Raw genomic sequence first — 113,183 nt, forward strand, 5'->3', positions numbered from 1 at the left:
GCGCGCAGGCGGTCCGCCCGCTCACCCTGACGCAGCTTCGACATGACCTCTCGCTCGATCTGCCGAACGCGCTCACGGGAGAGCCCGAAGTGCTTGCCGATCTGGTCGAGCGTGCGCGGCTGGCCGTCGTCGAGGCCGTAGCGCAGGCGGATCACCTGGGACTCGCGGTCGTCCAGCGTCGCGAGCACGCGGCGCAGGTCGTCCTGGAGCAGACCGGAGATCACGGCGCTCTCGGCGTCGGTCGCCTCGGAGTCCTCGATGAAGTCACCGAGCGGGGCGTCCTCCTCGGTGCCGACCGGCATGTCGAGGCTCACCGGGTCACGCGAGTGGTCGAGCAGGTCGGAGATCTTGTGCGCAGGGATGCCCGACTCGGCGGCCAGTTCCTCGTGCGTCGCGTCGCGCCCGAGCTGCTGATGCAGGTCACGCTTGATGCGGGCCAGCTTGTTCACCTGTTCCACCAGGTGGACAGGCAGCCGGATGGTGCGTCCCTGGTCGGCCATCCCCCTGGTGATGGCCTGGCGGATCCACCAGGTGGCGTAGGTCGAGAACTTGAACCCCTTGGAGTAGTCGAACTTCTCCACCGCGCGGATCAGACCCAGGTTCCCCTCCTGGATCAGGTCGAGCAGCGGCATCCCCCGGCCGGTGTACCGCTTCGCGAGCGAGACCACGAGGCGGAGGTTGGCCTCCAGCAGGTGGTTCTTCGCGACGTGGCCGTCACGCACGAGAGCGGACATCTCGGAGCGCCGCTTCGGCGTGAGGCTCTCGGCCGTGTCCAGCATGTGCTGGGCGAACACTCCGGCCTCGATGCGCTTCGCCAGCTCGACCTCGTCGGCGGCGGACAGCAGCGCCGTCTTGCCGATTCCGTTGAGGTACACGCGGACGAGGTCCGCGGCCGGGCTCTGGGCGTCGAGGTCTGCTGCTGCGTCGGTGAACGCCCCCGCGATCACCGGCTCCTCGGTGGATTGCGCCGGGATACGGCGCTCGCGAATCCCGCGCGCTTCGCGTTCGAGAGTCTGGACTGACATTCTGCCTCCCCGGTCACGGGCTGAACGTGCTGCGATATGTCCGCCGGATCCGCCTCGGCGTAGCAGGCCCTGTGGAAAACCCGCTACTCCTCGTCGGCCCAGCTTGGCTGGACACTTTGCTCAACGCCGGGAAGTCCGAAAACGTTCCCGGCCGCTACAGAGGAGACGGGCGGCTGACCTGGGGCGTTGCTCCACCAACCCTGAGCTTTTCCTGAGAATGCCCGTGCCGGGGAGAAACAAACATGGTCTAGACCTCTATGAGGAGCGTGAACGGACCGTCGTTCACGCTCCGGACCGCCATCATGGCCCCGAACCGGCCGGTTTCGACCCGGGCGCCGCGTTCGCGCAGGGCGTCGACGACGGCCGTCACGAGCGGTTCCGCGACCTCGGGCCGGGCGGCCGCCGTCCAGGAAGGACGGCGGCCTTTGCGGGTGTCGCCGTAGAGCGTGAACTGGCTTACGACGAGCAGGGGAGCGCCGGTGGTGGCGCAGGATCCCTCTTCGCGAAGTATGCGAGCTTCGTGCAGTTTGCGGGCCATCGTCGCCACCTTGGTCACGGCCGATATTTCATCGTCGACGTGGATTCCCAGCAGCACCAGCAAACCCGGCTCGTCGATGGCGCCGGTCACCTCGTCGCCGACGGTCACGCTCGCTTCCGTGACCCTCGCCACCACCGCCCGCATCAGGCGGGGAGGAGCATGCCGTGGCGGACCAGTTCACGGACGACGGGAAGCGCGGCTTCGGCCAGTTCCTCCGGTTCGAGTCCCTGTGCGGCCGCCAGCAGCACGATCAGGTCTTCCAACGGCAATGCGCCCTGGCAGCCGGCGAGCAGCCTCGTCGCCAGTTCGTCGACTTCGTGCGACCAGCCGGGGCCGTCGGTGCGGTGCAGCCGCTGGACGGTCGTGGCCCAGCCCTCCTCGCCCGGCTCGGCGACACTCTCCAGAAGGACGCTTTCCGGGACGCGGAATCGGACATCGAGGAGCGAGTCGCCGTTGGTGCGCAGCCATTCCACCCGATCCAGCCAGTTCGCCGCCTCCGCGCCCAGCGGGTCGTCGTAGGCCTGGCGCAGGTCCTCGCACACGATCGTCGGTGTCGCGCCGTCCGCCCGGCGAAGGGTGACGAAGCCGAAACCGATGCCTTGGACGTCGTTCTCGGCGAACCAGTCGAGCCAGGCGCCGGATTTCGCACGGCCTTCGGGGGACCGGGGATCGATTCCCGCGTCGCGCAACCAGGTGCCGACGTACAGGCCCGGATCCGCGATGTCCCGCTGGACGAACCACGCGTCGGTCTCGGCGGGCAGCCAGCGGGTCACCCGATCGCCCCAGTCCTCGCCCTTCACGTGCAGCCACGACGCCAGGAGCTGGCCGGTGCCGCCGTCGTTGAGGAACCCGGGCAGCTGCCGCACCACGAGCGCGCTGGCGTCGTCACCGGCGAGACCGGAATCGCGATAGGTGTAGTCGACCCGCGGCGGGCCGACCACGAACGGCGGATTGCAGACGATCTGGTCGAACCGGCGCCGCGCGACCGGCGCGAACCATTCGCCGCGCACGAGTTCGACGTCCAGTTCGTTGAGCCGGAAGGTGGCCGCGGCGAGGGCCAGCGCGCGCGCCGAGACGTCGGTCGCGGTGACCTTCTTCGCGTGACGGGTGGCGTGCAGCGCCTGGACGCCGTTGCCCGTGCCGACGTCGAGCAGGCTGCCGACCTCGCGTCGGCTGGTGGCCCGGATCAGGCTGAGGGACGCGTGTCCGACGCCGAGCACGTGATCCTCGGGCACGGTCTGGCCGAGGACGTCGGCGTCGAGATCCGAAACGACCCACCAGGAGCCTTCGTCGTCGCCGTGCGGGCGCACGTCGAGGCCGGCCCGGTAGCCGTCCGCGACGGGCATGAGCAGCGTCGCGGCGACCGCGTCATCGAGGGACAGCGGCGCGAAAGCGGCCTCGACGTCCTTCTCCGGCTCGGTCGAACCCAGCAGGAACAGGCGGATCAGCGTGCCGAGCTCACCCGCGTCGCGGGTCGCGCGGTAGGCGAGTTCCGGTTCACCGCGGCCGAGGGCGGCGTGCGCGGAGCCGAGGGCGCCGACCACGCCGTCGGTGTCGTACCCCGTCCGGCGGGCGGCGTCCCGCAGCCTCGCGCAGACGTCGTCGGACAGGTCGGGGAGGGCGCCTCGTGTGCTCACGGTGGGTAATACTGCCAGGATTGGGTCGTGAGCCTCGAACGTGTCCTGGCACCGCTGCAGGCGGCGCTGCCCGGATTGGAAGACCTGTACATCGACCTCCACCGGCATCCGGAGCTGTCGTTCGCCGAAACCCGCACCGCCGCCGAACTGGCGCGACGCCTGGAGGCCGACGGTTACGAGGTGCACACCGGCATCGGGCGCACCGGCGTCCTGGGGGTGCTGCGCAACGGCCCCGGCCCGAAGGTGATGGTGCGCGCCGACATCGACGCCCTGCCGGTCGAGGAGAAGACCGGCCTGCCGTACGCGAGCACCGCGCGCGGGATCGACGCCGACGGCCGCGAAGTCCCGGTGATGCACGCCTGCGGCCACGACATGCACGCCACCTGGCTCTCCGGGGCCGCCTCGCTGCTGGCGTCCGGCCGCGAACACTGGTCCGGCACGCTGATGGTCGTGTTCCAGCCGGGGGAGGAGGCCGGGGACGGCGCCGTCGGCATGGTCCGCGACGGGGTCTTCGGGCCCGCCGGCGAACCCGACGTCGTACTCGGCCAGCACGTGGTGCCCGGTCCGGCGGGCTGGGTGCTGACCAGGCCGGGCGTGATCATGGCGGCCACGGACGCGCTCCGCATCACGTTGCACGGCCGGGGCGGGCACGGTTCGCGTCCCGAGACCACGGTGGATCCGGCCGTGCTCGCCGCGTCCGTGGTGCTGAAGTTGCAAACCATCGTTTCGCGGGAGATCTCGGCGACCGAGTCGGCGGTGGTGACCGTCGGCTCGCTGCACGTCGGCACCGCGCACAACATCATCGCCGACCACGCCGTCCTCGAGGTCAACATCCGGTCGTTCGACCAGGCCGTGCGGGAGAAGGTCGTCGCGGCGGTCGAACGGATCGTCCAGGGCGAGGCGGCCACCGCGGGCGCGCCGAAAGCGCCGGAGATCGAGCGGATCGGCACGTTCCCGGTCACCGAGAACGACGACGCGGCCACCGAGGGACTCACCGCCGCGTTCCGTGGCCACTTCGGCGAGGGCCGGGTGATGCCCGCGCCGCTGGTCACCGGCAGTGAGGACTTCAGCGAGTTCGGCCGCGCCGCCGGGGTACCGTCGGTGTTCTGGCTGGTCGGCGGCCTGGACGAGGAGAAGGTGATCGCCGCGATGACCGCCGGTCGCTTCGAACAGGACATCCCGTCGAACCACTCGCCGCTCTTCGCGCCGATCCCGCACCCGACGCTTTCGGCGGGCGTCGAGACGCTCGTGGTCGCCGCTCTGCATCGGCTCACCCACCCGGGTGTCGGATGAGCCCCGCGAGTGGGAGCATGGAAGCCGGAGGTGGTGCTGTGAACGCGCCCGCCCACGGTCCCGAACCGAGGGAACCCGCTCCGGTGCTGATCACCGAAGCCGCCCCGTCCTACGAAGACCAGCTCGCCAAGCGGAAGCGGAAGTACATCATCATGATGTCGTTCCGCATCCCCTGCCTGATCCTCGCCGGGATCTTCTACGAGACCTGGTGGCTCGCGCTGGCCCTCATCGCGATCTCGATCCCGCTGCCCTGGATCGCCGTCCTCGTGGCCAACGACCGGCCGCCGCGCAAGAGCGAGAAGGTCAACCGGTACGAGGTCGAACCGACGCGCCTCGAGAGCGGCGGTCATCGGGTCATCGACGGCGGCTGACGCGGTTCGTGCCCCCGGTCGCGTGAGATGAAAGGCCCCTTCATTGCAAATTTTGCAATGAAGGGGCCTTTCATCTCAGTTTTACGGCTACGGCTGCGGCCCGACCTTCGCCACCGCCCGGGCACCCAGCCGGGTCCCCGCCCGAAGGACCTCCACGGTGGACTCGCCGCGCAGCCACGCCGCCAGCACGCCCGCGTCGAAGGCGTCCCCGGCGCCGGTCGAGTCGACGCACTCCGCGGGCTGCGCGGGCACCGAGGTGATGACGCCGCTCGCGTCCACCCAGCTGGCGCCGTCGAGACCGGCGGTGACCACGACCTCGCCGACGTAGTCCAGCAGTTCCTTCGCCGCCTCGGGATCACTCGACCCGGTCAACGCGACCAGTTCGCTGGTGTTCGGCATCAGCAGGTCGACGCCGCGCACGTCGTCGAGGAAGGCCGCCGGGTCGGTGATCAGCGTCGCCGCCTGCGGGTCGACCGACGTCGTCAGCCCGGCCTTCTTCGCCGCCGCCAGCGAGGCGAGCGCCGCGGGCCGTGAAGACGGGTACAGCAGGACGTAGCCCGAGAGGTGCAGGTGGCTCGCGCCGCTGAGCGCCGCCTCCGTGATGTCGGAAGGGCTGAATCGCGCGTTCGCGCCGCGGTCGGCGAGCATGCTCCGCTCACCGGCGCCGTCGACGAGCACCACGACGCAGAACGTCGGTTCTTCGGGGTCGACGGCGAACTCGCAGCGGACACCGGCGGCTTCCAGTTCGCCCTTCACCATGCGGCCGCCGGAATCGTCGCCGATCCGCGCGACCAGCGTGGTCTCCGCGTCCTCGGCCCGCAGCCACAGCGCGGTGTTCGCGCCCGCGCCGCCGCTGGTGAAGTGGACCTTCGCGCGGATGTCGCCACCGTGCGGGATCGGACCTTCGTGCCGCGCGACGACGTCGAGGCCGACGTCTCCGACGACGACGATGCCGCTCATGCCGCGTTCCCGGCGAGCGCGACGGCCACCTCGGTGGCCAGTTCCGCGTTGGAGAGCACCAGTGCCTCGTTCGCGTCGAGGCTCACCCCGTCGCTCGCGGTGTGGAAGTGCTCCAGCAGGACCGGTGTGACGTCCTTGCCGTGCACGCCTCGCGACTTCAGCAGCTCCAGCCCCTCGGCGAGCAGCCGGTCGTGCAGCTCTTTGTCCATTTCGGACGCTTCGGGGATCGGATTCGCCAGCAGCACACCGGAATTCGCGTGCGCGCGATGCGCGGCGATGACCGAGGCGGCCTGCGCGGCGTCGTCGACCCGCCACGGCACCTCGTGGCCGGAGGAGCGGAGGTAGAACGCGGGGAACTCGCCGGTGCGGTAACCGAGCACGGGTACCGAGTTGGTCTCCAGCACTTCGAGTGTCGCGGCGATGTCGAGCACCGACTTCACCCCGGAGCAGACGACCGTGGTCGGCACCTTCGCGAGCACGCCCAGATCTGCCGAGACGTCCCAGCTCTGCGCCGCGCCCTGGTGCACGCCGCCGACCACGCCGGTGGCGAACATGCCGATCCCGGCCGCGGCGGCCAGCGCCGCGGTGCTCGCGACCGTCGTCGCCCCGGACCGGCCGAGGCCGACGGCCGGGCCGATGTCGCGCAGCGACAGCTTGTCCAGGTCCGCGCCGGGCGCGCAGACGCGTTCCAGCTGCTCACCCGAGAGACCGATCAGGGGGACGCCGTCGAGGACGGCGATGGTCGCGGGGACGGCGCCGCCGTCGCGCACGACCTTCTCCAGCCGCCGGGCGACGTCGAGGTTGCGGCCGGGCGGGAGGCCGTGGGAGAGGATGGTGCTCTCCAGTGCGACGACGGGATCACCGGCGGCGAGGGCGGAGGCGACCTCTTCGTGAAGGGACAGTTGCGGAGTCACGAACGAACATCATCGGTGATGTGGGTCCGCGTCACGCCATCGGGTCAGTTCGTTCGCGAGGTTCTCCCGCGCCTTGCTCTCCCAGCGTGCCCGCGCGATGTCGCTGCGGTACAGCCTCGGCCGGGCCAGCAGGTTTTCCAGCACGGCCGAGCGGCCCGTCCGCCACTCCTCGTCGGAGTAGATCGAATACTCCGCCCGGACACCGTTCGCGTACTCCTCGTAGCGCTCCGGCGTGGCGCCGAGGATCGCGAGGTCGGCGTCGAGGAGCGCGGTGGCGAGGAGGTCGTCGTCCGGGGCGGAGTGGTGGATCGTGCCGAGGACCAGTTCCCCGGCGCGCTCGACGTCGGCCTGGGGGACGCCGGCGTTGGTGAGCTCGGCACGCGTCCAGGCCGCGCTCGCCCGTTCGTCCTCGCCGGGGCGGGCGTCGTAGACGACGTCGTGCGTCCAGGCGGCGATGGCGACGAGTGCTCGCTCGCGGGAACCCAGGCCGAAGGCGACGGCGAGGTCCCCGCTGTCCCGGGCGACGGCCTTGACGTGCCGGAGATCGTGGTAGCGGCGATGCGGTTCGGCGTAGCGGGTTTCGAGGTCGTTCCACGCGACGGCGGCGATCAGGTGATCGCCGCCGAGCCTGGTGACGGCGGTGGCCCAGATCATGCCGGGAACACCCAGCGAGTCGGGGATCCCGAGAAGTCCTTTTCCAGCATGCCGAACACCTTCCGTGGCCGGACCCGGATCGACGCGTTCGAAGCGGGGTCGAGCATGTCCATTCCGTACGTGGTCTTGTACTTGCCGTTCACGGCGTCGAGAAACGTCCGCAGCGCGCCGAGGTCGGTGACGATCTCGGCGGGGCCTTCGAGCACCACGGGTTCGTAAGGATCGTCGGTCGACACCGAGACCGCGGAACCGGCGGCGACGTTGCGCGCCTTGGCCGAGCGCAGCGAAGACGAGAACCACAGCGCGTCACCCGTCCAGGCCGCCCACACCGGCATGAGGTGCGGACGGCCGCCGGGGGTGACCGTCGCCACCCAGTAGTCGTGCGAGTCCCGCAGCCGGGTCTCCGCCCAGGACCAGGGCAGCAGACCGGTGCCGTCCCCGGCCGGAGCCGTCCCGTAACCCGGCATGTGGGGCCTGGTCGCCGACGGTTCCGTCATCGCGCCTCCACCTCAGTCGAAGATCCCGCGTGCTTTGGCCACCTCGTGGAGCCAGCCCTCGAGCTGCGGCTCCCACTTGACCCGCTCCAACGCGGCGTGGTCGACCTTGAACAGGCCGAGGAACTCCTGGCCGCGTCCGCCGAACCCGCCGCTCTTGGACACCCGGACCCGTTTGGTCACCTCCAGCACGACCTGCGTCTCCGAGGGCGAGGACAGGAAGGTCACGGCCGCGGAGGTGAAAACGGGCGCGAACCGCGGTGAAGGGGTGAAGCGGATCTCCTGGAAGAACGGGAGCTGCTGGATCGCGCCGTTGATCCGGCCGCGTTCCAGCACGGCCTCGCGGAAGACGAAGCCGATCCGGCTGAAGGCGTCCAAGATCCGTTTCTGCGCGGGCAGCGGCTCGGCCGCGTCGGCGACGACGACGACCGGGTCGGTGACGGAGTTCGCGATGTCGAGGCTGGTCTGGAGGCCGACGGCCATCCCGTTCAGCGGTTTGCCGAAGATGCTGGAGATCGGCGTCTCCCAGGGCAGGGCCACCTCGAACGGGAGGCGGATCTGCTGACCGGGCGCGATCCGCTCGTTGCCCGCCAGCTGCTGGACGCCGAACTCGAGGTCCTCGACGCCGGGGCGGCGTTCGTCCGGCAGTGTGACCCTGGCGAGCAGCTTCACCGAGAGACCGTTGATCTCTTGATCGACTTCGCCGCCGAGCAGCAGGACCTCGCCGCGCAACGGGCGGCCGGGGGAGACCGTGCGGTCGAGCAGCCGGGCGTCGATCTTCGCCCCACCGGAACCGAACGTCGCGAGCACCTTCTGGAACATGGGCGAGATCCTGCCAGGTCGCCGGTGTGCGCAGGAGGATTTGGGGCATTATGGAGGGGTGAGTACACAGACCCTTCCGAAGCCGGATACCCGTCCCGAGGGCACCGACAGCACCGACGACGACGCGCCGAAGATGTTCCACTACGTGCGCAAGAACAAGATCGCCGAAAGCGCGGTCATGGGCACGCACGTGGTGGCGCTGTGCGGCGAGGTCTTCCCGGTGACGAAGTCGGCGAAGCCCGGTTCGCCGGTCTGCCCGGACTGCAAGAAGATCTACGACGGTCTCAAGCCGGGCGACTGACCGGCTGCCGGTGACACCGCGTCCGGTGTCTTCCGCGTGCCGTGTCCGAAACCGGACAAAATCTGAAAATCCTTCACATGGTGGCTGCCCGTCCCGGTTTTCGCTGGTAATTCATTACCGCCAGCGAAAACCCGCCGGGACGGAGCCTTCATGCGTAGAACCGGGATCGTGCTCGCCATCGCCGCGTTGGTCGCGGTGTTCTCACCCGCCGCCGCCCAAGCCGTCACAGGCTGGACCACGGTCGGCTCGGACAACGCCCGGCCGCTCGACGAGGGCCAGGGCCTGGCCACCATCGAACGGCCGTCCGGGACCATCTACCGCTACACCGGGATCGCGACGGTTCCGGTGAACCTGTCGTCGCAGGGCTGGAACCACGTCGGTGATCCGGGCTCCGCGCAGGGCTGGTACGTCGAGCCGTACCAGCGCGACGACAGGGGCGCGAAGCTCTTCCGCGTCGAGTCGCCCAACGGGACGTGGGCGAACTACACGCACACGCTGGAGTCGTGGGAAGCGAACAACAACTCGTTCGCCGCCGTGACCCCCGACGCCCGCTGGATGGTGGCCGGTGAGTGGGGCACGATGGACCGGCTCCTCGTGCATCCGATGCCCGGCGTCGCGCACACGAATCCGTCGGCGAACCTGCCGTACGCGTCCGCGATCCGGCTCGACAAGCCGGTGCGGGACATCCAGGGCTGCGACTTCGTCACCGCGAGCCGGCTGCTGTGCGCGTCCGACGATCCCGAGGGCTCGCTCTTCGGGACCACGAAGCCGCTGCTGCAGGTGGATCTTTCCGGCGCGCTGTCCGGTTCGGACGTGACCGGGCGGGTGACCTCGCTGGGGCAGCTGCCCCTGAAGAGCACGTGCAGCGGGAATTTCGAAACCGAGGGCATCGACGTCGCCGCCGACGGGACCCTGCGGGTCATCATGCTGTCGCCGTCGTGGTGCGTGGCGTTCGACAGCAAGACTTGGCGGTTCCGGAAGGCGTGATCAGACGCGGAACTCGCGTGATTGCAGGCGTAACTCACGTGATTGAAGGCGTAACTGGTCCAATCACGCGAGTTACGGCTCCAATCACGCGAGTTACGGCTTCCGTCACGTGAGTGGAAGGCACGCCGGGCGCCCACCCGGCCCCGGCGTGCCTTCCGTCCCCCAGGTCTACGCGGTCGGCTCGGGTGTCAGCGTCTCGGTGGCCGGGGCCGAAGACCGCCGGGTGTTTTTCTTGGCGCGGCGCTTCTCTTTCCGGGTCTCGACCATCGTGTAGAGCGTCGGCACCAGGATCAGCGTCAGCAGGGTCGAGCTGACCAGGCCGCCGATGACCACGATCGCCAGCGGCTGGCCGATGAACCCGCCCTGGCCGGTCAGCCCGAGCGCCATCGGGACCAGCGCGAAGATGGTCGCCGCCGCGGTCATCAGGATCGGCCGCAGCCGTCGCCTGCCGCCTTCGACGACGGCGTCGGCGACGCTCATCCCCGAAGCCCGGTACTGGTTGATCAGGTCGATCAGCACGATCGCGTTGGTCACCACGATGCCGACGAGCATCAGCATCCCGATCAGCGCGGGCAGGCCCAGCGCGGTTCCGGTGGCCAGCAGCAGCCCGATCGCGCCGGTCGCCGCGAACGGGATCGACACCAGCAGGATCAGCGGCTGGAGCAGGCTGCGGAACGTCGCCACCATGATCAGGTACACGATCGCGATCGCGGCCAGCAGTGCGAGGAACAGGTTCCCGAAGGCCTCCTGCTGGTCCTCGCTGACGCCGCCGAGCTTGTACGCCGCGCCGCCGGTGAAGGTCAGCCCGTCCAACTTGGACTGGATGGCCTTCGTAGTGGCGGCCAGGTCCGCGCCGGTGTTCTTGGCGGTGACCGTGGTGCTCAGCTCGCCGGAGGTGCGGTGCACCGCCGCCGGTCCGTCCACTGTGGACACGTTGGCGACCGAGTCCAGCCGGACGACGCCGGCCGCGCTCGGGATCGGCAGCGCCTTGACCGCGTCGACCGACACCGGGGCCGTGCCCGCGCGCAGCACGATGTCCGTGCGCTGACCGTCCACCGGCAACTGGGTCACCGTGCGGCCGGCGATGGCCTGGTTCGCGATCTGGCCGATCGTGGTCGCCGAAAGCCCGCTCGCGGCGGCCTTGGCGGCGTCGACCTCGACCTGCACCCGGGGCGAACCCTGTGCGAGGTCACTGGTCACCTCGGTCAGGTCCGGCACTCCGGACAGGGCCTGGCGGACCTGCTCGGCGGCGGGCTTCAGCGCCGCCTCGTCCGGTGCGGTGACGGTGATCGAGACCTGGTCCGAGTTGAACCCGCCCGCTTCCGCGCCGATCTTGACCTCGCCGAGCTCCGGCTTGTCGAGCTTGCCCCGCAACCGCTCCGAGAGCGCGTCGAGGTCGGTGTCCTTGGCGACGGTGACCTGGATGTTGGTCGCCGTCCCGCCCCCGCCGGCGGAGCCGCCCCCGCCGATGCTCACCTGGTAGGTCTCGACGGCGGGTTCGGCGGCGAGCGCCTGCTCCACCGCGCCGGCCGCCTTCTCCTTGGCCTCGGAACTGGTGCCGGGCGGCAGCTTCTGCGAAAGGCTCAGCGTCGTCGAGCCGGACTGGTCGAGGAAGTTGGTGTTCAGCTGCGACGCCAGCCCGACCGTGCCACCGAAGATGATCAGCGCCAGCAGCACCACGGTGACGCGGCGCCGGGTGGCGAACCGGATCACCGGAACGTACCCGCGCTGCAGCAGCCCGCGGCGTTCCTTGTCCTCGGCGGCCTGACGCGTGAGCTCGGCTTCGCGCTCGTTCGCGGGGGTCTTCGGCGGCTTGAGGAACCAGTACGCCAGCACCGGCACGATCGTCAGCGAGACCAGCAGCGACGCGAGCAGCGCCACGGTGACCGTGATCGCGAACGGAGAGAACAGTTCGCCGACGAACCCGCCAACGAAGGCGATCGGCAGGAACACCGCGACCGTGGTGAGGGTGGACGAGGTCACCGCGCCCGCCACCTCGCGCACGCCGTCGAGGACCGCGCGTTCCTTCTCCTCGCCGTACGCCAGATGTCGTTTGATGTTCTCCAGCACCACGATCGAGTCGTCGACCACCCGCCCGATGGCGATGGTGAGCGCGCCGAGGGTGAGCAGGTTCAGCGACAGATCGCCGGTCCACAGCGCCAGCAGCGCCACGACCACCGAAAGCGGGATCGACACCGCCGTCACGAGCGTGGACCGCAGCGACAGCAGGAACAGCAGGATCACCACGACCGCGAACGCCAGCCCCAGCAGGCCTTCGGTGGTCAGTCCACTGATCGCGTCCTTGACCGGGGTGCCCTGGTCGAACACGACGCTCATCTCGGCGCCGATCTTCTTCGACAGTTCGGGCAGCTTGTCCCGCACCGATTCCGAGATCGCGACCGCGTTCCCGTTCTCCACCATGGTGATCGAGAGACCGAGGCTCGGCTTGCCGTTGGTGCGGGTGATCGACGTCGGCGGCGCGAATCCGGCCTGGACGTCGGCGACGTCACCGAGCTTCACCGGCTTGGCGGCCTGCGCGCCGGGGCGCGATGCCGGCGTCGCCGCCGGTGTCAGATAAAGGTTCTTGATCGTGTCCACTGTGGTCGGTCCGCCGCCGACCTGGACGGTGAGCGTCTTGTCGCCTTCGGTCAGCGTCCCGGCCGGGACGGCGGCACCGGCGGTCTGCACCGTGGTGGCGATCGACGACGGGTCGACACCCGCGGCGGCCAGCTTCGCGTAGTCCAGTGCGATGGTGACCCGCGGCTGCCGGGCGCCGGTCACGTCGACCTCGCGGACGCCGTCGATCTTGCGCAGTTCCGGCGCGACCTCCCCGGTCAGCGCGGGCGCGAGCGCCTGCGGGTCGCCGGTGGTCCCGGCGGCGAGCAGCACGACCGGGAGATCGTCGGTGGACCCGGCTGACACCGACGGCTCGCTGTTCTGTGGCAGCCGTGCCTTGAGCCCGTCGACGACGCGCTGGATCTGCCCGACGGCCGCGTCGATGTCCGTGCCGAACTCGAACTGCGCGGTGATCCGCGACAGTCCCTCCGACGACGTCGAGCTCAGCTCTTCGAGCCCCTTCAAACCCTGCAGGCCGCCTTCGAGCGGCTCGGTGACCTGACGGTCGACCGCGTCCGGCGACGCGCCCGCGTACGGCGTGATGACCTGCGCCTGCGGGAACTGCAGTGACGGGAACAGCTGCTGCTTCAGCTGCGGCAGGGCGAAGGCGCCGAAGCCGATCACCACCAGGGCGAGCAGCCCGATGAGACTTCGGTTGCGCAGGCTCAGTCTGGCCAGCGTGGACATGGCGGGATCCCCCAGGAATAGCTCGGACGGGTGGGTTACCGCGAGCTTTTCATGGCGGGGGGTGGACTGGATTCACACCACGGGTGGAACCGGAGTACGACTTCGGGAGGAGGGTTTACCCCGACCGCGCTCAACTTCGCCGTTCTGTCACCTGATCGGCTTCGCTCTGCGTTTCTTCGTTCACGGATCGTTCCGGTTCGCTCTCGTCGTTCTGACGGGGACGGCGGAGCGGGACGGTCGTCCGTTCCCACAGTTTGCGGCCCTCTTCGGCGCGGATCCGTTCGCTGGCGCGTTCCATTTCCAGCCGCCGCCATTTGCGGCGCTGGCGTTTCGTCGCCTTGGCGGGCCACAGTTCCTGGATCGCGCTGTTGAAGTACGCGCCGAAGACGACCGCGAGCCCGATGAAGAACATCAGCAACAGGAACGCGATCGGCGCGGCGAGCGCGCCGTAGGTGTAGCCGGTCTTGGTGATCCAGTTCAGGTAGATCCGCAGGCCCACACTGGAGAGCAGGAACACGATCATGGCGAGCATCGCGCCCGGCAGGCCGCGATGCCACGGCAGCCGTCGCGGCAGTGCGAGCTTGTAGAGCGTGGTGAGCGCCAGCACGATCATGCCCCCGAGGACCGGGTAGTACAGCGTGCCGACCCAGTAGGACACCGTGTCGCGCCAGTCGGTGGGGAAGAACTGGGGGAGCAGGTCCGGCCCGATCGCCAGCAGCGGCAGCCCGACCACCAGGATCACCAGCCCGGCCAGGTACAGCAGCAGCGCGAAGATCCGCTGCCACACGTCGTTGCGGACGCCGTACTGGTCGTGCGCCACGGTGATCGCGTCGACGAACGACGACATCGCCGACGAACCAGCCCAGAGCGAGATCAGGAAACCGACCGAGACGATCTCGCCCTTGCCGACGAACAGGATGCTGTTGACCGTCGGCTCGATGATGTCGTGGACGGCGTTGTCGCTGAAGATCGTCTTGCTGAAGGTGATGATCCGGTCGTGGACGGCGGCCACGACCTCCTGGCCGAACCAGTCGCCGACGAAGCCGAGGCAACCGAGGAGACCCAGCAGCAGCGGCGGCAGTGACAGCGTCTGCCAGAACGCGGCTTCGGCGGCCTCGGAGAAGATGTTGCCGTCCCACGCCTTGCTGAGCGTGCGGCTGAGCAGGCGCAACGGACCCCTGCGGCCCTTCGCGACCTCGGCGGCCGTATCCGGACGGCCGTTCTCCTCGCTCATGCAGCTCCTCCGCCGGCGCCGAGCGCCCTTGACGGTGTCCAGCATGGTCCATGCTGCGGCATTCGGCTCGTCACCCCTGGGTTTTCGGGTGAGTAACCCGACAACGGGGGTGGCGCTTCCGGCGTTCCATGGGCGCGGCAGGTAGTCTCTTCGGAGTGCCCTCACGTCAGGCGCCGGCGTCGCAGCCGGATACCCAAGTGGGGGTTTTCGCTTGTGACAGGGCGGATGACCAGGTGTTTTCGGGTGTGGGAGGAGGGGGCCGGCATGGCGGAAACGGTTGAACGCGATCGGGGCGAGCTGGGCGCGCCTCCCGCGGCGAAGGACAGCACCGCCCGGCCGCTGCGTGCCTGGCAGCGGCGAGCGCTGACGAAGTACCTGACGAAGAAACCGAAGGACTTCCTGGCCGTCGCGACGCCGGGCGCGGGGAAGACGGTGTTCGGTCTCCGGATCGCGGCCGAGCTGCTGAGCGACCGGACCGTCGAGAAGATCACCATCGTCGCCCCGACGGAGCACCTGAAGCACCAGTGGGCGGCCTCGGCCGCGGCCGCGGGGATCGCGATCGACTCGAACTTCCGAAACGGCACCGGCGTCACCTCGCGGGACTACCAAGGTGTCGCGGTGACCTACGCGCAGGTCGCGGCGCATCCGACGCTGCACCGCGTGCGCACCGAGAACCGCAAGACCCTGGTCATCCTCGACGAGATCCACCACGGCGGTGACGCGAAGTCCTGGGGCGACGCGGTCCGAGAGGCGTTCACGCCCGCCGTCCGCCGTCTGGCGCTGACCGGGACGCCGTTCCGCAGCGACGACTCGCAGATCCCGTTCGTCACCTACGAGCCCGACGGCTCGGGTTTCCAGCGCAGCAAGGCCGACCATTCCTACGGCTACGCCGACGCGCTCGCCGACGGCGTCGTCCGGCCGGTCGTCTTCCTTGCCTACTCGGGTGAGGCCTCCTGGCGCACGAGCGCGGGGGAGGAGTTCACCGCGCGGCTCGGCGAGCCGCTGACGGCCGAGCAGAACGCGCGGGCCTGGCGCACGGCGCTCGACCCGGCGGGCGAGTGGATCCCGTCGGTGCTGCAGGCCGCGGACACACGTCTCGCGCAGCTTCGCGCCAACGGCATCCCGGACGCGGGCGGTCTGGTGATCGCCACCGACCAGGATTCGGCGCGCGCCTACGCCAAGATCCTGGAGCGCCTCTCCGGCCAGACCCCGACGGTCGTCCTCTCCGACGACCCCAAGGCGTCCGGGCGGATCAAGGAGTTCTCCGATTCGACCGACCGCTGGCTGGTCGCGGTCCGGATGGTGTCCGAGGGCGTCGACGTCCCGCGTCTCGCCGTCGGCGTCTACGCCACCAGCGCGTCGACCCCGCTGTTCTTCGCGCAGGCCATCGGCCGGTACGTGCGTTCCCGCAAACCCGGCGAGACGGCTTCGGTCTTCCTGCCGAGTGTGCCGGTGCTGCTGGAACTGGCCAGCGAGCTGGAAGCCCAGCGCGACCACGTCCTCGGCAAGCCGCACCGCGAGAAGGAGGGCTGGGAGGACGAACTCCTGGCCCAGGCCAACCGCACCGAGGACGAGCCGGGCGAGGAGGAGAAGGCGTTCACCTCGCTGGGCGCCTCCGCCGAGCTCGACCAGGTCATCTACGACGGCAACTCCTTCGGCACCGCGGTGTTCTCCGGTTCCGACGAGGAGCAGGAGTACCTCGGCCTGCCGGGGCTGCTGGAGCCGGACCAGGTCCGCGCCCTGCTGCGGAAGCGGCAGGAGGAGCAGCTCTCCGACGAGAAACGGCGCAAACCCAAGGCCGAGGAAGCCGCCCCGGTCGCGCGGCCGCAGTCGGTCAGCGAGCGGCTCGGCAGCCTCCGCAAGGAGCTGAACGCGCTGGTGGGCGTGCACCACCACCGGACAAAGAAGCCGCACGGCGCGATCCACAACGAACTGCGCCGCGTCTGCGGTGGACCGCCGACCGCGATGGCTTCGGTCGAACAGCTCGAAGAGCGGATCGTCACCCTGCGTTCCTGGTGACCGCTCCCCACCCCGTGCAATGAAGGGGCCTTTCATAGCAAATTTTGCTATGAAAGGCCCCTTCATTGCATTGGGCACGCGGAAGCGGCGTCGTGAGTGTCCGAGGTACCACTGCCTGCTCGGACGACACACGTGATCAGACGGACGGCACACGTGACTGGACGGCCGACTCGCGTGAGTGGGTGGCCGACACGCGTGTCGGCCACCCACTCACGCGAGTCGGCCGTTGGATCACGCGAGTCGGCCGTCCAAGCACGCGAGACCCCCGGCTCGGTCCAGCGAAGGCGCCGGTCAGCGCGCCGCTGCCGCTGCTGCCGTCACGGTGAGTGAGTGGTGGCGGTCACACCGTCAGCGAACCCGGACTTCGTACGGCTTGCTACGGCCACGTTGCCAAACCGTGTCCATTTGATGAGGCTTAATCGATTCAGCCGTCTTCCCCGGGACACATTCGGCGGCATATGTTGTCGCCCACAACATATGCGCGATGGTGCGACCGGTCCTCCAGGATCGCCGCCCGCGAGCAAGATCGGAGAAGGAACGAGGATGCGCAGCAGAACCCTTACCCTCCTCGCCGCGACGGTGGGCGCCGGCCTGGTGCTTTCCGCCTGCGGCGCCAACAGCGCCGACTCGGGCAGCGGCAACTCCTCGCAGTCCGCGCCCGCCCCCGGCGGTGCCGCCGCGGGCGGCAAGGTCGGCGTCATCCTGCCGGAGACCGCCACCTCCGCGCGCTGGGAGTCCTTCGACAAGCCGTTCCTGACCAAGGCGCTCAAGGACGCGGGCTTCGACGCCGACGTCCAGAACGCCCAGGGTGACGTCCAGAAGTTCACCACGCTGGCCGACGGCATGATCGCGCAGAACGTCAAGGTCCTGATCATCGCCGCCATCAACGGCGAGGTCGGCTCGGCGGTCGCCCGCAAGGCGCAGGCCGCGGGTATCCCGACGATCGACTACGACCGCCTGAACCTCGGCGGCAGCTCCGACTACTACGTCTCGTTCGACAACGAGAAGGTCGGCCAGCTGCAGGGCCAGGGACTCGCCGACGCGCTGAAGGACAAGAAGGGCGCCGAGGTCGTCATGATCGAGGGTGCCCCGACCGACAACAACGCGACGCTGTTCGCCAACGGCCAGAAGTCCGTGCTGCAGCCGAAGTTCGCCGCCGGCGACCTGAAGCTCGTGCGGGAACAGGCCATCGACAACTGGGACAATCAGAAGGGCGGCCAGACCTTCGAGCAGATCCTGACCGACAACAAGGGCAGGGTCGACGGCGTCGTCGCCGCGAACGACGGTCTCGCCGGCGCGGTCATCACCGTGCTGAAGAAGAACGGCCTCAACGGCAAGGTCCCGGTCACCGGCCAGGACGCCACCGCGGACGGCCTCATGGCGATCCTGCGCGGCGACCAGTACATGACCGTGTTCAAGCCGATCAAGGAAGAGGCCGAAGCCGCGGCGAAGCTCGCCGTGCTGCTGGCCAAGGGTGACAAGGCGGGCGCCGACGCGCTGGCCACCGGCAAGGCGAAGGACCCGAAGGGCAACCGGGAGGTCAAGTCCGTGCTCCTCGAGCCGAAGATGACCACCAAGGACGGTGTCAAGGAGGTCGTGACGCAGGGCTACGTCAAGGCGGCCGAGATCTGCGGCGGCGACCTGGCCGCGGCGTGCACGCAGCTCGGTATCTCCTGACCCGTTAAATCCAGACAACCGGGCCGGGGCGCTTCTCGCCAGACAAGCGCCCCGGCCCGGTCTCCAGCCGGGAGAATTCGAGAACCCCCATGAGCGAACCCATCCTCGAACTGAAGCAGCTGAACAAGAGCTTCGGGCCGGTCCACGTCCTCCACGACGTGGACTTCAACGTGCGGGCAGGCGAGGTCACCGCGCTGGTCGGCGACAACGGTGCCGGAAAGTCCACTTTGGTCAAGTCGATCGCCGGGATCCACGGCTACGACTCGGGCACGGTGAAGTTCCAGGGCGAACCGGTGAACATCCACGGCCCGCGTGACGCCGCGGATCTGGGAATCGAGGTCGTCTACCAGGACCTCGCCCTCGCCGAGAACCTCGACATCGTGCAGAACATGTTCCTCGGCCGGGAACGCGGCAGCAAATGGCTGCTCGACGAGGCCAGCATGGAGAAGGCCGCCCGCGAGACGCTCGCCTCGCTTTCGGTCCGCACCGTGAAGTCCGTCCGCACGCCCGTTTCGGCCCTCTCGGGTGGGCAGCGGCAGACCGTCGCGATCGCCAAATCCGTGCTGTGGGACTCGAAGGTGGTGCTGCTCGACGAGCCGACCGCCGCGCTCGGTGTCGCGCAGACCCGTCAGGTGCTCGACCTCGTCCGCCGCCTCGCGGAGCAGGGCCTGGGTGTGGTGCTGATCAGCCACAACATGGCCGACGTCTTCGAGGTCGCCGACCGTATCGCGGTGCTCTACCTCGGCCGTCTCGTCGCCGAGGTGCACACCAAGGACGTCACCCACGGCCAGGTCGTGGAACTGATCACCGCCGGCCGATCCGGCGACCTCGGCCTTGCCCGCCCCGAAGCCGCCGTCCTCTAGAACCAGGCGAGAAAGAACCGGAAATGACTGAGACACCCGCAAAGCCCGCCTCGCCGGAGGGGGGCAAGCCGTCGGCCGCCGCGCTCAACCCGTCGGCGGCCATCACGGATTTCGGCATCGACACGACATCGATGTCAACGCGCGAGGCGGTCGGTGACTACTTCTCCCGGCTCAAGGCGGGGCAGCTGGGTTCCCTCCCGGCGCTGCTCGGCCTGCTCGTGCTGGTGATCGTGTTCGCCTCGCTGTCGGACACCTTCCTGACGATGAACAACATCGCGAACCTGATGGCACAGGGCGCCGGCAAGGCGATCATCGCGATGGGCATCGTGTTCGTCCTGCTGCTCGGTGAGATCGACCTGTCCGCGGGCACCGCGTCCGGCGTCACCGCCGCCGTCCTCGCGATGCATTACGTGCGTAACGGCAACCTGTTGGGCGGCATGGGGAACGGCGTGTTCATCGCGTTCCTCGTGGTGCTCGCGATCGCCGCGCTGCTCGGCGTGATCCTGCGGATCTGGGCGGGTGTCGGATTCGCCGTGCTCGCCATCGCGCTGGTGCTGTCGGGAGCCGCGGCCAACCCGTGGATCGAGATGGTGCTCGCGATCAGCGTCGGTGGCGCGATCGGTGTCCTCACCGGGTTCCTCGTCTCGAAGATCGGGATGCCCTCGTTCGTCGTGACGCTGGCGCTCTTCCTTGCCTGGCAAGGTGTCATCCTCCAGTTCATCGGTGAGGGCGGCACGCTCGGCATCAGCACCTCGGACGTGTTGTTCAAGGTCGCCAACGGCAACCTGTCCACGATGGGCAGCTGGATCCTCTTCCTGGTCGCGGCCGGTGGTTTCGCCGCGGTGTCACTGGGCCAGCACTTCTCCCGGCTCAAACGCGGCCTGGTCACCCAGCCGACGCCGATGGTGCTGTTCAAGGTCGGCGCGATCGGCGTGGTCGCCGCGATCGCGACCTATCTGCTGACGCTGAACCGCGCGCCGAACCCGAACATCGTCATCTCCGGCGTCCCGTACGTCGTGCCGATCGTGCTCGGCCTGCTGGTGCTCGGCACCTACGTGCTCAACCGCACGCAGTACGGCCGCCACATCTACGCCGTCGGCGGCAACCGCGAGGCGGCCCGCCGCGCCGGTATCAACGTCGAGAAGATCCGCGCTTCGGTGTTCGTCATCTGCTCGGCGGTGGCGGCGATCGGCGCGATCGTCTACTCGTCGAAGGTCGGTTCGGTCGACCCGCAGGCCGGTGGCCTCAACACGCTGCTGTTCGCGGTCGGTGCCGCCGTCATCGGTGGTACGTCGCTGTTCGGCGGCAAGGGCCGGGTCGTCGACGCGGTGATCGGTGGTCTCGTGCTGGCGGTCGTGGAGAACGCGCTGGGCCTGCTGAAGCAGTCGGCGGCGGTGGTCAACATCGTCACCGGTTTGGTGCTGCTTCTCGCGGCCACGGTGGACGCGCTGTCCCGGCGCCGCGCGGCTGCGTCGCCGCGCTGAGTCCGCATGGAATGATGAAGCCCGTGACCAGCACACCCGTTGCACGACCAGACGAGGTGCGCAGGCACAACCGCACGACCTTGCTCCGGTTGCTGCACGTCAGCGGCCCGAGCACCAGGGCGACCCTGGCCACCGAGCTGGGGCTCAACCGCAGCACCATCAAGACCCTTGTCGACGGCCTCGCGGAAGCGGGGGTCGTCGAGGAGCGGGTCCCGAGGCCGGGACGAGGGGCGGGCCGCCCCTCGCTCCTGGTCCTGCCGCAGCCGCACGCGGCGGTGGTGCTCGCGGTCGACCTCCAGGTGGAACACGTCGCGATCGCGCTGGTCGGGTTCGGTGGCCAGATCCTCGGGCGCAACAGCTGGAACCTCCACGGCCGGATGCGGGAGGCAGGCGAGGTGATCACGCATGTGATCGAGTCGACCGCCGTGCTGGCAGGCGACCTCGGTGTGCAGCCGATCGCCGCGGGAGTGTCCGTGCCCGGCGTCGTCCGCCGGATGGACGGGTACGTCCACGAGGCGCCCAACCTGCGCTGGACCGACGTGGCGCTCGGGGAACGGCTGGGCGGTGTGCTGCGTATCCCGATCCTGGTCGGCAACGACGCCGAACTGGGTGCCATCGCCGAACACCTGCGCGGCGCCGCGCGGGGCTCGTCCGACGCCGTGTACGTCTCCGCCGACGTCGGTGTCGGGGGAGGGATCATCGCGGACGGTTCGTCGCTGCGCGGCGGCGCCGGGTACGTCGGCGAGATCGGGCATATGGCGATCCGGCCGGGCGGCCGTCCCTGCTACTGCGGGTCCAGCGGCTGCTGGGAGACCGAGGTCGGCGAGGCGGCGCTGTGCCGCGCGCTCGACCTGCCGGAGGACACCCCGCGTGGGGCGATCATGTTCGAACTCCGCGAATTGGGCCGAGACCCGCACGCGGCCGAGGAGCGGCTCTCGGAGTTCGCGGAATGGCTGACGCTCGGCCTGGTGAACGTGGTCAACCTGCTCGGCCCGCAGCTGGTCGTGCTGGGTGACCTGCTCACCGTGCTGCCCGAGTCGGTGGTGCGGTCGGTGGCGGCCGAGGTCCGGCGGCGGAGCCTGGTCAGCCGGGCCGTGGGCGGGACGCAGATCGTGAGCTCGGCGCTCGGTGCCGACGTGAAGCTCCTGGGTGCGGCCGAAGCGGCCTTCGAGATGATCCTGGACACCGTTTAGGCCTTGCGCGAATGCCAGGAAAGGACCGTTCCTTGCGAAATTTGCCAGGAACGGTCCTTTCCTGGCACCTGGTGACCGAGGATCAGCCGGGCTGCTTCACGAGGCCGGACAGCAGGGCCACCAGGGCGGCCAGGGCTTTCTCCTTCGCCGCTTCGGGGTCTTCGGCGTGCGCGATCATCAGTGCCGCCTCCGCGCAGGCGCTCAGCGCGAGTTGCGCCAGCTCCGGGATCGGCGCCTCGATCAGCAGGCCGTCCGCGGCGGCGGCTTCCAGGATCTCCGTGATCAGGCCCAGTCCGTACCGATTCTCCAGCTCGCGCCACTCCTGCCAGCCGAGGACGGAGACGGCGTCCGTGAGCGCGATCCGCACCACCTCGGGCCGCAGGCACAGGTCCAGGAACCGGCTCAGCACTCCGAGCGCCCCCGACCACGGATCCTCCGTCGCCCGCAGGACGGTCTGGAGTTCCTCGGTGATCTCCGTTTCGATCTGCTCGATCACGGCGCGGAACAGGCCCTGTTTGTCCCCGAAGTGGTGGTACAGCGCGCCGCGGGTGACGCCTGCCGCGCGGACGATCTCGTCGGCGGGCACGGCGGCGTAACCCGGTTCGGCGAACAACGTCCGCGCCGCCGTGATCAGCGCGGTCCGCGTCGATCGCGATCGTTCGGTCTGGCTACGTCGTGGCGTGGGCACGCAGGAATTCCACCATCACGGCGCTCAGCCGCTCCGGCTGGTCCTCCGGCACGAAGGCGTAGGAGTCCTCGATCGTCTTCAATTCGGCGTTCGGCAGGACCCCGGCGAGCTTCTCGCCCAGCCACAGCGGGAAGTGCCGGTCTTCGGGCGCCCAGGCCAGCAGGACGGGTTTCCCGAAGGCGGGCAGCCGCTCGGCGGCGGTCAGGGTGTATCGGTTGTCGACCCCGGCGAGGAACCGCGCGAGGTCTTCGCGGATCGCCCGGTCACGGCGGCTGGGCAGCAGGTAGGCGTCGAGGATATGGCCGGGGACCGGGTGTTTGGCCAGCCAGAGGAAGTCCGTCGTCTTCAGCAGCCATCGCCAGCGCAACGCCTGGATCATCGCCGGGACGCCGCCGGGCAGGCGCGCCAGCGTGCTCAGCCCCTTGAACATCGGCGGCAGGAAGCGCTCGAAGGAATCCGACGGGGTCAGCACGACCCTGCCCACCCGTTCCGGGCTCGTGGTCATGAGCAGCTGGGTGAGCGCGCCGCCCGTGTCGTTCGCGACCACGGTGGCGTCGGTCAGGTCGAGCACTTCGAGGAATCGCGCGATGAGCGCGGCGACCCCGGGCGGGCTCAGGTCCGCTTGGGGGACCGGGATGTCGTGCGAGCCCAGCGGCCAGTCCGGGGTCAGGCAGCGGAAACCGGCGTCGGCGACCGCGGGGGCCACCTTCCGCCAGAGCAGCCCGTTGGTGAGCAGGCCGTGCACGAAGACCACGGGAGGGCCTTCGCCGCGGTCGCGGTAGCGGATGCGGGCGCTGCCGAGGTCGGCCTCGTGCACCTCGCCGAGGAGGTCGCTGGTCGTCATGGCACTAACATACATGCTGTCTGTATGTTTTTGGAAGCCGCACGATGGCCGCGGCCGCTCCTGAACCGCGCCCAGGACCCCTGAGACAAAACAGGGCGGCCGGCGCGCTCCATCAGGAGCGGCCGGCCGCCGGGTGGTCGTGTACTGGTGGGCTACCGCTGAATGTCCGCGGACATTTCCTTGAGCTTCGTTTCGTGTGCGCGGGCGTGGTGACCACAGAAGAGCAACTCGCCACCGGTGCTGAGAATGGCCCGAACCTGGGCTGCAGCTCCACACCGGTCGCATCGGTCGGCAGCGGTCAGTTCGGGGCGGGTGAGCGTCGGTGAAGTCATTGGAGTCTCCCTCCGTCCCGGCACCGGTGGCCCGGTGCCATCGATCCAGCTACGACCACTTCGGCACTGATGCCGGCAACGTTCGTTCCCGGCCCCGCCGTGTTCGTGCTTCCACTCTTCCAGACGTTTGGCGACCCGCAAGTGTTCCCGTGCGGGTGTCTCATTTGTCACTGGTAATTACCTCGTATGCCGTAGCGTAATCACGCAACGTAGGAGAAGACTCCCCGTGGAACCGTCTTTTCCCACGTCAGGCACCATGCGAGCGTGGGTATCGCAGTCGTCCGGAACCGTCTTCCGAGCGCGCCGGCGCCGGTCTTGTTCGTTCTCAGCGGAATTTCCATGTACGCCGGTGCGGCCGTCGCCGTAGGTCTCTTTTCGGTCGCCTCACCCGCGGGGGTGGCCTGGCTTCGTTGTCTCGGGGCGGCGGTGGTCCTCCTGGCGTGGCGCAGGCCACCCCGCTCGGCGTGGACCGGGCGCACGTTCTTGCTCGCGGGTGCTTTCGGCATCGTCACCGCAGGGATGAACGTGCTCTTCTACGAGGCGATCGCGCGGTTGCCGCTCGGCACCGCGGTCGCCCTCGAGTTCACCGGACCCGTGGTGGTGGCGGCGTTCGGTTCGCGCACCCGCCGGGACGTCTTCGCGCTGCTGCTGGTGGCGGCCGGGGTGATCGCCATCGCGGACGTCCGGCTCGAAGGCAGCCTGCTCGGTGTGCTGTTCGCGCTGGCCGCGGCGGCCGCCTGGGCCGGGTACATCCTGCTCGGGAAGCGGGTCGCCGTCGGCGGGAACGGGATCGACGGGCTGGCCGTCGGGTTCGCCGTCGGCACCGTGGTGCTGTCGCCGCTGGCGTTCGGCACCGGCGAGGTGTGGGCTTCGCCACGTCTGCTGCTGTTGGGCATCGGGGTGGGCGTGCTCTCGACCGTCGTGCCGTACGCGCTCGACCAAGTGGTCCTCCGCAAGGCAGGGCGGGCGCGGTTCGCGCTGCTGCTGGCGTTGCTGCCGGTCACGGCGGGGCTGATCGGCTTCCTGTGGCTCCGGCAGGTCCCGACCCTGCCCGAGGCGATCGGCACGCTGGCCGTCGTCGCCGGGGTCGCGCTGCGTTCGCCGGGGAAACGCGATGGCCCGGCGCCTTCCTGAGCGGGATACTGACCAGTCTGTGGCGCTTCGAGCACCAGGAGGACACGTGGCCGAGATCCGGCGGGCAGGTACCGTCGAAGAGGTGGTCGCCGCCCAGCACCTGTTCGACGGCCCGGCGCAACGGGCGGCGTCCGAGAAGTTCCTCGCGGCCGAGGAGAACCATCTCCTGATCGCCTACGAGGACGGCGTACCCGCGGGGATGATCACCGGCACCGAGGTGACGCATCCGGACAAGGGCACCGAGATGTTCCTCAACGAACTCGACGTCAGCCCGGACTACCAGCGGCGCGGGATCGGCCGTGACCTGGTCGACGCGCTGGCCGGGATCGCGCGGGAACGCGGCTGCCGCGGGATGTGGGTCGGGGTCGAAAGGGACAACGAGGCCGCGCTGGCGACCTACGCCTCGGCAGGGGCGTCGAACGACGGACCGTTCATCATGCGGTCGTGGACGTTCGAAGACTGATGTCCTCCGGAATCGACGGCGACCGGACGGGGCTGTCCGGCCGCCGCTGGCTGCCCGGCGGCGAGCATCTCGTCGCCGTCGCGCGGGCCGAACTCCCGCAGAAGGACGGGCTCGCCGGGCCGTTCACCGCGCTGGCCGCCCTGCGCGCGGCGGGTTTCGACGTCGCGGGCCAGGACGAGGTCGCGGCGCTGGCGGGTACCACGCCGGAGGGTCTGTCGCGGGCGATCGGGACGCTGTCGGGCGGACGGCTCGCCGCGGTGTCCGCCACCGGGAACTGGGCGCCGCAATCGGTGTTCATGCTGCTGGCCGCGTTGTGGCGGCTGCCGAGGGTCGCGTTGATCGCGGAGGTCGACCCGGCCGAATTCGGTGCGCACGACACGCCGGTGCGAGCACTGCTCGACTACCTCGACACGGGTATCCCGCCGCTGTGGTCGTCCCGCTGGCGTCCGCCCGCCGGGCATTTCGTGCTGGCGACCGGGATGCGGATCGGCGCCGAAGGAACCTTGGTGTCCATCATGGACGGTTATCCGTCCTTGGGGGACAACGGATTGCACGACCAGCCGGTGGAATGGGTGGCCGCGGCGCTGAAGCGGATGCTGATCGTGGTGGACGACGCCGACGCCGAGGCCGCCGCGTCCGCGATCACGACGGCAGGTCTGTGGAGCTGACTTCGTCCTTCGCGAAGCGCGAATGCCCGCGCCCGTAGAAGACGTAGATCAGCAGGCCGAGCAACAGCCACGCGGCGAACCGCAGCCAGGTCATCACGTCCAGGTTCAGCATCAGATAGAAGCACGCCAGCGCGGCCGCGATGGGCAGGTAGGGCGAGAACGGCACGGTGAACGGGCGCTCCAGATCCGGACGGCGCTTGCGTAGCACCGGGACCGCCACCGCGACGATGATCATCGCCGACAGCGCGCCGATGCTGACCATGTCGGCGAGTTCGGAGATCGGCACGAAGGCGGCCAGCGCCGCGATCAGCACGGCACCGGCGACGGTCATCCGGTGCGGGGTGCCCCAGCGCGGATGCACCGTGCCGAACTTCTTCGGCAGCAGGCCGTCGCGGCCCATCGCGAACCCGATCCGGCCGATCGTCACCAGCTCCACCATCATCACCGATGTCAGCCCGGTGACCGCGCCGAGCGAGATCAGCGCGCCCACCCAGTGCTGCCCGACCCGGTCGAAGGCGTCGGCGAGCGGGGCGCCCGTGTCGATCTCGGCGAACGGCACCATCCCGGTCAGGACCAGTGAGACACCGATGTAGAGCAGCGCGCAGACCCCGAGCGCGCCGAGGATGCCGACCCGCAGATCGCGTTTCGGGTTCACGGTCTCCTCGCCCAGGTTGGCGAGCGCCTCGAAACCGGTGTAGGCGAAGAAGACGACAGCGGCGGCCGTCACCATTCCGGCGATTCCGTAGACGGACTGTTCGAGCCCGAGCGCGGCTTGCACGATCGGCTGATGCAGGGTGCTCGCGGTCTCCGTCGGTGCCTGCGCGGGCGGGATGAACGGCGTCAGGTTCTCGCCGCGGATGTAGAACACGCCGACCGCGAGGATCAGCACGCACACCGCGACCTTGACCAGCACGAGCAGATTCGTCACGCGCGCCGATTCCTTGATCCCGAGGACGGCGATCACGGTCAACACGGCGATGATCGCGACAGCGCCGATGTTCACCTTCGCGTCTTCGCCGAACCAGTCGGGGGAGAGCCCCATCAGATTCGCGAGATAGCCGGACCACCCGCGTGACACGACGGCCGCGCCGAGGGCGAATTCCAGCAGCAGATCCCAGCCGATGATCCAGGCGAAAGTCTCGCCGAGGGTGGCGAAAGCGTAGGTGTAGGCGCTGCCCGCCGTCGGCACGCTGGAGGCGAGCTCGGCGTAACAGAGGGCGGCCATCCCGGCCACGACGGCGCCGAGCACGAACGAGAGCGTGACCGACGGGCCCGCGTGGGATTTCGCTTCGACCCCGGCGAGGGTGAAGATCCCGGTCCCGATGATGATGCCGACCCCGAAGCCGACCAGATCCCGCCCGTGCAGACGGCGTTTCAGCTCACCGGAATCCTGCCGTTTCAGGACCTCGTCCACGTCCAGAGTTCGCCGCATGAGAGGTCACGCTAGAAGAACACCGGCCACCTCGCAGATCGGTGCGGGTTCACCTCTCCAGCACGACGCCGTTCTCCTGCGCGAGGATCGCCGCCTGCACCCGCGACCGGAGGTCCAGCTTCGTCAGCACCCGCGAAACGTGTGTCTTCACCGTGGTCTCGCCGATGTGCAGCCGCGTGCCGATCTGCGCGTTCGACAGGCCGCCGCCCAGGCACGCCAGCACTTCACGCTCGCGTTCGGTCAGGTCTCCGAGCCCGGCGGGGACGAGGGAAGGCTCGCGCGTCCCCGCGGCGAAGGCGGCGATGAGCTTCCGCGTGACCTGCGGGGCGAGCACCCCTTCGCCCGCCGCGACCAGCTTCACCGCTTCGATCAGTCTCGCCGCCTCCACCGACTTCAGCAGGAACCCGGCCGCGCCCGCCCGCAGCGCGGCGTGGACGTACTCGTCGAGATCGAAGGTGGTCAGCACGAGGACTTCGCACAGGCCCTCCGCGGTCAGTTCCCGCGTGGCCGCGATGCCGTCGACGCCGGGCATGCGGACGTCCATCAGCACGACGTCCGGCTTCAGCGCCTTCGCCTGGCGGACGGCGGTTGCGCCGTCCGCGGCCTCGCCGACCACCTCGATACCCTCGGCGTTCCCGAGGATCATCATCAACCCGGCACGGATCGCGCCGTGGTCGTCGGCGACCAGGACTTTGACGGTCAAGACCCCTCCAGAGGCAGTTCGGCGCGGACCAGCCAGCCGCCGCCGGACGGCCCGGCGGCGAGGGTGCCGCCCACCGCGGCGGCGCGTTCCCGCATGTTCAGCAGACCGAGTCCGGTCCCGCCGTCGTCGAGGCGGCCCGGCTGAAGATCATTGCGCACCTCGACGGTGAGTATGCCGCCGCGCGAGCGGATGTCGAGGACCGCGCGTCCGCCGGGGGCGTGTTTCACCGCGTTGGTCAGCGCTTCCTGCGCGATCCGGTACGCGGTCAGATCGACCGCGGCGGGCAGCGGGGACGACGGGTCCGGCACGGAACCGAGCTCGACCTCCAGCCCGCTCGCCCGCGCCGATTCGACCAGTTTGGACAGTTCGGCCAGCCGCGCGGGCGCCGTCGGCTCGATCTCGGTGTCCGCGCGCAGCAGCCCGATCATCGCGCGCATCTCGTCCAGCGCGCTCACACTGTTCTCCCGCACCGATTCCAGCACCTTCCTGGACAGCTTCGGGTCGGCGGTGGCCATCGACAACGCGGCCTCGGACTGGATCGCGATCGCCGAAAGATGCCCGGCGATGACGTCGTGCAGATCCCGCGCCATCTTCGAACGTTCCCCGGCGACGGCGGCCCTCCGGTCCAGTTCGCCGATCGTGGCCAGCTGGACCGCGTTCGCCCGTTCGTTCTCGGCGATGTCCCGCTGCTGCCGCACGTTCGCCGCCCACCACACCGGGGTGACGAGGAACGGCAGGAACGCGAACGCCACCAGGATCGCCGTCCGCCACTGCGAGGAGAGGACGAGCGCCAGGCAGATCACCGCGAGTGTCCCGATCGCGGCGATGCCGATCATCACCCTGCTCATCCGCCGCGAGCCGTAGAGCGTCGTCGCGTAGAGGAAGTCGGTGAAGACGACGAGGATCGGCAACGAGGGGCTGATCGCCACGTCGACGGCGACCACGACCAGCGCGCCGAGCAGCGCCCACGGGACCTTGCGGCGCAGCATCTCCAGCGCGCACAACGCGGTCAGCTCGGTCAGCCGGATCCACAGCGGCGTCGAGTCCGGGCCGTTGAGCAGCACCTGCGTGCCGCTGAGGTAGACCAGGACGCCGATGAGCCAGGTGCCGAGCGCGATGACGAGGTCCTGCTTCCACAGCGGAAGGTGATTCAGGCGCGGGACCAACGTGGGCACCACTCCATCCCAGCACACCGGGGCGGGCGGCGGGGTCCTACGAACTGATGACGATGCTCTCCTGCCCTTCACCGACGCGCCGGACCGCCGTCGGGGGCGAAGCTCGGAGGGTGAACAAGATCTGGGACTTTTTCGCGGAGAATCCGATGGCGGCGGTGATCGCCGCGGGGGAGATCGGTTTCTGGGTCGCCATCGGCGCCGGCCTGCTGGCCCGTTACCTGCTCCGGCTCAAACGGACGAGCACCGTGCTGCTGGCCCTCACCCCGGTGATCGACATCGTGGTGCTGGTCGCGACGGTGCTCGACCTCCAAGGCGGCGGCAAGGCGAACTTCGTGCACGGCCTCGCCGCGGTGTATCTCGGCTTCAGCGTGGTGTTCGGGCCATCGATGATCCGGTGGGCCGACGTGCGGTTCGCGCACCGGTTCGCCGGCGGGCCGCCCCCGCCGCCCAAGCCGAGGGGACGGGAGAAGGCCCGCGTCGAATGGCGTGAATGGGGCAAATGCGTACTGGCGTGCGGGATCGCCGCCGCCGTGCTGCTGGGGCTGATCTTCCTGGTGGGCGATGGCGAACAGGTCGCGCCGTTGTGGGGCTGGTTGCCGCGGCTGGGGGTCGTGACAGCCATCTGGTTCGCCACCGGGCCGCTGTGGCAGGAGCTTTCACCCAAGAACGACGACCGCGTTTCGGAAGGGACACGACGATGATCGAACTACTGGGGATCCTCCTGCTGGTGCAGGGCGGGGGAGGGCTGATCAACCGGCTGCTGGGCAGTACGAATCCGAGCTGGTTCGTCCAGCTCCACCTGCTTCCGCCGGGGATGCACGTGGTGGCGAGCGCGCTGATGGTGGCCGCCGGAGTGGGGTTGCTGTTCGCCGAGCGCGCCCGCAAGCAACGCCGACGCTCGTAGCGGGATTACCATGGGGCATGGCCACCGGGCCTGTCGCGCTGTACACCGTTGTCGCCGTGGCGCCGTCGGTTCTCTTCTGGTGCGCGCTGAAAGTGCCGGCCGTGGTGCGCCGGTGGCGGCGGCGCCGGGAACCGGAGGCGCCGGCCGGGCCGCCCATCGAGCAGCTCGCCGCCGATCTCCGCCGGGTGCACCGGCTGCTGGCGGAACTTCCGTCCGGCGCTTCCGCCGTCCGCCGGTACGGCACCAGACAGGCGTACGACGCGCTGCTCGTCCAGGCCTGCCGGGAGGTCGAGGTCGACCACCGGCTGGACGAGCTGCCGGAGGGCTTCGACCGCGCGATCGAACGGTTGCGCGTCGAGGAATCCCTGGCCGAGCGCGGGCTTTCGGTGTACTGACGCGGGTTTGTATCGAATGTATACGCGTGGCCGGGAGGCTCGCGGACATGAAGAGGCTGGGACTTCTCGCTTCACTGCTGCTGGTGTTCGCGCTCATCCCCGGGGTCGCCTCCGCCGCGGCCGCCTTCCCGAAGATGGACGCGGCCACGGTCGACGGCTTCCGCTGGACGTCCGGTTCGTCCTTCGACACCTACGGCACCCGGATCGCCGCGCTGGAGAAACACCTCCCGCCGCGCGGTCTGCCGGAGATCCTGTCGTCGGCCAACCGGAAGGCGCGCCCGCTGTGCCATGGCACCTATCTCGCGGCGGCGCTGAAACCGGCGGGATTCTGCTGGGAGGACGCCAATGACGACAAGACCAACGACTGGATCCCGCAGGGGCTGACCGGTTCCGGGGACGCCGACGCGGCGACCGGGAAGGTCGGCGGGAAACGGGTCGTGACGGCCTCCTGGCACACCCCCGGCGACACCATGGTCCGGCTGTCCTTTGTGGACGCCACCGGACTCGGCTACCGGCACGTGCTGCTCGTGGAACCGACGTCCGACGACAACTTCGCCGTCGTGCAGGGGCACGGGCACGGGATGACCTGGATCGGGAACCGGCTGTTCGTCGCGACCACCGGGGGAGTGGTGCGGGTCTTCGACACGACGCGCTTCTGGAAGGTCGACGACAGCTCCGGCGTCGTCGGGAAGGGCCCGGACGGCAAGTACCACGCGGCTTTCTACGACTACGCGATGCCGCAGATCGGCGCCTATTGGTATCCCGGCGGGGGGACCTGCACCAACGCCCCCGGGACGCGGCCGTGTCTCGCGACGATGTCCTTCGACCACAGCGACGGCTCGATCGTGACCTCGGAGCACATTCCGAAGGCCGCGGGCGGCCGGGTGCTGCGGTGGCCGTTCGACCGCGCGACCGGCCTGCCCAAGGTGTCGGCCGACGGGACCGTGCACGCGAAGGAAGGGTTCGTGTCGCCGGTGTGGGGCATGCAGGGAGCGGTGGCGCGCAACGGATATTTCGTGATGACCGGTGTCTGCCCCGAGTACGCCGGGGTGGCGGGCGACCATCCGTCGTGCCTGCACGGCGGGGTCGGCGGGACCTCGACGTCGCGGCTGAGCGGGAGGGCGCCGGTGAACTCCCAGAACCTGTCGTACTGGCCGGCGACGGGGGAGCTGTGGCTGATGAACGAGCAGCTCCGGGAGCGGGTGACGGTGCACGTGCCGTGGACGACCCTGACCGGCAGGCCCTGACACGGCACGCGAAAGTCCCTCAAGGAGGCCTTCACGGACCGGTTCGCGGTCAAGGGGCGAAGTCCCAGCGCGTGGCGCCGTGCGGTTCGGCGCCGGCCACGCCGATGGCGCGGCGCAGGGTGAGGCGGTACAGGTACCAGGGCGGCGGTCCCGCGCTGGGCGCGCTGAAGGGAGCCGTGAGCGCGTCGCCCTCCACCGACGCGGGCCAGCCGCCCGTCCGGTAGACCGCCGCCACCCGCCCCAGCGTCGCCGGGTCGGTGATCCGGTGCGCCTCACCCTCCATCGTGAGGTCGATTCCCCGCAGGCGCACCGAAACCGCGCACGCCGGGTTCGCGGCGAGGTTGCGGGACCGGCGGGTGCCCGGCCCGCCTTTGAAGTACAGGGCGTCGTCCACCCAGACGGCACCGACACCCGCCGAATGCGGGCGTCCGTCGGGGCGCACGGTCGTCACGAAGAAGGTCAGGTCGGCGGTGGGCGTGTCCTCGGCGAGGATTCCGCGCGGACGGCTCCACGGCAGCTCCGCGGAGCCGTAGCGGTCGAGGTTCTGGGTCGAAATCGGATTCGTCGTCATACCCACGCGTCGAACGGGCGAGCCGCGATTCGACACCGGACGCGAAAAACCCCGCCACCGAACGGTGACGGGGTCTTCCGCGAGCCTGGGATCAGTCCAGGTAGTCGCGCAGCACCTGTGAACGCGACGGGTGACGCAGCTTCGACATCGTCTTCGACTCGATCTGCCGGATGCGCTCACGGGTCACCCCGTACACCTGGCCGATCTCGTCGAGCGTGCGCGGCTGGCCGTCGGTGAGGCCGAACCGCAGCCGCACCACACCCGCCTCACGTTCGGACAGCGTCTGCAGCACCGACTGGAGCTGGTCCTGCAACAGCGTGAACGACACCGCGTCGACCGCGACGACGGCCTCGGAGTCCTCGATGAAGTCACCGAGCTGCGAGTCGCCCTCGTCGCCGATGGTCTGGTCGAGCGAGATCGGCTCGCGGGCGTACTGCTGGATCTCGAGGACCTTCTCCGGGGAGATGTCCATTTCCTTCGCGAGCTCTTCGGGGGTGGGCTCGCGACCGAGGTCCTGCAGGAGTTCACGCTGTATGCGGCCGAGCTTGTTGATGACCTCGACCATGTGCACCGGGATACGGATGGTGCGGGCCTGGTCGGCCATCGCGCGGGTGATCGCCTGACGGATCCACCAGGTGGCGTACGTGGAGAACTTGTAGCCCTTGGTGTAGTCGAACTTCTCGACCGCGCGGATCAGACCGAGGTTGCCCTCCTGGATCAGGTCCAGGAACGCCATGCCACGGCCGGTGTAGCGCTTGGCGAGCGAGACCACGAGCCGGAGGTTCGCCTCCAGGAGGTGGTTCTTCGCCCGCTCACCGTCGCGCACGATCCACTTGAGGTCGCGCCGCATCTGGGTGACGAGTTTCTCGCCCTCCTCCTCGGCGTTGCGGACGCGTTCGGCGGCGTAGAGCCCGGCCTCGATGCGCTTGGCGAGCTCCACCTCCTCCTCCGCGTTCAGCAGGGCGACCTTGCCGATCTGCTTGAGGTACGCGCGGACCGAGTCGGCCGAAGCGGTGAGCTCGGCGTCCTTGCGGGCCTGGCGCAGCGCCTCGGACTCTTCCTCGTCCCAGACGAAGTCCGGGTTGTCGGAGGTCTTTCCGGCGTTCTTGTCGGCCGTCGTGCGGCGCCCGCGCGGGGGCGTCTCTTCGACGTCCTCCTCGGACTCCGCGTCCTCTTCCGTGTCCTCGGTGACCGTCGCGTCGACGACGTCCACCTCGACCTCTTCCAAGTCGGACAGATCCGGGGTTTCGAGGTCGGCTTCGTCGAGCTCTACCGGACCGTCTTCCGGATCGCCGTCTTCGGTCTTGGCACCCTTGGTGGTGGGTTTCTTGGCCGGAGCCTTCTTCGCCGGGGCCTTCTTCGCGCCTGTCGCCTTGGCGGCGGTCTTGCGCGCCGCGGGCTTCGCCGCGTCGGTGGCTGCCTCGTCGGCCGGCTCGCCGGCTGCGGTCGCTGTCTTCGTCCCGCTTCGGGTTGCGGTTCTTGCGGCTGCCACTTACGCCCTTTCGCAGCGGTCGATCATGACGAGCCGAGGCGTGATGGTCTCGGCTGCCTCAAACTTCGGGGAACACCCCTCGGCCTGCGGTTTCCCTCGTTCTCGTGGGTGCCGCCGCCGTGGGCCGTGTTCCATTGTAACGACGATACGTGACAGCGTCGCGGCGCGGACCACCACCCGGCGGGCGCGACACGCCGTGCGACCCGCCGAAGTGACATCCGTGGCGTGGATGTCAGCGCGATCGCGTCAGTGCTCGATGCCCTCCGCGGCGGCGGCCGCCGCGCCGACGATGCCCGCGTTGTTCTGCAAGGACGCGACGATCACCGGCGTGCGGATGTCCAGCAGCGGGACCCATTTGTGCGACTTCTTGCTGACCCCGCCGCCGACGATGAACAGATCCGGCCAGATCAGGTTTTCCAGCACGGAGAGATACCTGTTCACCCGTTCCGCCCATTCGGGATACGAGAGGTCCTCGTTGTCCTTCACCGACGCCGCGGCCTTCTTCTCCGCGTCGAAACCGTCGACCTCGATGTGGCCGAATTCGGTGTTGGGCACGAGCTTGCCGTCCTGGAAGACCGCGCTGCCGATGCCGGTGCCGAAGGTCAGCAGCGCCGTCACACCGCGTTTCGCGATCGGGTCGCCCCAGCGGATCTCGGCCATTCCGGCGGCGTCGGCGTCGTTGAGCATCGCGATGTCGTCCACACCGCGGCCGAGTCGTTTCGCGAACAGGGCGTCGGCGTCGGTGCCGATCCATTTACGGTCGATGTTCGCCGCGGTGCGCGCGACGCCCTTCTTGACCACCGCGGGCAGGGTGACGCCCACCGGGCCGTCCCAGCCCGCCTGGCCGGTGATCTCGGCGACGACGTCCGCCACCGCCTCCGGGGTCGACGGCTTCGGCGTGTCGATGCGGATCCGGTCGCCGATCAACCGTCCCTCCGCCAAATCGACCAGCGCGCCCTTGATCCCGCTGCCGCCGATGTCGATACCGAAACCTCGGGTCGCCTCCACCACGGACGTGGTCCCTTCTCGCACGATTCAGAAGCCTGCCTCGGAGACTTTAACCGGATGTGGTGACATGGCGGACGTGGGAGTTGACGAGACGTTGCTGAAGAGTGTCGCCGAGCGTGTCGCGGGCGAGGCCGCCGAACTGGTCCGCGAGGCCTGGACCGGGATGAACGCAGGGCGCGAGGTGCGGGTGGACACCAAGTCCGCCGACACCGACGTGGTGACCGCGGTGGACCACGAGTCGGAACGGCTGGTGCGTGCCCGGCTCGCCGAACTGCGGCCCGAAGACGCCGTGCTCGGCGAGGAGGGTGGCGGGGCCGCCGGCGACGGGGTGACCTGGGTGGTCGACCCGATCGACGGAACGGTGAACTTCCTCTACGGGCTGCCGTGGTTCGCCGTGTCGGTGGCCGCGCAGGTCGGCGGGGTGTCGGTGGCGGGCGCCGTCGTCGAACCGGTCAGCGGCCGCCGCTGGACCGCCGCGCGCGGGCAGGGCGCGTTCCTCGACGGGCGGCGGCTGTCGGTCAACGCCCCGCGGCGGCTCGAGCTGACCCTCGTCGGCACCGGGTTCGCCTACAAGGTCGAACGGCGGACGAAGCAGGCCCGGTTCGTCGCGGAACTGGCGACCAGGGTGCGGGACGTGCGGCGCAACGGGGCCGCCTCGCTCGATCTGTGCGCGGTCGCGGCGGGCTGGCTGGACGCCTACGTCGAACACGGCCTCGGGCATTGGGACTGGGCCGCGGGGGCGCTCATCGCCGCCGAGGCGGGTGCGCTGGTGTCGCTGCCGGGGGAGGACGCCGAACTGGGGCCGGACGCGACCTTCGCGGTGGCGCCGTCGATCGCGGCTCCGTTGCGTCAGGCGCTGGTCGACTCGGGCGTGGGCGCTATCTGAGAGGGTCCGGCACGCGCTATGAAGGACGCTTTCATTGCAAAATTTGCAATGAAAGCGTCCTTCATAGCGCTTGAGCGAGTCTCAGCAGGGAGCTTCGCGAGCGGCCTTCAGCAGCGTCTGGTCGATCACCGGGGCACCGCCGCCCGCCGACTGCTCACCGCCGCCGCTGCCCTGCTGCGCCTTCGACCACTGCGTGAGCTGGTCGAGCACCTGGCGCGCTTCCGCCTTCGGGCGGACGTCGCCGAGCAGGGTGCCGGTGGTGAACGTGACCGAAGCGTCCTTGCGGTTGTCCTTGACCAGTTCGGCGCACGGGACCACCAGGCTCAGCGTGCGAGCCGCGGCCGCGCCGTTCTCGCCGAAGCGGATCTGGCCGCGGCATTTGGCTTCGGCGTTCTTGTAGGCCGGGTCGACGTCCGGCTCGAGCACCTGGGAGAAACCGAGTTCCCGGAGCGTGCTGGTGACGATGCCGCCTTGGCCGCGGACCTGGGATCCGTTGAGCACCTGGACGGCGACCTTGTCCGGCGGGACCGGCGCCCGGTCGTCGAGTCCGTTGTGCGCCAGCGGCGTGTAGGTGACACCTTGCTGCGGGACGGGCGGCGGATCGCAGCGGATCTTGGCATCGATGTCGGCGTTGCTCGCCACGACGTTCATCCAGACGATGACCGCGCCGAGTGCCATCACCCCGATGACGATGAGCGCGGGCAGCGGCTTGCGTTTGCGATACGGCCTCGCCCCGCGGTCCCCGATGCCGTTCCCCGACGCCACCTGCCAGTCCCTTCCCCAAAGCCCGGATCCCCGGACGGTGCTTCATCTCACCATCGTGTCCGATCAGCCTATGCGTTGTGACGAAGGTGATCGGCGCGGGCCTCCGGATAGCACCACGCGATGGCCACTCCGGGCAAGCAACCGAGCCCAAGGGGTGAGGTACCCGACGCGGGCACAACCCATTCGGACGACAGGCGTCTTGACAGCAGGGTTCCCCCTGTTGGGTGACGTAATCCCGGCAATGTCTGACTCGTTGCAGAGCCGGTATCGGCGTGAGCTACCCTTCGCGGGCTCAGGCGGCAGTAAGAGGCGCAAAAGAGAGACCTCGCTCACTGCCCAGCCGGGCACAAACAGGGGCGCTGGGACGTTAACCAGCGGCACGAAGGACTCACGAGCCGCGCGCTCGCGGGTCCGGGCCATCTGACATCGAAAGCATCGCAGGGGTGAGGGACAAATGGCGACCGACTACGACGCTCCGCGCCGCAGCGAAGCCGACGAGCTGGCCGAAGACTCGTTGGAAGAGCTCAAGGCACGGCGCAACGAAAACCAGTCCGGCGTCGTGGACGTCGACGAGGACGCGACCGCCGAGAACTTCGAGCTGCCGGGCGCGGACCTCTCCGGACTTTCCGGGGAGGACCTGACCGTCAAGGTCGTGCCCAAGCAGGCCGACGAGTTCACCTGCTCCGTCTGCTTCCTGGTGCACCACCGCAGCAGGCTTGCGGAAGAGAGTGGCGGACGGCTCATCTGCCGCGACTGCGCCTGAGCCTACGGGCACAGGGGACGGCGCGACAGGGGTTTCGGGGTTCGAACAGGAATAAGGGGGCCGGCCGAGTGGCCGGCCCCCTTTCCTGTGTCCAGGAGTTCGAACCTATGCCTGGGACTTCGAGGCGGTCTGCCGCAGCAGCGCGGCCACCTTCTCCGGGTGCCGGGTGCTGAACAGCCAGTACGGCGTCGGATCTTCGGGGTCGGTGAGCCAGACCCGCACGACCGGGCCGACCCAGCCCCGGTGCAGCACGAAGGCCGCCGGATCGGCGTCGCGGCCGAGCGCCTTGCGCTTCGCTTCCTTGTCGATGACGTCGACGTCGCCGACGAACTTGAGCGGCAGATGCGCGTCGCGCAGCCACAGCTCCGGCTCGGCGCCACCGGTCACCCGGACGCGGGACCGGCCGAGCGAAACCATCAGCGCGATCACCGCGGGGATCAGCACCACGTACGGCAGCCAGCCACGGAGCCCCGGGTAGCCCATGTCGATCTCCGCCGCCAGCAGCCCGCCGCCCAGCAGCGGCAACGGCCAGCCCCACCACGGGACGTAGAGCCGCTCTGAATGCTTGACGGCGCCGCCTTCGGCCGTGTTCACGCTTTCACCCACGCCTTCAGGGTAGTCTCGCCGCCCGTGTCCACCGTTCAGGTACTGCTTTCCCGGATCGATCCTTCGGTCCCACTCCCCGCCTACGCGCGCCCCGGCGACGCGGGCGCCGACCTCGTCACCACCTCGGATCTCGTGCTCGCGCCCGGCGAACGCGGCGTCGTCGGAACCGGCGTCGCGATCGCGCTGCCGCCCGGGTACGCGGGCTTCGTCCACCCGCGCTCGGGTCTCGCCGCCCGCGTCGGCCTCTCGGTCGTCAACACCCCGGGCACCATCGACTCCGGGTACCGCGGTGAGATCCGCGTCTGCCTGATCAACCATGATCTCTCCGAGAAGGTCGTGCTCACCCGCGGCGACCGGATCGCGCAGCTGGTCGTGCAACGGGTCGAACAGGCCGAATTCGTCGAGGTCGCCGAACTCGAGCCGTCCGAGCGCGGCGAGGGAGGGTATGGCTCCACGGGCGGACACGCCACACTGGGAGCCGGAGCCAGGGAAGGAACGGAGAACTAGTGGGGATTTTCGGACGCAAGCGCGAGGCCAAGCCGAGCGGACGGCACGCCGCGCCCGAGGTCGAAGACCGTCCCGGTGACGACAGCGCCGACGAGATCGAGCCGCAGCTGTCGGAGACTTCCGACGGCCCCTTCGACCTCGCCGACGCGCCCGAGGACGGCATCCCGAGGATCGACCTCGGTTCGGTGAAGGTGCCGGTACCCGACGGCTCCCAGGTCCAGGTCGAGATGGACCCGGAGAGCGGCGGCGTCCGCGCGGTGCACGTCGTCACCGAACAGGGCCAGATCACCGTGAGCGGCTACGCGGCGCCTCGGTCCGGCGGCCTGTGGAAGGACGTCAGCACCGAACTCACCGAGCAACTGCGCGCCGACGGCGCCAAGGTCTCGGTCGGCATGGGGGAATGGGGACTGGAGCTGTCCGCGATCGTCGGCGACGTCGCACTGCGGTTCGTCGGGGTCGACGGCCCCCGCTGGATGCTCCGCGGCGTCATCGCCGGCCCGCAGTCGCAGGCGTCCCAGGCGCCCGCGGTACTGCGCGAGATCGTGCGGCACACCATCGTCGACCGCGGCGACGCGCCGATGCCGGTCCGCACCCCGCTCACCATCACGCTGCCCGACGCCGTCGCGCAGCACATCGCCGAGCAGAGCTAGCCTTTTTATCGCGCGCTGACGTAAACGTGCCGAAGGGGCGCCGGGCCGCTTGCAACTCAGGTTGGGAGCGGAGGGCGCCCCTTCATCACGTTTCCGTGGGCCTTCGGCCCGAAAGAGGGCGCGCGACGGGTGAAGTCTCCGTCGGGCGCGGGGCGCCCTTTGGGAGACCGTTCGGTGCTGTCGCCCCGGGCCGGGAATTCTGGGCGGGGTGGGTTCGGTGAGCGTGTGGTGCCGTTAGTGGACTGCCTAGTGGTAGTGGTGGGTGGCGGCGGTTAGCCAGGCTTGGACGGTTGTGCGGCCCAGGGATTCCCGGTCGGCGCCGAGGGCGGTGAGGGTCGACTCTCCGACTTCGGCGCGCGGGAGGGCGTCCGCCCAGGCGTGCGCCACCGCCGCCGGGTGGATCGGGTCGTCCACGCACGCGCCGATCCCCGCGGGCACGTCGAGGCCTTTCAGGTCTTCGAGGGTCGGGGCCGCGTGGGACGCCGCCGTCCGCAGGCTCGCCGCGAGGCCGTCGCCATGTCGCCGCCACGCGCGGCCGAGTTCCGCCGAGAGCCAGCCGGGGACGCCGTCCGCCGATTTCGCCAGCGCGCCGTCGACCCCGTTTTCGGCCACCAGATCCGCTGACAGCCGCGCGGCGAGCGACGCGGGTGCTTGTCCGGCGGGGCCGTTCCAAGCCGGGAGCGCGGCCAGCAGGCCGGTGCAGCGGCCCGGATTGCGGGCCGCCCACTCCGCCGACAGATGCGCGCCGAACGAGATCCCGCCGACGAGCAGCGGACCGTGCTCGCCGGACAGCCTGTCCAGCTCCTCGAGATAGCCGTCCGCGAGACGGCCGCCCGCGGGCGGGGGCGGGGCGAGCAGCCGGATGCCGAGGGCCCGCAGCGGGCCGGAGAACACGCTGCGCACGAATACTTCGTCGGACCCGGTGCCGGGGAGTACTACTGCCGTCGTAGGCGGAATAGCGGAGGTCACGTTGCAATCTTCTCCTGAACCCGTTGTCCTGGTCCGAGCACAGTTACGCTGGAATACGCACGGGCCGTTCAAGTCGGGGGCCCCGGAGCACAGGAGCACCGTTATGTCCGCCAAAGACGGCGGCTACTTCAGCCGGCTGGTCCGCAAGCTGACCAGCGACGTCGAGGATCTCGACGCCGACGACCTGTCCGAAAAATCCGAGGCCGGCGGAGCGCAGCGCGCCTGCGACTGCCGGTCGGGTCAAGAGGTGACGGTGCTCGGGAGACTCCGCAGCGTGGAGCTCTGCCCGACCAACGAGGCCGCGACGCTGCAGGCCGAGCTGTTCGACGGCACACAGGGTGTGACGCTAATCTGGCTCGGACGCCGCCGGATCCCCGGAATCGAACCCGGGCGAACCATCAAGGTGCGCGGCCGGATGGCCGAACGTGATGGTCAGAAGGTGCTGTACAACCCCTATTACGAACTTCAGAGCCCTGTGAGTTGATCCCGCATCGTGAGTGAACCCGCCGGCGGCGAGCAGAAGACCGACGACAAGAAGCCCCAGCCCACCCTGTTGGAACAGATGGGCGGGCTGTCAGGACTGTTCTATTCCTCGCTGCCGGTCATCGTGTTCGTGATCGCGAACGCCATCTTCGGGCTCACGGTGGGCATCTGGGCCGCGGTGGGCAGCGCGGTGGCGATCACCGTGCTGCGGATCGTGCGCAAGGAGCCGCTCCAGCCCGCCATCTCCGGATTCTTCGGGGTGGCGATCGCGGCGTTCATCGCCTACCGGACCGGATCGGCCAAGGGCTTCTTCCTGTTCGGCATTTGGACGAGCCTGGTCTACTGCGGCGTCTTCGTGCTGTCGATCGTCGTCCGCTGGCCGCTCGCCGGGGTGGTGTGGAACGCGCTCAACGGCACCGGCCACGCCTGGCGCAAGGACAAGAAGTCCCTGGTCGCCTATTCGATCGCGACCGGCGCCATGGCGCTGATCTTCGGCGCCCGGTTCGTCGTGCAGCGCTGGCTGTACGACGAGGACTACACCGGCTGGCTGGCCTTCGCCAAGATCGCGATGGGATACCCGCTGTACGCGCTGGGCCTGCTCACCGTCGTGTGGGCGGTGCGGCGGTCGGACAAACACCTCAAGGCGCAGGCCGAAGAGGCCCCGAAGGAAGAGACCGACGCCGAGGTCGAGGCTCGCCTGCGCGAGAAGTACGCGCAGGCGCCCGGGGTGGAAAGCTAGCCCCGCCCGTCAAGCCCCGGCTGGAATGAAGGGGCCTTTCATCGCAAATTTTGCAATGAAAGGCCCCTTCATTGCACGGGTCGGGGACGTGAAAGGGCCGTTCAGTAACCCAGCGCGGTCCGTATCTCCGGCTCCACGTCCGAGGTCGCCACGAACAGCAGCTCGTCACCCGGCTCGAGCGGATCCTCCGGCTGCGGCACGATCACCCGGTCTCCGCGCAGGATCGTCACCAGCGCCGCGTCACGCGGCAGGTTGAGCTCGCTGACCGCCTTGCCCGCCAGCGGCGTCTCCTCCGGGAGGGTGAGTTCGACGAGGTTCGCCTGGCTCTGCCGGAACGTCATCAGCCGCACCAGATCGCCGACGCTCACCGCCTCCTCGACCATCGCCGCGAGCATCCGCGGGGTCGACACGGCGACATCGACCCCCCAGGCGTCGTTGAAGAGCCATTCGTTGGCCGGGTTGTTCACCCGCGCCACCACCCGGCGCACCGCGAACTCGGTCTTCGCCAGCAGCGACACCACCAGGTTCGCCTTGTCGTCGCCGGTCGCGGCGATCACGACGTCGCACTCCTCGATCCCGGACTCCTCCAGGATCGACACCTCGCACGCGTCGCCCAGCACCCAGTCCGCCTGCTCCACGGTGTGCGGCTCGAACTGGTCGGCCTCACGTTCGATGAGCATCACCTGGTGCCGCCCGTCGATCAGCTCCGCGGCGATCGACCGGCCCACCGCGCCGGCCCCGGCAATCGCGACCCGCATCAGTTCTCCTCTTCCGGTTCGCGAGCGGCGACGGTGGTCACGTCGCTGACAGTGCCCGATTTCGCGGCGACGTACACGACGTCGTCGGCCTGGATCACGGCCTTGGTGTCGGGCAGCACGGCGGTGCCGAACCGCATCATGAACGCGACCCGGGCGCCGGTGGTGTCCTGCAGTTCACGCACGCTGCGCCCGATCCATCCCTCGTGCAACGGGAGCTGCAGGAGCGCGACGCTGCCGGACGGGTCTCGCCATTCGGAGGCGACGCCGTCGGGAAGCAGGGTGCGCAGGAACCGGTCGGTCGTCCACGGCACGGTCGCCACGGTCGGGATGCCGAGCCGCTCGTAGACCGCCGCGCGCTTGTGGTCGTAGATCCTGGCGACGACCTTGTCGATGCCGAAGTTCTCCCTGGCCACGCGCGCCGAGATGATGTTGGAGTTGTCGCCGCTGGACACCGCCGCGAAGGCCCCCGCGCGTTCGATCCCGGCCTCGATCAGCACCTGCCGGTCGAAGCCGACGCCGACCACCTGCTGACCGTGGAAATCACTGCCGAGCCGCCGGAACGCCTGCCTGCTCTTGTCGATGACAGCGACCTCGTGCCCCAGCCGCTCCAGCGCCGCGGCCAGGGATGCGCCGACCCGGCCGCATCCCATGATCACCACGTGCACGCACTGCCTCCTTAGTCAGCGAACGTTTCACCCGTCCGCAGGTACCCAGACACACCAGCGCCGAACCTACCGTGAGGGCCGCCCGTTACCTCCACCATCCTCCCCTCCACCACCCTCAACGGAGACGCTGCGCGCCGCCGTTACTCTTCTGTGGTGTCGAAGTTCCCGACCGTATTGAAGCGGCTCGTCCTCGGACGTCCATTCCGGAGTGACCGCCTCTCGCATACGCTCCTGCCGAAGCGCATCGCGCTGCCGATTTTCGCGTCCGATGCGTTGTCGAGCGTCGCCTACGCGCCTGAGGAAATCTTTCTGACCCTCAGCGTCGCGGGCCTGTCCGCGTACGCCTTCGCGCCGTGGATCGGCGTCGCCGTCGCCCTCGTCATGCTGGTCGTGGTCGCCTCCTACCGGCAGAACGTGCACGCCTATCCCAGCGGCGGCGGTGACTACGAAGTCGCCAATACCAACCTCGGCGGCAAATTCGGGCTCACCGTCGCGAGCGCCCTGCTGGTGGACTACGTGCTCACCGTGGCGGTTTCGACGTCGTCCGGGGTGGCGAACATCGGTTCCGCCATTCCGTGGGTGGCGCAGCACAAGGTGATCGCCGCGGTCGTCATCGTGGTCGTGCTGACCGCGCTGAACCTGCGCGGAGTGCGCGAATCGGGCAAAACGTTCGCGATCCCGGTCTACGGTTTCATCATCGGCATCCTCGGCATGGTGATCTGGGGCCTGATCGAGGCGGCCTCCGGCGCCGACATGCGGGCCGAGAGCGCGGATTTCCAATTGCACGAAGAAGCCTCTTTGACCGGTTTCGCCTTCTTCTTCCTGCTGCTGCGGACGTTCTCCTCCGGTGCGGCGGCGCTGACCGGGGTCGAGGCGATCAGCAACGGTGTCCCTGCGTTCCAGAAGCCGAAATCGAAGAACGCGGCGACCACCCTCCTGCTGATGGGAGTGCTCGCGGTGACGATGCTGGTCGGCATCATCACGCTGGCGATCATCACCGACGTCAAATTCGCCGAGCACCCGGAAACGCAGCTCACCGGCACTCCGGCGGGCTACGAGCAGAAGACGATCGTCGCGCAGATCGCGCAGGCGGTGTTCTCCGACTTCACGCCCGCGTTCTACTACATCTCCTTCGCCACCGGCATCATCCTGCTGCTGGCCGCGAACACCGCGTTCAACGGCTTCCCGGTGCTCGGCTCGATCCTCGCCCAGGACCGCTATCTGCCGCGCCAGCTGCACACCAGGGGCGACAGGCTGGCCTTCTCCAACGGCATCCTGTTCCTTTCGGCGTTCGCGCTGGTGCTGATCATCGCCTTCGACGCCGAGGTCACGAAGCTCATCCAGCTCTACATCGTGGGTGTGTTCGTCTCGTTCACGATCAGCCAAGCGGGCATGCTCCGGCACTGGAACCGGTTGCTGGCCAGGGAGACCGATCCGACGGTGCGGCGGCGGATGCGGCGATCGCAGACGGTCAACGCGATCGGTCTCACCATGACCGGCACCGTGCTGATCATCGTGCTGGTCACGAAGTTCCTGCTCGGCGCCTGGATCGCGATCGCGGCCATGGTGGCGATCTACATCCTGATGACCGCGATCCGGAAGCATTACGACCGGGTCGCGGAGGAATTGCGCGAGATGGACCGCAAGCCGACCGTATTGCCTTCGCGCAACCACGCGATCGTGCTGATTTCGAAACTGCACCTGCCGACCCTGCGCGCGCTGTCCTACGCCAAGGCCGTGCGGCCGGACGTCCTCGAAGCGGTCACGGTGAACGTCGACGACGTCGAGACGCGCAAACTCGTCCAGGAATGGGACGACCACAATTTCAAGGTGCCGCTGAAGGTGATCGAATCGCCGTACCGCGAGATCACGAAACCCGTGCTGGACTACGTGAAGCGCGTCCGCGGCGACAATCCGCGCAACGTGGTGACCGTGTTCATCCCCGAATACGTGGTCGGGCACTGGTGGGAGCAGGTGCTGCACAACCAGAGCGCGCTGCGCCTCAAGGGGCGACTCCTGTTCCAGCCCGGTGTCATGGTGACGAGCGTGCCGTGGCAGCTCGAATCGTCGGAAAAGGCGATCAAACGCGACCGGAAGGCGCGGCCGGCGGCAGGCGACGTGCGGCGTGGATTCTCCCCCGTGGTCAAGCAGACCGAAAAAACGAAGGACGAGGAAAAATCAGAATGAGTGTGGACGCGTCGACCGGCACCTGGCTCGGACGAACGATCGAGCTGGAGGTCGGCGCGGTCGCCCACGGCGGGCACTGCGTCGCGCGGGCGGAAGGGCGGGTCGTGTTCGTGCGGCACGCGCTGCCCGGCGAGCGGGTCCTCGCCTCGGTCACCGACGACAAGGGCGGGTCGTTCTGCCGTGCCGACGCGATCGAGGTCCTGGAGGCATCCCCGGAACGGGTGGAGCCGCCGTGCCCGCTCGCGGCGCCGGGGGAGTGCGGTGGTTGCGACTGGCAGCACGCCGCTCCCGGTTATCAGCGTGAACTCAAGGCCGCGGTCGTCGCGGAACAGCTGAAGCGGCTGGCCGGGATCGAGCGCGACGTCGTCGTCGAAGCGCTCGACGGTGGCCCGCTGGACTGGCGCAGCCGCGTCCGGCTCGTCGCGGGCAAGGACGGCAAGGCGGGTTTCCGGGCGCACCACAGTCACCGCGTGATCGCCATCGACGACTGCCCGATCACCGTCCCCGGCGCGCTCGACGACGTCGTGTCGCGGAACTGGCGCCCCGGCAGTGAAATCGAGGTCACCAAGGACGGCGCGGGGCACGTGCACGTCCGCGACCTGTCAACGGTCCACGGGAAGACCAAGTCACGGCAGCTGGCGGGCGGTCTCGCCGTCCAGCGCGCCGCCGGCCGCGACTGGCGCCTCGACGCCCACGGCTTCTGGCAGGTCCACCCGGCCGCTGCCGACACGCTCGCCGCCGTCGTCGCGGAATGGGCCGAGGCGCCGCGCGACGGCGTGGCCTGGGACTTGTACGCCGGCGTCGGCCTCTTCGCGTCGGTGCTCGCCGAGCAGGTCGGCCCTGGTGGCCGCGTGCTCGCCATCGAATCCGGCCGTCGTGCCGTCGCCGACGGCGAGGAGAACCTGGCCGACCTCCCGCAGGTCCGCTGGCGCTCCGGCCGCGTCGAGCACCTGCTGGCCGATGCCCCGAAACCGGTCGACGTCGTCGTCCTCGACCCGCCGCGCAAGGGTGCGGGCAAGGCCGTCGTCGAGTCCATTGTGGAAGGCTCACCCGACAGGATCGTCTACGTGGCGTGCGACCCGGCCGCCTTGGCCCGCGACATCGCGCTGTTCGCGGGGCACGGATACGGGCTGGTGGACCTGCGTGCTTTCGACGCTTTCCCGATGACGCACCACGTCGAATGCGTTGCGTTGCTGCAATAACGGCTTATCGGTAATCCGTCGGAATGGATTGGTCTCGTTCGGCTTGTCCTGGCGTCGAAGTGCTCGCTAACTTGAGTTCCATTCGACGCGAACGGAATTCCGAATCATGGATTATCTTACTTCGGTATGTGGTGATTGTGACGGTAAAGGCTGTGCCGGCTGCGACGGGCACGGCACGATCACCATCGTGGAGGACTGACAAATGGAACCGTCAGTTCTTCCTCCCGGTGTCACCGCACAGGAGATCAGTTACCGCAACGGCCGGAAACAAGTCATCTACACGGCGCCATATCCATCAGAGGGGCCGGTGCTCGCGCGGGATCTGCTGGGCAGGAAGGCATGGATGTTCGTGTACGCGCATTTCGTCTTCACCTGGGTGGAGGGCGCGGTACAGGTGCAGGTCGCTCACGGAACGCTGAGCGGGCCGAATATGCCGTTGTGGAAAGGAGTCAGCATTTCGGCGTACTGGTCGGGTCCGGCGCTGGCGGAATTCGGGCAGGCGTGGGCGCTACAGCAGATGACCGGAAATCGGGGCACCCCGGCCGTCGTCTCTATTTGAGGCTTCGGTTCCCGCTTGTCATAAGTACACCCAGGCTCAGCGTTTCAGTGTGAAAGTGAAGTCCCCGGAAATCTTTCCGCGCAACCGTGCCGCCGAAACCCTCGGCGATCAGCCGGTGCTCACAGGGTGTACAACGGCAGGCCCTCGGGCTCGACGACGTGGTCCGGCAGCACGTTAATAGCCCGAGAGCGGCCGCTCCACCGGTTTTCCGGGCAAAGCGAAGGCCCCCTCCAGCCGGAGGGGGCCTCACTCAAGCGAGCCCTAGGAGCGCGCGTCCTCCTTCAGCATGTCCGCGCACTTCTCACCGATCGCCATCGTCGTGATGCACGGGTTGACCGCGACCAGGAACGGCATCGCCGAACCGTCCGCGACGCGCAGGCCTTCGACACCTCGCACCCGCAGCCGCGCGTCCAGTACGGCCAGCGGATCCCCGTCGCCGCCCATTTTCGCGGTGCACGAGGGGTGGTAGACCGTGTTGTGCGTCTTGCGCAGGTAGTCGGCGATCTCGTCGTCGGTCCTGACGTCCTTGCCGGGCGCCAGTTCCGTGCCCGCCCATTCGTCCAGTGCGGGCTGTTCGGCGATCTTGCGCGCCAGTTTGATGCCGTAGGTCATCACGCGTATGTCGTGCTCGTCGGTGAAGTAGCGCGGGTCCACCTTCGGCTTGTCCCGATAGTCCCGGCTGCGCAGCCGCACGGTGCCGGTCGACCGTGACCGGGTGACGTTCGGGGTCAGGCAGAAGCCGTTCTCCGTGGTGGGATAGCCCTGCCGGAGGGTGTTCATGTCGAACGGCACCGAGCCGTAGTGGAACATCAGGTCCGGCCGGTCGAGCCCTTCCTCGGTGGTGGTGAAGATGCCGATCTCCCACCATTGCGTGGACTCGGTCGTCATCGGCTGCAGGGCATCCCACTGGATGACGCCTTCGGGGTGATCCTGCAGGTTCTCGCCGACGCCGGGGGAGTCGACCAAGACGTCGACACCGACCTCGCGCAGATGCTCGGCGGGGCCGATTCCCGACAGCATCAGGAGTTTCGGGGTGTCGATCGCGCCGGAGGACAGGATGACCTCGCGCCTCGCGCGCAGCGGGACACCGTGGATCAGGTCGTCGGCCAGGTATTCCGCGCCGGTGCAGCGTTTGCCGTCGAACAGCAGCCGCCGGACGCGGGCGCCGGTGATGATCTCCAGGTTCGGCCGCTTGCCGATGATCGGGTGCAGATACGACACGGAGGCTGACGAGCGGGTGCCGTCCTCGCGCGCGTTGATCTGGAACCAGTTCGCCCCGTGCGTCACGGTCTTGCCCGAGTTGAACTCGGTCCTCGGGATGCCCGCCTGCTCGCAGGCCTGAAGCAGCGCGACGCCGGTCGGGTCGTTCGGCGGCACCGAGCGGATCGTCACCGGGCCGGAGCGGCCGTGGTGGTCACCGGGGCCGTCGTTGGTCTCGAGACGCTTGTAGAGCGGGAAAACATCCTTCGAAGACCAGCCGGACAGGCCGAGCGACGCCCATTCGTCGAGGTCTTCCGCCGGCGCCCAGAACGCGATGCACGAGTTGTGCGACGAACAGCCGCCGAGCACCCGCGCGCGGGCGTGGCGCAGGAAGGAGTTGCCGGACTCCTGCGGTTCGACCAGGTAGTCCCAGTCGTAGCCGGATTCCAGCAGTGCCATCCACTTCGTCAGTTCCAGCACCGCCGGATCGTCCACATCGGACGGTCCGGCCTCCAGGAGCGCCACGGTGACGTCCGGGTCTTCCGAGAGTCTCGCCGCGACCACCGAACCCGCCGTCCCGCCGCCGACGACGATGTAGTCGAACTCTCCGGTCACTGTGCTGCCTCCTCGGGAAGTGCTTCCGCGGCGTGATCGGCCAGGACGCCGCTCTTGTGCCGCAGGACGAACCAGTAATACGCGAAACCGACGACGGCCACCGCGCCGACGAACAGCACGGCCCCCCATTCGAGGTACCAGTGATACGGCTCGGTCGCGTTGTAGACCTCTCGCCGCGGCCAGGCCAGGTTCACCACGATCGCGCCGCCCCACAGCACGCCGAGGATGTTGACCGGCAGCCCCAGTTTGCCGAGCGAGAAGTACTTGGTGCCCGCTACCTTCGGCGGCGGCCATTGCCCGCGCAGGCGTTTGACCAGCATCGGCACGGTGACCAGCAGGTACGCCAGGTAGATCATGATGATGCCGATACTGGTGATCACCGTGAAGATCTGCGGCTGGCCGACGTTGACCACCAGGATCAGCACCGCGATCACCCCGGAGACGATCGCGGGGATCACGGGCGTCTTCGTCTTCGGCGACACCCGCGCCAGATGCTTCCCGGCGGGCAGGTTGTTGTCGCGGCCCATCGCGAACATCATCCGGATCGCCGCCGACTGCACGGCCAGGTTGCACACGGTGATCGCGATGACGACCGCCAGCAGGAAGATCGTGCCGATCGTGCTGCCGAGGACGTCGAGCACGATGAACTGGAGCCCGCCGGTCGCGATCTGCGGGTTGTTGATGTCGCCGACGGCCATCAGCGCCAGGATGAGGATCAGCCCGCCGATGACGAACGACGCGATCAGCGCGCGCAGGATCGCCTTGGGCGCGTTCTTGCGCGGGTCGTGGGATTCCTCGCCGAGCGAGCTGGCGGTGTCGAAGCCGTACATGACGTAGGTCGACGCGAGCGAGGCGACCAGGAACGCCCCGAAGTACCCCCACGGCTGGTCGGCGCCGGTGTTGTTGGTCTGCATGACGACCTCGGGGCCGCGCGTGATGTTCACCGCGAGCGCGACGATCAGCAGGACCGCGGCGATCAGCTCGATGAACACCCCGGCGCTGTTGATCCGCGCCATCAGTTTGACGCCCCAGGCGTTCACCAGCGTGGTGAACAGGATCAGGACGGTGCCGAGGATGACCGCGTTCACCGCGCTGTCGCCGGAGAAGGAGAAGAACGACGAGATCTGCGGGAGCGTGATCTGATACGCCAGCGCGACCGCGGCGATGCTGACGATCGAGGCGGTCAGCATCATCCACCCGGCCAGCCAGGCGACGTGCGGGCTGCCGAGCCGTTTCGACCAGTTGTAGATCGAGCCGGCGACCGGATAGTGGGCGGCCAGTTCGGCGAACGACAACGCCACCATCAGCTGGCCGACGAACACCATCGGCCACGACCACCAGTACGCCGGCCCGCCGAAGCTGAAGCCGAAGTAGAACAGCTGGAAGGTCCCCGTCAGGATCGAGATGTAGCTGATCCCGGCGGCGAAGGTGTGGAAATTGCCGAGCGTTCTTTCGAGTTCCTGTTTGTAGCCGAAACCGGCGAGGCCGTCGTCGGAAGGATTGCTCATCGGCAATTTTCCCCTCTTTAGTTGGACGCGGGCTCCCCGGAGAACCAGCGCTGTGGAGCGGGCCGGAGGTTCTGGTAGATGTGCTTCGCCTCCGTGTATTCGGCGAGTCCGGTCGGGCCGAGTTCGCGCCCGAAACCGGATTGCTTGTAGCCGCCCCATTCCGCCTGCGGCAGATACGGGTGGAAGTCGTTGATCCAGATCGTGCCGTGCCGAAGCCGGTTCGCGACCCGCTGCGCGCGGGAGGCGTCCGAAGTGAACACCGCCCCCGCGAGGCCGTAGTGCGTGTCGTTGGCGATGCGGACGGCGTCGTCCTCGTCGGTGAAGGTCTCGACGGTGAGCACCGGGCCGAACGATTCGTCGACGACGGCGCTGCTGCCCTGCTTCACGTTGTCGAGGATGGTCGGCAGGTAGTAGTGCCCCTTCGCGAGCTCGCGATCGTCGGGTCGTTTGCCGCCGGTGCGCAGGACGGCGCCCTCTTCCAGCGCCGCGGCGACGTAGCGCTCGATCTTTTCCAAATGGGCGGCCGAAATCAGCGGACCGGTTTCAGCCTTCGGGTCGAAAGGTCCACCCAGTCGGATCAGTTCGGCGCGGCGGACGAGTTCGTCGACGAACTCCTCATGCCACTCCTCCTGGACGATCAGCCGCGCGCCCGCCGAGCAGACCTGCCCGGAGTGCAGGAACACCGCGGTCAGCGCGTAGTCGACGGCGGTGTCGAAGTCCGAGTCGGCGAAGACGACGTTCGGGTTCTTCCCGCCCAGTTCCAGCGCGACCTTCTTGATGGTCGCGGCGGCCGAGGCGGCGATGATCTTGCCGGTCGCGAGGCCGCCGGTGAACGAGACGAGATCGACATCCGGATGCTCCGAAAGGGGCGCCCCGGCCTGCGCGACGGCCCCGAGCACCAGGTTCGCGACGCCGCCGGGCAGCCCGGCCTCGGTCAGCAGCTTCATCAGCATGATCGAGGTGTGCGGGGTCAGTTCGCTGGGTTTGAGGACGAACGTGTTGCCCGCCGCGAGCGCGGGGGCGACCTTCCAGATGGTCTGCAGGAGCGGGTAGTTCCACGGCGTGATCAGCCCGCAGACGCCGACCGGCTCGTGCACGATCCGGCTGAACGCGTCCGGGTTGCCGGTGTCGACCACGCGGCCGGCGTCGTTGGCGGCGAGTTTGCCGAAGTAGCGCAGGCACGCGGCGATGTCGGCCATGTCGTATTCGCTCTCGACCAGCCGTTTCCCGGTGTCGAGCGATTCGGCGCGGGCGAAGGCCGATGCGTCGCGATCGAGCAGGTCCGCGGCCTTCAACAGCAGGTCACCGCGCTGGGGAGCGGGCGTTCCCGGCCACGGGCCGGTGTCGAACGCCTTCCTCGCGGCGGCGATGGCCGCTTCGGTGTCTTCACGGGTGCCTTCGGCGACTTCCGCGACCAGCGACCCGTCCGCGGGGCAGCGGATCTCCCGGCGACCACCGCCGACCGCGTCGACCCACTCGCCACCGATGAAAAAGTCCGCCATCAAGCCCTCCGCAACCGGCTCCTGCTCAACCGTCGATCAGCGATTATCGCGGCCACCCGACGTGACCGCTACTTGGCAAAAGAGACCATGTTCACACTGTCGGGTGTCGAGTGGTGATTTTCTGACATGTGACCCGTGACGCGGCGGACGGAAGACTCTCAGGGACCCTCCGTAGACTGGTCGGAACGGCGGAAGAGGAATCAGGCGAGGTGGGAGAGTGACGTTGCTCGAGTCCGTGCACGGACCGGCCGACTTGAAGCGGATGACCCCGGAGCAGCTCGACGAGCTGGCCGCGGAGATCCGGGACTTCCTCGTCGAAAAGGTGCGGCTCGCCGGTGGTCACCTCGGCCCGAACCTGGGTGTGGTCGAGCTGACGATGGCGCTGCACCGGGTCTTCGACTCGCCGAACGACGCCATCGTGTGGGACGTCGGTCACCAGGCGTATGTGCACAAGATCGTCACCGGCCGTCATGACGGCTTCGGCAAGCTGCGCCAGCTCGGCGGCCTCACCGGCTACCCGGCGCGCTGCGAGAGCGAGCACGACCTCGTCGAGAACAGCCACGCGTCGACCGCGCTGTCCTATGTGGACGGTCTGGCGAAGGCGTTCGAGCTGGGCGGGGGCGGCAGGCACGCGATCGCCGTCGTCGGCGACGGCGCGCTGACCGGTGGCATGTGCTGGGAGGCGCTCAACAACATCGCCGCGAACCCGCGCCGCCCGGTCGTCATCGTCATCAACGACAACGGCCGTTCGTACTCGCCGACCATCGGCGGCGTGGCGGACCACCTCGCGTCGCTGCGGCTCAAGCCGGGCTACGAACGCGTGCTGGACCGCGGCAAGGACCTGCTGCGGCACACGCCCATCGTCGGCAAGCCGATCTACGCGGCGCTGCACGCGGCCAAGGCGGGGCTCAAGGACGCGCTGAGCCCGCAGATGATGTTCTCCGACCTCGGCCTCAAGTACCTCGGCCCGGTGGACGGGCACGACCTGGCCGCGCTGGAGAAGGCGTTCCAGAGCGCGCGCGACTTCGGCGGCGCGGTCATCGTGCACGTGGTCACCGAGAAGGGCCACGGCTACGAGCCCGCGGTGACCAACCAGGCCGACCAGATGCACCAGACCGACCCGATCGACCCGGAAACCGGCCTGCCGCCGGTCAAGGGCCCGAGCTGGACCGGCGTCTTCGCCGACGAGCTGGTGAAGATCGGCGCCGACCGCGAGGACGTCGTCGCGATCACCGCGGCCATGCTGCGCTCGACCGGGCTGCACAAGTTCGCCGAGGCGTATCCGGATCGTTGGTACGACGTCGGCATCGCCGAGCAGCACGCGGTGACTTCGGCCGCCGGGCTCGCGATGGGCGGCAAGCACCCCGTCGTCGCGGTCTACTCGACCTTCCTGAACCGGGCGTTCGACCAGGTCCTGATGGATGTCGCACTGCACCGCCAGCCGGTGACGCTGGTGCTGGACCGGGCCGGTATCACCGGACCGGACGGGCCGAGTCACCACGGCATGTGGGACCTCTCGCTGCTCGGCATGGTGCCGGGTATGCGGGTCGCCGCGCCGCGCGACGCCGGCACGTTGCGCGAGGAACTGCGGGAGGCCGTCGCGGTCGAGGACGGTCCGACGGCCCTGCGGTTCTCCAAGGGCGGCGTGGTCGACTCCGTGCCCGCCGTCGAACGCGTCGGCACCGTGGACGTCCTGCGCAAACCCGACGGCGACGCCGACGTCCTGCTGGTCGCCGTGGGCGCGTTCGCGATGCTCGGGCTCGCCGCCGCGGACCGGCTGGCCGACCAGGGCATCGGCGTGACCGTGGTGGACCCGCGGTGGGTCGTCCCGGCGCCCGCCGAACTGGTGGCGCTGGCGGAGCAGCACAAGCTGGTCGTGAGCGTCGAGGACAGCGGACGGCACGGCGGTTTCGGCTCCGCGCTGGCCGCGCTCTTCCGCGACGCCGAATGCGACGTGCCGCTGCGCGATCTCGCGGTGCCGCAGGTGTTCCACGACCACGGTTCGCGCGAAGAGGTGCTGGCCCGGGTCGGGCTCACCGCGCAGGACGTCGCGCGGCGGGTCACCGAATGGTCCGCGAACCTGGCGAGCCGGACGCCGGCGCCGGAGGACACGCACCGCTGACAAACGCTATGAAAGGCCCCTTCATTGCAAATTTTGCAATGAAGGGGCCTTTCATAGCACGCGCGATGCTCTTCGTCGGCGTCCTGAGCGGCGGAACGCGGTGGGTCTCGTGAGTGTTTCGGGTCGCTAGAGCCAACCACCTAGGCGTGGCCTGCGGCTTTGCTCATGTACTGGGGAAGTGTGAAGGGCGGGTTTCCTCGGCTGAGCCGAGGCAAGGGGTCCTTCACGGAACACGAGCGGCGGTGCCCTAAGCCTCCTGGGCGATCGCGACCGCCGGAGTGGCGACAGGCTCCGAGTACGCGTAGACCTCCCGCGGCTCGGGGAAAAGCTTCACCAGCACGGGATACGCGATCGCCGCCGTGCACAGCGTCACCACCATGCTGACGTCGACGCCGCCCGCGATGTCCTTGAACGGTCCGGCGATCATCGGGGTGTTGGCGGTCAGCAGGCCCAGCGTCGTCGCCGGGATCCACGCGGCCATCGCACGCCAGTTCACGCCTCGGGTGAACCAGTAGCGGCCGCCCTTGCGGCCCTGGTTGAACACCTGGAGGTCATCCGGGTCGTAGAACCCGCGCCGCAGCACGAAGCCGATCATCATGATCACCATCCACGGCGAGGTGCACAGCACGATCAGCGTGGCGAAGGCGTTGATGCTCGAGACCATGTCGAGCACGAAATTGCCGACGAAGATGAACACGACACTGAGTGAGCCGATCAGCAGCGTCGCCTGCACCCGGCTCAGCTTCACGAAGATCGAGCTGAAGTCCAGCCCGGTCCCGTAGAGCGACGTCGTGCCGGTGGACAGCCCGCCGATCAGCGCGACCACGATCAGCGGGATCGCGTACCAGAGCGGGGAGATCGCGGTCAGGCCGGTGATGTAGTCGGCCGGATCGGCGACCAGTGTCGCGGTGGCGATGCCGAACCCGAACGGCAGCAGCGTCGCCACCTGCGCCAGGAACGGTGCGGCCAGCAGGGAACGGCGGCTGTGGCGTGCGGGGATGTAGCGCGTCCAGTCGCCGAGGAAGGCCCCGAACGAGATCGGGTTAGCCATCGTGGTGAGCGCGGCCAGGATCCAGGTCGGCGAGAAGTCCCCGAGGGCGTAGACGCCGGTGCCGGCGAACCCGGGGTCGAACGTGCCGCCGTAGGCCACGATCCCGAGCAGCATGATCGCCGTGCCCAGTACGACGGCGACCCGGTTCACCAGCAGCATGAACCGGTAGCCGTAGATGCACACCACCAGCGTCGCGATCGCGATGACGCCGTACGCGATGCCGCGGAGCACCTCGCCGCCGTCGAAGCCGAAGAGCCGTTGGGCGGCACCGGCGACGGCGTCGCCGCTCACCCAGACCGAGATGGCGAAGAACGTGATCGCCGTCAGCAGGGAGAGGAAGGAACCGACACAGCGGCCGACGACGCCGAAATGCGCGCCGGAGGAGACGGCGTTGTTGGTCCGGGTGAGCGGGCCGAACAACGACATCGGCGAGAGCACGAGCGCGCCGACGACGACGCCCGCGACGGTGGCGGCCACCGCGGCCCAGAAGCTCAGGCCGAAGGCGATCGGGAGTGTCCCGAGGATGATGGTGGCGAAGGTGTTCGCGCCGCCGAACGCCATCCGGAACAGGTCGCGGGGGCGCGACGTCTGTTCCTCCGGGGGGATCGGTGCGATGCCGTGCTGCTCGACTTCGGTGACCTTGTCACCCATGGGGACCTCCAAGTACGCAATTCGGCACCTGCTTGCGATCGTTGGCGTCGCGAACTACCGCGACCAGGTGCCGAATCGCGGTCAGGCGAAGCGGGTCATGACGTGCTTGACGCGGGTGTACTCGGCGAAGGAGTAGGACGAGAGGTCCTTCCCGTGGCCCGAGTGCCCGAAGCCGCCATGGGGCATTTCCGAGACCAGCGGCCCGTGGGTGTTGACCCAGACGCAGCCGAAGTCGAGTTCACCCGAAACGCGGGTCGCGCGTGCCAGGTCGTTGGTCCAGATCGACGACGCCAGCCCGTACGGGACGCCGTTGGCCAGGCGCACCGCTTCGTCCTCGTCCACAAAGGACTGGACGGTGATCACCGGGCCGAAGATCTCCTCCTGAACGATCTCGTCGTCCTGCTTCAAACCCGAGACCACGGTGGGGGAGAAGAAGAAACCGCGGTCACCGGCCGGGACGCCGCCGGTCTCCACGCGGGCGTGCGACGGCAATCGCTCGACGAGACCGCGCACCCGGCCGAACTGCGCCTCGCTGTTGAGCGGACCGAAGTCCCGGCCGGGGGCCTGCGCGGCGGCGGCCTTGGTGAGTTCCGCGACGAACTCGTCGTGGATCGCCGCGTCCACCAGCACCCGGCTGCCCGCGGTGCAGTCCTGACCGGCGTTGTAGAACGCCGCGCCGACGATGCCCTCTGCCGCCTCGGTGAGGTTCACGTCACCGAATACCAGCAGCGGCGCGTTCCCGCCGAGTTCCAGGTGCGTGCGTTTGAGGTCGGCGGCCGCGACGGTGGCGACGTCGATGCCCGCGCGAGTCGACCCGGTGATCGAGACCAACTCGGTGATCGGGTGCTTCACCAGCGCGCGGCCGGTGTCACGGTCGCCGCACAGCACGTTGAACGCACCCTGCGGCAGGAACTCCGCCGCGACCTCTGCCAGCAGTACGGCGGTCGACGGCGTGGTCTCGGCGGGCTTCAACACGACGGTGTTCCCGGCGGCCAGCGCCGGGGCGATCTTCCAGACGCCCATCATCAGCGGGTAGTTCCACGGCGCGATCTGCGCGCAGACGCCGACCGGTTCACGCCGGATCGCCGAAGAATGTCCCGGCAGGTATTCCCCGGACGCGGTGCCTTCGAGTTGCCGTGCGGCACCGGCGAAGAACCGCAGCGCGCTGACGCACTCCGGGATCTCCTCGTTCAGCACGACGGACCGGATCTTGCCGGTCTCACGGATCTCCAGTTCGGCGAATTCCTCCGCGCGTGCCTCGACCGCGTCGGCGATCTTCAGCAGGGCGAGCTGACGCTGGGCGGGAGTGCTCTTGCGCCACACCTTGAACGCCCGCTCGGCGGCGGCCAGCGCGGCGTCCACATCGGACTGCTCGGACAGGACGCTGGTGCCGAAGACCTCGCCGGTGGCGGGGTCCACCAGGTCGAGTGTCCGCGAGCCCGACGCCGGTACCTCGGCGCCGTCGACGAAATTGAGGACCTGAGTCATTTCTTCTCCAGGTGGGTCGGCTCGAACATCTTCAGCAGGGCGGGGAGGACGACCACGGACGGCCCTGGCGTGCCCAGCGCGTCGGCGAGGTCCTTCCCGATGCTGTCCAAAGAGGACACCGTCGCGCTGACGCCGAAAGAGCGCGCCAGCGCGGCGAAATCCGGCCGTGCTAGTTCGGTGGCGGTGGACTGGCCGAAGGCGCCGGTCAGGTATTCGCGCAGGATGCCGTAGCCGCCGTCGTCGATGACCAGCCACGTGACGTCCAGTTCGTGCTGGACCGCGGTTGCCAGTTCCGCGATCCCGTACATCGCGCCGCCGTCGCCGGACACCGCGAGCACCGGTCCGCCGGTGGCGACAGCACCGCCGAGCGCGCCGGGAAAGCCGTAGCCGAGCCCGCCGGCGCCCTGCGCGGTGTGGATCGGCGCGCCATCGGGATTCCACGCAGACCAGGCCCAGTAGGCCGCGATCGTCATGTCCCAGAACGTCTGCGTGCCCTCGGGCAGCGCCGCGCGGATGTCTTCGATCAGCTTGCGCTCGACCTCCAGAGGCTGGGCGTCGAGGCGTTCGCGCACCTTGGCCAGCAGATCCGCCACCGCGGCTTCGGCGGCACCGTCGGACCGGCGGAACGGCACCTGCTCCAGAAGTCCTTGCAGGACAAGGCGGACGTCGGCGTGGATACCCAGCGCCGGGTAGTTCGACTCCAGCTTCCCGAGATCGGCCTCGACCTGGATCATCCGGCCGCGCGGGGCGAACTCGCGGTAGTTGCTGGACAGTTCGCCGAGCCCGGAACCGAGGACGAGCAGCACATCCGCGGCCGAGAGGAACTCGGTGCTGTGCCAGTCTTCGACCCACGACTGCCCGGAAAGCTCGTGGTCCCAGCCGAAGACACCCTTGCCGCCGAACGTCGACACCACCGGCGCGCGCAGTGCCTCCGCGAGCGCCTTCAATTCCGCCCGTGCACCCGAGCGCAGTGCGCCACCACCGGCCAGGATCACCGGATTCTTCGCCGTGCCAAGGAGATCCGCGGCCTCGGTGACGAGCTCCGGCAACGGCGCGAGCGGAGCGGGCTGCGCGGTCACCGAAGTGATCCGCGGCAGCTCCGTCGGTGCCAGCAGGATGTCCTGCGGGATCTCGACCCACACCGGGCCGTACGGCGCGGTCGCCGCCGATTCCCAGGCCTCGCACAGCGCCGTCGGGATCTGGCTGACGGTGCGCACCACGTGCACCGACTTCACGACGTCTCGGAAACTGGCCTGCTGATCGGGCAGTTCGTGCAGGTACCCGTGCCGTCCGCCGCCGAGCCCGGCGACCGGGATCTGGCTGGAGATGCCGAGCACCGGTACCGAAGCCGCCCGGGATTCCTGCAGTGAGGCCAAAGTCAGCAGCGCGCCGGGTCCGGTCGACACGATCATCGGGGTCACCGGGACCGGGCCTTCGGGGTCCGTCGCGAGCCGGGCACGGGCGTGCCCGTCGGCCGCGAACGCCAGGTTGTTCTCCACCCGCGAGCTGATCACGCGCAGGTCGTCCGTGCGCCGCAGTGCTTCGAACACGCCGAGCGCGTGCTGGCCAGGCAGGCCGAACACGGTGTCGGCGCCGAGCGCGCGGAGGGTCTCGACGACGACGTCGCCGCCTATCCGTTGTGTCATTCGCTCTTTCCCAGGCTGAGCAGGCTCACCAGGTCGTAGGCGACGTGGGAGGCCGCGATGGCGGTGATCTCGGCGTGATCGTAAGCCGGGGCGAGCTCCACCACATCCGCGCCGACGAGGTTGCAGTCCCGCAGCCCGCGCAGGATCTCCAGCAGTTCACGGCTGGTCATGCCACCCGCTTCGGGGGTGCCGGTGCCCGGCGCGTGCGCGGGGTCGAGCACGTCGATGTCGACGGAGATGTAGAGCGGACGGCCGCCGATGCGCTGGCGCAGCGCGTCGACGGTCTCGGCGACCCCGCGGCGCATGACGTCGCCGGAGGTGACGATGCCGAATCCGAGGCGGCGGTCCTCTTCCAGATCCCGCTTGCCGTACAGCGGGCCGCGCGTGCCGACGTGGGACAGCGCTTCGGTGTCGAGGATGCCTTCCTCGGACGCCCGCCGGAACGGGGTGCCGTGGGTGTACGGCTCGCCGAAGTAGGTGTCCCAGGTGTCGAGGTGCGCGTCGAAATGCAGCAGCGCCACCGGTCCGTGCTTCTTCGCCGCCGCCCGCAGCAGCGGCAGCGCGATCGTGTGGTCGCCGCCGACGGTCACCAGCCGCGTCCCGTTCGCGGTCAGCGCCTCGGCCGCGTCCTGCAGGGTCTCGATCGCCTCGCCGATGTTGAACGGGTTGAGCGCGATGTCGCCGGCGTCGACCACCTGTGTTTCGGCGAACGGCGAGACGTCGAGTTCCGGGTGATACGGGCGAAGGAGCCTGCTGGCCTCACGGAGCGCGGCGGGGCCGAACCGCGCGCCGGGGCGGTAGGACACCCCGGCGTCGAACGGCACGCCGACGACGGCGACATCGGCACGCTCGACCTGATCGATCCGCGGCAGCCTCGCGAAGGTCGCGAAACCGGCGAACCGGGGCACCTTGGACGAGTCGACGGGGCCGATCGGGCTCTGCTCAGGCACTGTGTCTCCTTCTTGGGGTGTAAGGGTTTCAGGACTTCGAAGCGGCGAGTTTCGCCTCTTCTTCTTCGGCGACCGCGCTGCCGTTCAGACGGCGGGTCCACACGGTGAGGATCTCGTCGGAGGTACGCGGGGTGAGGAAGCTGACCAGCAGGTACACCGCCAGACTGGAGCCGAGACCCCAGTAGATCGGGCTGTTGGCCTCGACGCCGTCGACGAACATGAACGCGATGACCACGACGGTACCGACGACCATCGACGCGAGCGCGCCCTGACGAGTGCCGCGTTTCCAGGCCAGCCCGCCGATGATCGCGACGAGCAGCCCGCCGACGAGGATGTCGTAGGCGATGGTCAGCGCGTTGACGACGTCGTCCACGACCATCGCGATGCCGATCGCGACGATGCCGAGGATCAGGGTGGTGACGCGGTTCCTGGTGACCTCGTTGACGGCCTTCTTGAGACCCAGCTTGGAAAGCAGATCCGAAGTGCTGACCGTGGAGCAGGCGATGAGCGCGCCGCTGGCGGTCGACATCATCGCCGACAACGCCGCCGCGAGCACGAGACCGCGGATCCCGGCGGGCAGTTGCTGCTCGACGATGGTCGCGAACGCGTCCTGCGCGCTGGCGAGGTTCGGGTACAGCGTCTTGGCCGCGGTGCCGATCAGCGCGCCGGCGAGGCCGTAGACCAGGCAGTAGACACCGGAGATGACGCCGCCACCGGTGGCGATGCCCGGCGTCCTCGCGGTGAACACGCGCTGCCAGATGTCCTGGCCGATCAGCAGGCCGAAGCTGTAGATGAGGAAGTAGGTGAGGATCGTGTCGCCGCCGATGGCGGTGAGTTCGAAGTAGCTCTCGTCCAGCCGCGCGGCCATCCCGTCGAAGCCGCCCGCCGAGACGATCGAGACCGGCAACAGGATGAAGAGGATGCCGATGGTCTTGATGACGAACTGGACGATGTCGGTCAGCGTGATCGACCACATGCCGCCGAGCACCGAGTAGAGCACCACGATCGACCCGCCGATGGCGATCCCGGCCCAGCTCGGCACGTTGAACAGGACCTTGAAGATGGTGGCGAAGGCCAGCGTCGAAGTGACGGTCAGCATCAGCGTGTACGCCCACATGACGACGCCGGAGATGGCGCTCGTGGAGCCGCCGTAGCGCAGGTCGAGCATCTCTCCGACGGTGTAGACGCGCAGCTTCACCAGCCGCCGCGCGAACAGCGTGTGCAGGACCAGGATGCCGACGCCGATCGCGATCACGAGCCAGGCGCCGGAGATGCCGTAGGTGTAGCCGAGTTTCACGCCGCCGACCGTCGAAGCGCCGCCGAGGACGACCGCGGACATCGTGCCCGAGTACATGAACCAGCCGAGGCGGCGGCCCGCGACCAGGTAGTCGGATTTGGTCTTGGCCAGCCGCAGGCCGAACCAGCCGACCCCGATCATGCCCGCTATGTAGAGCGCGATCACCGCGTAGTCACCGGCCACGGTGTCCTCCTTGCCTTGGGCGGTTCGCTTCGTTCGGGCCACCGTAGGTTCGTTCGCTCCTTGAACGACATGGGATGATTCATCCACTGCGTCGGAAATCGAGGATGAAATGACCCAAAGCCGCGATCCGTTCGACTCGGATGTGAATGTCCCGTTACGGGCCGTGGTCGGCAACCCGGAACTGGCACTCGACCCGGTCGGGGAGACACTGCGCCCGGACGCGCTCGACGCCCCGGTGCGCTGGGCGCACGTCAGCGAGCTGCGGGATCCCGCGCCGTACCTGCTCGGGGCGGAACTGCTGCTCACCGCGGGCGTGAACCTTCCGGTGGAGCCGTCCGAGGTCGACCGCTACGTCCGGCGGCTGGCCGACAGCGGGATCTCCGCGCTCGGCTTCGGGCTGACGCCGGGCACCCACGAGACTTTGCCGCCGGCACTGCGGTCGGCTTGCGCGCGGCACGGGCTGCCGCTGCTCGTCGTCCAGCCGCGGACGCCGTTCCTGGCGATCAGCCGCGCGGTGTCGGTCGCGCTCGCCGAGGCGGGGCAGCGGGAACAGCGGCGGATCGCGGCCGCGCGCGAGGCGCTGACCAGGGCCGCGGGTGACGGGCTCGGCGAACTCGCGAGCGCGCTGGCCGGGCGGCTGCGGGCGTGGGTGGCGCTGGTCGGTGTCGGTGACGTCCTCGCCGCCGACCACGGCGCGCCGTCCCCGCTGCCGGACGAGGTCCGGGAACTGGTCGCCACGCTGCGGGCGGGCCGGGGAATCCGCAGCGCGACGACGGAACTGGCCGACGGCACGCATGTCGTCGCGCAACCGGTGTACCCGCAGGCGACGGCGTCACATCTGGTCGTGGTCGGCCGCGTCGAACGATTCGACGGCGCGGACCGCTCGATCCTGTCGGTCGGGGCGGCGCTGCTCGGGCTGGTGGGCCGCGCGGGTTCGGACGCGGCCGGACTGGGTGCCACCGCCACGGCGTTGCTGCTGGGCGAGACCGACGTGGTCGGCGGGGACGACCGGCGCCTGGTCGCCGGGATCGCTTACCGCCGAGGGCCGAACGAGGTCGCCGCGCGCTACGACTGGCTGCGCGCCCGGCTCGACACCCCGCTCGTGCGGCTGCTGCCCGGGCCACGCTTCACCGCGATCGTCCGCGAGGCGCCGGAGATCGGCGACCTCGACCGGCTCCGTGCCGACGGGTGGCTCGCCGTCGTGGGTTCGCCCGTCCCGCCCGATCGGCTCCCCGAGGCGCGCGCCGAAGTGGAGTCGCTGCTGCGGCGGGCCGCCGCGCTGGAACGGCCGGTGGTGGCGGAGGCGTCCGGGCTCGGCCTGGACGCGCTGATCGCCCCGGACGCGGCGGCCGGGTTCGCCGCCCAAGCGCTGGCGCCGCTGCGCGAACTGGACCGGAAGGGCGACCGCGAACTGGTCGACACGCTGCGGACCTGGCTCGCGCACCACGGCGGCTGGGACCGGACGGCCGCCGAACTCGGCGTGCACCGCAACAGCGTCCGGCACCGGATCGGGCAGATCGAACGGGCGCTGGGCGTGGACCTGGCGGATCCGGAGGTCCGGATGCGCCTGTGGTTCGCGTTGAGGTGGGGGTGAGGGTAAGGCGTCGGTACAGGTGGTCGTGAGTGGCGATTCGGGTTCTAACCCGAATCGCCACTCACGACCACCGGCACCGAACGGTCACCGCCGGTTGGTCCAATCAGGTCACTCTCAGGTAAATGTGGCAACGTAGGGTCGTGCGAATTCTGGTAGTCGAAGACGAAGAACCCCTCGCCGACGCGATCGCACGCGGCCTGCGGCGCGAGGGGATGGCGGTGGACATCGCGCTCACCGGTGACGACGGGCACGAGAAGGCCGCCGTCACCCGGTATGATGTCGTGCTGCTCGACCGCGACCTGCCCGGTATGTCCGGTGACGACCTGTGTCGCGAGATCGTCGCGTCCGGCGAGCTGACCCGCGTGCTGATGCTCACCGCGAGCAGTTCCGTTTCGGACCGCGTCGACGGGCTTTCCCTCGGCGCCGACGACTATCTCGCCAAGCCGTTCGCCTTCCCCGAACTCGTCGCGCGGGTGCGGGCGCTGGGCCGCCGCGCGACCCCGGCCGCGCCGCCGCTGCTGACTTCGGGCGACGTCGAACTGGATCCGGCGAGGCGGACCGTCCGCCGCGCGAGCGGTCCGGTCGAGCTGACCCGCAAGGAGTTCGGTGTTCTTGAGGTGCTGCTGTCGGCCGCCGGTTCGGTGGTCAGCAGCGAGGAACTGCTCGAACGCGTGTGGGACGAGAACGCCGACCCGTTCACCACCACCGTCCGGGTCACGGTGATGACACTGCGCAAGAAGCTCGGCGAGCCGGGCATCATCGAGACCGTCGTCGGCTCCGGCTACCGGGTGCCGGAGCAGGGGACCGCACGCGGGTGAACCTGTCCGGTGCCCGCAGCCTCCGCGCGCGGGTCACGTTGCTCGCGACCGGGCTGGTGGCGCTGGTCAGCCTCCTGTTGCTCTGGCTGACCTGGAATCTGGTCGGCGACGCGGTTTCCGCGGTTCCGCAGTTGCCGCCGGGCACCACGGTGCGGGTCGACGGCGTCGAGGTCGACGCTTCCGCCGTCACCGAGCATCTGCGGGTGTACGCCCGGAATCGGATGCTGCTGTTCGGTGCGGCCGCGTTCTGTTTCGTCGTGCTGGCGGCGGGGATCCTCGCGTGGACGTTCACCGCGCGGGTCCTGCAGCCGCTGCGTGAGATCACCGGGACGGCGCGGCGTCTGTCGATCGAATCGATGGGGGAGCGGATCGGCGAGGTCCGCACCAAGGACGAACTCGCCGAACTTGCCGAGACCTTCGACGACATGCTCGACAGGTTGCAGGCCGCGTTCGACGCCCAACGGCACTTCGTCGCGAACGCCAGCCACGAACTGCGGACGCCGCTCGCGGTCATCCGCACCGAACTCGACGTCACCCTGGCCGACGAGCAGGCCGACGAAGCCGAATTACGCCGGATGGCGGGTGTCGTCCGCGACGCGACCGAGCGAGCCGAGCGGCTGGTCGGTTCGCTGCTGCTGCTCGCCCGTACGGACGGCGCGGGACTGGTGGCCAGGGAGCCGGCCGATCTCGCGGTGATCGTCGCGACCGCGTGGCGGGCGGTGCGGGCCGACGCCGAGAAACGCGGTATCCGCACCGAATTCGCGACCCAGGGCGCGCCGATATTCGGTGATCCCGCGCTGCTGGAACGGATCGCGGGCAATCTGCTGGAGAACGCCGTGCGGCACAACGTCGAGGGCGGCTGGCTCGATGTCGTCACGCAGGCCGGTCCACAGTGGTCGGTGCTGCGGGTGCGTTCTTCCGGCGGCCTGCTCGACCCGGCCGCGGTCCCCGAACTGTTCGAGCCGTTCCGCCGGGCAGGCGTCGCCAGGACCGCCCGCACCGGCGCCGGTCTGGGGCTCTCGATCGTGCGGGCCGCGGTCCAGGCGCACGGCGGCACGGTGTCCGCGGAACCCGTTGTGGGCGGCGGTCTTTCGGTGACCGTCCACCTGCCCGCTCTGCCTTGACCTGCCGCCGGGGTTACGGTTCAGGGATGGTCCCCAGCATGAGGCTGAACAACGGAACGTCCCTTCCCCAGCTCGGGTTCGGGGTGTACAAGATCGGCGACGACGAGGTCGCCGGCGCGGTCCGCACCGCCATCGAGGCGGGCTACCGCGCCATCGACACGGCGACCCTGTACGCCAACGAACGCGGCGTCGGCGAGGCCGTCCGCACCAGCGGCCTGCCCCGCGAGGAACTGTTCGTCACCACGAAACTGTGGAACACCGAACACGGCTACGACTCGGCGTTGCGTGCCTTCGACACCAGCCTGAGCGAACTCGGACTCGAGTACGTCGATCTGTACCTGATCCACTGGCCGCTGCCGTCGCAGGACAAGTACGTCGAAACGTGGCGGGCGCTGGAAAAGATCGCCTCGGACGGCCGGGCGAAGGCGATCGGCGTCTCGAACTTCCAGATCCCGCATCTGGAGCGGCTGATCGAGGAGACCGGGACGGTCCCCGCGGTGAACCAGATCGAATGCCACCCGTGGTTGCAGCAGCCGCTGCTCCGGAACTTCCATGAGAAGCACGAGATCCTCACCGAGGCGTGGGGCCCGCTGGCGCGAGGTGGAGAGCTGCTCGCCGACGAGAAGATCACCACGATCGCGGAGAAGCACGGCAAGACCCCGGCGCAGGTCGTCCTGCGCTGGCATATCGAGATGAACCACCTGGTGATCCCGAAATCCGTCACGCCGGAACGGATCAAGGAGAACATGGACGTCTTCGACTTCGCCCTCGACGCACACGACGGCGCCGCGATCGCGACGCTGGAGCAGGGGAAGCGGCTGGGACCGGATCCGGACACCCTCGGCTCGTGAGTGGTAGGGACGGTTAGAACCGTCCCTACCACTCACGAGGCCCCACGCTTACCGCACGTCCACGAAGATCGGGTTCCCGTACAGCCACAGGTCTTCGAACGGGTTCGACTGCCCGATCACGTCGGCGCTCGGCTCGATCCCGCCGGGCACGTGCTTCTTGCCGTCCGTGCCGCGCGTCCGCACGAAGAACGGCTCGCGCACGTTGCGGAAGGTGTGCCGGAAGGCCACCCGTCGCCCCGGCGCCCACCGCGGTTCGAACGACCGCACGATCCGCGTGCCCGGAGCGGTCTGGGTGTCCCGGTCGGCGGCCGGGCCGGTCACCGGTCCCGAAACGAGGTCGAGCCGCGCGAGCCGGGGGATCGCGCCGCCGCCGTTCGGCCGGGCCGCGAGTTTCGCCGAGACGACGACCGTGACGTCGGATCCGCGCCGGACCCGCAGCCTGCCGCCCGTCGTCGCCGAGTTCCAGCCGCTGTACGCGCCGAACTCCAGTTCCTGCGCGAGCCCGCCGTGCACCACCCAGACGCGTCCCGCGCGAAGGCCTTCCAGCACACCTTCGTGACTTCGACGGGACACTCCGACGACGGTCCGGCTGAACTCGGCGGGCGCGAAGTCCGCGTACGGGGGCAGGGTCTGCGGGACGCCGGTGTCGATCGGGTCCGGGTAGGCGCCGTGCTCGTCGTAGTACCCGTCCGGGACGCCGGGCCGGACGTGGGTGTCGCCGCGGTTGTAGTGCGAGTCGGAGTTGCTGGTGATCCACCACGGCTTTCCTTCGGCCAGCAGCGAATCCCAGAGCCCGCCGACGGTCGCGGTGCTCCAGTCGAAGCCGCCGTAGGTGCGGTAGGCCGACTCCGGGAATCCCGGCCACGAGTTGGCGCCGGGGGAGTTGCCGTAACCGCCGCGCGCGCCACCGCCGCTCCCGAGCGGTTTCGGGAAGCCGTCGGCCTGCGCGCCCGGTGCGCCTTCCATGCCGATGACGATGCCGGGCGCGGCGTCGCGCAGCGCCCGGATCTCGTGCGGGGCGATCCGGCCGTTGCGCAGCGGATGGTTGATCACCACCACCGGCGCGTGGATCCGGCGGGCCCGCTCTTCGGCGGCGAGCCAGCGGATCGCCTTGACCGCCAGTGCCTCGTTGTCCGGCGTGCCCGTTTCGGTCCCGGTCAGCCGCCAGTCGAAGGCGCGCTCGAACTCGCGCAGTTTCGCGGCCTGGTCAGCGCCCGCCTGGAAGAACAGCGTCGCGTGCTCGGCGCCCGGCACGTTCCACTCCATGCCTTGCCACAGCAGGAGATCGCGGTGCTCGCGCTGTGCCGTCCGGATCGCGGCGTTCGTCCGCTCCACCGAGGACTTCTCGTGCGCGGCATGGCCGTGATCGGTGATCACCGCCCAGTCCGCACCGTGCCGGCGGGCGGCGTCGGCGACTCCGTCCACTGTGTACATCGCGTCGTAGGAGTACTGCGTGTGGATGTGGTGATCGCCCACCAGCCACCGGTAGCGGTCCCGGCCGAAGAGCAGGTTGACATCGATGTCGAGATCGAGGTCGAGGGCTTCCGCCGGGGCGGTGGCGGCGAGCGGCGCACCCGCGGCCGCCGCGGACACGAGGCCCGCACGCTTGAGGAATCCGCGGCGGTCGACGCCGGGCTTTTCGCTGTTCACCGGCGGCACGCTAAAGAGCCCGGCTGAACGGGTGATGTCCGGACGGCCAACGCGCGGCGCCGTGTGACGATCGTCGCCGTCGCGGTACGCAGCCCGTCTCCCCGGGGGATGGCCGGGGAGGCGAGCGTCTCGAACAGACACTCAGTGTTCATGAAAACGCAGTTGCTCGCCACGAAATACACGAAAAACGCAAAAGACCACCGCCCGCGATCAAGAGATCGCCGACGGTGGCCTTTTGGCAGAGGTCAGGAGAGCGGAACGCTCGCCACACCCGGCGCCAGGAACGGCTTGCCGTTGACCTTCTCGGACACCCCGGCCCGGTCCAGGTACGGCGTGATGCCGCCCAGCCAGAACGGCCAGCCCGCGCCGAGGATCAGGCACAGGTCGATGTCCTGCGCCTCGGCGACCACGCCCTCGTCGAGCATGATCCGGATCTCCTCGGCGATCGCCGCCAGCGCGCGGTCACGCACCTGCTCGGAGGTCGACGGCGAGTCGCCGCGCTGCCAGAGTTCGGCCACCTCGGGATCGACGGTGGCGTGGCCCTTGTCGTCCCAGTGCCAGACACCCTTCTTGCCCGCCTTGACGAAGCGGTCGAGGTTCTCGCTGACGGTGAACCGGTCCGGGAACGCCTCGTGCAGGGTCTCCCCGACGTGCAGGGCGATCGCCGGGCCGACCAGCTGCATCAGCGTCAGCGGCGTCATCGGCAGGCCGAGCGGCTCGAGCGCCTTGTCCGCGACCTCGAACGGCGTGCCCTCGTCGACGGTCACCAGGACCTCGCCGAGGAACCGCAGCAGCAGCCGGTTGACCACGAACGCGGACGCGTCCTTGACCAGTACGCTCGACTTCTTGAGCTGCTTGCCGAGGGCGAACGCGGTGGCCAGCGCGGCGTCGTCGGTCTTCTCCGCGCGGACGATCTCCAGCAGCGGCATCACCGCGACCGGGTTGAAGAAGTGGAAGCCGACCACGCGTTCCGGATGCTTGAGCTGGGACGCCATCGCGGTGATCGACAGCGACGAGGTGTTCGTCGCCAGGATCGCCTCGGGGGAGACGTACTGCTCAAGGTCGGCGAAGACCTTCTGCTTGACGCCCAGTTCCTCGAACACCGCTTCGATCACGAAGTCGGCGTCGGCGAACGCGGCCTTGTCGAGCGAGCCGGTGACGAGTGCCTTCAGTCGGTTCGCGCCGTCCGGCGAAACCCGCTTCTTGGCCAGCAGCTTGTCGATCTCACCGTGCACATAGGACACACCCTTGTCGACGCGTTCCTGGTCGACGTCGGTGAGCACCACCGGCACCTTGAGGCGGCGGACGAACAGCAGCGCCATCTGGCTGGCCATCAGGCCCGCGCCGACGATGCCGACCTTGTTCACCTTGCGCGCCAGCGACCTGTCCGGCGCGCCCGCCGGCCGCTTGGCCCGCTTGTTGACCAGGTTGAACGAGTACAGCCCGGCACGCAGCGTGTCGTCCATGAGCAGTTCGGCGAGCCCGTCGGTCTCGGCCGCGTAGCCGCGGTCCAGATCGTTCTCCCTGGCCAGCTCCAGCAGCTCGACGGCCTTGGTCGCGCCGGGCGAGGCGCCCTTGGTGCGTCCGTCCACAATGGCCTTGGCGCGGGCGATGGCGGCGTCCCAGCCCGCGCCGCGGTCGATCTCGCGGCGGGCGGGGGTGATCTCGCCGTTGACGACCTTCGCCAGCCACAACAGGGACTGTTCGAGGTAGTCGGCCGAACCGAAGACCTCGTCGACGATGCCGAGCTCCGCCGCCTGCGCGACCTTGAGCATCTTGTTCTGCGCCAGCGCGTTCTCGATGATCACGGTGACCGCGGCGTCCGGCCCGATCAGGTTCGGCAGCAGCTGCGTGCCGCCCCAGCCCGGGAACAGGCCGAGGAAGACCTCGGGGAACGCGATCGCGGCGGTGTTCTCCGAAAGCGTGCGGTAGTGGCAGGAGAGCGCGAGTTCGAGCCCGCCGCCCATCACCGCGCCGTTGATGAACCCGAACGTCGGGATCTCGGTCTCGGTGAGACGGCGGAACACGTCGTGCCCGGTCTGCGCGATCTCCCGTGCCAGCGCCGGATCCGCGACCGCTTCGACGCCGGAAAGATCGGCGCCGACGGCGAAGATGAACGGCTTGCCGGTGACCGCGATCGCGGCGGGTTCCGCGGCGAAGGCGGTGTCGATCGCGGCGTCGAGGCTCACCAGGCCCTGCGGGCCGAAGGTGTTCGGCCGGGTGTGGTCGTGGCCGTTGTCCAGGGTGATCAGGGCGACCGGCTTGTCGAGGCCGGGCACCTTCACCAGACGAGTGACCGCGTTCGTGACGACCTCGTCGGGAAAGGCGGCTTTCGCCTGCTCAGCGGTGAAAGTCATTACTTCGCCCCCTCAAAGGCCGGGTTCTCCCAGATGACGGTCCCGCCCATGCCGATACCGATGCACATGGTGGTCAGGCCGTAGCGCACGTCGGGGCGCTCGGCGAACTGACGCGAAAGCTGCGTCATCAGCCGGACACCGGACGAGGCGAGCGGGTGACCGCAGGCGATCGCGCCGCCCCACTGGTTGACGCGAGGGTCGTCGTCGGCGATGCCGAAGTGGTCGAGGAAAGCGAGCACCTGGACGGCGAACGCCTCGTTGATCTCGAACAGGCCGATGTCGTCGATCGACAGACCGGTGCGCTTGAACAGCTTCTCGGTGGCGGGCACCGGGCCGATGCCCATGACCTCCGGTTCGACACCGGCGAAGGAGTAGCCCACCAGGCGCATGCCGACCGGCAGGCCGAGTTCGCGGGCGGTGTCCTCGTCGGCGAGCAGGGCCGCGGTGGCGCCGTCGTTGAGACCGGCCGCGTTGCCCGCGGTGATCCGGCCGTGCGGGCGGAACGGCGTCTTCAGCCCGGCGAGCTGCTCGACCGTGGTGCCCGGACGCGGCGGCTCGTCCTCGGTCGCGAGACCCCAGCCCAATTCCTTGGAGCGGGTGGCGACCGGAACCAGCTCGGGTCCGATCTTGCCGGTCTTCACCGCTTCGGCGTACTTCTCCTGGCTGCGCGCGGCGAAGGCATCGGTGCGCTGCTTGGTGATCTCGGGGAACCGGTCGTGCAGGTTCTCCGCGGTCTGGCCCATCACGAGCGCCGTCGGGTCGACGAGCTTGTCGGCGATGATGCGCGGGTTCGGGTCGACGCCCTCGCCCATCGGGTGGCGGCCCATATGCTCGACGCCGCCGGCGATGGCGATGTCGTACGCGCCGAAGCCGATTCCGCTCGCGGTCGTGGTGACCGCGGTCATCGCGCCCGCGCACATGCGGTCCAGCGCGAAGCCGGGCACCGACTTGGGCAAGCCCGCCAGCAGCGCGGCGGTGCGGCCGATGGTCAGGCCCTGGTCCCCGATCTGGGTGGTGGCGGCGATCGCCACCTCGTCGACGCGTTCGGGCGGCAGCTCGGGATGCCGCCGCAGCAGTTCACGGATGGCGTTGACGACGAGGTCGTCGGCACGGGTGCCGGCGTACATGCCTTTTTCGCCTGCCTTGCCGAAGGGCGTTCGCACCCCTTCGACGAAGGCGACATTGCGTACCGACCGCGCGTTCGGCGCGAGCGGTGTTGCTCCTGCGGCCACGAATGCTCCTGAAGTTGAGGTAGTCCTGACCGCACCCTAGCCCCGGTTACCGGTCGGTAACCAGGATGGTGGCCCGGTCGAGTGGGGGAAGGCACACTCCCGGGTGCGCTCGGGTCGGCCGCTTGGCCGATCCGGGGGCGGTGGGGAAGTTGCTATGTTCGAGGTGATCAGGGGGAGGGATCACGATGACATCGCCGGGGTCGGCCGTCACCCGTCGCGCGTTGCTGGGGATGGCGGTCCTGGTGCCGCTGGGCGCCTGCACTCGTGGGACGCCGCCTCCGAGCCCTTCGGCCCCTCCTCCGCCACCCCCGCCTGCTCCCTCCCGGCAGTTCCACGACCGGTTGATGGAGCTGGAGAAGAAGTTCGACGCCAGGCTCGGCGTGTACGCGCTCGACACCGAAGGCGGCAGCACGGTCGAACATCGCGCGGACGAGCGGTTCGCGTTCTGCTCGACGTTCAAAGGCGTCGCGGCTGCCGCCGTCTTGCAACGCAACCCGTTGTCGCATCTGGAAACCCGGGTCCGCTACTCCCGGGAAGACCTGATGAAACACGCTCCGGTCACCGGACAGCATGTCGCCACCGGCATGACGATCCGCCAGCTGTGCGACGCCGCCGTCCGGTTCAGCGACGGCACCGCGGGCAATCTGCTGCTGCGGGACCTCGGCGGCCCCGCCGCGCTGACGGCGTTCACGCGCAGCCTCGGCGACACCGTCACGCGGATGGACCGGGTCGAACCGGCCATCACCGAAGCCACCCCGGGCGACCTTCGCGACACCACGACTCCGCGTGCTTTCGCCGCCGACTACCGCGAGATCGTGCTGGGCGACACGCTGACGGCCGACAAACGCGATTTCCTCCGCGATCTGCTCCAGCGCAACGCCACCGGCGCCGAGCGGATCCGGGCGGGCCTGCCGCCCGGCTGGACCGTTGCCGACAAGACCGGGACGGGCGACTACGGCACGTTGAACGACATCGCCGTCCTATGGCCGCCGGCCAAAGCGCCGATCGTGCTGGCGATCATGTCCAGCAAGGCGGCCAAGGACGCTCCGTACGACCAGGCGCTGCTCGCCGAGGCCGCGAAGTACGTGGCCGAAACCTTCACGTGATTGGACGCGTAACTCGCGTGTCTGGAGCCGTAACTCGCGTGATTGAAGACGTAACTCGCGTGTCTGGAGGAGTTACGCCTCCAATCACGCGAGTTACGCGTTAGTTGCCGGTGGCGCTGGGAAGCAGGGCGGGGCAGCCGCCGGTGGCATAGGCCGGGTCGTACTCGAAGTGCCACTTCTCGTTGTCGTAGCGGCGGCACCAGCCGAGCGCGCCACCGTTCTCGTCCACCCACGCTGCCGAGTTCAGCGGCTGGATGTCGACGGCGATTCCCTTGACGTGCATGGACGTCTCCGGTTGCAACGCCCACTTCTTGGCCTGCTCCACGGAGCCGAACCGCTCGACGGCCTTGTCGAACTCGCGCTGTTGCTGGCTCCGGCTGCGCTTGCCGTCGTTCACGCAGAGCGTGATGTTCTGTGCCTTGGCCTTGGCGCGCATGGCGTTCCACGCTTCGATCACGTCCGGGCGCATACCGAAGGTGTCCTCGTCGACATAACGTTTGTCGACGGCGCATGTCGGCCCGCTCTCGGGGCCGGGGACCTCTTCGAGGATCGCGAGCGGTTGCCCGTTCACCGTCTTGACGGCCACGCCGGTGGCTCCCAGCGTCACCATCGCGATCCCGACGAGACCCAGCGCCACGAGCACGCTGATCGCGGTCCGGCGGCTGGAGACGACAGTGGTGGGCACCACTCCGAAGCTACCCAGCGTCCGGCGGGCCGCCAGGGTTTGTGACGTTGTTCCCAGAACGCCCCGGGAGGCCAACCGAATCGGAAAACGCCTGGTGGAGGGACGGTGCGTCCCGGGCCTGGCGGTGGTCGTGAGTGGCGTTTCGGGTTAGAGCCAAGGGTGGCTTAGGTACCTACGTGGTTCCGGCTGCGGTTGATGCCAGACCCGAGTCCGTGAAGGCCTCCTTCCCCAGTACATGAAGGACCCCTTCACTGCGCCAGGCGCAAGGAAGGGGTCCTTCATGTACCTCAAGCGGGACAAGAAAACTCCGGTACCGAGCCGGTCAAGTCTCGTGAGTGGCGTTTCGGGTTAGAACCCGAAACGCCACTCACGAGACGCGAGCCTCAGCGGCTCAGGTACCCGAGCCACCCGCCGTACCCGGTGATGTCCTCGGCGCCCTCCACGGCCACCGGTTCGCAGACGAACCCGGACACCTCGCTCCCGTCGGCCAGCCGCACCTTCCCGATCGCCAGCGGCGCGGGAACGCCCGCCACGAACTCGCCGAAGCCGCTCGAAGGCAGGTCCCACACCTCGGCCTCGATCGGCTCGCCACCCGAGGCGACCCGGACGAGACCGGGTTTGGGCGGCACGGTGTCCAGCGCGTAGAGCCGGTACTCGGCCGCGGTCGATCCGGAGGAAACGAACCGCCCGCCACGCGAGGTCAGTTCGTGGTTCAGCGGCTGCCCGCGCAGATGGGCGCCGACGACGGCGATCCGCGTCCGCCGCGGCACCAGCCGGGCGACGTCGGCGAGGATCCGGTCGGCGTACGCGGGGCCGACCAGCATCACCCCGAACGGCAGCCCGGAGACGGTTCCGGCGGGTACGGCGAGCGACGACAGGTCCAGCAGGTTCGTCGAGTTCGTGAACCGGCCCAACCGGGCGTTCACGCCCAGCGGATCGGCCTCGACCTCGGCGATCGTCGGGTGCCCTGTCGTCGTGGGCAGCAGCAGGCAGTCCACAGTGGACAACACTGCCGACGCTTCACGCGAAAGACCGTCGAGCGCGGCCAAGTCGGTGAACAACCGGTGTGCCGGGATGTCCTTCGCCGCACCGATGATCCGCCGCACGGCCGGATCGACGGCATCCGGGTGGGCGTCGATGAACTCGCCGACCGCCGAGTACCGCTCGGCCACGAAGGCGCCTTCGTACAGCAGACGCGCCGCGTCGAGAAACGCCGATATGTCGACAGTGACCAGCTCGGCTCCCGCGTCACGGAACTCGTGAGCCGCCGCGGAGAACGCGTCCGCCCACCCTTCCTGAAGGGGACCGAGAGCGTCCGGCACACCGATCCGGAAAGGACGGTGGACCACCGGAAGATCCCGCGGCTCGCTGAGACACGCGAAGGCCGCCGAAGCCTCGTCGACCGACCGCGCGAACACCGTCACGCAGTCGATGCTCGCGCACGCGGGCACGACACCGGCCGTCGGCAGCAGACCGCGTGTCGGCTTGAGGCCGACGATCCCGTTGAACGCCGCCGGGACCCGCCCGGATCCGGCGGTGTCGGTGCCGAGCGCGAGATCCGCGATGCCGAGCGCCACCGCGACCGCCGACCCCGAACTCGACCCGCCCGACACGTACGCCGGGTCGATCGCGTTCCGGACCGCGCCGTGCGGACTGCGCGTGCCGACCAGTCCCGTCGCGAACTGGTCCAGATTGGTCGTGCCGAGGATCAGCGCCCCGGCCGCCCGCAGCCGCGCCACCACCGGCGCGTCCTCGTCCGGCAGGTAGGCGTACTCGGGGCACGCCGCTGTCGTCGGCAGCCCGGCGACGTCGATGTTGCCCTTGACCGCGGCCAGTTTCCCGTACAGCGGCAGGGAATCCCCCGCCGCACGACGGGCTTCCAGCTTCTCCGCGTCGGCGAGCACGTCGGCCTCGGGACGCAGGTCGATCCAGATCTCGGGCCGGTCGACCCGCGCGATCCGGTGGTACGCGGCGCGCACCCGTTCCAGCACGCTCATCCCGCGCTCCTTCCCCATTGCCTGGTGGTGAACCCGCGCCGCGATCGACGTCGGCAGGGCGCGACCTGGTAAAGCTCGTTCCGGTGGGTGATCAGGGCGCCCTGCCACCGCGATAGCGGGGCCTTCGGCCGGGCGGGTTCACGCGTTATGTCCATTCGACGAGACCTCCTCAGCTCCGCCAAGAGGCTCCAAGACCACCAGCGGTGTGCCGGGGGCGACCTGATCGCCGGGGGAGACGAGCACCTCGACGACCTCCCCGGCGGCGGGCGCGGGGATCCGCGCCTCGGTCTTCATCGCTTCGAGGATCACCAGCGTCTCCGCCGGGTCGACCTTCTTGCCGGGGTCGACGTCCACCCGCCACACGGTGGCGGCGAACGGTGCCTCGACGACGTGTCCGCCGGGCGGGGCCTCGACCTTCGTGGTCGGGACCTTGGCCCCGACGGGCTCGGGGCGAGGGTCGAATTCACCTGCCGCCGCCCAGGCCTGCCGCTCCGCCTCGAACGCCGCGCTCTGCTTCGCCCGGAAAGAGGCGATGTCGGCGGCGTTGTCGGCCAGGAACCGCTCGTGGTCGGCCAGCGCGAACTCGCCGTCGGTGATGTCGAGTTCCAGTTCCCCCGCCGAACTCTGTGCCCGCAGGTCGAGCAGTTCCTCGGCGGTCACCGGGTACCACGAGATCCGGTCGAAGAACCGCAACAGCCAGGGCGAACCCGGTTCGAACGACCCGCGTTGCCGCCAGCCGCTCCACACCTGCACGGTCCGCCCGACGAACTGGTAGCCGCCGGGGCCTTCCATCCCGTAGATGCACAGGTACGAGCCGCCGATGCCGACCGAGTTCTCCGCGGTCCAGGTGCGGGCCGGGTTGTACTTCGTGGTGACCAGCCGGTGCCGCGGATCAAGGGGAGTGGCCACCGGCGCGCCGAGATAGACGTCGCCGAGGCCGAGCACCAGGTATTCCGCGTCGAACACCGTGCGGTAGACGTCGTCCACACTGGACAGACCGTTCACCCGCCGGATGAACTCGATGTTCCACGGGCACCACGGCGCGTCGTCGCGGACGCCCGCCATGTACCGCTCGATCGCTTCGCGCGTCGCCGGGTCGTCCCAGGACAGCGGCAGCCGTACTGTCCGGCTCGGCACCACGAGATCGGCGGTGCGCGGCAGATCGTGCTCCACCTCCTGCACGAGCCCGAGCAGTTTCGGCACCGGCAGCACGTCCGGGTCGACGTGGACCTGTAGCGAGCGGATGCCCGGGGTCAAGTCGACGACGCCGTCGAGCCCTTCCGTGGCCAGCCGATCGGCCAGGGCGTGGACCCGCATCCGCAGGGCCAGATCGAGTTTCATCGGCCCGTACTCGATCAGCAGGTTGTCGTCGCCGCTGCGCCGGTAGGTGACCTCGGGGTTCTCGTCCGATGTGGACAGACGGCCGAGGATGCCACCGTCGTCGATCGGTTTCCGGCTCGCCTTGACCGCGGTGTGGGGCGTATCCCGCAAGGAAGAGGCGTGCTCGGTGGTGATCGGCACGAACCGCACGGTGTCGCCCGGCCGCAACTGGCCGAGTTTCCAGCGCTGCCCGGTCACCACGGTCGCCGGGCAGACGAACCCGCCGAGGCTCGGCCCGTCCGGTCCCAGCAGGATCGGCAGGTCGCCGGTGTAGTCGACGGCACCGATCGCGTACGGCGTGTCGTGGATGTTCGACGGGTGCAGGCCCGCCTCACCGCCGTCTTCCCGCGCCCAGCGGGGCCGGGGTCCGACGAGCCGGACCCCGGTCCGCGCGGAGTTGAAGTGGACCTCCCAGTCGGTGGCGTAGAACGTTTCGACGTCGTCCGGGGTGAAGAACTCCGGCGCGGCGTGTGGTCCCTCGGACGCGCCGATCTCCCAGTGCGTCGCGAAGACCGGCCGTTCGGCTTCGGGAACCGGTCCGGTGACGGCGTTCTCCGGTTCCGGACCGGGGGAGAGGACGTCGCCGGTCGCCAGCGCGCGCCCGCCGTGCCCGCCGAAGCCGCCCAGGGTGAACGTCGCCGCGCTGCCCAGGAAGCCCGGCACGTCGATCCCGCCGCGGACGAGCACGTACGCGCGGAGCCCGGCGATGCCGGTGCCGACGTCGAGCACGCCTCCCGCGGGGATCTCGAGGGGCGTCCACTGTGGAACGGGCGTGCCGTCAAGGGTCACCGGCGACGGCGATCCCGTGACGCAAACGATTGCGGCGTCGGTGAACTTCAGCGAGACACCGTCTACGGTGCACTCCAAGCCCGCCGCGCCTTCGGGATTGCCGAGCGCGCGGTTGCCGAGACGCAGCGACAAATCGTCCATCGGGCCGCTCGGCGGGACACCCACGTGCCAGAACCCCAGCCGTCCCGGCCAGTCCTGGACGGTGGTCATCGTGCCGCCCCGCAGGACCTCGATCCGCGGCTCGGGATCGGTGATCGTGTCGAGCGTCGCGGTGTCGTGCGTGATCTCGTGCAGCCGCTGATCGGCGGCGACCGCGCGCAACTGGCCGAGGTTCGTCCGGACGCCGTCCACCCGGCTCTCGCGGAGCGCCTCGCCCAGGGCGGCCAGCGCCGCCTCCCGGTCCGCGCCGACGGTGATCACCTTGGCCAGCAGGGGGTCGTAATGCGTCGTCACGTTCGCGCCGGCCTCGACCCAGGTGTCGACCCGGACGCCTTCGGGGAAGTCGGCGCGGGTCAGCAGACCCGCGCTCGGGCGGTGCCCGGCGGCCGGGTCCTCGGCGTAGACCCGCGCTTCGACCGCGTGCCCGCGCGGTGACGGCGTGGTGGCGAACATCCCGGTGTCGCCGTCGGCGAGCCGGAGCATCCACTCGACGAGGTCGATCCCGTACACCGCTTCGGTGACCGGGTGTTCGACCTGAAGGCGCGTGTTCACTTCCAGGAACGCGGCCACTTCCCGCCTCGGGTCGTAGATGAACTCGACCGTCCCGGCCGACCGATAGTGCACCGAAGCGCAGAGATCGACGGCCGCGGAGACCAGTTTCTCCCGCACCGCTTCGGAAAGCCCTGGCGCGGGGCACTCTTCGAGCACCTTCTGGTTGCGCCGCTGCAGGGTGCAGTCCCGCGTGCCGAGCGCCAGCACCTTGCCCGCGCCGTCGCCGAACACCTGGACCTCGACGTGCCGCGCGTGGGTCACCAGCTGTTCGAGGAACACGCCCGAGGTCGAGAAGCTCTTGGCCGCGATGCTCTGCACCGCTTCCCAGGCGTCCCGCAGTTCGTCGGCGGACGCGCAGGCCCGCATGCCGATCCCGCCGCCACCGCCGGTGGCCTTGAGCATCACCGGATAGCCGACCATGGCGGCCGCGGTTTCGGCGTCGGCGAGGGTGTCCAGCAGCCCGGTGCCGGGCAGCATCGGGACACCGGCCTCGACGGCCTTCAGCCGCGCGGTGTGCTTGCTGCCGAATACTTCGAGATGGTCCGCGGTGGGTCCGGCGAACCGGATCCCGGCCGCTTCCGCCGCTCTGGCGAAAGCGGCGTCTTCGGACAGGAAGCCGTAACCCGGATGGATCGTGTCCGCCCCGGTCTTCACCGCGGCTTCGATGATGGCGTCGGCGAGGAGGTAACTCTCCCTCGCCGGTGCCGGGCCGAGCCGGACGGCTTCGTCGGCAAGCCGTACGTGCGCGGCCGTACGGTCGGCGTCGGAATAGACGGCGACCGTCGGAATGCCCATCTCCCTTGCGGTCCGGATGACACGGACCGCGATTTCCCCCCGGTTGGCGACGAGCAGCTTCACCCGGCACCGCCGGTGACGATCATCCGGACCGGCGTCGGGTCGAAGCCGTTGCACGGGTTGTTGATCTGCGGGCAGTTCGACACCAGGACCAGGACGTCGGTCTCGGCACGCAGCTTGACCTCCAGGCCGGGCGCCGAAATGCCGTCGACGATGCCGAGCGTGCCGTCCTGTTCGACCGGCACGTTCATGTACCAGTTGACGTTGCTGACCAGATCCCGTTTGCCGAGGCCCCATTTGGCGCCTTCGGTCAGGAAGTTCTCGACGCAGGCGTGCTGGAACCGCGTGTGCTGGCCGTAGCGGAGGCTGTTCGACTCCTTGCTGCAGGCGCCGCCGATCGTGTCGTGCCGCCCGCAGGTGTCCTCGACGACGGTCAGCAGCGGTGCGCCCTCGCCGGTGCGCAGCACGCTGCCGGTGGTGAGGAAGATATTGCGCTGCGCGGCGATCGTGGCGGCCGCGCTGTACCTCTTCGCCGTGTCGGCGGCGTCGTAGCAGAGGAAGTCGACGGCCTGGTTGCCGCCGAGATCGATGATCGCGAGCGTCTCGCCCTCGCGGAGCACGGTGGAGTACGGCGCCCGCGCGGCGACCTCGGTGTCGGAGATGATCGTCATGCGAGGCCCCTTGCGGTGAGGTAGTCGGCGGTGTTCTCGAAGGCACGCTGCGCCTCGGGGGAAACCGTCCACTCAGGACTGTCCGGAGTGGACGGGGCGGAGCGCTGGGCGAGGACTCGCAGCGGCGTGACCGGGTAGTCCGGGCGCGGATCGAGCGGATGTGCCACGTTGGCGATCAGGACGACGACCGGGAGTTCCGTGCGCAGGACCACGGATTTGCCGGGACCGGCCGAACCGGTGAACGTGAGCCCGCCGTCGGCCTCCACGTGGACGCCTTGGAAGAAGGACAGGCTCGGCGGGAGGTCACGCGGCGTGAGGCCGTGTTTGGCCGCGGCGAGGGTGAACAGCGCGTTGCCCGATGGCGAAGCACCCTGCGGGCTCCCGTCGCCGTAGCGCTGCGCGTTACTGTCCACAGTGGACGTTCCGCAGAGGGCGTCGTGCTTGCCGCTCTCGTCGGTGACGACGGTCGCGAGCACCCGTGCCTGATCCGAAAGCAGGGCGATCGCCTCGCCGAGGTAGGCGTTCCACTGGACCTTCACCGTGTCCGCGACGTTCAGCCGCTCCCAGGGCTGGTCCGCGTTGAACAGCAGCAGATGCGCGCAGGCGTCCCCCTCGACGTCGGTCAGCCGCAGCTCGGTGCCGCGGGCGAGGACCTTGTGGGTGTAGCCGCCGCCGGCGACGGTCTCGGCCCAGACCAGCTTCGCCGGGTCGATCCCGGGCGGCGGGTCCGGCCAGGTGGACGCGGGGATTGCGGGCATCGCTTCGGTCACCGTGCCCGCCTGTGCGCGGGCGTGGTCGCGAGCGCCGTACGTGGTCGATGTCGTGCTCATGGAACCTTCCTTCAGGTCGCGGGGACGGGAACCGTGGTGAGCGCGGAGCGGCGGCGCCAGCAGAGATAGCCGGTGAGCAGCGCGGCGCCGACGAACTCGATCGGGAACAACAGGACCCAGACGGAACCGGTGCCCGCCAGGTCGTAGATCTCGGCTCGTGGCCAAGCGATGTTGACGATCATCATCGCGCCGTACCCTACTGCCGCGATGTTGACCGGAATAGCCCATCGCCCCAGGGAGAAATGGCCGGGCTCGGCGGTGAAACGGCCTTGACGGCGCCGGAGCAGCAGCGGCCCGGTCACCAGGAGATAGGCGAGGTAGACCACGACCACCGAAGTGCCGGTGATCGTGCTGAAGATGGTCGGGTTCCCCAGATTCAGCAGCAGGAGCCCGATGGCGAGCGCCCCGGACAGCACGGCGGGCGCGATCGGTGTGCCGGTGCGGGCGTTCACCGCGGAAAGGCGCCTGGCGCCGGGGAGCGCGCCGTCGCGGGCCATGGAGTAGATCAGCCGCACGGTGCCGGTCTGGATGGTCAGGGTGCAGACGACGACCGCGATCGCGACGTCGGCGAGGAAGACCCGGCCGAGAGTGTCACCGAAGACGGCGGTGATCACATACGGCAGGCCTTTCCCGGCCAGTTGCCCGTCGGTCAGGCTCGGCGCCGCCATCAGCGCGGTGAGGACGACGGCGAGCCCGCCGACCCCGGAGATCAAGAGCGCGCGGAGCACGGCGCGCGGGGCGACACGGCGCGCGTCCTTGGTCTCCTCGGCGACCGAGGCCGCGGTGTCGAAACCGTAGAGAACGTACGCGGCCATCAGTGCCGAAGCGAGAACGCCGCCGGCTCCCGGGCTTTCGCCCGCCGGCTGGGTCACGACCTGCGGGCCACGGACAGCGAACGACGCGAGACCGACGACCAGCACGAGGACGCCGACGAGTTCCGCGGCGACCCCGATGTCGTTGATCCGCGCCATGAGCCGTACGCCGCCCGCGTTGATCGCGGTGGTGATGACGATCAGCAGGGTGCCGAGCAGGACGGCGTTGCTGGCGCCGGTCGGGGAGGTGATCGCGGGATCCCCGCCGACGAGCTGGAAGCCGCTCCAGACCGACGGGAGGACCACCTGCAGCGCGATCGCGGCACCGGCGAGCGCGACGACGCAGCCGACCAGCATCATCCAGCCGGCGAGCCAGCCCCCGAATCCGGGGGAGAGTTGTTTCGCCCACTGGTAAACCGATCCGGCCAGCGGGAATCGGGCGGCGAGTTCGGCGAAGTTGAGCGCGACGAGCAATTGCCCGGCGATGACCAGCGGCCATGTCCAGAAGAAGAGCGTGTCGCCGAAGGAATAGCCGAAGGCGAACAGCTGGAACACCGTGGTCAGGATGGAAACGAAGGAGAAACCGGCGGCGAAGGCGGAGAATCCGCCGAGTGTCCGGCGAAGTTCTTGGCGGTACCCGAAGGCGGAAAGGTCTTCGGAAGGCATTTGCGGAGGCTCCTGTCTCAAGGGCCGAATTTCGATCGGCTGACCGAAATTAAGCGCGTGCGGGATCCTTCCGATCTCCGCCGGGTAAGCGCGGTGTTAACAGATACCGGATTGGGTAACCTGGGCCGACCACCGGACGTAACAAAGATCTTCGCGAAGAAATGGCAGGATCGGATAGATGACGAAAACGACCGGGGTGGGAAGGCCGAGAGCCAGCGGCGCCGCGGCGAGCAAGCGGGAAGCGCGGCTCGCCGTATTGGACGCGGCGGGGGAGCTGTTCACCGGCGCCGGGTACGCGGCGACGACCACCCGAGCGATCGCCGAACGCGCCGGCCTGCGCCAGGCGTCCCTCTACTACCACTTTCCGTCCAAAGAGGACATTCTCGCGGCGCTGCTGGAGGACACCGTCCGGCCGTCACTGGACGTCGCGGGCGGGCTTTCGGCGCAGCTCGCGCCGGTCGGCGCACGGCTGTGGGCGCTGGCGTACGCGGACATCCATCTGCTCGGCAGCGCGCGGCACAACCTCGGCGCCCTGTACCTGCTGCCGGAGATCTCGTCGCCGAGGCTGGCGCGATTCCGCGCCGAACGGGCGGAACTCAAACGCGTCTACGGCTCGCTCGTCGCCGCGGCCGGCGTACCCGGTGGCCTCGTCGGCATCCGGACCGACCTCGTGTTCGGGCTCGTCGAGAGCATCGCGATCGTCCGGCGTGACCAACCGGACCTGGACGTCGAAGCGCACGCCGTCGAAGGGGCCGACAGCGTGCTGAGGCTCGCCGGTATCGGGGAACCGGACGCGGGGCTGCGTGCCTCCGCCCGGATGCTGCTGGAGGACTGAAAGCGGATCAGGCGGTGGCGGTGGCGTGCAGCGCCTTGCTCAGCGCCGCCACGGTCAGCTCGACCTGCCACGGCCGGGCACCGCCGTCGCGGAGCACCTGGGCGACGGCGTCCTCGCTCAGCTCCGCGGGCGGACGCCAGCAGGTGCGGCGCACCAGTTCCGGCAGCAGCAGGTTCTCCACCGGCAGCCGCCGGTCCTCCGCGATCGCGGCCAGCGCCGCGCGGGCGGCGACGAGCCGGGCGGCGGCGTCGGGATCCTTGTCCGACCACCGGTTCACCGGCGGCGGGCCGTCGGTCTGCTGCGCGGGGGTCGGCAGTTCGTCGGCGGGGAGCGCGCGGGCGGCCTGCAGATGCCGCAGCCAGCTCGCGGTGTACTTGCGCTGGACCCGGCCGCTGAACACCGGCAGCGCTTGCAACTGCTCGACGGTCTTCGGGTCCGCGGTGACAGCGTTGATGATGGCGGTGTCGGGCAGGATCCGGCTCGGCGCGCGGTCACGTTTGCGGGCGAGCTCGTCCCGCGCCTGCCACAGTTCGCGCACGGCGGCGAGACCGCGCGCGCTCCGGATCTTGTGCACCCCGGAGGTCCGGCGCCACGGCTCGGCCCGAGGGGCGGGCGGCGGCGCGGTGCGGACGGCCTCGAATTCCTGCTGGGCCCAGTCGAGCTTTCCCTGGGCGGCCAGATCGGCCTCGAGTTTCTCGCGCAGCTCGATGAGTAGCTCGACGTCGAGGGCGGCGTAGTTCAGCCAGTCGACGGGAAGCGGGCGCTTCGACCAGTCGGCGGCGCTGTGGCCCTTCTCCAGCTGGTAACCGAGAAGGAGTTCGACAAGGGTGCCGAGGGCGACCCGTTCGTACCCGGCGAGCCGTCCGGCGAGTTCGGTGTCGAACAGGCTCTTCGGGTGCAGGTCGAGTTCGGCGAGGCACGGCAGGTCCTGAGAGGCCGCGTGCAGCACCCATTCGGCGTTGTTGAGCACGTCCGCGAGGGGTTCGAGCTGCCCTTCGAGCGGAATGGGGTCGATGAGGAAGGAGCCGGCACCTTCGCGGCGCAGCTGCACGAGATAGGCCTTCGGCCAGTATCGGTAGCCGGACGCGCGTTCGGTGTCCACGGCGATGGCCCCGCTGCCGCTCGCGATCTTCACGCAGGCTTCGGCGAGGGCTGTCGCGTCGGCGATCACCGGCGGAGTGCCCTCGGCGGGCTCGCGCAGAAGAACCGGTCCACCGGTGTCATCGGTGCCGTTCTTCGGGTCCGTCTGCGGTTCTCCGGGTCGGTCGCCTTCCATAGGTGAAGACCCTACGGGACGAGCGGACCGCGCCTGGTCCGCCCGCCCCGCAGGGCTGTTCGCCTTTGTCAGCGGATCACGCCGGCACGCATGGCCAGCGCCACCATCTGAGCCCGGTCACCCGTGCCGAGCTTGCGCCCGATGCGGGAGAGGTGGGACTTCACGGTGAGAGCGGAGAGGCTGAGTTCCTCACCGATCTCCTTGTTGCTCTGGCCGTCGGCCACGAGCTGCAGCACCTCGACCTCGCGCGCCGAAAGCTCGCGCGGGGTGTTGTCGGTGCCGGCGACTCGGGTGCCGGTGGCCAGGACCGGTGCGACGCTCGGGTCCGCGTAGACGCCGCCCTCGAGCACCCTGCGGACGCCGTCGGTCACTACGACCGGCGATGCCGACTTGAGCAGGTATGCCTGGGCGCCGGCCTGGAACGCCGACCTGACCGCGTACGGGTCGTCTGATGAAGCGAGCACCACTACTCGAGGCCAGCCATGGCTACGGAGTTCCGTAACCAGCTCGATGCCGCTGCCATCCGGCAGTCCGAGATCGAGGATCGCCAGATCACAAGGCCCTGTGGCCTGTGCTCGCGCCCTCGCCTCGGCCACCGTGGCGGCCTCGTGGACGGTGCCCGCACCCATCTGTGCGAGTCTTGCTGAGATTGCCTCCCTCAACAATGGGTGGTCATCGACCACCAACACGGAAAAAAGCTCTTCCCGCGGGTGCGGAACCATGCTCGCCGGCAATGAACCGGCTGGCGTGGATCGGACGGCCTGAGAAATGCCGACGGTAGCCACGTCACTACCTCCCTGGAGTCGGTCGTGCCCCCCGACCGGCACCGGGACTTTCGGCCGTTTAGCCGCGCCAGCTTTAGACCGAAAGTGGTGTCGTCGATGGCACTGTAGCCGCCCCGAGGCCTTCACGGGGGGATCGAATGGGTATCTATCTCAAACCAGTGGTCACTCAGGGAGTTCGTAGTAACACGATCGGGCTAGTACACAGCCGGTGGCTAACACATCGCCGAACGAACACGATGCACTGGGGATACCGGGGCCCAACCGACTGTGCAGATGAGCCGTGCACCTGCCGGTGCCTCTGCCCGGGACGCTCGAAGAGCAGTGCGCGGGGACCCGGAAAGCGTCCCCGGCATGGGGCTTGATCAACTTCGCGGAGAGTCATGATCGCTCCGCTCAGTGACTGCGCCAGTAACGCTCCGGAAGGTCTCCGGGGTGCCCGGAGAGCCGTTTCGGGCTCACTTGATCTTGTTGCGCACGGTGACAGCCGGGTTAGCACGAACGGGGTGGTTCAGACCTCTGTTCGACCGGCTCCGTGCTGGTCGGGGCTGGTCTGGTCCGAATGGCCGCGTCGGGTCTCTCGACGCCGTACGGACGCTCTCGGGGCTCGCGGATGGAGTAGGCGAAGGCGCCTTCGGTCGCTTCGGGGGTCTTCGCGGGGACATGAAGGACTCCTTGCTTGCGCTAGGCGCAATGAAGGAGTCCTTCATGTCCTTGGGTCGCCGATCCGCCGGCGATAGCAAGGGACCTTTAGTATCGCTAGCTTTCCTAGCGGTGCTAGATGGCCGGAACTCGCAAAATAACCCAAATGCTATGTCTCGATTGCCGGGATTCGGCGTGTCGGGACCGCTGCCGAGTCCGTGAAGGCCTCCTTGAGGGACCCAGAGTCCCTCAAGGAGGCCTTCACGGACCTCTGCCTGCGTCTGACCTGCGGGTTGGCGGGTGGGTCGTGGGGTGATGTCACCACCAGGCCGATGGACGTCGCGCCCGTGACCGGGTCGGCCGTGAGTTCCGCGTCCAATCACGCGTGTTACGCCTAAGGCCACACGACGACCAAGGGGATCTCAGAGCGCGAGCCCCGAGTAGTGGGTAAATGCGGTGTCCCTCAAGGAGGCCTTCACGGACCTACGGAAGTCGTGAGCGGCACTCGCCGGACAGCAGGAGGCCTCTCGGGGACCCGAGTGGGGATGCGAAGGTTCTCTGAGCCGACCGTCAGGAGGACTGGCGCTGCTCGAAGAGGGTCACGCCCACCGGCGGCAGCCCGACGACGCTCGCCATCACCTGGCAGAAGGCCTGCCCGTGCGGCCGCAGTGCGGCGTCGGTCGGCGTCCAGGACGCCCGGAGTTCCAGATCGTCGGTGCGCGAGGGTCCTGAGATATCGCCGAAGCGAGCCGAGGAAGTCTCGGTGACGGTGCCGCCCAGCGCCGTCCAGTCCGCGCCGGAGCTCTCCAGCGCGTCGGTCAGCCACGACCAGCCCACGGCCGGCAGGAAGGGATCGGTCGCCAGTTCGCGGTCGAGTTCCGCGCGGACGTACATGACCAGCCGCAGGACCCCGTCCCAGCCCTCCTGGCCGTCCGGGTCGTGCAGCAGCACCAGCCGTCCCGACGCCAGCACGTCCGCCGGTCCTTCCACCTCGCAGCTCACCGCGTAGGACCACGGCGCCAGCCGCTGCGGCGGGCGCATCGTCTCCAGCTGCACTTCGGGGCGGGGCCGGACCGATTGCAACGCCGCGACGGCTTCACGGAAGAGATCGGGTACTGATGTCATCGCGGTCACCAACCGACTGTAGGACGGGACAGTCCGGTTCGGGGCGCAGGCGCGCCGAGAGTAAGGCCCCTGAGCACCCATGGCACCATGAACCGTGATGTCTCCTTCAGCTGCTTCTCCCGCGCAGACCGTTCCCGCGGCCCGTCGCGCCCTGCCCGGTGCGCCGTTCCTGGCCGCCGCGCGCGGTGAACGCCCGGCCCACACCCCTGTGTGGTTCATGCGCCAGGCGGGCCGGTCGCTGCCCGAGTACCGGGCGCTGCGCGAGGGCACCTCGATGTTCGACGCCTGCTTCGACCCCGAGATGCTCGCCGAGATCACGCTCCAGCCGATCCGCCGTCACGGCGTCGACGCGGCCATCCTCTTCAGCGACATCGTCGTCCCGCTCAAGGCGGCGGGCCTCGACATCGACATCGTCGCGGGCACCGGACCGGTGGTCGCCGAGCCGATCCGCGACGCCGCGGGCGTGCGCGCGCTGCCGGTGCTGGACCCGGAGCAGGTGGAGCGGGTCGCCGAGGGCGTCCGGCTCCTGGTCGGGTCGCTGGGCGAGACGCCGCTGATCGGGTTCGCGGGCGCGCCGTTCACCCTGGCGTCGTATCTCATCGAGGGCGGCCCGAGCCGCAACCACGAACACACCAAAGCGCTCATGCACTCCGAGCCGGAGCTGTGGCACGAGCTGGCCGGGCGTCTCGCCGACATGGCGATCACCTTCCTGTCCGCGCAGCTGGACGCCGGGGCCGACGCGATCCAGCTGTTCGACTCATGGGCGGGCGCGCTCTCGGAGCGGGACTACCGCGAGTTCGTCCTGCCGCATTCGGCGAAGGTGCTGTCCGCGGTCGCGAGCTACGGCGTGCCCCGGATCCACTTCGGCGTCGGCACCGGCGAGCTGCTGGTGGCCATGCGCGACGCGGGCGCCGACGTGGTCGGCGTCGACTGGCGTATCCCGCTCGACGAGGCGGTCCGGAGGCTCGGCGGCGGTGTCGTCCAGGGCAACCTCGACCCGGCGCTGCTGCACGCGTCCTGGCCGGTGCTCGAAGCGGAGGTCCGGCGCATCCACGCCGAGGGCCGCGCGGCCGACGGCCATATCTTCAACCTCGGCCACGGCGTACTGCCCGGCGTCGACCCGGACGTTCTGACGCGCGTGGTCGGGCTGGTACACGAACTCCGATGAGAACGATCGCCGTCATCGGTGGCGGTATCTCGGGGCTGACCGCGGCGTACCGGCTGCGGACGCTGCTCGGCGAAGCCGCCCGGATCGTCGTTTTCGAAGCGACGGAGTCCCTCGGTGGAAAGCTCCGCACGGTCGAACTCGCCGGTGAACGCTACGACGTCGGCGCGGAGGCCTTCCTCGCCCGCCGCCCCGAGGCGCTCGCTTTGGTCCGCGAGGTCGGGCTGGGCGGAAGCCTCGTCCACCCCACCAAGGCCCGCGCCAAGATCCACGCCGGCGGATCCGTGCTCGGCCTGCCGCCGGGCACGGTCATGGGCGTTCCGGCCTCGGCCGACGCGGTCGCGGGAGTGCTGTCGGAGAAGGGCCGCGCGCTGGTCGAAGCCGAGTCGTCGCTGTCACCGGTGGAACTGCCCGCCGGTGACATGCCACTCGGCCCGCTGCTGCGGGAGCGCTTCGGCGACGAACTGGTCGACAGGCTTGTCGATCCGCTGCTCGGCGGGGTCTACGCCGGGGGAGCGGACGGCCTCGGGCTGCGCGCGACGATGCCCGGTCTCGCGTCCGCGATCGATCGCGGCGCGCGCTCGCTCACCGAAGGCGCCGCCTCGCTCATGCCCGCCTCGCCGAGCACGGCGCCGGTCTTCGGCACCCTGCTCGGCGGCCTCGGAACGCTGATCACGCGGCTCGCGGAGCTGTCCCGCGCCGAGATCCGGACCGGGACCACCGTGACGGCACTCGAGCGCACCGCCGGCGGCTGGAAGGTCGACGACCTCGACGCCGACTCGGTTCTTCTCGCGGTCCCGGCGCCTTCGGCCCGGCGGCTGCTCGACGGTGTCGCAGGAGTGGCGTCGTCGATGTTCGCCAAGGTCGAACTCGCGTCGATGGCGGTGGTCGCGCTCGCGCTCCCGCCGGGGACCGCGCTGCCGGAGTCGTCCGGGGTGCTGATCGGCGCCGGGGAGCGAGACGCCGCCGGGAAGCCGTTCGCCGCCAAGGCGTTCACCTTCTCCTCCCGCAAATGGGCGCAGTACGGCGAAGGCCCGATGCTGGCGCGTGGCTCGGTCGGCCGCTTCGGCGAACCGGGCGCGCTGCACGCCGACGACGACGAACTCGTCCGCGTGGTCCGCGACGATCTGGCCCGGCTGACCGGGGTCACCGCCGAACCGATCGACACCCTGGTGACCCGATGGGGCGGCGGGCTCCCGCAGTACGGCACCGGACACCTCGTCCGCGTCGAGCGGATCGAACGCGCCGTCGCCGGCGTTCCTGGCCTCGCCGTGGCGGGCGCGACGCTGCACGGCGTCGGGCTCCCGGCGTGTATCGCCACCGCCGACGCAGCCGCCCGCCGCATCGCCGGGATCACACCGACCCACGAGGGCTCTTGAGCACCGGCAGTGCCAAGATGGCGGTATGGCGCGGCTGAACTACAACGAGCTCAATGACACCATCCGCTACACCGCCTGGTCGGTCTTCCGGGCCGAGCAGGGCAAGCTCGGTGAAGACCGCGCGAAGGCGACCGCGGAGACCACCGAGTACCTCGACGCCCTGGAGTCCAAGGGCGTCGTCGTCCGCGGTGTCTACGACCTTTCGGGGCTGCGTGCCGACGCCGACTACATGATCTGGTGGCACGCCGAGGAGATCGAGCAGGTCCAGGCGGCGTACAGCGGTTTCCGGCACACCCCGCTCGGCCGCGCGTCGGCGCCGGTGTGGAGCCAGGTCGCGCTGCACCGTCCGGCGGAGTTCAACAAGAGCCACATCCCGGCGTTCCTCGCCGGTGAAGAGGCCCGCAAGTTCATCTGCGTCTACCCGTTCGTCCGCTCCTACGAGTGGTACCTGCTGCCGGACGACGAGCGCCGCAAGATGCTCGCCGACCACGGCAAGGAGGCCCGCGACTACCCGGACGTCCGCGCCAACACGGTCGCGTCGTTCGCGCTGGGCGACTACGAGTGGATCCTCGCTTTCGAGGCCGACGAACTGCACCGCATCGTCGACCTGATGCGGCATCTGCGCGGCACCGAGGCCCGCCTCCACGTGCGCGAGGAGATCCCGTTCTACACCGGGACGAAGGTGGCCCCCGCCGAGCTGATCGCGCTCCTGCCCTAGTGAAGGCCTCCGTGGACACCCGCGTCTGGACCACGCTCACCGGCGACACCCTCGCCGAAGACGCCGTCGAGATCACCGGCCCGGAGTCGGTGCTGTCCGGCACCTTCCGGGTCGAGAAGGCGGCGACCACGAGTATCGCCGCCGCGACGCTGGCCGCCGGTGAGCTCTTGCGGCTGCGCGGGATCGAGCCGGGCAAGGTCTCGGTCGACACCCGGCACGCCGCCGCGTCGTTCCACAGCGAGCAGTACATCCGGGTCGACGGCGAACCGGTGCCGTTCAGCGCGCCGCTGTCCGGCGACTACCAGGCGAACGACGGCTGGGTGCGGCTGCACTGCAACTACCCGCGTCACGTCTCCGCCGTGTGCTGGGGCCTGGGCGTGCCCGCGACCCGCGCGGCGTTCGAGAAGGTCGTGGCGGCCAAGTCGAAGTACGAGGTCGAGTCGGCGGTGATCGGTGCCGGCGGTGCGGCCGCGGTGCTGCGCTCCCGCGAGGAGTGGCTGGCGCACAAGCAAGGACAGGCTGCCGGCGGGCTGCCCGTCGCCGAGATCCGCTCGCTCGGGCCGTCGGAACCCGTGCGCCTGTTCGAGTCCGACCGGCCGCTGGGCGGGGTGCGGATCCTGGACCTGACCCACGTCATCGCCGGACCGGTCGCGGGCCGCGTGCTCGCCGCGCACGGCGCCACCGTCATGCACATCGGGTCTGCCCAGCTGCCGACCGTGCCGCCGCTGGCCGTCGACACCGGGATGGGCAAGCTCTCGGCGTACGTCGACCTGGAGACCGAGGCCGGGCGCTCGCGGCTGCGCAAGCTGATCGCGCGCGCCGACGTCGTGCTGCAGGGTTTCCGGCCGGGATCGTTGGTGGCCAAGGGTTTCTCGCCGGAAGCGATCGCGGAGCTCCGGCCGGGGATCGTGGTCGCGGACCTGTCCGCCTACGGCTGGGAAGGGCCATGGGCGCGCAGGCGCGGGTTCGACAGCCTGGTGCAGATGGCGTCGGGGATCGCCGACGAGGGCGGCAAGACCGCCGGGCTCGACGGCCCGGGACCGCTTCCGGTGCAGGCACTCGACCACGCGACCGGCTGGCTCACCGCGGCGGCGATCATGACCGCGCTCCGCCGGGCGGCCACCGATGGCGGCACCCAGCACGTCCGTACCTCGCTCGCCGGGACCGGGGAGTGGCTGAACTCCTTGGGACGCAAGGAAGCCGGGCCCACCGGCTTCGACGGCGGCGACTGGACCGAAGAGGTCGACGGTCAACTCGGCCGGGTCACGCGGGTCAAGATGGCCGGTGCGCTGCCCGGCTCGAATCCGCAGTGGACGGAAGCGACGCACGTACCCGGAAGCGACCGCCCGGTCTGGTGAACCGCCGCAAGTAGGTGACTAATTGCGAGCGTTTGCTGGTTTCTGGGGCGGTTGGTCGGTGTCGTGAAGGGCACCTTTGAGACGTCGAACGTCCTGAAGGGTCCCTTTGAGACATCCTGGAAGACCGCGAACCGCCGCAAGTAGGTGACTAATTGCGGCGTAGGCGTAGCCGTAGGCGGCCGGCGAGGCGTCCCTTCGGTTTGGGTACCTCACCGCGTTCCACGAGCCACGCGCCGAAGGCGTCCGCGTACGCCCGCGCGCGGATCGCGTCGGTCTTCGGGCTGCTCGTCGCGTACTCGCGGAAGAGTGCGCCGAACCGGTCTCCGAGCGCCTCGGCGAGGTCCGGGCGAAGGTAGGCGACCAGCCTGCTTTGCTTGTTCCGCAGGACGTTCGCTTCGATACGGAGCCGCTCCGCGTCGAAGCCCGCCGGGGCGTCGCCTCCGGCGAGCAGCGCCTTGAGCAGCTCGGCCTGCCGCGCGGCGAGCCGCTCCCGGGGCGACGTCACGGCGAGACCGCTTCCCTGAGCGCGGCCAGTTCGGCCGCCAGTTCGCTGTCGGGCGGGTAGTCGTCGTCGCGCTCCAGCAGGACACCCGGCGGCTCGGTGCGCCGCCGCAGTTCACGCAGCAGGTCCAGCACCTCCGGTACCACCGGATGGGCGTGCGTGTCGTGGTAGACGCCGTCGCGTTCGACACCACCCGCCATATGCGTGTACGCCAGCCGCTCCCACGGGATCTCGTCGAGGAACCGTTCGGGATCGGTGCCGAGGTTGCGGGCGTTGGCGTACAGGTTGGCGACGTCGATGATCAGCAGGCAGCCGGTCCGGTCGGTCAGCTCCCGCAGGAACTCCGACTCGGTGAACTCCGCGTCCGGCCACTCCAGCACCGCCGCGATGTTCTCCAGCGCGAACGGGACGTCCACGATGGACTGCGTCAGTTTGACGTTGTCCACCAGGACATCGAGCGCTTCCCGGGTGCGGGGGAGCGGCATCAGATGCCCCGAGTCGAGGCCGCCCGCGCGTACGAAGCACACGTGGTCGCTGGCCATCGGCGCGCCGAGCTCGCGGGTGACCTCCGCGAGATGCTCGACGCGTGTGGTGTCCAGTGGTTCGGCGCCGCCCAGCGACAGCGAAACCGCGTGCGGCAGGACCGGGATTCCCTTGTCGCGCAACGCGACGAGGGTCTCGGGCAGATGCCCGGTGTGCAGGTTCTCGGCGACGACCTCGACCCAGTCGACGCCGGGCAGCCGTGCGATCGACAGGTCCAGCTCGTGCCGCCAGCCGATGCCGATCCCGAGCCTGCCCGGCCCGTCAGCCACCACAGCCGCCGCCTCCGCAGGAGCTCCCGCCGCCTCCGCCGCCGCTGCACGAGCTTCCGCCGCTGCTGCACGTGGAGCCGCCGCCGGACGAACCGCCACCGAAACCGCCGGAGACCGGAGGCGGGATCAGGGCCGCGCTCAGTTCATCGTCGGGGTAGTAGGAGAGACCGCCGAACGCGACCGCCGCGGCGGCGCCGCCCAGCCCGGCGCCGCCCATCATCGCGCCACCGCTCGTGCCGCCCACCGCGGTCGCGTTGGGGATCCCGCGGTTGCGCTCCCGCCCGTGGGCGGACCTGGCCCGGTGGAGGATCCGGTCGCCCTCGCCGGTCGGACGCGGACCCGACCGCTTGTTCTTGACCACCTGGGCGACCAGCGTCGCGAATCCGGCCGCGAGCAGCAGCGGGATCAGGAAACCGACGGGGTGGTCACCGGAGATCCCGGCGATCAGGCGCACCACACCGAGGACGAGCACGGCGGAGTACAGGAAGTACACGACCTGGCGGATCCGCGGCGCCCGGTCGGCGACCACGAGTCCTCGGTCCTCCAGCCCCTTGCCGAGCGCCTGCATCGGGCCCGACATCCGCAGCCGGTCGCGGATGCCGCGGGTCGTGGCGTTGTACCCCGGCCGCGCGCCCTTGGCGACGGCCTTTTCGATCGGGTCGGCGGGCTCGGAGCCGGTGAGCTGGAGCTGTTTCGTGCTGCTGACCCGCAACGTCCCGCGGTCGACCAGCGCCGCGATGGCCGTGTCGACCACCCGGTCCGGGCCGCCGGCGAGATAGGCGAGTTCGTACACCGTCGGCTCCGGTCCGCTCACGGCGGCGCGCGGCGCCTTGCGGCCCAGCTTGGCCGCGATCGTCCACAGGAGACCGACGATCAGCGGGAACACCAGCAGTGCGCCATAGATCGCCAGGAAAGTGGGTCCGGGGATGCCCCAGGTGTCTTCCATCGCACGGGCCTTTCACGAGCAGGTGCACTTACCGTAGTCGGACGTTTTTCCGTCCGGTCGTGGTTCCGTGATTCGACCATCCGGAGTGGGTGTTCACGACGGCAGTTGGACCGTCAGAAGCTGCCGGCAGTCCCATAGGACTCGGAGCCCGTCCCGTCGCCCCAGGCGAACGTGCGAGAGTCCTTGCCCGGCCGACCGCTGTGGCGGCTCAGGATGCGGGCGAGTTCGCGATCGGGATAGGCGCCGAAGCCGCCGAGGGCCACCGCGCCCGCCGCACCGGAAACGAGGCTTTGATCCGTTTCCGCCTCGGACAGCACCTCACGGCCCGCGGAGGTCGTCCTGCCTTCGTAGTCGGTCCGGCCGAGCCGGAGGGTGACGATCAGCAGGGTCAGTGCGACGACGAGAAGCGCGATCAGGACCCAGGTGCCGACGGTGGCGATCCACCGGACCGTCCCGATCCCCAGAAGAACCGCGTGGACGGCGGCGGTGATCCTCCACGTGAACCGTCGTCGTCCTTCCACGACCACCAGGCCGCGGCGGCCCAAGTCGGCCCACAGCGCCCGCATCGCGGGCCCACGGCTCATCCACGCCCGCAGCCGGTAGTCCGGTATCACGGAGAGCGCACCGGAGAGCTCCAGCCCCAGCGGATCGACCGGGACCAGCGGGGTGCGGTAGAGCCTGCCCGAACGGCCGAGCCGGGCCTGTTCGCGTTCGAGCATCGCGGCGACCACCGTTTCGGTGACCCGCGAGGTGCCGCCCGCCAAGGCCGCCACATGCCGCACGCTCGGCAGCCTGCCGCCGTCGTGGAGGCCGCGCCGGAGCCAAAGCGCGTGAAGCCCCGCGATGGCGAAGGGGAGCGCGATGGCCAAGCCGTACAGCCAGGCGAATTCCGGTCCCGGGATGCCCCAGGTTTCAGCCACCGCAACCACCTCCGCCACCGCTGCTGCTACTGCTACCGCACGAAGAGCCGCCACCACCGCACGAGGAGCCGACGGCGTACGACGCGCCTCCGCCGCAGGTGCTCGCCGAGCCGGCGAACAACCTGGCCCTCGTACCGCCGGTCTTGATCAGCGTGACCGCGACGACCCGGTCAGGGAAGGCCTGCAACCCGTGAAGGGCGACCTTCCCGGCCGCCGAGCCGGCCAGAGCGCGGTCCCAATCGCCGAAACGGAGCGCCAGACCGGCCGCGGCGGTCGCCCGGCCCGAACGGTCCGGCCATTGCCGCCATACGGCAAGGCCGATCGCGCCGGCCACACCGACGATCAGGACGACGAGGACGCCGACCGGCCGCTTCAGCGGTACGGCGTTCACCAGCCTCGCGATCCCCATCGCGAAGATGGCCACGTACACGGCGATCGCGTACTGCCAGCCCTTCCGGCGGCGGTTCTCGTGGACCAGCAGGCCTCGCTGCTCCAGATCGGCGCGCAGTTCCCGGACGACCTCGTGCCGTGCCATCTTCGAGCGCAGCTCGCGCAGGCCGTTCCCGTGGCCGTGCACGAGCAGGACGATCGCGCGTTCGAACGGATCGGCCGGGACCGGTTTGACCGGGTGCAGGATGCCGCGGCCGTCGGGCCGCAGGAAGTGCCGGTCGAGCAGACCGGCGACGGCCGTGTCGGTGACCCGCTCGACACCGTCGGCCAGCGCGGCCAGGTGATAGAGGCCGGGCACCGTCCTGGCGCCGGTGTCGCGACGCAGCCACAGTTCGTGCGCCACGGCGAACGCGATCGGCAGTACGGCACAGACTCCGTACAGCCAGGCGAAAGCCGGTCCGGAGATTCCCCAAGGTTCGTTCATGAAGACACCGCCCTCCCCAACGCTGTTCCTGTGCAACGGGAACGCGTCAAGGAGGGCGGCGGTTGGCTTCGTTCGGTTACGACTCGGGAACGAGCGTCAGCGAGATCGAGTTGATGCAGTACCGCTGATCCGTCGGCGTGTCATAGCCCTCGCCTTCGAAGACGTGCCCGAGGTGACTGTGGCACGACTTGCACAGCACCTCGATCCGGCGCATCCCCATGGCGGTGTCCTCCCGGAGGAGGACGGCGTCGGTGTCGGCCGGGTCGTAGAACGACGGCCAGCCACAATGGCTCTCGAATTTCGTGTCACTGCGGAACAGTTCGGCGCCACAGGCCCGGCACTGGTAGACACCGGTCGTCTTGGTGTCGGTGTACTCCCCGGTGAAGGGGCGCTCGGTGCCCGCCTTGCGAAGCACGGCGTACTCGTCGGGACTGAGCTGCTCCCGCCATTCCTGCTCGGATTTGACCACGCGCGGCGTGGCTCCGACAACGGGTTTCATGCCTTTCACCGGTTCCACGTTACCCCGCGAGCCACGCGATGGCCCGGCCGATGATGTCCCATGCGGTGACCATCACGCCGAGCACGATGAGGACCACGACGAGTGCTGAAATCCACCAGCGCAGCCCGCCGAGCCGGTTGCTGGAGTCGGCGAAATCGGAGACACCGTCGAGGCAGGCTTCGACGGTGAAGTTCGGGCCGCAGCGTTCGATGCGGTCCAGATGCTCGGCGAAGGCACGGGCTTCGGGATCATACGGGTCGAGGCCTACCAGGTCCTCGTCGAAACGAGGATTCTGGCCAGGTCCGAAAGGTCCGCTATCGGCCATGGAGCAACAGTAAGCCACGATCGGCGATTGGCCTACCACCAGCGAGGCGGGTCTCACCACCGCCACGCTGCGTCAGTTGCCGAGTACTCGCGTGTCGGCGTCGATGAAGTACTGCCCGCCGACCTGGACCACGCGCAGCGCCGGACGCGGGCCGCCGTTGATCGTGATGTTCATGTCGATCGATCCGTCGGGGTTCCCGCCGCCGCTGTCTGCTCGCGCCTTCTCCGAGCCGGTGACCTTGTGAGCGGCCCAATAATCGGTGAAAGCCTGCTCCGATCCGTACACGGCCTTCGCGGCGTCAGTGAGCTTGTTCCAGCTCGCGGACGTGCCGATCTTGCCCGTGTCGAAGAAGTCCAGAAGGAAGGTGCCCACGCTCGAGTAGCTCGTGACCTTTTCGCTCGGGGTCTTACCCAAGCCCGCCGGCGCGGGACGCGACGAAGACGGGGCACTCGACTTGGGCGCGGACACGCCGGGCTGTGGGTTCGCCCCGGTGTTGTCGCCCGCCTGGTTGTTGGCGCCGTTGCCCGAATTCAGCGCCAGGAACACGATCACGGCGATCACCACGACCGCGGCACCGGCGCCGGCGAACAGGACGGCCTTGCGTTTGGCGTCGGTCGGCTTCGCCGGGGACGGCCGCATCGGGGCGGCCGCGGACGGCGGCGGGCTCATCGCGGCGACCGGCCGCGGCGGCGTGTTCGGCGGGGCGGACGGCGAGCGCATCGGGATGAAGGCGGCCGTCGGCGTGTGCGTCTTGGTGGGCGGAGGAGCCGTCGCGGCGGACTGCGCCGGCCTGTCGGTCCGCTGCCACGGCGGCCGGTCTCCGCCGGGGATGCCGTGCCCCGGGGTGTCGGGCACGGCGGGCTGTCTACCGCCGCCCGCTCCGAAGAGCCGCGGCGACGCCGCCGTGCCCGCGGCGGATTCGCTCGCCGCCAGCGCGGCGAGGCGCTCACAGGCTTCGGCCATGGTCGGGCGTTCGGTCGGCTCGGTGCGCAGGAGGCTCATCAGCAGCGCCGTCGCGGGGCCCGCCTGCTGCGGCGGGTTGATCTGCCCGTTCGCGGCCGCGTACAGCAGCGCCAGCTGGTTGGAGCTGTTCCCGTACGGGGTCTGGCCCTCGATCGCCTGGTAGAGCGTCGCGCCGAGCGCGAAGACGTCGGAGCTGGGCACCGGGTCCGAGCCGCGCGCCAGCTCGGGCGCGAGGTACGCCGGAGTGCCGCCGATCAGGCCGGTCTGGGTGAGCGTCATGTCACCGGCGGCGCGGGAAATGCCGAAGTCGGTGATCTTCGCGGTACCGGCCTCGTCGATCAGGATGTTGCCCGGTTTGACGTCACGGTGCACGATCCCGGCGCGATGCGCGGCGACCAGCGCCGACGCGACCTGCTCGCCGATCTTCGCGACGCGTCCCAGCGGCAGCGTGCCTTCCTCGGAGATGATCGCCGAGAGGCTCGGGCCGTTCAGGTACTCCATCACCAGGCAGGGATCGCCGCCGTGCTCGGCGATGTCGAACACCACGATCGCGTTCGGATGCTGGAAACGGGCCGCGTTCTTCGCCTCGCGCATGGCGCGCTGGCGCATGTTGTCGCGTTCGGCCTCGGAGACACCCGGCTGCGGGAGGATCTGCTTGACCGCCACCGAGCGCTCGAGGCGGACATCGATGGCACGCCAGACCACCCCCATGGCACCGCTACCAATTTGCTCGACCAGGCGGTAGTGCCCAGCGATCAGCTGACCGGTGTCGATGGCGACTGCTCCTGACACATTCTTTGACGAACACATCCCGGGTGATGGTGGCGTTACGCGACCTGACAGGTCCCGCGCACCCGATCGAGTGTAGCGGGCGGCGGTTTCGGCTCCCCGTCAGCTCGCCGGTGCGGAGGCGGGCAATTCTTCCTCATCGCTCGTTCCGGGCATCGGACGGGCTTTCCGCCGGAAGACCTTGAGTAACCCGATGGCCCCCGCCGCGGCGAACACGGCGTAACAGATCAGCAGGGCGGGCGGGGTTTCCCCGGTCAGCGCGTCGCCGAGGACGACGACCGCGATCGTGCCGGGGAGGCTGCCGAGCGCGGTCCCGATCAGATACGGAGCGAAACGAACCGATGACACTCCGCACAGGTAACTGAACGGAGCGAACGGCACCATCGGGATCAGCCGCAAGGAGGTGATCGCCAGCACCCCGCCGTCGGAAAGCCGGTCGTTGACCGCGCGAACCTTCGCCCGGTGCAGGTGCCGGGTGACCAGATCGCGGCCGAGTGCTCTCGAAAGGGTGAACGAGAGCGCGGAGGCGACGATGGTCGCCAGGATGCCGACGACGATGCCCGTCGTGGCACCGAGCAACAGCCCGCCCGCCAGGTTGAACACGGTGCGGGGGATCGGCGCGACCGTCAGTACCGAATAGACCAGGAAGAACACCAGCGGAGTGGCCGGGCCGGTCTCGGCGGCCCAGGCGCGGAGCCCGGCCGGGCTCGGGATCGGCAGCAGGACCGCGGCCGCCACGAAGAGGGCGAGCACGGTGAGCGCGAGGATTAATTTGGTACGGCCGGACACTGCGTCAACCGTACGGTATCCGCCGTGATCGATACCGAGGCGCTGCGGACGCAGCCCGAACTCACCGGCGAGAACGTCGTGCTCACCCAGCTCGACGAGACGTACTTCGAGACCGCGTGGAAAGCCCTGCAAGAGCCGGAATCCATCCGGCTGACCGGCACCCACGCCCAGTTCACCCCCGAGCAGATCCGGGACTGGCTGGCCGGACGGCCGGGGCTCGACGATCGCGCGGATTACGCGATCGTGCGCAAGGGCGACCGCGTGCACGTCGGCGATCTGGCGCTCACCGACGTCGACAAGGACAACCGCTCCGGGGCCTTCCGGATCGCGCTGAACGGCCCGGAGTTCTTCGGCAAGGGCTACGGCACCGAGGCGACCAAGCTGCTCCTGGACTACGCGTTCGACGTCGTCGGCCTGCACCGTGTCTCGCTCGAGGTCTTCGACTACAACCCGCGAGCCCAGCGTGCGTACGAGAAGGCCGGGTTCGTCCGTGAAGGGCTCCAGCGGGAAGCGCTGTGGTGGGACGGCGAGTGGCATGACGTCATCACGATGGCCGTTCTGGGGACCGATCCCCGGCCCTGATCGGCGATACGGTGTGCGCATGCCCAAGAACGGTGAGCCGATCGAGGTCGAGGCAGGCGAGCGCAAGGTCCGGGTGTCCAGCCCGGACAAGGTGTACTTCCCGGCCAGGGGGATCACCAAGCGCCAGGTGGTGGAGCACTACGTCGCGGTCGGCGAGCCGCTGCTGCGCGCGATCGGGGAGCGGCCGACGACGCTGAAGCGCTATGTCGACGGCGTCGAGGGCGACTGGTTCTACGCCAAGCGCGTGCCGAAGGGCGCCCCGGAGTGGGTGGAGACCGCGAAAATCACCTTCCCGTCGGGCCGGACTGCGGAGGAGGTCTGCCCGACCGAACCCGCGGTGTTCGCCTGGGCGGCGAACCTGGGCACCTTCGACTTCCACCCGTGGCCGGTGCGGCGGCCCGACGTCGACCATCCCGACGAACTCCGCATCGACGTGGACCCGCCCGACGAGGCCGGGTTCTCCGACGCGGTCGAGGTCTCCGCCGTGGTGCGTGAGGTCCTCGATTCGGCGGGGCTGGTGGGCTACCCGAAGACCTCGGGTGGCCGCGGTGTGCACGTCCTGGTGCGGATCCGGCCGGAGTGGGACTTCATCGACGTCCGGCACGCGGTGATCGCGCTGGGCCGCGAGGTCGAGCGCCGGATCCCGGAGAAGGCGACCATCGCGTGGTGGAAGGAAGAACGCGGCGGCCGGGTGTTCATCGACTACAACCAGGCCGCGCGTGACCGCACGGTGGCGTCGGCCTGGTCGGTCCGCGGCACTCCGCGCGCGACGGTGTCGATGCCGCTCACCTGGGACCTGCTGACCGAAGTGGACCCGGACGACTTCGACGTCCTCACCGCGGGTGCCTTCTACGGAGAGCGCGGTGACCTGCACGCGCCGATGGACGAGCGGGCGTTCGGCATCGAGACCCTGCTGGAGTGGTACGCGCGGGACGAACGCGACCATGGTCTCGGCGAGATGCCGTATCCGCCGGACTACCCGAAGATGCCGGGCGAGCCTAAGCGCGTCCAGCCCAGCAAGGCGCGGGACGACACTTAGGCCTTCGGCTTTCGCGACCCGGGAACGCGTTTCGTGACGACCTGTGCGTTCTCGGTCACCGATTCGTACCCGCGATGGTTTCTTCCTTCTTTTTGCTCGCAGTGTGATTGCGCTTTCGTGTCGATCGAGAAACCAGTCACCGTCACGCGGTGGATCGATACGAGACTGTGTGACGCACGGGACCCGGCCGTAACGCCGGGCTTCCTGCCAGCGACATTTCCCTCCGAACACTAGGCTGGGGGAGGACGAAGGAGTACCCGTGGACGACCTGATCGCCTTTCTCGCCGCGCGTGTGGGGCAACGCCAGGCGTTGATCATGCAGGCGGTCAAGAAAACCGAGATCAACGAATCGCTCAATCGTGGTGAGACCAAGGTCGTCATCGAAAAGAAGATCCGTTCGATGAACGACATCGAACTCGACACGGTCAACCAGATGATCAACGAGATCGAGGCGACCCGGCGGCTCCTGCAGGCGCACCGCACCACGGTTTCCGAGAAGGTCCCGGGGTTCCCCTTGTACGGCAACGAGTACTGGTGCGAGACGTGCCACGTCCCCGCCGACGAGGCCGGGACGAACTGGTGCCTCACCCTGCGGCTGCTGGCACTGCCGCACGCCGATCACCCGGACTACAGCGAGCGCTGGCGCCCCTGATCGGGGAATGCCCGCCGGGTCCGGTCGCGTTGACCCGAGGGTGATCACGCTTTCGGTACTGGACCGGTCCCCGACCCGCCGCGGCGGCGACGCGCCTCGCGCCTTGCGGGACACGGTCGCCTTCGCGCGGGACATCGAAGCACTGGGCTATCACCGGTTCTGGGTCTCGGAACATCACAGCGTGCCCGGCGTCGCCGGCTCGGCGCCCACGGTGCTGGCGGCCGCGGTCGCCTCGGCGACGGAACGGATCCGGGTCGGCACCGGTGGCGTGATGCTGCCGAACCACCGGCCGCTCGTGGTCGCGGAACAGTTCGGTGTGCTCGAATCGCTCTTCCCCGGCCGGATCGACATGGGGCTGGGCCGCTCGGTCGGGTTCACCGGCGGCGTCCGGCAGGCGCTCGGGCACGAGAAGGACGACGCCGACCGCTTCGGCGACCAGGTCCGGGAACTGCTGGGCTTCCTCACGGGCGACCAGACCGCGTATCCGGGCGTGCACGCCATTCCCGCGGAAGGCCTGCGCGTGCCCGCCTTTCTGCTGGCCACCGGTGCCGGGGCGAAGCTGGCCGCGGAACTGGGGCTGCCGCTGGTGATCGCGCCGGTCCGGGGAGAAGGGCCGTTGCTCGAAGCCATCGAGGGCTATCGCTCCGGCTTCCGGCCTTCGACGCAGGCTTCGCGACCGTATGTCGTGGTGTCCACGGCGATCGCGGTCGCCGAGACGGCCGAACGGGCGCGCCGGTTGCTGATCCCCGAAGCGTGGTCGACCGTCTACTCGCGCACGCACGGCGTGTTCCCGCCGCTTTCGCCAGTGGAGGAGATCCTCGCCGGGCCGCTGTCGGACCGCGATCGGGAGCGGCTGGACCGGGCGCTCGACGGTCAGCTCGCCGGCACCCCCGACGAGGTGGCTGACCGGCTCGCCGACCTCGTCGCGAAGACCGGCGCCGACGAGATCCTGGTGACCACCAGTACTTTCGACCAGGCGGAGCGGCTGGACTCCTATCGTGGACTGGCCGAGGTCGCGGGATTACGCAGCCTCGCCGCCGTGTCGTGACTCCGCGCCGCAAGTAGGTGACTAATTGCGGGTGGGAAAACCCTAGAGGCGCAACAGAAGCTGGGTGAGCATGCGCTGCGCGGGGTCGTCCAGATCGATGCCGGACACCTCGCCGGCGCGGCGCACCCGGTAGCGGACCGTGTTCGGATGGATGTTCAGCTCGCGCGCCGCCTTCCGGACGTCGCCGAAAGCGTCGAGGTAGGCCAGTACCGCGGGCACCAGAATGCCGCCGTGCTCGGCGTCGTGCGCGACCAGTTCGGCCAGCCGCGGATCGCGGATCCTCGGTTGCTCGCTCAGGAAAGCGAGCACCTCCGAGAGCAGGACCTCGGCGCGGACGTCGGCCAGCGAGGCGACGTCCGCTGTCCCGTGCCCGCGCGCCATCGTCGCCAGCACGCGGTCGGCGTCGCCACGCGACGCCGCCGCGTCGGAGAGACGCGGCACGACACCGCCCAGCGCCGCGCGCACCCGGACGTCGAGATGACGCTGCGCGGTGCCGACGATTTCCTTGGCCAGCGCCAGGATCCGTGTCTCGGCGTGCTCGGGGAGGTCGGGAAGGAGCGCGTAGACGCGGCCGCCGATCACACTCACCAGCGCGCTCCGCCGGTACGCGGCGGTGTGCACGGTGATCAGGTGCACCAGCTCCGCCCGGCGCAGCTGCCGGTCGGTCGCGGCGCGGTCTCGGGGGAGCGAGAACCCCAGTACCATCGCGGGTTTCCCGGGATCCGCGCCGATGTCGTCGGCGACGGATTCCACGTCGAGACGGCCGTCGAGCAGGCCGGCCAGCAGATCTTCGCGCAACCGGAGTTCCGGGCTGGGCAAGGTCCGGTGCCGGATCAGCCGCGGCGCGAGCGCCCGGCTCGCGCCGAGCAAGGCGACTTCCGCGCTTTCGGTGAGCGGATGCGCGCCCTCCTGGACCCAGATGGTGCCGAGCGGCTGCGACCCGGCGTGGATGCCTGCCGCGATCCGCCGCCGGATGCCGAGATCGGGCCGCTCGTCGATGCGGACGATGCCCTCCCCGGCGCGAAGCCGCTGGTAGACCCCCCATTCGCGCAGCATCGCGAGATACCGTTCCGGACCTTCGCGGCCGAGGATCGAGAGCCTGCGCAGTTCGTCCACCTCGTCGCCCGCCCGCGAGTAGGCCAGGACGCGACTGGCGGTGTCCTCGATGCTGACGAGGCCACCGGTCAGCGTCGCGATGGTCTGCGCGAGCGAGAACAGGTCGCCGAGCACCTCGCCGCTGTCCGCCTCGCCACCCGCGCGGGCCGCGTCGACGACGCCCCTGGCCAACGCCTCGACCTGCTCCCAGCGTGCTTCGTGGCCGACCTCGATCAGCGCGATCCCCGCGTCGGCCGCGACGTGCACCACGGCCATGCCGTTCTTGACCGCGACGGCGGCCGCGCCGGACCGTCCCGCCGCCCGGATCGCCCCCGCGGCGGAGCGTCCGCGAGCGCCGATCACCAGGACGAGGTCACCCGGATGGGCGTCGGGCGGATCCTCCGGATCGTGGATGACGACGTCGTCCACGCCGACGCCGAGCCCGTTCGGCGCCGCGAGCACCCTGACCAGCGGTTCCCCGAGCGTGGCGAGAACGTGCCGCAGGGAGGCGCCAGGGGTTGTCTGAGTGGTCAGGGAGGACACCGTCATCACCGATTAGGCCGATCGGACAAGATGGTCACCCTGATTCTAGCCAGTCGAACAAGCCGTTGGCGCGCTGTCCGGTCTACCGTTCGGGGTGAGACCTCTACCCGGCGAAGTGCAGTCAGGAGCAGTCAGTGGACGCCGTGACCCAGACCCCCGCCCCGAAGAACGAGCCGGTGCTGAACTACGCACCGGGCAGCGCTGAGCGCGCTGAAATCGAGGGCGCGCTCAAGTTGCTGGGCAACGCCGACCCCATCGACATCACCGCGACGATCGGTGGTGAGCAGCGCAAGGGCGGCGGCGAGAAGATCGACGTCGTCCAGCCGCACAACCACAAGGCGGTGCTGGGCGTCATCCACAGCGCGACCGCGCAGGACACCCACGACGCGATCGCCGCGGCCAAGGCCGCCGCCCCCTGCTGGCGCGCGCTGTCCTTCGACGACCGCGCCGCGATCATCCTGCGTGCCGCCGACCTGCTGGCCGGCCCGTGGCGTGCCAAGCTGAACGCCGCCACCATGCTCGGCCAGTCGAAGACCGCCTTCCAGGCCGAGATCGACTCCGCCTGCGAGCTGATCGACTTCTGGCGGTTCAACGTCGCCTTCGGCCGTCAGATCCTCGCCGAGCAGCCGGTCAGCTCGCCCGGTATCTGGAACCGGATGGAGCACCGCCCGCTCGAGGGCTTCGTGTACGCCATCACCCCGTTCAACTTCACCGCGATCTCCGGCAACCTGCCGACCGCGCCCGCGCTGATGGGCAACGTCGTGCTGTGGAAGCCGTCGCCGACGCAGAGCTACGCCGCGCACATGCTGATGCGGCTGCTCGAAGAGGCCGGTATGCCGCCGGGTGTCATCAACCTGCTCCCGGGTGACGGCAAGGCCGTCTCCGAGGTCGCCCTGACCCACCGCGACCTGGCCGGCATCCACTTCACCGGTTCCACCGCGACCTTCCAGCACCTGTGGGCCACCGTCGGCGCCAACATCTCCGGCTACCGCACGTACCCGCGCCTGGTCGGCGAGACCGGCGGCAAGGACTTCGTGCTCGCGCACGCCTCCGCTGACGTCGATATCCTGCGCACCGCGCTGATCCGCGGCGCCTTCGAGTACCAGGGCCAGAAGTGCTCGGCCGCGTCCCGCGCCTACGTCCCGCGTTCGCTCTGGGCGAGCCTGAAAGACGAGCTGGTCTCCGAGACCGAAGCCATCACCTACGGCGACGTCAACGACCTGGACAACTTCGGTGGCGCCGTGATCGACCGCCGCGCCTTCGACAAGCACGCGGCCGTGTTGAAGAGCGCCGCCGAGGACGCCGAGATCGACGTCATCGCCGGTGGCACCGCGGACGACAGCGTCGGCTACTTCGTGCGCCCGACGATCCTGGTTTCGGACAACCCGGAGCACGAGATCTTCCGCACCGAGTACTTCGGCCCGATCCTCGCGCTGCACGTCTATGAGGACGAGGACTTCGACAAGGTCCTGAAGCTGGTGGACGAGACCGCCGACTACGCGCTCACCGGCGCGGTCATCGCGAACGACCGCACGGCCGTCGCGAAGGCGGCCGAGGCGCTGCGCTTCGCCGCCGGCAACTTCTACGTCAACGACAAGCCGACCGGTGCGGTCGTCGGCCAGCAGCCCTTCGGCGGTGCCCGCGCTTCCGGCACCAACGACAAGGCCGGTTCGGTGTTCAACCTGCTCCGCTGGACGAGCCCCCGCTCGATCAAGGAGACCTTCGTCCCGCCCACCAGCGTCCGCTACCCCCACCAGGGCTGAGTTCTCCAGGAGTCCGTGATGTTGCGTGCCCCGTTGCTCGCCGCCGCCCGATCCCGGCGGATGCGCAAGCTGGTCGAGGTCGTCCCCGCCACCCGATCGGTGGTGAGCCGGTTCGTCGCCGGTTCGAAGACGCCCGACGCCGCCCGGGTGGTCCGCGAACTGCCCGACGACGGCCTCCGGGTCACCCTCGACCACCTCGGCGAGGACACCACCGACGCCGAGCAGGCCGCGACGACCGTCCGCGCCTACGAGGAACTGCTGACCGCGCTCGCGGCCGACGGCCTCGCGTTCGGCGCGGACGTCTCGGTGAAGCTCTCCGCGGTCGGCCAGTTCCTGCCCGCCGAAGGCGAGAAGGTCGCGCTGGAGAACGCCCGCAAGATCTGCGCGGCGGCCGAAGCGGTCGGTGCCACGGTGACCCTCGACATGGAGGACCACACCACCACCGACTCGACGCTGGGCATCCTCAAGGAACTGCGCACCGAGTACCCCTGGGTCGGCGCGGTGCTGCAGGCCTACCTGCGGCGGACCGAACAGGACTGCCGCGACCTGGCGACCGAGGGTTCCCGCGTGCGGCTGTGCAAGGGCGCGTACGCCGAACCCGAAGAGGTCGCGTTCCAGGACAAGTCCGAAGTGGACAAGTCCTACGTGCGCTGCCTGAAGATCCTCATGCAGGGCAAGGGTTATCCGATGGTCGCCTCGCACGACCCGCGGATGATCGCGATCGCCGAGAAGCTCGCGATGGACGCGGACCGCAAGGCGGACGACCACGAGTTCCAGATGCTGTACGGGATCCGTCCCGAAGAGCAGCGCCGGATCGCGGGCGATGGCAAGACGATGCGCGTCTACGTCCCCTACGGCGACGAATGGTACGGCTATTTCATGCGCAGGCTGGCGGAACGCCCGGCGAACCTGGCGTTCTTCCTGCGCGGACTCGCCACCCGGGGCTGACCCGGCCCCCGGTGGCACTGTCCCGCTGAAAGACAAAGGGGCCCTACCCGGCGAAACCCGCCGGGTAGGGCCCCTTCTCCATGCTCGTCAGGCCTCCTGGGCCGCCTCTTCCTTGAGCTTGTCCATGTCGATGTCGCGCGCCTGCTGGATGAGGTCCTCCAGTGTCTTCTCCGGGAGCGCGCCCGGCTGCGCGTAGATGACCGTCTTGTCGCGGATCACCGCGAGCGTGGGGATCGAACGCACGTCGAAGGCCGCGGCCAGCTGCTGCTCGGCCTCGGTGTCGACGCTCGCGAAAACGATGTCGTCGTGATTGCCCGACACCTTCTCGTAGGTCGGCGCGAACTGGCGGCACGGCATGCACCAGCCCGCCCAGAAGTCGATGATCACGAAGTCGTTCTCCGACACGACCTGATCGAAGTTGGCGGCGGTCAGCTCCACTGTGCTCATGCCCGGCGTAACGAATCGGGCGCTACGCGCATTCCCGCGATTGCGCGTAGCGTCTCGGATGGAGCAACCCAGGTTTCGCAGGAGGCGCAGATGGCCGACGGTGACATCCTCAGCCGCATCGACGAGCTGGTCAGCGAGGAGCACGAACTCCGTTCGCGGGCGATCGGCACCGGGCTGAGCTCGGACGACCGGTCCCGGCTCGCGAGTGTGGAAGAGCAGCTGGACCAGTGCTGGGACCTGCTGCGGCAGCGGCGGGCGCGCGTGGAGTTCGACGAGGATCCGGACCAGGCTTCGGCACGGCCGATCGCCGAGGTGGAGTCTTACCGGCAGTAGCGGGCAGCCCCAACGCGGGTCAGGCCGGGCAGAGGGTCCCGGCGCGTGCAATGAAGGACGCTTTCATAGCAAAATTTGCTATGAAAGCGTCCTTCATTGCACGGGGTGGCCGGAGCGGTGGTGCGCACGTTGCGAAAGCCACTTTCGCAACCCTCAAGGTTGCGAAAGTGGCTTTCGCAACGTGCGGGGCTGGGTGCCGCGCCCTTCAGGCTCAGGCCGGGCAGAGGGTCCCGTCGACCGGCGCCTTCCCGTCGATCAGGAACGCCCGCGTCGCGTCCGCGACACACGGCGAGAGGCTCAGCGCCCCGTGCCCGGCGCCCTGCCAGGTGATCGTCACCGCGCTCGGCATCTGGTCGGCGGCCCGGCCGGTGCCCTGCTCCGGCGTGACCGGGTCGGTCGCGGTGCCCGCGACGAGGATCGGCGGCGCGCCCGGGGCTCCGGCGGGCGGGAGCGGTTCGCGGCGCACGGGCCACGGGCTGCACCACGCCAGTTGCTGGGCGGCGAACACACCGAACTGCGGGTGCTTGTCGCGCAGGGTCGTGGTCGCGCGCGTGAGTTCTTCGGCCGAGAGCCGGGTCGCGCTGTCATTGCATTTGGTCGCGATCGTGCCGTCCAGCCGCGACGGCCGCGCACGGGAATCCTTCAGCACGGGTTCGGCGAACGTGGCCAGCGGTGTGACGTCGCCGGTCTGCGCGGTCTTGAGCGCTTCCGCCAGTTCGACCCAGCGTGAGCGCTGCGCGAGCCCGGAGTAGATGGCGTACATCGCGATCCCCGGCGTGATCTGCGCGCCGTCGGTGGTCGTCGCGGGGGCGGAGCGGAGCCGGTCCGCGACGGCGGTCACGGCCGAACGGGCGTCACCGATCGGGCAGCCCCTCGCGATGCAGTCGGCGCCGAACGCGTCGAGGGTGGCCTGCGCGCTCGCGGCGACGGACTCCTGTACGGCCGCGGCGTCGGGTGCCGGGTCGGGCAGGCCGTCGAGCATCATGCGGCCGACCTGTGCGGGGAACCGCACGGCGTATTCGGCGAGGACCTTCGAGCCGTCACCGCGGCCGAGCGCGTGCAGCTTGTCCAGCCCCAGTTGCTTCCGGAGTTCTTCGAGGTCGCCGGCGGCGCGCCAGCTGTCCATCGCGACCTGCGAGTCGTCCAGTTCGATGGCGCACTGCTGACCCGCCCGGCGCGCCGCGTCGACGACGCCTTCGAGGTCGCCCGCGGCCGGGTCGCCGCCGAGCAGGGCCGTGCGGATCTCCGCCGGGATGCACTGCACCGGCGCGGACGTCCCCGTCCCGCGCCGGTCCACACCGATCAGGGAGAACTTCTGCAGGAACTCGGGCGGCAGCGTCGCGGCCAGCCGCGCGGCGTACAGCGAGCCCGGCTCACCGTCGACGTCGTTGACCACGGCGAGCGGGATCGGCCCGCCGCCGGTCTTGACCACCGACAGCCGCGACAGGCCGCGGCCGGGCAGGTCCGGCGCGTCGAGCGTGGTGGGCACCCTGGCGCAGGAGAACTTCAGCGTGTCCGGCACGGACGGCTGGCCCAGCCGCTGCCGGGTCGCCTCGTCGCAGTCCTCCCAGTTGATCGACGGCGACCGTGGTTCGGTGAGCGGCGGCAACGGCACCTGCTGCGCCGTCGTCGTGCCGCCGGGGTCGGGTTTGCCGTCGTTGTCGATCACCGCCGGCCGTACCGATGGCCCGGCGGTGCAGCCCGCGAGCACGGCCGTGACCAGGGTCGTCATCAGGATCAGCCGTGGCCTGCGGCGGACGGTGCTGGCGGGGCGCACGGGCTGGTCCTCACTTTCCGGGCATGACAAAGCTCGTGGACGAGCTTCGCAGGTGACGTGTCAGGCCCCGGTTAGCGGGTGCGTTTCACTTCGCCCCGGAACACCGCGTCCAGGTCGTAGCGGGCGACCTCGTCGAGCTGGGCGTAGGTGCAGGAGTCCGGTTCGCGGTCGGGACGCCAGCGTTTGAACTGCGCGGTGTGACGGAACCTCGACGGGTATCCGCCTTCCGTGTGCTCGTAGCCGACCTCGACAACCTTCTCCAGCTTCAGCGGCACCCACGGGGCTTCCTTGGACTTCCACCGGGTGATCCCGCCGGGGATCCGCTGCTTCTCCCGCACGTTGTCACCCAGCCAGGGGTGATCGGCGCCGTCGGTGATCAGCGGCGCCAGCTCCTCGGCCAGTTCACGCCGCCGGGTGACCGGGAACGAGCCGACGACGCCGGGATGGTGCAACACGCCGTTCTCGTCGTAGAGCCCGAGCAGGAACGAGCCGACCATCTCACCCGGTTCGCCGTCGACGTGCCAGCGCAGCCCCGCGAGCACGCAGTCGGCGGTGCGCGAGTGCTTGTACTTCAGCAGCACGCGTTTGCCGGGGCTGTACGGCTCGTCGAGCGGTTTGCCGATGACGCCGTCGAGCCCAGCGCCCTCGAACAGTTCGAACCAGTGCCGCGCGATCGCCGGATCCGAAGTGGCGGGAGTCAGGTGGATGCCGTCGGAGGCCAGCTTCTCCAGCCGCTCCCGTCGCTTCGACGTGGGTTCGTCCAGATAGGACTTGTCGCCGAGTGCCAGCAGATCGAACGCGACGAACTCCGCCGGGGTCTGTTCCGCCAGCAGCTTGATCCGGCTTTCGGCCGGGTGGACCCGGTCGGTGAGCGCGTCGAAGTCCAGCTTCCCGTCCCGGGCGACCACCAGTTCGCCGTCCAGCACGATCCGCTCGGGCAGCGCGGCCTTCAGCCGCTCGACGACCTCGGGGAAGTACCGGTTGAGCGGCTTCTCCGAGCGCGATTGCAGCGTCAGCTCGTCACCGTCGCGGAACACCAGGCAGCGGTACCCGTCCCATTTCGGCTCGAACAGCAGCCCGCCGGAATCGGGGATCGCCTTCGCCGGTTTGGCGAGCATCGGTTTGACCGGCGGTGTCAACGGAAGCGGCATGACGGTCATTCTTGCCGTATCGACGCGGTCAGCGCACCCGTTGCGGTGCCGCCGTGTCGAGTTCGATCCGGACGGCGGTCGGCAGCACGTCGACCCCGAGCGATTCCCGCGCGCGGGCCAGCACCGTGCTGTCGAGCTGCTCCCAGACCCGTTTCAGGTCGGTGCCCTCGCTCAGCCAGAGCGTGATCCGCAGCGCCGGGTTCTCCTTGTCGCCGACCGCGCGGACCCTGGCGCGTCCGACCCCGTCGACGGTCTCGGCGTCGGCGCGGACGGCCTCGGAGATGGCCGAAGAGGTCACCACGAGGTCTTCGTCGAGTTCGAGGTCCGGACGGCCTTCCGGGCGCAGCGACCGGAAGAACCACCACAGTCCCAGCCACAGCAGGAGGACGCCGAGCACGATGGCACCGATCCGGGCGGCGAGCGCGTGCTGGGACAGCCAGTCGAGGGCGATCGGGTCGACGAGCGGCCGGTTCGCGCGGTGCGTGCCGAGCCATCCCGCGCCGACCACGACCACCGCGGCCCCGCCGAGCAGCACGAGGAGTCCGATGAGGACGGTCAGGGTGCGTTCCGTGCCGGTGGACCGGCCGAGTGCCTTGGCGGAGACCGAACGGGTCATCGGCGGTCCTTCGGGGAGTCGACGACGACCGACACCTTCGGCCGCCGCACCAGGGGGACGTCTTCGAGCAGACCGGTGACCGTCTCCAGCAGCCGCGGTCGCAGCTCGCCTTCGGTTTCCAGCCTGCTCGTCGCGCGGACACGGATCTTCTTGGCGGTGGCGGTGACCTTCGCACCCGCGACGTTTTCCTGCGCGCGCACGGTCACGCCCACCAGCCTCGCCAGTGAACGCGGCGAGGTGGTCACGCTGACTTCGTTCGCCGGATCGGTCAGCCGGATGGCGCGCCGCCCCGCCGAGGCCGCCGCCAGGATCAGCAGCAGCCCCACGACCGCGACGGCGATCGCGAGGTACCGGACCGACGAAGCGTTCCAGGACAGTTCCGCGAGCCTGTCGCGCCAGCCGTCCCACGGGACGAACAGCGGTCCGCGCCCCGGCCGCCACCAGCCCCAGCCGACCTCCAGCGCCAGCAGGACCCCGGCGGCGGCCAGTGCCAGCCCGATCAGGGCGGACAGCAGGCGGACGAACAAACGCATACCGGTGCTCCTTTAGCTGTCTGGGTGAACCCGCGTCCGCGATCGACGTCGGCAGGGCGCGACCTGGTCTTCCAAGTCGCGCCAGGTGCCAAAGGCGCCCTGCCACCGCGATAGCGGGGCCTTCGGCCGGGCGGGTTCACGCGTTTGGCCATGATCCGGACACAAATTCAGCTCCGCCAACGGGCGCGCTAGCGGACGCGGGGCGCGATGTCGGGCAGGAGCGCGGAGACCGTCACCGAGACGTCCCGGACCCGGTACGAGGTGATCCGCTCGACCTCCTCGGTGACCCTGGTGCGCAGATCGCCGACGATCCGCCGCACCGGCGCCGGATAGTGCAAAGCCACGTCCAGCACGAGGTCGACGTCGTTGCCCTCACCGCCGACCTTCGCGCTCGCGCCGTGGGTCCCCAGCCCGAGCCCGGCGATCCGCCGCTCGGCGCGGGTGGTCCCGTCGACCTGGTCCGCGGCGTGCTGCGCGATCTTGCGGACCACGGCGGGCGCGATGGTGAGGGTGCCGCGATCCTCCGGTTCGGGCGGGACGGTCATTTGTCGCGGCCCCGGCCGAACAGATCGCCGAGGTCGAGTTCGCCGTCGAGCACCCGGCCGAGGACGAGGCCGATGACGCCGACGGCCAGCGTCACCAGGAACGCGGTGAACCCCTGGGTCGCGGCGAGGCCGAGGATGAGGCCGGCGAGCAGGCCGGTCTGGGTCCCGTTCATCACTCGACCCGCGAGGTCTCGGTCTCGCCGCCGTTCTCGTCGGGCAGGTGGATGTCGTTGACCGCGATGTTGACCTCGATCACCTCGAGGCCGGTGATCTGCTCGACCTGGCCGATCACGTTGCGGCGCACCGCCCGCGCGACGTCGACGATGCGCGCGCCGTACTCGACGACCACGTCGAGGTCGATCGCCGCCTGCTTCTCGCCGACCTCGACCGAGACACCGGACGTGGTGACCGTGCCGGAACCGGGGATGCGCTCACGGATCGCGCCGAAGGCCCGCGAGACCCCGCCGCCGAGCGCGTGGATCCCGGTCACCTCGCGGGTGGCGAGCCCCGCCACCTTCTGCACCACCACCGACGAGATCGTGGTCTTGCCGGCGGCTCCTTCCTCGTTGAGGGACGACCCCGTGACCAGGGTGTCGGGCTTGCTCGCGCTCGGCTGCGCCATGAAGTTCGCTCCTTCTCGGCCTGTGCCGCGCGACCTGCGCGCGCGGCGCTCCCTACGCTCTCACCGACCTGGACACGCGCGCATGCCGAGCCGTCACGCGATGTCCCCCGAATGGGGTAATCAGTTCCGGGATTCAGTCGGGGTGCACGTCGACGACGTGCACGTTGATCGCGGGCGGAGCCGACCCGAGCTGGCCGGTCAGTGCCGCGCCGACCCGGCGGCGCAGGACGTCCGCGACCGTCGCTTCGACGCCGAACCGGATGGTGACCAGCACCTGCAGCACGTCCTCTTCGAGTGCGACGGCCGAAACGTGGACCCCGCCGAGGTCACGGCCGATCTCGGCGGCGAGCTTCCTGGTCATCAGCACCAGCGCCCGTTCCGACACCTGGGTCTTGCCGCCGGCCGAAGGCAGGTCGAGCGGGGCGGTGGTGTGCTTGCCGCGGACGCCGCCGACCGAGCGGAGCACCCGTTCGACGAGTCCCGGCGGCGTCGGCACCGGACGGCTCGCGGCGGCGCGCACCTGCTCCCACCGGGGGTCCTCACGCGGATCCTCGCTCATCACCGTTCCCCGGATCGGAAGTTGTCACCGAGTTTCGCCAGCAGCGCGACCCTGGCGCGGTGCAGGCGGGCGCGCAAAGCGGGCACGCTGACTTCCAGAACCTCGGCCACCTCGTCGTAGGTCATCCCCTCGAATTCTCGCAGAATCAGCGGGATCCGCTGGCCGACGTCCAGTTCGGCGCTCGCGCGCAGCACCGTGCCGACCTGCTCGGCGCTCACCACGTGACCCTCCGGACCAGGCACGACACCCGCGTCGCCCTCGTCGAGCGGCACGGTCGGTTTCCGCCGCCGGACCTGCCCGAGCGCGCCGTTCGTCGTCACCCGGTAGAGCCAGGTGGACACCGCGGACTCGAACCGGAACCGGGGCAGCGCGCGCCACGCGGAGAGCCAGGCCTCCTGGACGACGTCCTCGGCTTCCGACGTGCTGCCGGTGATCCGCAGCGCCACGCGGTACATCCTGGCCGTGTGCCGCCGGACCAGGGAGTCGAAGGCGCCGTGGTCCCCGGCGGCGGCGCGGGCAACCAGTTCTTCGTCCGAAACCGGCGCGGCCTCGTTCACCCGCTCTCCCGGCGGCGATAGCGCAGCATGGTGAAGCCGTCTTCGAAGAGCGCGGACGCGAGGTCCATCCGGCGCGGTTCCGGGGCAGGACGGCCGTGGGCGATCCGGCTCTCGCCCGCGCCGGCCAGCAGCGGGGCGACGGTCAGGCACAACTGGTCGACGAGGTCGGCCGCGATCAGGTCGGCGAACAGCGTCGGCCCGCCCTCGCAGTCGACCCGGCGCAGCCCGCGCTCACCCAGCAGGTCGAGCGCCCGGTGGAGGTCGACGTCCTCGACTCCCGCGACGTGCACCTCGGCCCCAGCACGCTCCAGCGCGGCCCGCGGCGCCTTCTCGGTGGTGATGACGATCGGCGGGACCTTGGTGTCGGTGAACAACGGGCCCTCGGGGTCGAGTTCACCGGAACGGGTCACCACCGCGATCGGCGGGACCTCGGACAGCCCGAGCGAGACCCGGCGGGCCGCGCGTTCGGGACTGACGCGCGCACCGCGGTAGCCCTCGGCGCGTGCCGTGCCGGCACCGACCAGGATCACGTCGGAAAGCAGTCGCCCCAGCAGGAAGATCCGTTTGTCCGCGGGGTGCGAAAGCCCCTCGGACAGCTCGTCGACCGCCGCGGCGCCGTCGGCGGAGCTGACGAAGTTGACCTGGACCCAGGGACGGGTCAGGCCTTCCGGGTACCCGTAGAGCCGCTCGAGGTCTGCGTCGGAGACGGGTTCCGCCGGTGTCGTTGGCCACAAAAGCTGCACACCGACATCCCAGCACGCGTCCGACGGCACCGCTGAGCGGGGGATACGCCCGGCCAGGGAGGGTGAACGGCCGACGCCGGTGCCGT

Annotated in this window: 108 protein-coding genes (1 of these 108 cut by a window edge); 43 read left to right on the forward strand and 65 right to left on the reverse strand. The window is 69.5% G+C overall.

Annotated features, from left to right (window positions below; all coding sequences use genetic code 11):
* The 3 genes from DL990_RS10150 to DL990_RS10160 form a co-directional block, all read right to left on the reverse strand.
* On the reverse strand, positions 1 to 1,025 hold the 5' portion of the coding sequence (locus DL990_RS10150) for a sigma-70 family RNA polymerase sigma factor (RefSeq protein WP_125780198.1). Its footprint begins 13 nt before the window's first position; the window shows 1,025 of its 1,038 coding nt (coding positions 1-1,025); it begins with the start codon at positions 1,023 to 1,025; its stop codon lies beyond the left edge, outside the window.
* Positions 1,026 to 1,272: 247 nt separating this feature from the next.
* Positions 1,273 to 1,707, reverse strand: coding sequence for a D-aminoacyl-tRNA deacylase (gene dtd, locus DL990_RS10155; RefSeq protein ID WP_125780200.1), 435 nt, complete (start codon positions 1,705 to 1,707; stop codon positions 1,273 to 1,275).
* Entirely contained in the window at positions 1,707 to 3,200 is a 1,494-nt protein-coding gene (locus tag DL990_RS10160) for a methyltransferase (RefSeq protein ID WP_125798534.1), read from the reverse strand. Before DL990_RS10160 ends, dtd begins: the two co-directional genes overlap by 1 nt.
* A 27-nt stretch (positions 3,201 to 3,227) precedes the next feature.
* Here DL990_RS10160 and DL990_RS10165 point away from each other — a divergent pair, with 27 nt between their 5' ends.
* Both DL990_RS10165 and DL990_RS10170 read left to right on the forward strand, forming a co-directional pair.
* Entirely contained in the window at positions 3,228 to 4,493 is a 1,266-nt protein-coding gene (locus DL990_RS10165) for an amidohydrolase (RefSeq protein WP_125798535.1), read from the forward strand.
* A 17-nt stretch (positions 4,494 to 4,510) separates the two neighbouring features.
* Positions 4,511 to 4,864, forward strand: coding sequence for a DUF3099 domain-containing protein (locus tag DL990_RS10170; protein WP_125798883.1), 354 nt, complete (start codon positions 4,511 to 4,513; stop codon positions 4,862 to 4,864).
* Between the two features lie 87 nt (positions 4,865 to 4,951).
* Here DL990_RS10170 and DL990_RS10175 read toward each other — a convergent pair whose 3' ends face one another.
* Genes DL990_RS10175 through DL990_RS10195 form a run of 5 tightly spaced genes read right to left on the reverse strand, consistent with a single transcriptional unit; the run spans position 4,952 to position 8,708 of the window.
* Entirely contained in the window at positions 4,952 to 5,824 is an 873-nt protein-coding gene (locus DL990_RS10175) for a carbohydrate kinase family protein (RefSeq protein ID WP_125780209.1), read from the reverse strand.
* A complete protein-coding gene (locus DL990_RS10180; protein WP_125798536.1) occupies positions 5,821 to 6,738 on the reverse strand; it encodes a pseudouridine-5'-phosphate glycosidase in 918 nt (305 codons plus the stop codon). Before DL990_RS10180 ends, DL990_RS10175 begins: the two co-directional genes overlap by 4 nt.
* 9 nt (positions 6,739 to 6,747) lie before the next feature.
* Positions 6,748 to 7,392 (reverse strand): hypothetical protein, encoded by a 645-nt coding sequence (locus DL990_RS10185; protein ID WP_125780213.1) that lies wholly within the window; start codon positions 7,390 to 7,392, stop codon positions 6,748 to 6,750.
* On the reverse strand, positions 7,389 to 7,889 hold the full coding sequence (locus tag DL990_RS10190) for a pyridoxamine 5'-phosphate oxidase family protein (protein WP_125780215.1): 501 nt from the start codon (positions 7,887 to 7,889) through the stop codon (positions 7,389 to 7,391). The genes DL990_RS10185 and DL990_RS10190 overlap by 4 nt, the downstream gene beginning before the upstream one ends.
* Positions 7,890 to 7,901: 12 nt before the next feature.
* Positions 7,902 to 8,708 carry a sporulation protein gene (locus tag DL990_RS10195; RefSeq protein ID WP_125798537.1) on the reverse strand — a complete coding sequence of 269 codons (807 nt, stop codon included), beginning with the start codon at positions 8,706 to 8,708 and terminating at the stop codon, positions 7,902 to 7,904.
* Between the two features lie 58 nt (positions 8,709 to 8,766).
* Between DL990_RS10195 and DL990_RS10200 the strand changes: the two genes are divergently transcribed.
* Both DL990_RS10200 and DL990_RS10205 read left to right on the forward strand, forming a co-directional pair.
* On the forward strand, positions 8,767 to 9,009 hold the full coding sequence (locus DL990_RS10200; protein WP_199746296.1) for a DUF3039 domain-containing protein: 243 nt from the start codon (positions 8,767 to 8,769) through the stop codon (positions 9,007 to 9,009).
* Between the two features lie 150 nt (positions 9,010 to 9,159).
* A complete protein-coding gene (locus tag DL990_RS10205; protein WP_125798538.1) occupies positions 9,160 to 9,996 on the forward strand; it encodes a hypothetical protein in 837 nt (278 codons plus the stop codon).
* Positions 9,997 to 10,164: 168 nt separating this feature from the next.
* Here DL990_RS10205 and DL990_RS10210 read toward each other — a convergent pair whose 3' ends face one another.
* Both DL990_RS10210 and DL990_RS10215 read right to left on the reverse strand, forming a co-directional pair.
* On the reverse strand, positions 10,165 to 13,299 hold the full coding sequence (locus tag DL990_RS10210) for an efflux RND transporter permease subunit (protein WP_125798539.1): 3,135 nt from the start codon (positions 13,297 to 13,299) through the stop codon (positions 10,165 to 10,167).
* A gap of 130 nt (positions 13,300 to 13,429) precedes the next feature.
* Entirely contained in the window at positions 13,430 to 14,533 is a 1,104-nt protein-coding gene (locus DL990_RS10215; RefSeq protein ID WP_125798540.1) for a YihY/virulence factor BrkB family protein, read from the reverse strand.
* 264 nt (positions 14,534 to 14,797) lie between these two features.
* Between DL990_RS10215 and DL990_RS10220 the strand changes: the two genes are divergently transcribed.
* The 5 genes from DL990_RS10220 to DL990_RS10240 all read left to right on the forward strand — a co-directional run bounded on the left by DL990_RS10220 (position 14,798) and on the right by DL990_RS10240 (position 21,769).
* Positions 14,798 to 16,552 carry a DEAD/DEAH box helicase gene (locus DL990_RS10220; protein WP_125780226.1) on the forward strand — a complete coding sequence of 585 codons (1,755 nt, stop codon included), beginning with the start codon at positions 14,798 to 14,800 and terminating at the stop codon, positions 16,550 to 16,552.
* A gap of 543 nt (positions 16,553 to 17,095) precedes the next feature.
* The gene (locus DL990_RS10225; RefSeq protein ID WP_125780228.1) at positions 17,096 to 18,229 is read left to right on the forward strand and encodes a sugar ABC transporter substrate-binding protein; all 1,134 of its coding nucleotides are present in this window, start codon (positions 17,096 to 17,098) and stop codon (positions 18,227 to 18,229) included.
* An 89-nt stretch (positions 18,230 to 18,318) separates the two neighbouring features.
* Positions 18,319 to 19,092: an ATP-binding cassette domain-containing protein gene (locus DL990_RS10230; RefSeq protein WP_125793637.1), complete on the forward strand. Its 774-nt coding sequence runs from the start codon at positions 18,319 to 18,321 to the stop codon at positions 19,090 to 19,092.
* A 23-nt stretch (positions 19,093 to 19,115) separates the two neighbouring features.
* The gene (locus DL990_RS10235) at positions 19,116 to 20,576 is read left to right on the forward strand and encodes a sugar ABC transporter permease (RefSeq protein WP_125780232.1); all 1,461 of its coding nucleotides are present in this window, start codon (positions 19,116 to 19,118) and stop codon (positions 20,574 to 20,576) included.
* Positions 20,577 to 20,587: 11 nt separating this feature from the next.
* Positions 20,588 to 21,769 (forward strand): ROK family transcriptional regulator, encoded by a 1,182-nt coding sequence (locus tag DL990_RS10240; RefSeq protein WP_125780234.1) that lies wholly within the window; start codon positions 20,588 to 20,590, stop codon positions 21,767 to 21,769.
* Between the two features lie 82 nt (positions 21,770 to 21,851).
* On the opposite strand, the gene DL990_RS10245 is transcribed toward DL990_RS10240, so the two are convergent.
* The 3 genes from DL990_RS10245 to DL990_RS41730 form a co-directional block, all read right to left on the reverse strand.
* Positions 21,852 to 22,457 carry a TetR/AcrR family transcriptional regulator gene (locus DL990_RS10245; protein WP_125780236.1) on the reverse strand — a complete coding sequence of 202 codons (606 nt, stop codon included), beginning with the start codon at positions 22,455 to 22,457 and terminating at the stop codon, positions 21,852 to 21,854.
* Complete coding sequence (locus DL990_RS10250) at positions 22,438 to 23,301, reverse strand: alpha/beta fold hydrolase (RefSeq protein ID WP_125798541.1); 864 nt, start codon at positions 23,299 to 23,301, stop codon at positions 22,438 to 22,440. The genes DL990_RS10245 and DL990_RS10250 overlap by 20 nt, the downstream gene beginning before the upstream one ends.
* 152 nt (positions 23,302 to 23,453) lie before the next feature.
* Positions 23,454 to 23,633 (reverse strand): hypothetical protein, encoded by a 180-nt coding sequence (locus tag DL990_RS41730; protein WP_016332937.1) that lies wholly within the window; start codon positions 23,631 to 23,633, stop codon positions 23,454 to 23,456.
* A 339-nt stretch (positions 23,634 to 23,972) separates the two neighbouring features.
* On the opposite strand from DL990_RS41730, the gene DL990_RS10260 reads away from it, so the two are divergent.
* From DL990_RS10260 to DL990_RS10270, 3 genes are read left to right on the forward strand one after another with little or no spacing between them, the layout of a single operon-like run.
* Positions 23,973 to 24,767 (forward strand): DMT family transporter, encoded by a 795-nt coding sequence (locus tag DL990_RS10260; RefSeq protein WP_125780240.1) that lies wholly within the window; start codon positions 23,973 to 23,975, stop codon positions 24,765 to 24,767.
* Positions 24,768 to 24,813: 46 nt separating this feature from the next.
* Positions 24,814 to 25,230 (forward strand): GNAT family N-acetyltransferase, encoded by a 417-nt coding sequence (locus DL990_RS10265; protein ID WP_125798542.1) that lies wholly within the window; start codon positions 24,814 to 24,816, stop codon positions 25,228 to 25,230.
* Positions 25,230 to 25,898 (forward strand): hypothetical protein, encoded by a 669-nt coding sequence (locus DL990_RS10270; RefSeq protein ID WP_125798884.1) that lies wholly within the window; start codon positions 25,230 to 25,232, stop codon positions 25,896 to 25,898. The genes DL990_RS10265 and DL990_RS10270 overlap by 1 nt, the downstream gene beginning before the upstream one ends.
* Here the strand turns inward: DL990_RS10270 and DL990_RS10275 are convergent.
* The 3 genes from DL990_RS10275 to DL990_RS10285 all read right to left on the reverse strand — a co-directional run bounded on the left by DL990_RS10275 (position 25,873) and on the right by DL990_RS10285 (position 29,208).
* Positions 25,873 to 27,312 carry an APC family permease gene (locus DL990_RS10275; protein ID WP_125780415.1) on the reverse strand — a complete coding sequence of 480 codons (1,440 nt, stop codon included), beginning with the start codon at positions 27,310 to 27,312 and terminating at the stop codon, positions 25,873 to 25,875. The two genes, DL990_RS10270 and DL990_RS10275, sit on opposite strands and share 26 nt — an antisense overlap.
* Positions 27,313 to 27,379: 67 nt before the next feature.
* Entirely contained in the window at positions 27,380 to 28,033 is a 654-nt protein-coding gene (locus tag DL990_RS10280; RefSeq protein ID WP_125780244.1) for a response regulator transcription factor, read from the reverse strand.
* A complete protein-coding gene (locus DL990_RS10285; RefSeq protein ID WP_125780246.1) occupies positions 28,030 to 29,208 on the reverse strand; it encodes a sensor histidine kinase in 1,179 nt (392 codons plus the stop codon). The genes DL990_RS10280 and DL990_RS10285 overlap by 4 nt, the downstream gene beginning before the upstream one ends.
* 110 nt (positions 29,209 to 29,318) lie before the next feature.
* Here DL990_RS10285 and DL990_RS10290 point away from each other — a divergent pair, with 110 nt between their 5' ends.
* From DL990_RS10290 to DL990_RS10305, 4 genes are read left to right on the forward strand one after another with little or no spacing between them, the layout of a single operon-like run.
* Positions 29,319 to 29,909, forward strand: a complete 591-nt coding sequence (locus tag DL990_RS10290) for a hypothetical protein (protein WP_125798543.1) — start codon at positions 29,319 to 29,321, stop codon at positions 29,907 to 29,909.
* Positions 29,906 to 30,112 carry a hypothetical protein gene (locus DL990_RS10295; protein ID WP_125780250.1) on the forward strand — a complete coding sequence of 69 codons (207 nt, stop codon included), beginning with the start codon at positions 29,906 to 29,908 and terminating at the stop codon, positions 30,110 to 30,112. The genes DL990_RS10290 and DL990_RS10295 overlap by 4 nt, the downstream gene beginning before the upstream one ends.
* 17 nt (positions 30,113 to 30,129) lie before the next feature.
* Complete coding sequence (locus DL990_RS10300) at positions 30,130 to 30,507, forward strand: hypothetical protein (RefSeq protein WP_125780252.1); 378 nt, start codon at positions 30,130 to 30,132, stop codon at positions 30,505 to 30,507.
* 47 nt (positions 30,508 to 30,554) lie between these two features.
* A complete protein-coding gene (locus DL990_RS10305) occupies positions 30,555 to 31,754 on the forward strand; it encodes a hypothetical protein (protein ID WP_233620432.1) in 1,200 nt (399 codons plus the stop codon).
* 49 nt (positions 31,755 to 31,803) lie between these two features.
* Here the strand turns inward: DL990_RS10305 and DL990_RS10310 are convergent, their stop codons facing one another.
* The 3 genes from DL990_RS10310 to ppgK all read right to left on the reverse strand — a co-directional run bounded on the left by DL990_RS10310 (position 31,804) and on the right by ppgK (position 34,825).
* Entirely contained in the window at positions 31,804 to 32,325 is a 522-nt protein-coding gene (locus tag DL990_RS10310) for a pyridoxamine 5'-phosphate oxidase family protein (RefSeq protein ID WP_125780255.1), read from the reverse strand.
* Between the two features lie 91 nt (positions 32,326 to 32,416).
* Positions 32,417 to 33,817, reverse strand: coding sequence for an RNA polymerase sigma factor (locus tag DL990_RS10315; RefSeq protein ID WP_125780257.1), 1,401 nt, complete (start codon positions 33,815 to 33,817; stop codon positions 32,417 to 32,419).
* A gap of 246 nt (positions 33,818 to 34,063) precedes the next feature.
* Complete coding sequence (ppgK, locus tag DL990_RS10320; RefSeq protein WP_199746348.1) at positions 34,064 to 34,825, reverse strand: polyphosphate--glucose phosphotransferase; 762 nt, start codon at positions 34,823 to 34,825, stop codon at positions 34,064 to 34,066.
* A 67-nt stretch (positions 34,826 to 34,892) separates the two neighbouring features.
* On the opposite strand from ppgK, the gene DL990_RS10325 reads away from it, so the two are divergent.
* Positions 34,893 to 35,711, forward strand: coding sequence for an inositol monophosphatase family protein (locus tag DL990_RS10325; protein ID WP_125780259.1), 819 nt, complete (start codon positions 34,893 to 34,895; stop codon positions 35,709 to 35,711).
* Between the two features lie 81 nt (positions 35,712 to 35,792).
* Here DL990_RS10325 and cei read toward each other — a convergent pair whose 3' ends face one another.
* Positions 35,793 to 36,476: an envelope integrity protein Cei gene (gene cei, locus DL990_RS10330; protein ID WP_125780261.1), complete on the reverse strand. Its 684-nt coding sequence runs from the start codon at positions 36,474 to 36,476 to the stop codon at positions 35,793 to 35,795.
* A 454-nt stretch (positions 36,477 to 36,930) separates the two neighbouring features.
* On the opposite strand from cei, the gene DL990_RS10335 reads away from it, so the two are divergent.
* Positions 36,931 to 37,239 (forward strand): DUF4193 domain-containing protein, encoded by a 309-nt coding sequence (locus DL990_RS10335; protein ID WP_005164528.1) that lies wholly within the window; start codon positions 36,931 to 36,933, stop codon positions 37,237 to 37,239.
* Between the two features lie 105 nt (positions 37,240 to 37,344).
* Here DL990_RS10335 and DL990_RS10340 read toward each other — a convergent pair whose 3' ends face one another.
* On the reverse strand, positions 37,345 to 37,845 hold the full coding sequence (locus DL990_RS10340; RefSeq protein WP_199746297.1) for a DUF3093 domain-containing protein: 501 nt from the start codon (positions 37,843 to 37,845) through the stop codon (positions 37,345 to 37,347).
* A gap of 24 nt (positions 37,846 to 37,869) precedes the next feature.
* On the opposite strand from DL990_RS10340, the gene dut reads away from it, so the two are divergent.
* Complete coding sequence (gene dut, locus DL990_RS10345; protein WP_007033571.1) at positions 37,870 to 38,352, forward strand: dUTP diphosphatase; 483 nt, start codon at positions 37,870 to 37,872, stop codon at positions 38,350 to 38,352.
* Positions 38,352 to 39,002: a DUF3710 domain-containing protein gene (locus DL990_RS10350; protein WP_125780263.1), complete on the forward strand. Its 651-nt coding sequence runs from the start codon at positions 38,352 to 38,354 to the stop codon at positions 39,000 to 39,002. The genes dut and DL990_RS10350 overlap by 1 nt, the downstream gene beginning before the upstream one ends.
* A 246-nt stretch (positions 39,003 to 39,248) precedes the next feature.
* Here the strand turns inward: DL990_RS10350 and DL990_RS10355 are convergent, their stop codons facing one another.
* On the reverse strand, positions 39,249 to 39,971 hold the full coding sequence (locus tag DL990_RS10355) for an alpha/beta hydrolase (RefSeq protein WP_233620433.1): 723 nt from the start codon (positions 39,969 to 39,971) through the stop codon (positions 39,249 to 39,251).
* A gap of 103 nt (positions 39,972 to 40,074) precedes the next feature.
* Here DL990_RS10355 and DL990_RS10360 point away from each other — a divergent pair, with 103 nt between their 5' ends.
* Both DL990_RS10360 and DL990_RS10365 read left to right on the forward strand, forming a co-directional pair.
* Positions 40,075 to 40,455 (forward strand): OB-fold nucleic acid binding domain-containing protein, encoded by a 381-nt coding sequence (locus DL990_RS10360; RefSeq protein WP_034316985.1) that lies wholly within the window; start codon positions 40,075 to 40,077, stop codon positions 40,453 to 40,455.
* 9 nt (positions 40,456 to 40,464) lie between these two features.
* On the forward strand, positions 40,465 to 41,193 hold the full coding sequence (locus DL990_RS10365) for a DUF3159 domain-containing protein (RefSeq protein ID WP_125780265.1): 729 nt from the start codon (positions 40,465 to 40,467) through the stop codon (positions 41,191 to 41,193).
* A gap of 101 nt (positions 41,194 to 41,294) precedes the next feature.
* Here the strand turns inward: DL990_RS10365 and DL990_RS10370 are convergent, their stop codons facing one another.
* Positions 41,295 to 41,951: a TrkA family potassium uptake protein gene (locus tag DL990_RS10370; protein ID WP_125780267.1), complete on the reverse strand. Its 657-nt coding sequence runs from the start codon at positions 41,949 to 41,951 to the stop codon at positions 41,295 to 41,297.
* On the reverse strand, positions 41,951 to 42,616 hold the full coding sequence (locus DL990_RS10375; protein WP_125793653.1) for a TrkA family potassium uptake protein: 666 nt from the start codon (positions 42,614 to 42,616) through the stop codon (positions 41,951 to 41,953). Before DL990_RS10375 ends, DL990_RS10370 begins: the two co-directional genes overlap by 1 nt.
* Positions 42,617 to 42,769: 153 nt before the next feature.
* On the opposite strand from DL990_RS10375, the gene DL990_RS10380 reads away from it, so the two are divergent.
* The 3 genes from DL990_RS10380 (at position 42,770) to DL990_RS10390 (ending at position 46,564) form a co-directional block, all read left to right on the forward strand.
* The gene (locus tag DL990_RS10380; protein WP_199746298.1) at positions 42,770 to 44,803 is read left to right on the forward strand and encodes an APC family permease; all 2,034 of its coding nucleotides are present in this window, start codon (positions 42,770 to 42,772) and stop codon (positions 44,801 to 44,803) included.
* Positions 44,800 to 46,005 (forward strand): class I SAM-dependent RNA methyltransferase, encoded by a 1,206-nt coding sequence (locus DL990_RS10385; protein WP_125780273.1) that lies wholly within the window; start codon positions 44,800 to 44,802, stop codon positions 46,003 to 46,005. The genes DL990_RS10380 and DL990_RS10385 overlap by 4 nt, the downstream gene beginning before the upstream one ends.
* Positions 46,006 to 46,207: 202 nt before the next feature.
* Positions 46,208 to 46,564 (forward strand): hypothetical protein, encoded by a 357-nt coding sequence (locus DL990_RS10390; protein ID WP_125798545.1) that lies wholly within the window; start codon positions 46,208 to 46,210, stop codon positions 46,562 to 46,564.
* A 261-nt stretch (positions 46,565 to 46,825) separates the two neighbouring features.
* Here DL990_RS10390 and DL990_RS10395 read toward each other — a convergent pair whose 3' ends face one another.
* Genes DL990_RS10395 through DL990_RS10405 form a run of 3 tightly spaced genes read right to left on the reverse strand, consistent with a single transcriptional unit; the run spans position 46,826 to position 51,389 of the window.
* Positions 46,826 to 48,379 carry a GMC family oxidoreductase gene (locus DL990_RS10395; protein WP_125798546.1) on the reverse strand — a complete coding sequence of 518 codons (1,554 nt, stop codon included), beginning with the start codon at positions 48,377 to 48,379 and terminating at the stop codon, positions 46,826 to 46,828.
* The gene (locus tag DL990_RS10400; protein WP_125780279.1) at positions 48,376 to 49,887 is read right to left on the reverse strand and encodes an APC family permease; all 1,512 of its coding nucleotides are present in this window, start codon (positions 49,885 to 49,887) and stop codon (positions 48,376 to 48,378) included. Before DL990_RS10400 ends, DL990_RS10395 begins: the two co-directional genes overlap by 4 nt.
* Before the next feature lie 17 nt (positions 49,888 to 49,904).
* On the reverse strand, positions 49,905 to 51,389 hold the full coding sequence (locus tag DL990_RS10405) for an aldehyde dehydrogenase family protein (RefSeq protein WP_125798547.1): 1,485 nt from the start codon (positions 51,387 to 51,389) through the stop codon (positions 49,905 to 49,907).
* 217 nt (positions 51,390 to 51,606) lie between these two features.
* On the opposite strand from DL990_RS10405, the gene dxs reads away from it, so the two are divergent.
* On the forward strand, positions 51,607 to 53,511 hold the full coding sequence (gene dxs, locus DL990_RS10410; RefSeq protein WP_125780283.1) for a 1-deoxy-D-xylulose-5-phosphate synthase: 1,905 nt from the start codon (positions 51,607 to 51,609) through the stop codon (positions 53,509 to 53,511).
* A gap of 247 nt (positions 53,512 to 53,758) precedes the next feature.
* Here the strand turns inward: dxs and DL990_RS10415 are convergent, their stop codons facing one another.
* The 5 genes from DL990_RS10415 to DL990_RS10435 form a co-directional block, all read right to left on the reverse strand.
* The gene (locus tag DL990_RS10415) at positions 53,759 to 55,213 is read right to left on the reverse strand and encodes a cytosine permease (protein ID WP_125798548.1); all 1,455 of its coding nucleotides are present in this window, start codon (positions 55,211 to 55,213) and stop codon (positions 53,759 to 53,761) included.
* A gap of 81 nt (positions 55,214 to 55,294) precedes the next feature.
* Positions 55,295 to 56,701, reverse strand: a complete 1,407-nt coding sequence (locus DL990_RS10420) for an aminobutyraldehyde dehydrogenase (protein WP_125798549.1) — start codon at positions 56,699 to 56,701, stop codon at positions 55,295 to 55,297.
* Complete coding sequence (locus DL990_RS10425) at positions 56,698 to 58,347, reverse strand: thiamine pyrophosphate-binding protein (RefSeq protein WP_125798550.1); 1,650 nt, start codon at positions 58,345 to 58,347, stop codon at positions 56,698 to 56,700. The genes DL990_RS10420 and DL990_RS10425 overlap by 4 nt, the downstream gene beginning before the upstream one ends.
* Positions 58,344 to 59,297 carry an agmatinase gene (speB, locus tag DL990_RS10430; protein ID WP_199746299.1) on the reverse strand — a complete coding sequence of 318 codons (954 nt, stop codon included), beginning with the start codon at positions 59,295 to 59,297 and terminating at the stop codon, positions 58,344 to 58,346. Before speB ends, DL990_RS10425 begins: the two co-directional genes overlap by 4 nt.
* Positions 59,298 to 59,325: 28 nt before the next feature.
* On the reverse strand, positions 59,326 to 60,777 hold the full coding sequence (locus DL990_RS10435; protein WP_125780291.1) for a sodium:solute symporter: 1,452 nt from the start codon (positions 60,775 to 60,777) through the stop codon (positions 59,326 to 59,328).
* 109 nt (positions 60,778 to 60,886) lie between these two features.
* Here DL990_RS10435 and DL990_RS10440 point away from each other — a divergent pair, with 109 nt between their 5' ends.
* The 4 genes from DL990_RS10440 to DL990_RS10460 all read left to right on the forward strand — a co-directional run bounded on the left by DL990_RS10440 (position 60,887) and on the right by DL990_RS10460 (position 65,164).
* Complete coding sequence (locus DL990_RS10440) at positions 60,887 to 62,371, forward strand: PucR family transcriptional regulator (protein WP_199746300.1); 1,485 nt, start codon at positions 60,887 to 60,889, stop codon at positions 62,369 to 62,371.
* A gap of 140 nt (positions 62,372 to 62,511) precedes the next feature.
* Positions 62,512 to 63,189 carry a response regulator transcription factor gene (locus tag DL990_RS10450; RefSeq protein ID WP_007033550.1) on the forward strand — a complete coding sequence of 226 codons (678 nt, stop codon included), beginning with the start codon at positions 62,512 to 62,514 and terminating at the stop codon, positions 63,187 to 63,189.
* A complete protein-coding gene (locus DL990_RS10455; protein WP_125798552.1) occupies positions 63,186 to 64,313 on the forward strand; it encodes a cell wall metabolism sensor histidine kinase WalK in 1,128 nt (375 codons plus the stop codon). Before DL990_RS10450 ends, DL990_RS10455 begins: the two co-directional genes overlap by 4 nt.
* 26 nt (positions 64,314 to 64,339) lie before the next feature.
* Positions 64,340 to 65,164 carry an aldo/keto reductase gene (locus DL990_RS10460; RefSeq protein ID WP_125798553.1) on the forward strand — a complete coding sequence of 275 codons (825 nt, stop codon included), beginning with the start codon at positions 64,340 to 64,342 and terminating at the stop codon, positions 65,162 to 65,164.
* A gap of 48 nt (positions 65,165 to 65,212) precedes the next feature.
* Here DL990_RS10460 and DL990_RS10465 read toward each other — a convergent pair whose 3' ends face one another.
* The 3 genes from DL990_RS10465 to DL990_RS10475 all read right to left on the reverse strand — a co-directional run bounded on the left by DL990_RS10465 (position 65,213) and on the right by DL990_RS10475 (position 70,403).
* Positions 65,213 to 66,814, reverse strand: a complete 1,602-nt coding sequence (locus tag DL990_RS10465) for a PHP domain-containing protein (RefSeq protein WP_125798554.1) — start codon at positions 66,812 to 66,814, stop codon at positions 65,213 to 65,215.
* A 245-nt stretch (positions 66,815 to 67,059) separates the two neighbouring features.
* A complete protein-coding gene (locus DL990_RS10470) occupies positions 67,060 to 69,171 on the reverse strand; it encodes a 3-hydroxyacyl-CoA dehydrogenase NAD-binding domain-containing protein (protein WP_125798555.1) in 2,112 nt (703 codons plus the stop codon).
* Positions 69,171 to 70,403, reverse strand: coding sequence for a thiolase family protein (locus DL990_RS10475; protein ID WP_125780304.1), 1,233 nt, complete (start codon positions 70,401 to 70,403; stop codon positions 69,171 to 69,173). The genes DL990_RS10470 and DL990_RS10475 overlap by 1 nt, the downstream gene beginning before the upstream one ends.
* Positions 70,404 to 70,588: 185 nt before the next feature.
* On the opposite strand from DL990_RS10475, the gene bla reads away from it, so the two are divergent.
* Positions 70,589 to 71,509, forward strand: a complete 921-nt coding sequence (gene bla, locus DL990_RS10480) for a class A beta-lactamase (protein ID WP_125798556.1) — start codon at positions 70,589 to 70,591, stop codon at positions 71,507 to 71,509.
* 100 nt (positions 71,510 to 71,609) lie between these two features.
* Here bla and DL990_RS10485 read toward each other — a convergent pair whose 3' ends face one another.
* From DL990_RS10485 to DL990_RS10510, 6 genes are all read right to left on the reverse strand, one after another.
* Complete coding sequence (locus DL990_RS10485; protein ID WP_125780308.1) at positions 71,610 to 72,197, reverse strand: D-alanyl-D-alanine carboxypeptidase family protein; 588 nt, start codon at positions 72,195 to 72,197, stop codon at positions 71,610 to 71,612.
* A gap of 380 nt (positions 72,198 to 72,577) precedes the next feature.
* Positions 72,578 to 74,209 (reverse strand): allophanate hydrolase, encoded by a 1,632-nt coding sequence (gene atzF / locus DL990_RS10490; protein ID WP_125798557.1) that lies wholly within the window; start codon positions 74,207 to 74,209, stop codon positions 72,578 to 72,580.
* Positions 74,210 to 74,329: 120 nt separating this feature from the next.
* On the reverse strand, positions 74,330 to 77,929 hold the full coding sequence (uca, locus tag DL990_RS10495) for an urea carboxylase (protein ID WP_125798558.1): 3,600 nt from the start codon (positions 77,927 to 77,929) through the stop codon (positions 74,330 to 74,332).
* Positions 77,926 to 78,537 (reverse strand): urea amidolyase associated protein UAAP2, encoded by a 612-nt coding sequence (locus DL990_RS10500; RefSeq protein WP_125798559.1) that lies wholly within the window; start codon positions 78,535 to 78,537, stop codon positions 77,926 to 77,928. The genes uca and DL990_RS10500 overlap by 4 nt, the downstream gene beginning before the upstream one ends.
* Positions 78,534 to 79,367: an urea amidolyase associated protein UAAP1 gene (locus DL990_RS10505; protein WP_125780316.1), complete on the reverse strand. Its 834-nt coding sequence runs from the start codon at positions 79,365 to 79,367 to the stop codon at positions 78,534 to 78,536. Before DL990_RS10505 ends, DL990_RS10500 begins: the two co-directional genes overlap by 4 nt.
* Positions 79,368 to 79,378: 11 nt before the next feature.
* Positions 79,379 to 80,845, reverse strand: a complete 1,467-nt coding sequence (locus tag DL990_RS10510) for an amino acid permease (protein WP_125780318.1) — start codon at positions 80,843 to 80,845, stop codon at positions 79,379 to 79,381.
* A gap of 178 nt (positions 80,846 to 81,023) precedes the next feature.
* On the opposite strand from DL990_RS10510, the gene DL990_RS10515 reads away from it, so the two are divergent.
* A complete protein-coding gene (locus DL990_RS10515; protein WP_125798560.1) occupies positions 81,024 to 81,680 on the forward strand; it encodes a TetR/AcrR family transcriptional regulator in 657 nt (218 codons plus the stop codon).
* Positions 81,681 to 81,687: 7 nt separating this feature from the next.
* On the opposite strand, the gene DL990_RS10520 is transcribed toward DL990_RS10515, so the two are convergent.
* The 3 genes from DL990_RS10520 to DL990_RS10530 form a co-directional block, all read right to left on the reverse strand.
* Positions 81,688 to 82,956: a ribonuclease D gene (locus tag DL990_RS10520; protein ID WP_125798561.1), complete on the reverse strand. Its 1,269-nt coding sequence runs from the start codon at positions 82,954 to 82,956 to the stop codon at positions 81,688 to 81,690.
* Positions 82,957 to 83,024: 68 nt separating this feature from the next.
* On the reverse strand, positions 83,025 to 83,741 hold the full coding sequence (locus tag DL990_RS10525) for a response regulator transcription factor (RefSeq protein WP_034318331.1): 717 nt from the start codon (positions 83,739 to 83,741) through the stop codon (positions 83,025 to 83,027).
* Between the two features lie 1,209 nt (positions 83,742 to 84,950).
* Positions 84,951 to 85,514, reverse strand: coding sequence for a DUF3000 domain-containing protein (locus DL990_RS10530; RefSeq protein ID WP_199746301.1), 564 nt, complete (start codon positions 85,512 to 85,514; stop codon positions 84,951 to 84,953).
* 88 nt (positions 85,515 to 85,602) lie between these two features.
* Between DL990_RS10530 and hemE the strand changes: the two genes are divergently transcribed.
* From hemE to DL990_RS10550, 4 genes are read left to right on the forward strand one after another with little or no spacing between them, the layout of a single operon-like run.
* Positions 85,603 to 86,673: a uroporphyrinogen decarboxylase gene (hemE, locus tag DL990_RS10535; RefSeq protein ID WP_125780324.1), complete on the forward strand. Its 1,071-nt coding sequence runs from the start codon at positions 85,603 to 85,605 to the stop codon at positions 86,671 to 86,673.
* Positions 86,670 to 88,049, forward strand: a complete 1,380-nt coding sequence (gene hemG, locus DL990_RS10540; protein WP_125798562.1) for a protoporphyrinogen oxidase — start codon at positions 86,670 to 86,672, stop codon at positions 88,047 to 88,049. The genes hemE and hemG overlap by 4 nt, the downstream gene beginning before the upstream one ends.
* A 25-nt stretch (positions 88,050 to 88,074) precedes the next feature.
* The gene (hemQ, locus tag DL990_RS10545; RefSeq protein ID WP_125798563.1) at positions 88,075 to 88,767 is read left to right on the forward strand and encodes a hydrogen peroxide-dependent heme synthase; all 693 of its coding nucleotides are present in this window, start codon (positions 88,075 to 88,077) and stop codon (positions 88,765 to 88,767) included.
* 11 nt (positions 88,768 to 88,778) lie between these two features.
* Positions 88,779 to 90,125, forward strand: coding sequence for a CoA transferase (locus DL990_RS10550; RefSeq protein ID WP_125798564.1), 1,347 nt, complete (start codon positions 88,779 to 88,781; stop codon positions 90,123 to 90,125).
* A gap of 148 nt (positions 90,126 to 90,273) precedes the next feature.
* Here the strand turns inward: DL990_RS10550 and DL990_RS10555 are convergent, their stop codons facing one another.
* The 9 genes from DL990_RS10555 to DL990_RS10595 form a co-directional block, all read right to left on the reverse strand.
* Complete coding sequence (locus DL990_RS10555) at positions 90,274 to 90,630, reverse strand: hypothetical protein (protein WP_125780332.1); 357 nt, start codon at positions 90,628 to 90,630, stop codon at positions 90,274 to 90,276.
* Positions 90,627 to 91,439 (reverse strand): DUF692 domain-containing protein, encoded by an 813-nt coding sequence (locus DL990_RS10560; RefSeq protein WP_125780334.1) that lies wholly within the window; start codon positions 91,437 to 91,439, stop codon positions 90,627 to 90,629. The genes DL990_RS10555 and DL990_RS10560 overlap by 4 nt, the downstream gene beginning before the upstream one ends.
* Complete coding sequence (locus tag DL990_RS10565) at positions 91,432 to 92,385, reverse strand: TIGR04222 domain-containing membrane protein (protein ID WP_125798565.1); 954 nt, start codon at positions 92,383 to 92,385, stop codon at positions 91,432 to 91,434. The genes DL990_RS10560 and DL990_RS10565 overlap by 8 nt, the downstream gene beginning before the upstream one ends.
* A gap of 113 nt (positions 92,386 to 92,498) precedes the next feature.
* Positions 92,499 to 93,305: a TIGR04222 domain-containing membrane protein gene (locus DL990_RS10570; RefSeq protein WP_158632601.1), complete on the reverse strand. Its 807-nt coding sequence runs from the start codon at positions 93,303 to 93,305 to the stop codon at positions 92,499 to 92,501.
* Positions 93,298 to 94,179: a TIGR04222 domain-containing membrane protein gene (locus tag DL990_RS10575; protein ID WP_125798567.1), complete on the reverse strand. Its 882-nt coding sequence runs from the start codon at positions 94,177 to 94,179 to the stop codon at positions 93,298 to 93,300. Before DL990_RS10575 ends, DL990_RS10570 begins: the two co-directional genes overlap by 8 nt.
* Before the next feature lie 76 nt (positions 94,180 to 94,255).
* Positions 94,256 to 94,678: a peptide-methionine (R)-S-oxide reductase MsrB gene (gene msrB / locus DL990_RS10580; RefSeq protein ID WP_125780342.1), complete on the reverse strand. Its 423-nt coding sequence runs from the start codon at positions 94,676 to 94,678 to the stop codon at positions 94,256 to 94,258.
* 19 nt (positions 94,679 to 94,697) lie between these two features.
* Positions 94,698 to 95,003, reverse strand: coding sequence for a hypothetical protein (locus tag DL990_RS10585; RefSeq protein ID WP_125780344.1), 306 nt, complete (start codon positions 95,001 to 95,003; stop codon positions 94,698 to 94,700).
* A 72-nt stretch (positions 95,004 to 95,075) separates the two neighbouring features.
* Complete coding sequence (locus DL990_RS10590; protein WP_255431340.1) at positions 95,076 to 96,725, reverse strand: serine/threonine-protein kinase; 1,650 nt, start codon at positions 96,723 to 96,725, stop codon at positions 95,076 to 95,078.
* 132 nt (positions 96,726 to 96,857) lie between these two features.
* Complete coding sequence (locus tag DL990_RS10595) at positions 96,858 to 97,544, reverse strand: TVP38/TMEM64 family protein (RefSeq protein ID WP_125780348.1); 687 nt, start codon at positions 97,542 to 97,544, stop codon at positions 96,858 to 96,860.
* Positions 97,545 to 97,568: 24 nt separating this feature from the next.
* Here DL990_RS10595 and DL990_RS10600 point away from each other — a divergent pair, with 24 nt between their 5' ends.
* The 4 genes from DL990_RS10600 (at position 97,569) to DL990_RS10615 (ending at position 100,865) form a co-directional block, all read left to right on the forward strand.
* A complete protein-coding gene (locus DL990_RS10600) occupies positions 97,569 to 98,126 on the forward strand; it encodes a GNAT family N-acetyltransferase (RefSeq protein ID WP_125798568.1) in 558 nt (185 codons plus the stop codon).
* A 19-nt stretch (positions 98,127 to 98,145) separates the two neighbouring features.
* Complete coding sequence (locus DL990_RS10605; RefSeq protein ID WP_125798569.1) at positions 98,146 to 99,165, forward strand: DNA polymerase domain-containing protein; 1,020 nt, start codon at positions 98,146 to 98,148, stop codon at positions 99,163 to 99,165.
* Positions 99,166 to 99,424: 259 nt separating this feature from the next.
* Positions 99,425 to 99,817: a DUF6221 family protein gene (locus DL990_RS10610; RefSeq protein WP_125780354.1), complete on the forward strand. Its 393-nt coding sequence runs from the start codon at positions 99,425 to 99,427 to the stop codon at positions 99,815 to 99,817.
* A gap of 7 nt (positions 99,818 to 99,824) precedes the next feature.
* Positions 99,825 to 100,865 carry an LLM class flavin-dependent oxidoreductase gene (locus DL990_RS10615; RefSeq protein ID WP_125798570.1) on the forward strand — a complete coding sequence of 347 codons (1,041 nt, stop codon included), beginning with the start codon at positions 99,825 to 99,827 and terminating at the stop codon, positions 100,863 to 100,865.
* A 42-nt stretch (positions 100,866 to 100,907) separates the two neighbouring features.
* On the opposite strand, the gene DL990_RS10620 is transcribed toward DL990_RS10615, so the two are convergent.
* Positions 100,908 to 102,509, reverse strand: a complete 1,602-nt coding sequence (locus DL990_RS10620) for a CdaR family transcriptional regulator (protein WP_125798571.1) — start codon at positions 102,507 to 102,509, stop codon at positions 100,908 to 100,910.
* Between the two features lie 128 nt (positions 102,510 to 102,637).
* Here DL990_RS10620 and pruA point away from each other — a divergent pair, with 128 nt between their 5' ends.
* Both pruA and DL990_RS10630 read left to right on the forward strand, forming a co-directional pair.
* Positions 102,638 to 104,266: an L-glutamate gamma-semialdehyde dehydrogenase gene (gene pruA, locus DL990_RS10625; RefSeq protein WP_125798572.1), complete on the forward strand. Its 1,629-nt coding sequence runs from the start codon at positions 102,638 to 102,640 to the stop codon at positions 104,264 to 104,266.
* An 18-nt stretch (positions 104,267 to 104,284) separates the two neighbouring features.
* The gene (locus DL990_RS10630) at positions 104,285 to 105,214 is read left to right on the forward strand and encodes a proline dehydrogenase family protein (protein WP_125798573.1); all 930 of its coding nucleotides are present in this window, start codon (positions 104,285 to 104,287) and stop codon (positions 105,212 to 105,214) included.
* Positions 105,215 to 105,301: 87 nt separating this feature from the next.
* Here the strand turns inward: DL990_RS10630 and DL990_RS10635 are convergent, their stop codons facing one another.
* Entirely contained in the window at positions 105,302 to 105,661 is a 360-nt protein-coding gene (locus DL990_RS10635; RefSeq protein ID WP_125780364.1) for a co-chaperone YbbN, read from the reverse strand.
* Positions 105,662 to 105,751: 90 nt separating this feature from the next.
* On the opposite strand from DL990_RS10635, the gene DL990_RS10640 reads away from it, so the two are divergent.
* Complete coding sequence (locus DL990_RS10640; RefSeq protein ID WP_125780366.1) at positions 105,752 to 105,994, forward strand: DUF2630 family protein; 243 nt, start codon at positions 105,752 to 105,754, stop codon at positions 105,992 to 105,994.
* A gap of 211 nt (positions 105,995 to 106,205) precedes the next feature.
* On the opposite strand, the gene DL990_RS10645 is transcribed toward DL990_RS10640, so the two are convergent.
* The 10 genes from DL990_RS10645 to DL990_RS10690 all read right to left on the reverse strand — a co-directional run bounded on the left by DL990_RS10645 (position 106,206) and on the right by DL990_RS10690 (position 113,097).
* Positions 106,206 to 107,771 (reverse strand): alpha/beta hydrolase, encoded by a 1,566-nt coding sequence (locus DL990_RS10645; protein WP_125798574.1) that lies wholly within the window; start codon positions 107,769 to 107,771, stop codon positions 106,206 to 106,208.
* A 71-nt stretch (positions 107,772 to 107,842) separates the two neighbouring features.
* A complete protein-coding gene (locus tag DL990_RS10650; RefSeq protein WP_125798575.1) occupies positions 107,843 to 108,922 on the reverse strand; it encodes an ATP-dependent DNA ligase in 1,080 nt (359 codons plus the stop codon).
* Positions 108,923 to 108,950: 28 nt separating this feature from the next.
* Entirely contained in the window at positions 108,951 to 109,538 is a 588-nt protein-coding gene (amaP, locus tag DL990_RS10655) for an alkaline shock response membrane anchor protein AmaP (protein ID WP_125798576.1), read from the reverse strand.
* Complete coding sequence (locus tag DL990_RS10660; RefSeq protein WP_125780374.1) at positions 109,535 to 110,071, reverse strand: DUF6286 domain-containing protein; 537 nt, start codon at positions 110,069 to 110,071, stop codon at positions 109,535 to 109,537. The genes amaP and DL990_RS10660 overlap by 4 nt, the downstream gene beginning before the upstream one ends.
* A gap of 188 nt (positions 110,072 to 110,259) precedes the next feature.
* A complete protein-coding gene (locus DL990_RS10665; RefSeq protein ID WP_125780376.1) occupies positions 110,260 to 110,616 on the reverse strand; it encodes an Asp23/Gls24 family envelope stress response protein in 357 nt (118 codons plus the stop codon).
* Positions 110,613 to 110,789, reverse strand: a complete 177-nt coding sequence (locus DL990_RS10670; protein ID WP_005157087.1) for a hypothetical protein — start codon at positions 110,787 to 110,789, stop codon at positions 110,613 to 110,615. Before DL990_RS10670 ends, DL990_RS10665 begins: the two co-directional genes overlap by 4 nt.
* Complete coding sequence (locus DL990_RS10675; protein ID WP_125780378.1) at positions 110,789 to 111,238, reverse strand: Asp23/Gls24 family envelope stress response protein; 450 nt, start codon at positions 111,236 to 111,238, stop codon at positions 110,789 to 110,791. The genes DL990_RS10670 and DL990_RS10675 overlap by 1 nt, the downstream gene beginning before the upstream one ends.
* A 133-nt stretch (positions 111,239 to 111,371) precedes the next feature.
* A complete protein-coding gene (locus DL990_RS10680; RefSeq protein ID WP_125780379.1) occupies positions 111,372 to 111,797 on the reverse strand; it encodes a hypothetical protein in 426 nt (141 codons plus the stop codon).
* A complete protein-coding gene (locus DL990_RS10685; protein ID WP_125798577.1) occupies positions 111,797 to 112,354 on the reverse strand; it encodes an RNA polymerase sigma factor in 558 nt (185 codons plus the stop codon). The genes DL990_RS10680 and DL990_RS10685 overlap by 1 nt, the downstream gene beginning before the upstream one ends.
* Positions 112,351 to 113,097: a pyrimidine reductase family protein gene (locus DL990_RS10690; RefSeq protein WP_125798578.1), complete on the reverse strand. Its 747-nt coding sequence runs from the start codon at positions 113,095 to 113,097 to the stop codon at positions 112,351 to 112,353. The genes DL990_RS10685 and DL990_RS10690 overlap by 4 nt, the downstream gene beginning before the upstream one ends.
* Between the last annotated feature and the right edge of the window lie 86 nt (positions 113,098 to 113,183).

This window comes from Amycolatopsis sp. WAC 01416 (assembly GCF_003947485.1).
Classification (GTDB): Bacteria; Actinomycetota; Actinomycetes; order Mycobacteriales; family Pseudonocardiaceae; genus Amycolatopsis.

What these genes read in the sequence shown, in the direction of transcription:
- dtd (WP_125780200.1), bottom strand. Translation starts at nt 1,707, where the DNA reads ATGCGGGCGGTGGTGGCGAGGGTCACGGAAGCGAGCGTGACCGTCGGC.
- DL990_RS10170 (WP_125798883.1), top strand. Translation starts at nt 4,511, where the DNA reads ATGGAAGCCGGAGGTGGTGCTGTGAACGCGCCCGCCCACGGTCCCGAA.
- DL990_RS10175 (WP_125780209.1), bottom strand. Translation starts at nt 5,824, where the DNA reads ATGAGCGGCATCGTCGTCGTCGGAGACGTCGGCCTCGACGTCGTCGCG.
- DL990_RS10185 (WP_125780213.1), bottom strand. Translation starts at nt 7,392, where the DNA reads ATGATCTGGGCCACCGCCGTCACCAGGCTCGGCGGCGATCACCTGATC.
- DL990_RS10190 (WP_125780215.1), bottom strand. Translation starts at nt 7,889, where the DNA reads ATGACGGAACCGTCGGCGACCAGGCCCCACATGCCGGGTTACGGGACG.
- DL990_RS10195 (WP_125798537.1), bottom strand. Translation starts at nt 8,708, where the DNA reads ATGTTCCAGAAGGTGCTCGCGACGTTCGGTTCCGGTGGGGCGAAGATC.
- DL990_RS10205 (WP_125798538.1), top strand. Translation starts at nt 9,160, where the DNA reads ATGCGTAGAACCGGGATCGTGCTCGCCATCGCCGCGTTGGTCGCGGTG.
- DL990_RS10210 (WP_125798539.1), bottom strand. Translation starts at nt 13,299, where the DNA reads ATGTCCACGCTGGCCAGACTGAGCCTGCGCAACCGAAGTCTCATCGGG.
- DL990_RS10215 (WP_125798540.1), bottom strand. Translation starts at nt 14,533, where the DNA reads ATGAGCGAGGAGAACGGCCGTCCGGATACGGCCGCCGAGGTCGCGAAG.
- DL990_RS10220 (WP_125780226.1), top strand. Translation starts at nt 14,798, where the DNA reads ATGGCGGAAACGGTTGAACGCGATCGGGGCGAGCTGGGCGCGCCTCCC.
- DL990_RS10225 (WP_125780228.1), top strand. Translation starts at nt 17,096, where the DNA reads ATGCGCAGCAGAACCCTTACCCTCCTCGCCGCGACGGTGGGCGCCGGC.
- DL990_RS10230 (WP_125793637.1), top strand. Translation starts at nt 18,319, where the DNA reads ATGAGCGAACCCATCCTCGAACTGAAGCAGCTGAACAAGAGCTTCGGG.
- DL990_RS10235 (WP_125780232.1), top strand. Translation starts at nt 19,116, where the DNA reads ATGACTGAGACACCCGCAAAGCCCGCCTCGCCGGAGGGGGGCAAGCCG.
- DL990_RS10240 (WP_125780234.1), top strand. Translation starts at nt 20,588, where the DNA reads ATGATGAAGCCCGTGACCAGCACACCCGTTGCACGACCAGACGAGGTG.
- DL990_RS10250 (WP_125798541.1), bottom strand. Translation starts at nt 23,301, where the DNA reads ATGACGACCAGCGACCTCCTCGGCGAGGTGCACGAGGCCGACCTCGGC.
- DL990_RS41730 (WP_016332937.1), bottom strand. Translation starts at nt 23,633, where the DNA reads ATGACTTCACCGACGCTCACCCGCCCCGAACTGACCGCTGCCGACCGA.
- DL990_RS10260 (WP_125780240.1), top strand. Translation starts at nt 23,973, where the DNA reads ATGTACGCCGGTGCGGCCGTCGCCGTAGGTCTCTTTTCGGTCGCCTCA.
- DL990_RS10270 (WP_125798884.1), top strand. Translation starts at nt 25,230, where the DNA reads ATGTCCTCCGGAATCGACGGCGACCGGACGGGGCTGTCCGGCCGCCGC.
- DL990_RS10295 (WP_125780250.1), top strand. Translation starts at nt 29,906, where the DNA reads ATGATCGAACTACTGGGGATCCTCCTGCTGGTGCAGGGCGGGGGAGGG.
- DL990_RS10300 (WP_125780252.1), top strand. Translation starts at nt 30,130, where the DNA reads ATGGCCACCGGGCCTGTCGCGCTGTACACCGTTGTCGCCGTGGCGCCG.
- DL990_RS10305 (WP_233620432.1), top strand. Translation starts at nt 30,555, where the DNA reads ATGAAGAGGCTGGGACTTCTCGCTTCACTGCTGCTGGTGTTCGCGCTC.
- DL990_RS10310 (WP_125780255.1), bottom strand. Translation starts at nt 32,325, where the DNA reads ATGACGACGAATCCGATTTCGACCCAGAACCTCGACCGCTACGGCTCC.
- DL990_RS10325 (WP_125780259.1), top strand. Translation starts at nt 34,893, where the DNA reads ATGGCGGACGTGGGAGTTGACGAGACGTTGCTGAAGAGTGTCGCCGAG.
- DL990_RS10335 (WP_005164528.1), top strand. Translation starts at nt 36,931, where the DNA reads ATGGCGACCGACTACGACGCTCCGCGCCGCAGCGAAGCCGACGAGCTG.
- DL990_RS10360 (WP_034316985.1), top strand. Translation starts at nt 40,075, where the DNA reads ATGTCCGCCAAAGACGGCGGCTACTTCAGCCGGCTGGTCCGCAAGCTG.
- DL990_RS10370 (WP_125780267.1), bottom strand. Translation starts at nt 41,951, where the DNA reads ATGCGGGTCGCGATTGCCGGGGCCGGCGCGGTGGGCCGGTCGATCGCC.
- DL990_RS10385 (WP_125780273.1), top strand. Translation starts at nt 44,800, where the DNA reads ATGAGTGTGGACGCGTCGACCGGCACCTGGCTCGGACGAACGATCGAG.
- DL990_RS10390 (WP_125798545.1), top strand. Translation starts at nt 46,208, where the DNA reads ATGGAACCGTCAGTTCTTCCTCCCGGTGTCACCGCACAGGAGATCAGT.
- DL990_RS10400 (WP_125780279.1), bottom strand. Translation starts at nt 49,887, where the DNA reads ATGAGCAATCCTTCCGACGACGGCCTCGCCGGTTTCGGCTACAAACAG.
- DL990_RS10405 (WP_125798547.1), bottom strand. Translation starts at nt 51,389, where the DNA reads ATGGCGGACTTTTTCATCGGTGGCGAGTGGGTCGACGCGGTCGGCGGT.
- DL990_RS10415 (WP_125798548.1), bottom strand. Translation starts at nt 55,213, where the DNA reads ATGGGTGACAAGGTCACCGAAGTCGAGCAGCACGGCATCGCACCGATC.
- DL990_RS10420 (WP_125798549.1), bottom strand. Translation starts at nt 56,701, where the DNA reads ATGACTCAGGTCCTCAATTTCGTCGACGGCGCCGAGGTACCGGCGTCG.
- DL990_RS10425 (WP_125798550.1), bottom strand. Translation starts at nt 58,347, where the DNA reads ATGACACAACGGATAGGCGGCGACGTCGTCGTCGAGACCCTCCGCGCG.
- DL990_RS10440 (WP_199746300.1), top strand. Translation starts at nt 60,887, where the DNA reads ATGACCCAAAGCCGCGATCCGTTCGACTCGGATGTGAATGTCCCGTTA.
- DL990_RS10460 (WP_125798553.1), top strand. Translation starts at nt 64,340, where the DNA reads ATGGTCCCCAGCATGAGGCTGAACAACGGAACGTCCCTTCCCCAGCTC.
- DL990_RS10470 (WP_125798555.1), bottom strand. Translation starts at nt 69,171, where the DNA reads ATGACTTTCACCGCTGAGCAGGCGAAAGCCGCCTTTCCCGACGAGGTC.
- bla (WP_125798556.1), top strand. Translation starts at nt 70,589, where the DNA reads ATGACATCGCCGGGGTCGGCCGTCACCCGTCGCGCGTTGCTGGGGATG.
- atzF (WP_125798557.1), bottom strand. Translation starts at nt 74,209, where the DNA reads ATGGGGAAGGAGCGCGGGATGAGCGTGCTGGAACGGGTGCGCGCCGCG.
- DL990_RS10500 (WP_125798559.1), bottom strand. Translation starts at nt 78,537, where the DNA reads ATGACGATCATCTCCGACACCGAGGTCGCCGCGCGGGCGCCGTACTCC.
- DL990_RS10505 (WP_125780316.1), bottom strand. Translation starts at nt 79,367, where the DNA reads ATGAGCACGACATCGACCACGTACGGCGCTCGCGACCACGCCCGCGCA.
- DL990_RS10510 (WP_125780318.1), bottom strand. Translation starts at nt 80,845, where the DNA reads ATGCCTTCCGAAGACCTTTCCGCCTTCGGGTACCGCCAAGAACTTCGC.
- DL990_RS10515 (WP_125798560.1), top strand. Translation starts at nt 81,024, where the DNA reads ATGACGAAAACGACCGGGGTGGGAAGGCCGAGAGCCAGCGGCGCCGCG.
- DL990_RS10520 (WP_125798561.1), bottom strand. Translation starts at nt 82,956, where the DNA reads ATGGAAGGCGACCGACCCGGAGAACCGCAGACGGACCCGAAGAACGGC.
- hemE (WP_125780324.1), top strand. Translation starts at nt 85,603, where the DNA reads ATGTCTCCTTCAGCTGCTTCTCCCGCGCAGACCGTTCCCGCGGCCCGT.
- hemG (WP_125798562.1), top strand. Translation starts at nt 86,670, where the DNA reads ATGAGAACGATCGCCGTCATCGGTGGCGGTATCTCGGGGCTGACCGCG.
- hemQ (WP_125798563.1), top strand. Translation starts at nt 88,075, where the DNA reads ATGGCGCGGCTGAACTACAACGAGCTCAATGACACCATCCGCTACACC.
- DL990_RS10565 (WP_125798565.1), bottom strand. Translation starts at nt 92,385, where the DNA reads ATGGAAGACACCTGGGGCATCCCCGGACCCACTTTCCTGGCGATCTAT.
- DL990_RS10575 (WP_125798567.1), bottom strand. Translation starts at nt 94,179, where the DNA reads ATGAACGAACCTTGGGGAATCTCCGGACCGGCTTTCGCCTGGCTGTAC.
- msrB (WP_125780342.1), bottom strand. Translation starts at nt 94,678, where the DNA reads ATGAAACCCGTTGTCGGAGCCACGCCGCGCGTGGTCAAATCCGAGCAG.
- DL990_RS10585 (WP_125780344.1), bottom strand. Translation starts at nt 95,003, where the DNA reads ATGGCCGATAGCGGACCTTTCGGACCTGGCCAGAATCCTCGTTTCGAC.
- DL990_RS10605 (WP_125798569.1), top strand. Translation starts at nt 98,146, where the DNA reads ATGCCCAAGAACGGTGAGCCGATCGAGGTCGAGGCAGGCGAGCGCAAG.
- DL990_RS10615 (WP_125798570.1), top strand. Translation starts at nt 99,825, where the DNA reads ATGCCCGCCGGGTCCGGTCGCGTTGACCCGAGGGTGATCACGCTTTCG.
- DL990_RS10620 (WP_125798571.1), bottom strand. Translation starts at nt 102,509, where the DNA reads ATGACGGTGTCCTCCCTGACCACTCAGACAACCCCTGGCGCCTCCCTG.
- DL990_RS10630 (WP_125798573.1), top strand. Translation starts at nt 104,285, where the DNA reads ATGTTGCGTGCCCCGTTGCTCGCCGCCGCCCGATCCCGGCGGATGCGC.
- DL990_RS10635 (WP_125780364.1), bottom strand. Translation starts at nt 105,661, where the DNA reads ATGAGCACAGTGGAGCTGACCGCCGCCAACTTCGATCAGGTCGTGTCG.
- DL990_RS10640 (WP_125780366.1), top strand. Translation starts at nt 105,752, where the DNA reads ATGGCCGACGGTGACATCCTCAGCCGCATCGACGAGCTGGTCAGCGAG.
- DL990_RS10650 (WP_125798575.1), bottom strand. Translation starts at nt 108,922, where the DNA reads ATGCCGCTTCCGTTGACACCGCCGGTCAAACCGATGCTCGCCAAACCG.
- amaP (WP_125798576.1), bottom strand. Translation starts at nt 109,538, where the DNA reads ATGACCCGTTCGGTCTCCGCCAAGGCACTCGGCCGGTCCACCGGCACG.
- DL990_RS10660 (WP_125780374.1), bottom strand. Translation starts at nt 110,071, where the DNA reads ATGCGTTTGTTCGTCCGCCTGCTGTCCGCCCTGATCGGGCTGGCACTG.
- DL990_RS10665 (WP_125780376.1), bottom strand. Translation starts at nt 110,616, where the DNA reads ATGACCGTCCCGCCCGAACCGGAGGATCGCGGCACCCTCACCATCGCG.
- DL990_RS10670 (WP_005157087.1), bottom strand. Translation starts at nt 110,789, where the DNA reads ATGAACGGGACCCAGACCGGCCTGCTCGCCGGCCTCATCCTCGGCCTC.
- DL990_RS10675 (WP_125780378.1), bottom strand. Translation starts at nt 111,238, where the DNA reads ATGGCGCAGCCGAGCGCGAGCAAGCCCGACACCCTGGTCACGGGGTCG.
- DL990_RS10680 (WP_125780379.1), bottom strand. Translation starts at nt 111,797, where the DNA reads ATGAGCGAGGATCCGCGTGAGGACCCCCGGTGGGAGCAGGTGCGCGCC.